This is a genomic window from Amycolatopsis sp. NPDC051758 (genome assembly GCF_044453095.1).
In the GTDB taxonomy this organism is placed as follows: Bacteria; Actinomycetota; Actinomycetes; order Mycobacteriales; family Pseudonocardiaceae; genus Amycolatopsis.
Genome location: NZ_JBITCJ010000007.1, coordinates 152389 through 266653, shown reverse-complemented (window position 1 = coordinate 266653; position 114265 = coordinate 152389). Strand labels below are relative to the sequence as shown.

103 protein-coding genes, 4 tRNA genes and 1 riboswitch (1 of these 108 cut by a window edge) are annotated in these 114265 nt (G+C 71.3%); of the genes, 44 read left to right on the top strand and 63 right to left on the bottom strand.

Annotated features, from left to right (window positions below; all coding sequences use genetic code 11):
* Window positions 1-2539, top strand: the 3' portion of a protein-coding gene (locus tag ACIA5G_RS31625) for a discoidin domain-containing protein (protein ID WP_395929780.1). Its footprint begins 563 nt before the window's first position; 2539 of the gene's 3102 nt are visible here — the last part of the coding sequence; its start codon lies off the left edge, out of view; the stop codon is at window positions 2537-2539.
* Window positions 2540-2622: 83 nt separating this feature from the next.
* Window positions 2623-3669, top strand: coding sequence for a LacI family DNA-binding transcriptional regulator (locus ACIA5G_RS31620; RefSeq protein ID WP_395929778.1), 1047 nt, complete (start codon window positions 2623-2625; stop codon window positions 3667-3669).
* On the opposite strand, the gene ACIA5G_RS31615 is transcribed toward ACIA5G_RS31620, so the two are convergent.
* Together ACIA5G_RS31615 and ACIA5G_RS31610 are read right to left on the bottom strand one after the other, a co-directional pair.
* Complete coding sequence (locus ACIA5G_RS31615; RefSeq protein ID WP_395929776.1) at window positions 3612-6545, bottom strand: glycoside hydrolase family 3 C-terminal domain-containing protein; 2934 nt, start codon at window positions 6543-6545, stop codon at window positions 3612-3614. The two genes, ACIA5G_RS31620 and ACIA5G_RS31615, sit on opposite strands and share 58 nt — an antisense overlap.
* Window positions 6542-8248 carry a discoidin domain-containing protein gene (locus tag ACIA5G_RS31610; protein ID WP_395929774.1) on the bottom strand — a complete coding sequence of 569 codons (1707 nt, stop codon included), beginning with the start codon at window positions 8246-8248 and terminating at the stop codon, window positions 6542-6544. Before ACIA5G_RS31610 ends, ACIA5G_RS31615 begins: the two co-directional genes overlap by 4 nt.
* Window positions 8249-8763: 515 nt before the next feature.
* Here ACIA5G_RS31610 and ACIA5G_RS31605 point away from each other — a divergent pair.
* Window positions 8764-10977 (top strand): discoidin domain-containing protein, encoded by a 2214-nt coding sequence (locus tag ACIA5G_RS31605; protein ID WP_395929772.1) that lies wholly within the window; start codon window positions 8764-8766, stop codon window positions 10975-10977.
* Here ACIA5G_RS31605 and ACIA5G_RS31600 read toward each other — a convergent pair.
* Window positions 10968-12440 (bottom strand): FAD-dependent monooxygenase, encoded by a 1473-nt coding sequence (locus ACIA5G_RS31600; protein ID WP_395929770.1) that lies wholly within the window; start codon window positions 12438-12440, stop codon window positions 10968-10970. The two genes, ACIA5G_RS31605 and ACIA5G_RS31600, sit on opposite strands and share 10 nt — an antisense overlap.
* A complete protein-coding gene (locus tag ACIA5G_RS31595) occupies window positions 12437-13399 on the bottom strand; it encodes an MBL fold metallo-hydrolase (RefSeq protein WP_395929768.1) in 963 nt (320 codons plus the stop codon). The genes ACIA5G_RS31600 and ACIA5G_RS31595 overlap by 4 nt, the downstream gene beginning before the upstream one ends.
* Window positions 13400-13496: 97 nt before the next feature.
* Between ACIA5G_RS31595 and ACIA5G_RS31590 the strand changes: the two genes are divergently transcribed.
* On the top strand, window positions 13497-14027 hold the full coding sequence (locus ACIA5G_RS31590; protein WP_395929766.1) for a MarR family winged helix-turn-helix transcriptional regulator: 531 nt from the start codon (window positions 13497-13499) through the stop codon (window positions 14025-14027).
* A gap of 3 nt (window positions 14028-14030) precedes the next feature.
* Here the strand turns inward: ACIA5G_RS31590 and ribA are convergent, their stop codons facing one another.
* Window positions 14031-14663 (bottom strand): GTP cyclohydrolase II, encoded by a 633-nt coding sequence (gene ribA / locus ACIA5G_RS31585; protein WP_395929764.1) that lies wholly within the window; start codon window positions 14661-14663, stop codon window positions 14031-14033.
* A gap of 87 nt (window positions 14664-14750) precedes the next feature.
* Between ribA and ACIA5G_RS31580 the strand changes: the two genes are divergently transcribed.
* Entirely contained in the window at window positions 14751-15383 is a 633-nt protein-coding gene (locus ACIA5G_RS31580) for a LysE family translocator (RefSeq protein ID WP_395929762.1), read from the top strand.
* Window positions 15384-15413: 30 nt separating this feature from the next.
* Here ACIA5G_RS31580 and ACIA5G_RS31575 read toward each other — a convergent pair whose 3' ends face one another.
* Entirely contained in the window at window positions 15414-16475 is a 1062-nt protein-coding gene (locus tag ACIA5G_RS31575; RefSeq protein ID WP_395929760.1) for a cobalamin-independent methionine synthase II family protein, read from the bottom strand.
* A gap of 290 nt (window positions 16476-16765) precedes the next feature.
* Here ACIA5G_RS31575 and ACIA5G_RS31570 point away from each other — a divergent pair, with 290 nt between their 5' ends.
* Together ACIA5G_RS31570 and ACIA5G_RS31565 are read left to right on the top strand one after the other, a co-directional pair.
* Window positions 16766-17029, top strand: a complete 264-nt coding sequence (locus ACIA5G_RS31570) for a DUF3040 domain-containing protein (protein WP_395929758.1) — start codon at window positions 16766-16768, stop codon at window positions 17027-17029.
* 14 nt (window positions 17030-17043) lie between these two features.
* On the top strand, window positions 17044-18069 hold the full coding sequence (locus ACIA5G_RS31565) for a DNA polymerase IV (RefSeq protein WP_395929756.1): 1026 nt from the start codon (window positions 17044-17046) through the stop codon (window positions 18067-18069).
* Here ACIA5G_RS31565 and ACIA5G_RS31560 read toward each other — a convergent pair.
* Window positions 18066-18725, bottom strand: coding sequence for a TetR/AcrR family transcriptional regulator (locus tag ACIA5G_RS31560; RefSeq protein WP_395929754.1), 660 nt, complete (start codon window positions 18723-18725; stop codon window positions 18066-18068). The two genes, ACIA5G_RS31565 and ACIA5G_RS31560, sit on opposite strands and share 4 nt — an antisense overlap.
* 86 nt (window positions 18726-18811) lie before the next feature.
* On the opposite strand from ACIA5G_RS31560, the gene ACIA5G_RS31555 reads away from it, so the two are divergent.
* From ACIA5G_RS31555 to ACIA5G_RS31535, 5 genes are all read left to right on the top strand, one after another.
* Entirely contained in the window at window positions 18812-19702 is an 891-nt protein-coding gene (locus ACIA5G_RS31555; protein WP_395929752.1) for a diiron oxygenase, read from the top strand.
* Window positions 19703-19760: 58 nt separating this feature from the next.
* Window positions 19761-20456 (top strand): hypothetical protein, encoded by a 696-nt coding sequence (locus ACIA5G_RS31550; RefSeq protein ID WP_395929749.1) that lies wholly within the window; start codon window positions 19761-19763, stop codon window positions 20454-20456.
* Window positions 20453-20935, top strand: a complete 483-nt coding sequence (locus ACIA5G_RS31545; RefSeq protein ID WP_395929747.1) for a GNAT family N-acetyltransferase — start codon at window positions 20453-20455, stop codon at window positions 20933-20935. The genes ACIA5G_RS31550 and ACIA5G_RS31545 overlap by 4 nt, the downstream gene beginning before the upstream one ends.
* Before the next feature lie 31 nt (window positions 20936-20966).
* Window positions 20967-21043, top strand: a riboswitch (S-adenosyl-L-homocysteine riboswitch).
* Window positions 21044-21114: 71 nt separating this feature from the next.
* A complete protein-coding gene (gene ahcY / locus ACIA5G_RS31540; RefSeq protein WP_395929745.1) occupies window positions 21115-22575 on the top strand; it encodes an adenosylhomocysteinase in 1461 nt (486 codons plus the stop codon).
* A 121-nt stretch (window positions 22576-22696) separates the two neighbouring features.
* The gene (locus tag ACIA5G_RS31535; RefSeq protein WP_247052228.1) at window positions 22697-22852 is read left to right on the top strand and encodes a hypothetical protein; all 156 of its coding nucleotides are present in this window, start codon (window positions 22697-22699) and stop codon (window positions 22850-22852) included.
* Window positions 22853-22881: 29 nt separating this feature from the next.
* Here the strand turns inward: ACIA5G_RS31535 and ACIA5G_RS31530 are convergent, their stop codons facing one another.
* From ACIA5G_RS31530 to ACIA5G_RS31490, 9 genes are all read right to left on the bottom strand, one after another.
* Window positions 22882-23538, bottom strand: coding sequence for a cation transporter (locus tag ACIA5G_RS31530; protein ID WP_395929742.1), 657 nt, complete (start codon window positions 23536-23538; stop codon window positions 22882-22884).
* Complete coding sequence (locus ACIA5G_RS31525) at window positions 23535-23867, bottom strand: ArsR/SmtB family transcription factor (RefSeq protein ID WP_395929740.1); 333 nt, start codon at window positions 23865-23867, stop codon at window positions 23535-23537. Before ACIA5G_RS31525 ends, ACIA5G_RS31530 begins: the two co-directional genes overlap by 4 nt.
* A 243-nt stretch (window positions 23868-24110) precedes the next feature.
* Window positions 24111-24320, bottom strand: a complete 210-nt coding sequence (locus tag ACIA5G_RS31520; RefSeq protein WP_395930326.1) for a hypothetical protein — start codon at window positions 24318-24320, stop codon at window positions 24111-24113.
* 121 nt (window positions 24321-24441) lie between these two features.
* Complete coding sequence (locus ACIA5G_RS31515) at window positions 24442-25329, bottom strand: Ku protein (RefSeq protein WP_395929738.1); 888 nt, start codon at window positions 25327-25329, stop codon at window positions 24442-24444.
* Between the two features lie 85 nt (window positions 25330-25414).
* The gene (locus ACIA5G_RS31510) at window positions 25415-26641 is read right to left on the bottom strand and encodes a styrene monooxygenase/indole monooxygenase family protein (RefSeq protein ID WP_395929736.1); all 1227 of its coding nucleotides are present in this window, start codon (window positions 26639-26641) and stop codon (window positions 25415-25417) included.
* A gap of 26 nt (window positions 26642-26667) precedes the next feature.
* A complete protein-coding gene (locus tag ACIA5G_RS31505; RefSeq protein ID WP_395929734.1) occupies window positions 26668-27288 on the bottom strand; it encodes a GTP-binding protein in 621 nt (206 codons plus the stop codon).
* Window positions 27263-27652, bottom strand: coding sequence for a DUF742 domain-containing protein (locus ACIA5G_RS31500; protein WP_395929733.1), 390 nt, complete (start codon window positions 27650-27652; stop codon window positions 27263-27265). The genes ACIA5G_RS31505 and ACIA5G_RS31500 overlap by 26 nt, the downstream gene beginning before the upstream one ends.
* 5 nt (window positions 27653-27657) lie before the next feature.
* Window positions 27658-28095 (bottom strand): roadblock/LC7 domain-containing protein, encoded by a 438-nt coding sequence (locus tag ACIA5G_RS31495; RefSeq protein ID WP_395929731.1) that lies wholly within the window; start codon window positions 28093-28095, stop codon window positions 27658-27660.
* Entirely contained in the window at window positions 28092-29330 is a 1239-nt protein-coding gene (locus ACIA5G_RS31490) for a sensor histidine kinase (protein ID WP_395929729.1), read from the bottom strand. The genes ACIA5G_RS31495 and ACIA5G_RS31490 overlap by 4 nt, the downstream gene beginning before the upstream one ends.
* A gap of 349 nt (window positions 29331-29679) precedes the next feature.
* Between ACIA5G_RS31490 and ACIA5G_RS31485 the strand changes: the two genes are divergently transcribed.
* The 4 genes from ACIA5G_RS31485 to ACIA5G_RS31470 all read left to right on the top strand — a co-directional run bounded on the left by ACIA5G_RS31485 (window position 29680) and on the right by ACIA5G_RS31470 (window position 35293).
* Window positions 29680-30345 (top strand): TetR/AcrR family transcriptional regulator, encoded by a 666-nt coding sequence (locus ACIA5G_RS31485; RefSeq protein ID WP_395929726.1) that lies wholly within the window; start codon window positions 29680-29682, stop codon window positions 30343-30345.
* Window positions 30339-32072: an ABC transporter ATP-binding protein gene (locus ACIA5G_RS31480; RefSeq protein ID WP_395929724.1), complete on the top strand. Its 1734-nt coding sequence runs from the start codon at window positions 30339-30341 to the stop codon at window positions 32070-32072. The genes ACIA5G_RS31485 and ACIA5G_RS31480 overlap by 7 nt, the downstream gene beginning before the upstream one ends.
* Window positions 32069-34072, top strand: a complete 2004-nt coding sequence (locus ACIA5G_RS31475) for an ABC transporter ATP-binding protein (protein WP_395929722.1) — start codon at window positions 32069-32071, stop codon at window positions 34070-34072. The genes ACIA5G_RS31480 and ACIA5G_RS31475 overlap by 4 nt, the downstream gene beginning before the upstream one ends.
* 156 nt (window positions 34073-34228) lie before the next feature.
* Window positions 34229-35293, top strand: a complete 1065-nt coding sequence (locus ACIA5G_RS31470) for a DNA polymerase ligase N-terminal domain-containing protein (RefSeq protein ID WP_395929720.1) — start codon at window positions 34229-34231, stop codon at window positions 35291-35293.
* On the opposite strand, the gene ACIA5G_RS31465 is transcribed toward ACIA5G_RS31470, so the two are convergent.
* From ACIA5G_RS31465 to ACIA5G_RS31450, 4 genes are all read right to left on the bottom strand, one after another.
* Window positions 35283-35603, bottom strand: coding sequence for an SPW repeat protein (locus ACIA5G_RS31465; RefSeq protein ID WP_395929718.1), 321 nt, complete (start codon window positions 35601-35603; stop codon window positions 35283-35285). The two genes, ACIA5G_RS31470 and ACIA5G_RS31465, sit on opposite strands and share 11 nt — an antisense overlap.
* 81 nt (window positions 35604-35684) lie before the next feature.
* Entirely contained in the window at window positions 35685-36194 is a 510-nt protein-coding gene (locus tag ACIA5G_RS31460) for a hypothetical protein (RefSeq protein WP_395929716.1), read from the bottom strand.
* Between the two features lie 100 nt (window positions 36195-36294).
* Window positions 36295-39246 (bottom strand): BTAD domain-containing putative transcriptional regulator, encoded by a 2952-nt coding sequence (locus tag ACIA5G_RS31455; RefSeq protein ID WP_395929714.1) that lies wholly within the window; start codon window positions 39244-39246, stop codon window positions 36295-36297.
* Window positions 39247-39349: 103 nt separating this feature from the next.
* On the bottom strand, window positions 39350-40054 hold the full coding sequence (locus ACIA5G_RS31450; RefSeq protein ID WP_395929712.1) for a DJ-1/PfpI family protein: 705 nt from the start codon (window positions 40052-40054) through the stop codon (window positions 39350-39352).
* Between the two features lie 98 nt (window positions 40055-40152).
* On the opposite strand from ACIA5G_RS31450, the gene ACIA5G_RS31445 reads away from it, so the two are divergent.
* The 3 genes from ACIA5G_RS31445 (at window position 40153) to ACIA5G_RS31435 (ending at window position 43254) form a co-directional block, all read left to right on the top strand.
* Complete coding sequence (locus tag ACIA5G_RS31445; RefSeq protein ID WP_395929710.1) at window positions 40153-41130, top strand: GlxA family transcriptional regulator; 978 nt, start codon at window positions 40153-40155, stop codon at window positions 41128-41130.
* Window positions 41131-41286: 156 nt separating this feature from the next.
* Window positions 41287-42936 (top strand): YibE/F family protein, encoded by a 1650-nt coding sequence (locus tag ACIA5G_RS31440; RefSeq protein WP_395929708.1) that lies wholly within the window; start codon window positions 41287-41289, stop codon window positions 42934-42936.
* Between the two features lie 72 nt (window positions 42937-43008).
* On the top strand, window positions 43009-43254 hold the full coding sequence (locus tag ACIA5G_RS31435) for a hypothetical protein (RefSeq protein WP_395929706.1): 246 nt from the start codon (window positions 43009-43011) through the stop codon (window positions 43252-43254).
* Here the strand turns inward: ACIA5G_RS31435 and ACIA5G_RS31430 are convergent.
* A complete protein-coding gene (locus tag ACIA5G_RS31430; protein ID WP_395929704.1) occupies window positions 43226-43873 on the bottom strand; it encodes a hypothetical protein in 648 nt (215 codons plus the stop codon). The two genes, ACIA5G_RS31435 and ACIA5G_RS31430, sit on opposite strands and share 29 nt — an antisense overlap.
* Window positions 43870-44436: an MBL fold metallo-hydrolase gene (locus tag ACIA5G_RS31425; protein WP_395929702.1), complete on the bottom strand. Its 567-nt coding sequence runs from the start codon at window positions 44434-44436 to the stop codon at window positions 43870-43872. The genes ACIA5G_RS31430 and ACIA5G_RS31425 overlap by 4 nt, the downstream gene beginning before the upstream one ends.
* A 148-nt stretch (window positions 44437-44584) precedes the next feature.
* Between ACIA5G_RS31425 and ACIA5G_RS31420 the strand changes: the two genes are divergently transcribed.
* The 6 genes from ACIA5G_RS31420 (at window position 44585) to ACIA5G_RS31395 (ending at window position 51680) form a co-directional block, all read left to right on the top strand.
* Window positions 44585-45457: a peptidylprolyl isomerase gene (locus ACIA5G_RS31420; RefSeq protein WP_395929700.1), complete on the top strand. Its 873-nt coding sequence runs from the start codon at window positions 44585-44587 to the stop codon at window positions 45455-45457.
* Window positions 45457-46236, top strand: a complete 780-nt coding sequence (locus tag ACIA5G_RS31415) for an aminotransferase class IV (protein ID WP_395929698.1) — start codon at window positions 45457-45459, stop codon at window positions 46234-46236. The genes ACIA5G_RS31420 and ACIA5G_RS31415 overlap by 1 nt, the downstream gene beginning before the upstream one ends.
* 151 nt (window positions 46237-46387) lie before the next feature.
* Window positions 46388-47191, top strand: a complete 804-nt coding sequence (locus ACIA5G_RS31410) for a LysM peptidoglycan-binding domain-containing protein (RefSeq protein ID WP_395929696.1) — start codon at window positions 46388-46390, stop codon at window positions 47189-47191.
* 95 nt (window positions 47192-47286) lie between these two features.
* The gene (locus ACIA5G_RS31405) at window positions 47287-47850 is read left to right on the top strand and encodes a hypothetical protein (RefSeq protein ID WP_395929694.1); all 564 of its coding nucleotides are present in this window, start codon (window positions 47287-47289) and stop codon (window positions 47848-47850) included.
* Window positions 47851-47952: 102 nt separating this feature from the next.
* Window positions 47953-49080, top strand: a complete 1128-nt coding sequence (locus ACIA5G_RS31400; protein WP_395929692.1) for a glycoside hydrolase family 105 protein — start codon at window positions 47953-47955, stop codon at window positions 49078-49080.
* A complete protein-coding gene (locus ACIA5G_RS31395; protein ID WP_395929690.1) occupies window positions 49077-51680 on the top strand; it encodes a glycoside hydrolase family 97 catalytic domain-containing protein in 2604 nt (867 codons plus the stop codon). Before ACIA5G_RS31400 ends, ACIA5G_RS31395 begins: the two co-directional genes overlap by 4 nt.
* Window positions 51681-51684: 4 nt before the next feature.
* Here ACIA5G_RS31395 and ACIA5G_RS31390 read toward each other — a convergent pair whose 3' ends face one another.
* Window positions 51685-52464, bottom strand: coding sequence for an enoyl-CoA hydratase/isomerase family protein (locus tag ACIA5G_RS31390; protein ID WP_395929688.1), 780 nt, complete (start codon window positions 52462-52464; stop codon window positions 51685-51687).
* Window positions 52465-52538: 74 nt separating this feature from the next.
* Here ACIA5G_RS31390 and ACIA5G_RS31385 point away from each other — a divergent pair, with 74 nt between their 5' ends.
* Entirely contained in the window at window positions 52539-53372 is an 834-nt protein-coding gene (locus tag ACIA5G_RS31385) for an alpha/beta fold hydrolase (RefSeq protein WP_395929686.1), read from the top strand.
* Window positions 53373-53391: 19 nt separating this feature from the next.
* Here ACIA5G_RS31385 and ACIA5G_RS31380 read toward each other — a convergent pair whose 3' ends face one another.
* The 3 genes from ACIA5G_RS31380 to ACIA5G_RS31370 are packed head-to-tail and all read right to left on the bottom strand — an operon-like array spanning window position 53392 to window position 56089.
* Window positions 53392-53733, bottom strand: a complete 342-nt coding sequence (locus ACIA5G_RS31380) for a hypothetical protein (protein WP_395929684.1) — start codon at window positions 53731-53733, stop codon at window positions 53392-53394.
* A gap of 16 nt (window positions 53734-53749) precedes the next feature.
* On the bottom strand, window positions 53750-55408 hold the full coding sequence (locus tag ACIA5G_RS31375; RefSeq protein WP_395929681.1) for a hypothetical protein: 1659 nt from the start codon (window positions 55406-55408) through the stop codon (window positions 53750-53752).
* 33 nt (window positions 55409-55441) lie between these two features.
* On the bottom strand, window positions 55442-56089 hold the full coding sequence (locus ACIA5G_RS31370) for a hypothetical protein (RefSeq protein WP_395929679.1): 648 nt from the start codon (window positions 56087-56089) through the stop codon (window positions 55442-55444).
* A 99-nt stretch (window positions 56090-56188) separates the two neighbouring features.
* On the opposite strand from ACIA5G_RS31370, the gene ACIA5G_RS31365 reads away from it, so the two are divergent.
* On the top strand, window positions 56189-56695 hold the full coding sequence (locus ACIA5G_RS31365; protein ID WP_395929677.1) for a hypothetical protein: 507 nt from the start codon (window positions 56189-56191) through the stop codon (window positions 56693-56695).
* A gap of 38 nt (window positions 56696-56733) precedes the next feature.
* Here ACIA5G_RS31365 and ACIA5G_RS31360 read toward each other — a convergent pair whose 3' ends face one another.
* From ACIA5G_RS31360 to ruvC, 8 genes are all read right to left on the bottom strand, one after another.
* Window positions 56734-59088 carry a RelA/SpoT family protein gene (locus ACIA5G_RS31360; protein ID WP_395929675.1) on the bottom strand — a complete coding sequence of 785 codons (2355 nt, stop codon included), beginning with the start codon at window positions 59086-59088 and terminating at the stop codon, window positions 56734-56736.
* Between the two features lie 251 nt (window positions 59089-59339).
* Window positions 59340-59858: an adenine phosphoribosyltransferase gene (locus tag ACIA5G_RS31355; RefSeq protein ID WP_395929673.1), complete on the bottom strand. Its 519-nt coding sequence runs from the start codon at window positions 59856-59858 to the stop codon at window positions 59340-59342.
* A 1-nt stretch (window position 59859) separates the two neighbouring features.
* Window positions 59860-61086 (bottom strand): protein translocase subunit SecF, encoded by a 1227-nt coding sequence (secF, locus tag ACIA5G_RS31350; protein WP_395929671.1) that lies wholly within the window; start codon window positions 61084-61086, stop codon window positions 59860-59862.
* A gap of 1 nt (window position 61087) precedes the next feature.
* Window positions 61088-62887, bottom strand: a complete 1800-nt coding sequence (secD, locus tag ACIA5G_RS31345; RefSeq protein WP_395929669.1) for a protein translocase subunit SecD — start codon at window positions 62885-62887, stop codon at window positions 61088-61090.
* 220 nt (window positions 62888-63107) lie between these two features.
* Entirely contained in the window at window positions 63108-63515 is a 408-nt protein-coding gene (yajC, locus tag ACIA5G_RS31340) for a preprotein translocase subunit YajC (protein ID WP_395929667.1), read from the bottom strand.
* Window positions 63516-63634: 119 nt separating this feature from the next.
* The gene (gene ruvB, locus ACIA5G_RS31335; RefSeq protein WP_395929665.1) at window positions 63635-64708 is read right to left on the bottom strand and encodes a Holliday junction branch migration DNA helicase RuvB; all 1074 of its coding nucleotides are present in this window, start codon (window positions 64706-64708) and stop codon (window positions 63635-63637) included.
* 9 nt (window positions 64709-64717) lie between these two features.
* Window positions 64718-65314, bottom strand: a complete 597-nt coding sequence (ruvA, locus tag ACIA5G_RS31330) for a Holliday junction branch migration protein RuvA (protein WP_395929663.1) — start codon at window positions 65312-65314, stop codon at window positions 64718-64720.
* Entirely contained in the window at window positions 65311-65931 is a 621-nt protein-coding gene (gene ruvC, locus ACIA5G_RS31325) for a crossover junction endodeoxyribonuclease RuvC (protein WP_395929661.1), read from the bottom strand. Before ruvC ends, ruvA begins: the two co-directional genes overlap by 4 nt.
* 74 nt (window positions 65932-66005) lie before the next feature.
* Here ruvC and ACIA5G_RS31320 point away from each other — a divergent pair, with 74 nt between their 5' ends.
* Window positions 66006-66446: a cupin domain-containing protein gene (locus tag ACIA5G_RS31320; protein WP_395929659.1), complete on the top strand. Its 441-nt coding sequence runs from the start codon at window positions 66006-66008 to the stop codon at window positions 66444-66446.
* Here ACIA5G_RS31320 and ACIA5G_RS31315 read toward each other — a convergent pair.
* From ACIA5G_RS31315 to ACIA5G_RS31295, 5 genes are all read right to left on the bottom strand, one after another.
* The gene (locus ACIA5G_RS31315) at window positions 66443-66994 is read right to left on the bottom strand and encodes a DUF4262 domain-containing protein (RefSeq protein ID WP_395929657.1); all 552 of its coding nucleotides are present in this window, start codon (window positions 66992-66994) and stop codon (window positions 66443-66445) included. The two genes, ACIA5G_RS31320 and ACIA5G_RS31315, sit on opposite strands and share 4 nt — an antisense overlap.
* A gap of 612 nt (window positions 66995-67606) precedes the next feature.
* The gene (locus ACIA5G_RS31310; RefSeq protein ID WP_155549612.1) at window positions 67607-68362 is read right to left on the bottom strand and encodes a YebC/PmpR family DNA-binding transcriptional regulator; all 756 of its coding nucleotides are present in this window, start codon (window positions 68360-68362) and stop codon (window positions 67607-67609) included.
* A gap of 41 nt (window positions 68363-68403) precedes the next feature.
* Complete coding sequence (gene pdxT / locus ACIA5G_RS31305) at window positions 68404-69024, bottom strand: pyridoxal 5'-phosphate synthase glutaminase subunit PdxT (RefSeq protein WP_395929654.1); 621 nt, start codon at window positions 69022-69024, stop codon at window positions 68404-68406.
* 209 nt (window positions 69025-69233) lie between these two features.
* On the bottom strand, window positions 69234-69554 hold the full coding sequence (locus tag ACIA5G_RS31300) for an AzlD domain-containing protein (protein ID WP_395929652.1): 321 nt from the start codon (window positions 69552-69554) through the stop codon (window positions 69234-69236).
* Complete coding sequence (locus ACIA5G_RS31295; RefSeq protein ID WP_395929650.1) at window positions 69554-70246, bottom strand: AzlC family ABC transporter permease; 693 nt, start codon at window positions 70244-70246, stop codon at window positions 69554-69556. Before ACIA5G_RS31295 ends, ACIA5G_RS31300 begins: the two co-directional genes overlap by 1 nt.
* 68 nt (window positions 70247-70314) lie before the next feature.
* Here ACIA5G_RS31295 and ACIA5G_RS31290 point away from each other — a divergent pair, with 68 nt between their 5' ends.
* Window positions 70315-70878, top strand: coding sequence for a helix-turn-helix domain-containing protein (locus ACIA5G_RS31290; protein WP_395929648.1), 564 nt, complete (start codon window positions 70315-70317; stop codon window positions 70876-70878).
* On the opposite strand, the gene ACIA5G_RS31285 is transcribed toward ACIA5G_RS31290, so the two are convergent.
* Window positions 70879-71811: a GlxA family transcriptional regulator gene (locus tag ACIA5G_RS31285; protein ID WP_395929646.1), complete on the bottom strand. Its 933-nt coding sequence runs from the start codon at window positions 71809-71811 to the stop codon at window positions 70879-70881.
* Window positions 71812-71882: 71 nt separating this feature from the next.
* Here ACIA5G_RS31285 and ACIA5G_RS31280 point away from each other — a divergent pair, with 71 nt between their 5' ends.
* Window positions 71883-72218 carry a cupin domain-containing protein gene (locus ACIA5G_RS31280; RefSeq protein ID WP_395929644.1) on the top strand — a complete coding sequence of 112 codons (336 nt, stop codon included), beginning with the start codon at window positions 71883-71885 and terminating at the stop codon, window positions 72216-72218.
* A gap of 4 nt (window positions 72219-72222) precedes the next feature.
* Here ACIA5G_RS31280 and pdxS read toward each other — a convergent pair whose 3' ends face one another.
* The 3 genes from pdxS to ACIA5G_RS31265 all read right to left on the bottom strand — a co-directional run bounded on the left by pdxS (window position 72223) and on the right by ACIA5G_RS31265 (window position 75701).
* On the bottom strand, window positions 72223-73146 hold the full coding sequence (pdxS, locus tag ACIA5G_RS31275) for a pyridoxal 5'-phosphate synthase lyase subunit PdxS (RefSeq protein ID WP_395929642.1): 924 nt from the start codon (window positions 73144-73146) through the stop codon (window positions 72223-72225).
* Between the two features lie 90 nt (window positions 73147-73236).
* The gene (locus ACIA5G_RS31270; RefSeq protein ID WP_395929640.1) at window positions 73237-74220 is read right to left on the bottom strand and encodes a DUF5937 family protein; all 984 of its coding nucleotides are present in this window, start codon (window positions 74218-74220) and stop codon (window positions 73237-73239) included.
* A gap of 32 nt (window positions 74221-74252) precedes the next feature.
* Window positions 74253-75701, bottom strand: a complete 1449-nt coding sequence (locus ACIA5G_RS31265; protein WP_395929638.1) for an FAD-binding oxidoreductase — start codon at window positions 75699-75701, stop codon at window positions 74253-74255.
* A gap of 130 nt (window positions 75702-75831) precedes the next feature.
* Here ACIA5G_RS31265 and ACIA5G_RS31260 point away from each other — a divergent pair, with 130 nt between their 5' ends.
* Entirely contained in the window at window positions 75832-77940 is a 2109-nt protein-coding gene (locus ACIA5G_RS31260; protein WP_395929636.1) for an elongation factor G-like protein EF-G2, read from the top strand.
* Window positions 77941-77981: 41 nt separating this feature from the next.
* On the opposite strand, the gene ACIA5G_RS31255 is transcribed toward ACIA5G_RS31260, so the two are convergent.
* The 15 genes from ACIA5G_RS31255 to ACIA5G_RS31185 all read right to left on the bottom strand — a co-directional run bounded on the left by ACIA5G_RS31255 (window position 77982) and on the right by ACIA5G_RS31185 (window position 90032).
* Window positions 77982-78845, bottom strand: coding sequence for a class I SAM-dependent methyltransferase (locus ACIA5G_RS31255; protein WP_395929634.1), 864 nt, complete (start codon window positions 78843-78845; stop codon window positions 77982-77984).
* Between the two features lie 56 nt (window positions 78846-78901).
* Window positions 78902-79405 carry an XdhC family protein gene (locus tag ACIA5G_RS31250; RefSeq protein WP_395929632.1) on the bottom strand — a complete coding sequence of 168 codons (504 nt, stop codon included), beginning with the start codon at window positions 79403-79405 and terminating at the stop codon, window positions 78902-78904.
* A 19-nt stretch (window positions 79406-79424) separates the two neighbouring features.
* Window positions 79425-79691 (bottom strand): hypothetical protein, encoded by a 267-nt coding sequence (locus tag ACIA5G_RS31245; protein WP_395929630.1) that lies wholly within the window; start codon window positions 79689-79691, stop codon window positions 79425-79427.
* Between the two features lie 32 nt (window positions 79692-79723).
* Complete coding sequence (locus ACIA5G_RS31240) at window positions 79724-79981, bottom strand: hypothetical protein (protein ID WP_395929628.1); 258 nt, start codon at window positions 79979-79981, stop codon at window positions 79724-79726.
* Window positions 79978-80256, bottom strand: a complete 279-nt coding sequence (locus ACIA5G_RS31235; protein ID WP_395929626.1) for a hypothetical protein — start codon at window positions 80254-80256, stop codon at window positions 79978-79980. The genes ACIA5G_RS31240 and ACIA5G_RS31235 overlap by 4 nt, the downstream gene beginning before the upstream one ends.
* 1 nt (window position 80257) lies before the next feature.
* A complete protein-coding gene (locus ACIA5G_RS31230) occupies window positions 80258-80740 on the bottom strand; it encodes an NUDIX hydrolase (RefSeq protein WP_395929624.1) in 483 nt (160 codons plus the stop codon).
* On the bottom strand, window positions 80737-81882 hold the full coding sequence (locus tag ACIA5G_RS31225) for a glycosyltransferase family 4 protein (protein WP_395930324.1): 1146 nt from the start codon (window positions 81880-81882) through the stop codon (window positions 80737-80739). Before ACIA5G_RS31225 ends, ACIA5G_RS31230 begins: the two co-directional genes overlap by 4 nt.
* Before the next feature lie 18 nt (window positions 81883-81900).
* Window positions 81901-82818 carry a phosphatidylinositol mannoside acyltransferase gene (locus ACIA5G_RS31220; protein WP_395929622.1) on the bottom strand — a complete coding sequence of 306 codons (918 nt, stop codon included), beginning with the start codon at window positions 82816-82818 and terminating at the stop codon, window positions 81901-81903.
* The gene (gene pgsA, locus ACIA5G_RS31215) at window positions 82815-83438 is read right to left on the bottom strand and encodes a phosphatidylinositol phosphate synthase (RefSeq protein WP_395929620.1); all 624 of its coding nucleotides are present in this window, start codon (window positions 83436-83438) and stop codon (window positions 82815-82817) included. Before pgsA ends, ACIA5G_RS31220 begins: the two co-directional genes overlap by 4 nt.
* Before the next feature lie 89 nt (window positions 83439-83527).
* Window positions 83528-84058 carry a MarR family winged helix-turn-helix transcriptional regulator gene (locus tag ACIA5G_RS31210; protein ID WP_395929618.1) on the bottom strand — a complete coding sequence of 177 codons (531 nt, stop codon included), beginning with the start codon at window positions 84056-84058 and terminating at the stop codon, window positions 83528-83530.
* A 63-nt stretch (window positions 84059-84121) separates the two neighbouring features.
* Complete coding sequence (locus ACIA5G_RS31205; RefSeq protein ID WP_395929616.1) at window positions 84122-84664, bottom strand: HIT family protein; 543 nt, start codon at window positions 84662-84664, stop codon at window positions 84122-84124.
* Complete coding sequence (gene thrS, locus ACIA5G_RS31200; RefSeq protein WP_395929614.1) at window positions 84661-86688, bottom strand: threonine--tRNA ligase; 2028 nt, start codon at window positions 86686-86688, stop codon at window positions 84661-84663. Before thrS ends, ACIA5G_RS31205 begins: the two co-directional genes overlap by 4 nt.
* A 142-nt stretch (window positions 86689-86830) precedes the next feature.
* Complete coding sequence (locus ACIA5G_RS31195; protein ID WP_395929612.1) at window positions 86831-87445, bottom strand: malonic semialdehyde reductase; 615 nt, start codon at window positions 87443-87445, stop codon at window positions 86831-86833.
* Window positions 87446-87656: 211 nt separating this feature from the next.
* Complete coding sequence (locus tag ACIA5G_RS31190; protein ID WP_395929610.1) at window positions 87657-89186, bottom strand: sugar transferase; 1530 nt, start codon at window positions 89184-89186, stop codon at window positions 87657-87659.
* Window positions 89187-89960: 774 nt separating this feature from the next.
* Window positions 89961-90032, bottom strand: a tRNA-Val gene (locus ACIA5G_RS31185).
* 390 nt (window positions 90033-90422) lie between these two features.
* Between ACIA5G_RS31185 and ACIA5G_RS31180 the strand changes: the two genes are divergently transcribed.
* From ACIA5G_RS31180 to ACIA5G_RS31165, 4 genes are all read left to right on the top strand, one after another.
* Window positions 90423-90848, top strand: coding sequence for an SsgA family sporulation/cell division regulator (locus tag ACIA5G_RS31180; protein ID WP_033293569.1), 426 nt, complete (start codon window positions 90423-90425; stop codon window positions 90846-90848).
* Window positions 90849-90984: 136 nt separating this feature from the next.
* Window positions 90985-91057, top strand: a tRNA-Gly gene (locus ACIA5G_RS31175).
* 24 nt (window positions 91058-91081) lie between these two features.
* Window positions 91082-91152 (top strand) — tRNA-Cys (locus ACIA5G_RS31170).
* A 1-nt stretch (window position 91153) separates the two neighbouring features.
* Window positions 91154-91228 (top strand) — tRNA-Val (locus tag ACIA5G_RS31165).
* Window positions 91229-91277: 49 nt separating this feature from the next.
* Here the strand turns inward: ACIA5G_RS31165 and ACIA5G_RS31160 are convergent.
* The 3 genes from ACIA5G_RS31160 to ACIA5G_RS31150 form a co-directional block, all read right to left on the bottom strand.
* The gene (locus tag ACIA5G_RS31160) at window positions 91278-91667 is read right to left on the bottom strand and encodes a hypothetical protein (RefSeq protein ID WP_395929607.1); all 390 of its coding nucleotides are present in this window, start codon (window positions 91665-91667) and stop codon (window positions 91278-91280) included.
* 349 nt (window positions 91668-92016) lie between these two features.
* Complete coding sequence (locus tag ACIA5G_RS31155; protein ID WP_395929605.1) at window positions 92017-94461, bottom strand: glycoside hydrolase family 2 TIM barrel-domain containing protein; 2445 nt, start codon at window positions 94459-94461, stop codon at window positions 92017-92019.
* A 6-nt stretch (window positions 94462-94467) separates the two neighbouring features.
* Window positions 94468-94815, bottom strand: a complete 348-nt coding sequence (locus tag ACIA5G_RS31150; RefSeq protein ID WP_395929603.1) for a hypothetical protein — start codon at window positions 94813-94815, stop codon at window positions 94468-94470.
* A gap of 167 nt (window positions 94816-94982) precedes the next feature.
* Here ACIA5G_RS31150 and ACIA5G_RS31145 point away from each other — a divergent pair, with 167 nt between their 5' ends.
* The 3 genes from ACIA5G_RS31145 (at window position 94983) to ACIA5G_RS31135 (ending at window position 105877) form a co-directional block, all read left to right on the top strand.
* Window positions 94983-97046 carry a PQQ-dependent sugar dehydrogenase gene (locus ACIA5G_RS31145; RefSeq protein ID WP_395929601.1) on the top strand — a complete coding sequence of 688 codons (2064 nt, stop codon included), beginning with the start codon at window positions 94983-94985 and terminating at the stop codon, window positions 97044-97046.
* 36 nt (window positions 97047-97082) lie between these two features.
* Window positions 97083-99845 (top strand): ricin-type beta-trefoil lectin domain protein, encoded by a 2763-nt coding sequence (locus tag ACIA5G_RS31140; protein WP_395929599.1) that lies wholly within the window; start codon window positions 97083-97085, stop codon window positions 99843-99845.
* 299 nt (window positions 99846-100144) lie between these two features.
* Window positions 100145-105877, top strand: a complete 5733-nt coding sequence (locus tag ACIA5G_RS31135; protein ID WP_395929597.1) for an RHS repeat-associated core domain-containing protein — start codon at window positions 100145-100147, stop codon at window positions 105875-105877.
* A gap of 81 nt (window positions 105878-105958) precedes the next feature.
* Here ACIA5G_RS31135 and ACIA5G_RS31130 read toward each other — a convergent pair whose 3' ends face one another.
* Complete coding sequence (locus tag ACIA5G_RS31130) at window positions 105959-106582, bottom strand: TetR/AcrR family transcriptional regulator (protein ID WP_395929595.1); 624 nt, start codon at window positions 106580-106582, stop codon at window positions 105959-105961.
* A gap of 69 nt (window positions 106583-106651) precedes the next feature.
* Between ACIA5G_RS31130 and ACIA5G_RS31125 the strand changes: the two genes are divergently transcribed.
* The 4 genes from ACIA5G_RS31125 to ACIA5G_RS31110 all read left to right on the top strand — a co-directional run bounded on the left by ACIA5G_RS31125 (window position 106652) and on the right by ACIA5G_RS31110 (window position 111587).
* On the top strand, window positions 106652-107527 hold the full coding sequence (locus ACIA5G_RS31125; RefSeq protein ID WP_395929593.1) for an NmrA family NAD(P)-binding protein: 876 nt from the start codon (window positions 106652-106654) through the stop codon (window positions 107525-107527).
* Entirely contained in the window at window positions 107524-108552 is a 1029-nt protein-coding gene (locus ACIA5G_RS31120) for an amidohydrolase family protein (RefSeq protein ID WP_395929591.1), read from the top strand. The genes ACIA5G_RS31125 and ACIA5G_RS31120 overlap by 4 nt, the downstream gene beginning before the upstream one ends.
* A 246-nt stretch (window positions 108553-108798) precedes the next feature.
* Window positions 108799-111006, top strand: a complete 2208-nt coding sequence (locus tag ACIA5G_RS31115; RefSeq protein WP_395929588.1) for a SpoIIE family protein phosphatase — start codon at window positions 108799-108801, stop codon at window positions 111004-111006.
* A 71-nt stretch (window positions 111007-111077) separates the two neighbouring features.
* Entirely contained in the window at window positions 111078-111587 is a 510-nt protein-coding gene (locus ACIA5G_RS31110) for a hypothetical protein (protein WP_395929586.1), read from the top strand.
* 95 nt (window positions 111588-111682) lie between these two features.
* On the opposite strand, the gene ACIA5G_RS31105 is transcribed toward ACIA5G_RS31110, so the two are convergent.
* Window positions 111683-112291 (bottom strand): TetR/AcrR family transcriptional regulator, encoded by a 609-nt coding sequence (locus ACIA5G_RS31105; RefSeq protein ID WP_395929584.1) that lies wholly within the window; start codon window positions 112289-112291, stop codon window positions 111683-111685.
* A 95-nt stretch (window positions 112292-112386) separates the two neighbouring features.
* Between ACIA5G_RS31105 and ACIA5G_RS31100 the strand changes: the two genes are divergently transcribed.
* Complete coding sequence (locus ACIA5G_RS31100; RefSeq protein ID WP_395929582.1) at window positions 112387-113553, top strand: alpha/beta hydrolase family protein; 1167 nt, start codon at window positions 112387-112389, stop codon at window positions 113551-113553.
* 256 nt (window positions 113554-113809) lie between these two features.
* Complete coding sequence (locus tag ACIA5G_RS31095) at window positions 113810-114265, top strand: ATP-binding protein (RefSeq protein ID WP_395929580.1); 456 nt, start codon at window positions 113810-113812, stop codon at window positions 114263-114265.

Sequence of the window (114265 nt, the reverse complement as noted above, 5' to 3'; positions counted from 1 at the left end):
GACGCCGAACGGCCGGCAGGGCGGCTACGTCGGGGACACCAAGCTCGAAGAGATGGGCGTCTACGCCCAGTCGCTCGCTCCCGCGCTCGCCTGGGCGCCGGACGACCCGCGCGCGAAGGACTGGCGGGACGCCTTCGGCGCGTGGAGCCGCAACGAGGCCGGGCTGCCGGCCGCCGACCTGGCCAACCCACGGCTCGTCGACGGCGTCCCGGTCAGCGCCAACACCGCCACGAACCTATACGACACCTTCCTGGTCGAGAACCACGGCTCGTTCGGCCCGCACTACCAGGAAGAGCTCTGGCGCACCTCCGGCCGGAACTCGATGCACTTCCTCGCGGCCGGCACGCCGCTACCCGAGGTGCTCACCGCGCAGCCGAACGGCGAACTGCTCTGGCGCACCATGCTGCTGATGACCAGCGACGCCGGCGAGCCGCTGATGCCGATGGTCGCCGACCGCGAGCACCTCTACGGCCGCGACGTCATCCCGCTGGCCTTCCGCGCCCAGGTGCTCGGTGACCGCTACGCCGCCCGAGCCGAGGCGCAGCTGGCCGCGCGTCTCGAGCCGTACCAGGCTTACGCGCCCACCGACCGGATCACGAAGTTCTCGGGTGAGCCGAAGTACGAGCCGGAGGCGCGCGCCGAGCTGGCCATCAGCTACCTGCTGCACGAATGGCGGGCCAAGCACGGCGGCCCGGTGCGCCCCGTAACTGAAAACGAGTTCGACACCCACGCCGCCGGGGTCGCCGACTTCGGTGCCGCCCCGGGCCTGCTCGCCCACCGCTCCCCCGCCGCCTGGGCCGCGACGGTGAGCAAGGCCGGCTTTGTGAAGTTCGCCTGGCAGCCCCACCACGACGACTGGCTCTTCGTGCTCGGCGGCGCGAACCCGATGCTGCTCCCGGCCACGAACATCGCCGTGAGAGAACGTCACGCCACCACCTACAAGACGGTCCGAGACGGCTTCGACGGCACGTTCGGCGTCCTGCGCTTCGACACCGGGTACGCCGCCCTCGCCACCCTCCCGACCGGCGCCGCGGTCTACGCCAGCACCGGCGTCGCCGAGAGCGAAGGCGCCCTGAACGTCTACAACCTCACCATGCCGGGTGTGCCGGGTCTCGACGGCGACCGCACCTACACCGCCGCCGAAGGCAAGGTGACGCTCAAGGCGCAGGCCGCTCCCACCGGCGCCCGCACCGACGAGCTGACGTTCACCCGGGTCACCGCCCGCCACGTCCGGATGCTCGGCGTCCAGCCGGACCCGCAGTACGGCTACTCGCTCTGGGCGTTCGAAGTCCGTGACGGCGACGGCCCGGACCTCGCGCGAGCCGGCACGGCGACCGCGTCGTCCGCGGCGCCGGGCAAGGAGGCCAAGTACACGACCGACGGCAACCCGGCCACCCGCTGGGCAGTGTCCACATCGGACCGGACGCGGGCTGACAGCTGGCTCGCGGTCGACCTCGGCGCGCCGCAGACCGTCGACCGCGTGCGGCTGAGCTGGGAGGCCGCCGCCGGGCGGAAGTACCGCATCGAGACCTCGCCCGACGGCGTGACCTGGACGCCGGCGGTGAGCTACCCGGTGCCCGCGCTGCGCAGCACGAGCGGCTGGCTGGACGTCGACGGCCGGGCCGGGGTTGTGGTCGCCGGCCCGAACCCGCTCACCGTCACCGCCGACCGCGTCACGCTCTCGGACGGCCCGGCCGCGCCCCTGCTCGCCGAGCTGTACCCCGATCCCGCGAACCTCGCGAAGCTGGCCGGACGCGCTCGCGCCACCACCACGGCGCCGGCGGTCCGCACCACCGTCACCGACGGCTTTCTGGTGCTGGTCAACCTTTCCGGCGCCCCGGCCGGCGGCACGGCGACCCTGCCGCAGGACCGCGGCGCCGTGCGGCTGCACCGCGGTGAGCAGGTCGTCACGGCGAGCGGCACGGAGTTCTCGTTCAGCCTGGCCGCCGCCGAAGGCCGCATCGAACCGCCCCGCTTCACGCTCCGGGGTGCGATGCCGGGACTGAAGGCGGTCGTCCGGGACGCGAGCCGCGTCGACCTGACGGCGCCGGCCGGGTTCCTCCCGGTCGTGGTCACGGTGACGCCGGACGGTGGCCGGCCGCGGCCGGTGGTGCTGCCGCCACGGCGGACCGTGCCGGTCGTGTTCGGGGACGTCCGGCCGTATCCCCTCGACGACCTCGCACTCGGCGCCGTCACCTTCCCGGCGGAGCCGCTCCCGCCGGGGATGTCGAGCCCCGACGCGGCCGTCGACGACGACCCGAAGACGGCGTGGCGGCCCGGCCCCGGCGGCCGGATGGTCGTTGATCTCGGTGCGGCGACGGCGGTTTCAGCGGTGGAGCTCGCCTGGTCGGCCGGGCGGGTGCCCGGCACGACCGTCGAGACCAGCACCGACGGCCGGACCTACACGGCGGCGGCTCGTCCGGCGCGAAGCCGCACCACCTCGATCGCCGTCCGTGGAGCAGCCCGATACATTGCGGTCCGCACGCTCGACTGGCGAACCGGCGACGCGAGCCTCACGAGGTTGTCCGTGCGGACTTGATCGATCTCGCACCGCTCGCGCCGGGGCCGGGGGCGAGTACCTTGGCACCACAGAGCTTGCCCGCCCCTGGCTCGGGAGGACGGATGCGCGTCACGATCGCCGAGGTCGCCCGCCGCGCCCGGGTGAGCAAGACGACCGTGTCGAGGGTGCTCAACAACAAGGCCGATGTGGACGCGGCGACCGCGATCCGGGTGCGCGAGGTGATCGCGGCGACCGGCTACATCCCCAGTGCCGGTGCGGTCGGGCTGGCCCGGGGGGTGACCCGCACGGTCGGGATGCTGGTGCCGGGGCTGACCTGGCCGTGGATGGGCGAAGTGCTGCAGGGCGTCGCCGACGTCGTGGAGTCGAAGGGCTACGGCCTGCTGCTGTCCACCGCCAACCGCGGCGCCGACTCCCTGGAGGAGTTCTCGCGGCAGGTGTCGGCGAAGGCGTTCGACGGGCTCCTGCTCGTCGAACCGCCGGACGCGGTGCGCCACCTGCGGGTGCTGCACGACTCCGGGCTGCCGGTGGTGGTGATCGACGACCGCGGCCGCCGGCCCGCGTTCCCGTCCGTGGGCACGAGCAACCGGCAGGGCGGCGCGGCCGCGGCCCGCCACCTCCTGGACATCGGCCGCACCCGGCTCGCCACCGTCACCGGCCCGCGCGACTTCGGCTGCACGAGCGACCGGCTCAACGGCTTCCACGACGCCGTCCGCGAGGCCGGTCTGACGCTCGACTCGCGGCTGATCATCGAAGGCGACTTCACCGGCGAAAGCGGCGAGGCCGCGATCCTCCAGCTCCTCGAAACGGGCCCGGCGTTCGACGCGGTCTTCGCGCACAACGACTTCACCGCGGCCGGGGTGCTCGCCGGGCTCCGGAAGGCCGGCCGCGCGGTGCCGGGGGACGTCGCCGTGGTCGGTTTTGACGACATCCCCCTGGCCGCGCACACCCAGCCGCCGCTGACGACGATCCGCCAGCCGTCACGGGAGATGGGCGAGGCGGCCGCGCGGCAGCTGCTCGCCCAGCTGGGTGGGGCGCCCCAGCCGGGCGAGCCGCTGATCGTGCCGACGTCCCTGGTGATCCGGGAGTCGACTCAGGAGACGGTCAGCCCCGCCGACAACGGGACGTTGCGCGACGAATCACCGAGGTAGACCCGGTACTGCCCGGCGTTCGTCGTCCACGACCCGGCCCAGTGCGCGAGGTCGCGCGGGGTGAGCGGGAACGACACGACCTGGCTCTGCCCGGGGTCGAGCTGCACCTTCTTGAATCCCTTCAGTTGTTTGGGCGGCTCTCCGTTCGCGGCTGGCTGCCCGACGTAGAGCTGGACGACGTCGGCGCCCGCGCGGGTGCCGGTGTTGGTGACTGTCGCCGTCACGGTTGCCGTGCCGTTGGTCCCCTGCGGCGTGACGACCAGGTTCGAGAATCCGAACGTCGTGTACGACAGGCCGAAGCCGAACGGGAACAGCGGCTCGATGTTCCGGGCGTCGTACCAGCGGTATCCGACGTTCAGGCCCTCCGAGTACTCGATCCGGTCGTTCGCGCCCGGGAACTGCTGGACGTTCGCCGTCGGCAGGTCGGCGATCTGCTTCGGGAAGCTGACCGGCAGCTTGCCCGACGGGTTGACGTCGCCGTAGAGCAGCGACGCGATCGCGTTGCCGTTCTCCTGGCCCGGGTACCAGCCCTCGATCACCGCGGCTGCCTTCGACAACCACGGCATCGTCACCGCCGAACCGGTGTTGAGCACGACGATCGTGCGCGGGTTCGCAGAGGCCACCGCGTCGATCAGCTCGTTCTGCTGGTTCTGCAGGTCGATCGTGTCGAGGTCCTGGGTCTCGGACTCGCCGTAACTGGCGAACACGATCGCGACGTCCGCGGCTTTCGCCGCCGTGACCGCACCGGGGATGTTCGGCGTCTGGACGTGCTCGCCCGCGCCGTCCACATAGGACACCGTGACGCCGGACCCGGCCCGCGCCTTGATGCCGTTGATCGGGTTCACCGACGCCGGGGAGGGATTGACCTTGGCGCTGCCGCCGCCGATGTTCTGCGGGTCGATCCCGTCGCCGCCGGACAGCGCGATCGACTTGGTCGACGCCGTCAGCGGCAACACGCCGTTGTTCTTCAGCAGCACCGACCCGGCCGCCGCGACGTCCCTGGCAGTTGTCACGTTCGCCGCGTTGGTCACGACCGACTGCGGGGTGCCGCGCCGGGCCCGGTCGAACACGCCGAACTTGACCATCTGGGTCAGCACGCGCCGGACCATGTCGTCGACCCGCGCCTGCGTCACCTCGCCGCGGGAAACGGCGTCGAGCAGACCCTGGCCGAAGAACGCGCCGCCGGGCATCTCCATGTCGAGCCCGCCGTTGGCCAGCTGCCGCGGGCCGCCGGTGGCCGAGCCCCAGTCGGAGCCCACGAACCCGCCCCAGTTGGCGTTCTGCTTGATCGCGGTCGTGAGCACGCCGCTGCTCTGGCAGGCTGGGACGCCGTTGATCTGGTTGTAGGCGCACATCATCGACGCGACCTGGCCCTGGCTCGCCACCTGCTGGAACGCCGGCAGGTACAGCTCGTGCAGGGTCCGGTCGTCGATGATCACGTTGTCCGACGGCGTCCCGCGCGACGCCCCGGCCTCGACGTTGTAGGCCGCCGCGTGCTTGGCCTGCGCCATCACGCCCTGGCTCTGGATGCCCTGGATCGTCGCGGTCCCGGCCGCGCCGGCGAGGTACGGGTCCTCGGCGTAGGTCTCGAAGTTGCGGCCCCACCGGGGGTCGCGGACCAGGTTGATCGTCGGGCCGAGGGCGATGTCGACACCCTTCCCGGCGAACTCGGCGCCCATCGCGGAGCCGTACCGGTTCATCAGGCCGGTGTCCCAGGTCGCCGCCGCCGACACCGGCGCCGGGAACTGGGTGACGCCGTCGAGGCCGTCACCGACCCCGGCCGGGCCGTCCTGCAGGCCGAGCGCCGGGATGCACAGCTCGGGCACGGCGTCGGTGTTGCCGATGTACGGCCCGGTCGCGCCGTTGCCGTGCAGCACCTTGATCTTCTGCTGCGCGGTCATGGCCGCCATGAGCTGGTTGACGCGGTCGGCGACGGGCGCAGTGGACCCGACCCACGGGCAGCCACCCGGGTTGGTCGGCGTGGTTGTCGGCGGTGCGCTGTCACTCGTGTGCACCGCGAACTCCCACAGCGAGATCCCCCACTGCGTGGCCCGCGCGGTGGCGTTGAGCCGGACGTACCGGGCGGCGCCGGACACGGCCGGGTGCTCGATGCCGCCCGCGCCGGTCACGGTAGCCGCCGTGGTCCACGACGAGCCGTTCGTGGACAGCTGGATCGTGTACGCGCTCGCGTACGCCGCCTCCCACGTCAGGTCGACGCCGCAGACCGGACGTGAACTGCCGAGGTCGACCTGGATCCACTGCGGGTCCGCGGCCAGGCTCGACCAGCGCGTACCCGGATCGCCGTCGAAGGCGGCGGACACCGGAAACGCGTCGGACTGGACACTGGACGCCGACGACGGCTGCCGCAACGCGGCGTTCGCGCTGCCGCACGCCTGCGCCGCACCGTCGCCGAACACCTGGAACTCCCACAACGACACACCCCACTGGGTCGCGCGCTGGGTGGTGGTCAGGCGGACGTACCGGCCACTGCCCGACACCGGCAGCGTCTGCGTGCCGCCGGTGCCCGTCGTCGTCGAGTACACAGTGGACCATTGGGTGCCGTCGGCGGACGCCTGGATCGTGAACGCCTTCGCGTAGGCGGCCTCCCACTGCAGCACCACCTGGTTCAGCGGGTACGCCGAGCCGAGGTCGACCTGCAGCGTCTGCGGGTCGGCGGCCAGGCTCGACCAGCGGGTACCCGGGTCGCCGTCGACCGCGGCCGAAGCCGGGAACGCGGCGTTCTCGCTGGAGGACGCGGTCACGGCGTGCCCCTGCGAGAGCAGCGCCGGAGCCGCCTGGGCCGTGAACAGCGGCGCGGTGAGCAGTCCGGCGGCCACCACCGCGCCGGTGACGAGCGCGAGCCGTCGCCTCCTCATTGATACACCCGGACGTAGTCGATCACCATGTCCTGCGGGAGCACGGTCCCGGCTCCCGGCGGACCGGGGAAGTCCCCGCCGATGGCGTTGTTGAGGATCAGGAAGAACGGGTGGTCGTAGACCCACGGCCCGCGCGTGCTCTCCACCGTGGCGCGGTTGATCGTCTCGAAGGCGTTCCCGTCGACGTAGAAGGTCATGTGCGACGCGTCCCAGTCGAGACCGAACTTGTGGAACCCGGCGGAGACGTCCTGGCCCAGGTCGAGGGGCGCGCCGATGCCGCCGGCGCCGTTGTAGGCCGGGGCGTGGATGGTCGAGTAGGCCAGGTTCGGCGACTTCCCGACGTGCTCCATGATGTCGATCTCACCGCAGTTCGGCCACGGCGTGCCGCTGAAGAAGTTCGCGCCGAGCAGCCAGAACGCGGGCCAGAGACCCTGCGTGCCGGACACCTTGATGTTCGCCTCGACGTGGCCGTAGGTGAAGCTGAACTTGCCCGCGGTGTTGATCCGGCCCGAGGTGTACTGGCAGGTGCCGCTGCCACTGATCGGGTCGATCGGGCACGCCGAACCGGGTGTCGCCTCGCGGCGGAGCTGGATGACGAGGTTGCCGCGGCCGTCCTGCTTCGCGTTGTTGTTGTTCGTGTAGTACTCGAGCTCGTTGTTGACGCCGGGGCCGGTCTCGGCGGTCCACTTGCTCGCGTCCGGGGCCGCGCCCGAACCGCCGTTGAACTCGTCGCTCCAGACCAGGGTGCCCGGGAAGCGCGGGGCCGGCGGCGCGGGCGGCGGGGTGGTCGGGTTGCCGCCGGTGCCGTAGACGTCGAAGCCCCACAGCGAGTAGCCGTAGCCGTTCGACCGGGCGGTGCCGTACATCCGGACGTAGCGCCCGGAGCCGTTGACGGTCAGCGTCTCCTTGAAGCCCTTGCCGGTGGTGGTCGAGTACAGCGACGTCCAGTTCGTGTTGTCGTTCGAAACCTGGATCTGGTATGCGACGGCGTAGGCCGGGTCCCACTGCAGGACCACCTGGTGCACGGTCGCGGTCGCGCCGAGGTCGACGGTCAGCCAGCCCGGGTCGACCCAGCCGGTGGTGGCGCTGGTCGCCCAGCGGGTGGCCGGGTCGGCGTCGAACGCCTTCGCCGGGAGGCAGCCGGGGCAGGCGCCGTCGTCCTGGTAGGACGAGGCCGAGCCGGACTTCCCGTACGACAGCAGGACATCACCGGGCTGGGTGGTGCCGCCCCCGCCGTAGACCTGCAGCTCCCACAGCGAGTAGCCGTACTGCGTGGCGCGCTGGGTGCCGGTGAGCCGGACGTACCGGCCGCTGCCGGTGACGGCGAGCGTCTGGTTCCCGCCGGTCGCGGTGGTCGTCGAGTAGAGCGACGTCCAGGTCGCACCGTCGGTGGACGCCTGGATCGTGAAGGCCTTGGCGTAGGCGGCTTCCCAGTTCAGCACGACCTGGGACAGCTGCTGGGTGGACCCGAGGTCGACCTGGAGCCACTGCGGGTCGCTGAAGCCGCTCGACCAGCGGGTGCCGGGGTCGCCGTCGACTGCGGCGCTCGCTCCGAACGCGGCGGACTCGCTCGAGGACGCCGTCACGGGACGGCCTTGGGAGAGCAGGACGGGCGCGGCCTGGGCGACCGGCGCGGTGAGCAGGGCGGCCAGGGTCAGGGCGAGGACGGCGAGTGCGCTCCAGCGGACCCGGGTTCTCGGCATGCGGCGTTGCATGGGCACCTCCACGGCGAACCGGCGCCGGGGCGGCCTTGCCCCGGCGCGGATCGGCTCACGTGGTCCTCGGCGCGGGGTGTGGGCCCCACCCTTCGGAACGCTCTTAGTTCAAGATATAAATAAAGAGCTGCAAAATGTCAACGACACTGCGCCGGACGGTCGCGGACCACCTCGCGGACTGGTCCGGGAGAACGAATCCGCGCCGGATCCTTGACGCCGCGGACACCCGCGCTGTTAACTGCGAACCGCCGGACGGAACCGGTTCCGTGACCGCCACCCGGGATGGTTCCCCCGCACCAGAACACTTTTCGGGCTGACCGGTTCGCGCCGTCGCACCTGCCCCGGCACCGCTCTTCCGGCTCACGATGCCGGACGGGTGCCCCGCGCGCGAACCCGCCGCACCACCCGACACCGGCGCGAGCTGTGGGGCTCGCCCGGTCCGCCGCCGCCCGGCACCGCCGCGCGGCTCCTTCCGGCGTCCGTTCCGAGCAGCAGGCAGGCAGATGAGATCAACGACGTTCTCCCCGGTACACCGCCTACTCGTCCTCACGACCACCCTCGTCACCGCGCTCACCACCGCGGTGGTGGTCGGCTCCGCGCCGGCCCAGGCCGCCGCGTGCGGGACCACCAACCTCGCGCAGGGCCGCACCGCCACCGCGTCGTCCACCGAGAACGGCGGGACACCCGCGTCCGCCGCGGTCGACGGCAACACCGGCACCCGCTGGTCCAGCGCGTTCGCCGACCCGCAGTGGCTGCAGGTCGACCTCGGCTCCGCGCAGCAGCTCTGCGACGTGGTGCTCAGCTGGGAAGCCGCGTACGCCAGCGCGTTCACCGTGCAGCTCTCGGCCGACGCGAGCACCTGGACCACGGCGTACTCGACCACCAGCGGCACCGGCGGCACGCAGACCGTGCCCGTCACCGGCACCGGCCGGTACCTCCGGATCACCGGCACCCAGCGGGCGACGGGGTACGGCTACTCGCTGTGGGAGGTCGCGGCGCACGGCACCGGCGGCGGCACCACCATCCCGCCGACCGACCCGCGCAACCCGGACCTCGGGCCGAACGTGTCGGTGTTCGACCCGTCGACCCCGGCCGCCACGATCCAGAACCGGCTGACGCAGATCGCGAACCAGCAGCACACCAACCAGTTCGGCAACGAGCGTTACGCCGTGCTGTTCAAGCCGGGCACCTACACCGCCGACGTCAACCTCGGCTTCTACGAGCAGGTCGCCGGCCTCGGCCTCTCCCCCGACGACGTCAACCTCAACGGGCACGTCCGCGTCGAGGCGGACTGGCTGCAGCAGGGTGACAACCCGGCCAACAAGGGCAACGCGACGCAGAACTTCTGGCGCTCCGCCGAGAACCTGTCGGTGACGCTGCCGGCCGGCCAGGTCGAGCGCTGGGCGGTCGCGCAGGCCGCGCCCTACCGGCGGATGCACCTGAAGGGCAGCCAGATCCAGCTGTGGAACGGCGGGGACGGCTGGGCCAGTGGCGGCCTGATCGCCGACAGCAAGATCGACGGCCAGGCGGTTTCCGGTTCACAGCAGCAGTTCCTGACCCGCAACAGCGAGCTCGGCAGCTGGGCGGGCGGCGTGTGGAACATGGTGTTCGTCGGCTCGACCGGCACCCCACCGGCGTCGTTCCCGAACCCGCCGGAGACGGTCGTCGGCCAGACCCCGGTGATCCGCGAGAAGCCCTTCCTCTACGTGGACGGTTCGGGCAGCTACAACGTGTTCGTGCCCGCGGTGCGGCAGAACTCGGTCGGCACCAGCTGGGGCCACGGCGCGCCGGCCGGCTCGTCGATCTCGCTCAGCGAGTTCTACGTCGCCAAGCCGTCCGACTCGGCCGCGACGATCAACGCGGCGCTGGCGGCGGGCAAGAACCTGCTCGTCACGCCGGGTGTGTACCACCTCGACCAGGCGCTGAACGTGACGCGCCCGGACACCGTGGTGCTCGGCCTCGGCCTCGCGACGCTGCAGCCCACCAACGGGACAGCGGCGATCAACGTGTCCGATGTGGACGGCGTGAAGGTGGCCGGGCTGCTGATCGACGCCGGCGCGGTCAACTCGCCGGTGCTGATGCAGGTCGGGCAGCCGGGCTCGAACGCCAACCACAGCGCCGACCCGACGTCGCTGCACGACGTGTTCTTCCGGATCGGCGGCGCCGCCGTCGGCCGGGCGACGCAGACGCTGGTGGTCAACTCGAACAACGTCATCGGCGACCACATGTGGCTGTGGCGCGGCGACCACTCGAACGGCGTCGGCTGGAACGTCAACACCGCGGCGAACGGCCTGGTGGTCAACGGCGCGAACGTGACCATGTACGGCCTGTTCGTCGAGCACTACCAGCAGTACGAGGTGCTCTGGAACGGCAACGGCGGGCGCACGTACTTCTTCCAGAACGAGATGCCGTACGACCCGCCGGACCAGGCGTCCTGGACCAGCGGCGGTGGCCGGCAGGGCTGGGCGGCGTACAAGGTGGCCGACTCGGTGACCAGCCATGAAGGGTGGGGTCTGGGCAGCTACTGCTTCTTCCAGACCAATCCGTCCATCGTTGCCAGTCACTCCTTCGAGGTGCCGAACAACGGCGGGGTGCGGCTGCACAACCTGGTGTCGGTGTCGCTCGGCGGGGTGGGCACGATCGCCCACGTCGTCAACGACACCGGTGACCCGGCGAACACCGCCCACCAGGTGAGCCCGCTGAACAACTACCCGTGACACCGCTGCAGGGCCCGGCCGAGCTCCGCCGGGTCCTGCAGCACCGCGGCGACGTACGCGTCCGGGCGGACCAGCCAGGCCTCGCCCGGACGCGCGCCCAGCGCCCCACCCGCCGGGATCTCCACAGACCGCAATCCCTTGGCTTCGACACCGGGGGTCGTCAGCAGCAGGAACCCTTGCCGGGCCAGGTCCCGCAACCGTCCACCCGGGACGGTGACGTCCGGCAGCAGCACCCCGGGCCCCGGCGGTGGCAGGGCGCCACGCGGCGGCCGGCCGGCGAACGGGCGTCCCGGATCCGGTGTGGTCAGCGGTGAATCGGCGTACCAGAACGGCTCGGCCAGCCGGCCCGAGTCGACCTCGGCGTGCACACCCCCGGCCAGCACCTCGGCGCGGCGCCGGCGGCGTGCTTCGTCCTGGGGCACCAGGAAGTCCATCGTCGCCGTGGTCACCTCGGCGTTCTCCACCGCGGCCGCGTGCCGCTCGGTGTGGTAGCTCTCCAGCAGCTCCTCCCCCGCGTGCCCGCGCAGGACCCAGGCCAGCTTCCACGCGGCGTTCTCCGCGTCGGCGACACCCGAGTTGAGCCCGCGCGCACCGAACGGGGCGACCAGGTGCGCGCAGTCCCCGGCCAGCAGCACCCGCCCGGCCCGCATCCGCTCCACCAGCCGGGTGTGGAACCGGTACACCGAGCGCCAGACGACCTCGTACGGCCGGTCGCCGAGGATCGCCCGGATCCTTTTGTCCAGGGCACCGCCGGTTTCCTCCGCGGTGAGGTCGTAGTCCTCCGGGACCTGCCAGTCGATGCGGAACTGCGAGCCCGGGCACGGGTGGATCAGCACCTGGCGCCCCGGGTTCCACGGCGGGTCGAAGTAGAACCGGCGCTCCGCCGCCCAGCCCGGCAGGTCGGCCCGGATGTCGCAGATCAGGAACAGGTCCCGGAAGGACACCCCGGTGAGGTGCTGCCCCAGGGCCCGCCGCACGACGTCACCGCGGGCGCCGGTGGCGGCGATGGCGTAGTCGGCCTCGATCCGGCGAGGCCCGTCCGCGGTCTCGCAGAGGATTTCGACGCAGCCGGGCTGGGTCAGCCCGGTGACGCGGTGGCCGCGACGGACGTCGATCAGCGGCTGCTCGGCGATCAGCCCGTCCAGGACCTCCTCGACCCGCCCCTGCGAGAGGTTCACGAACGGCGGCAGCGCGGACCCGCCGTCCGGCAGCTTCAGCGAGAACAGCTCCCGGTCGCGGTGGAACGTCCGCGCGGTCGTCCAGGTCAGGCCTTCCTCGGCCAGGCAGCCGGCGCCGAGCGACGCCCAGACGTCCAAAGTGTCCCGTTGCTGGCAGATCGCCTTGGAGCCCACGGGATCGCGCACCGGGTGCTCGTCGACGAGCACCACCGGCACACCCCAGCGCGCGAGCAGCAGCGCGGCCGTCTGGCCGACCGGGCCGCTGCCGAGGACCGCGACCGTCATCCTTGCAGCTGGTCCCAGACTTCGCGGTCCCGTTCGGCCGTCCACACCACCGGCCGCTCGATGCCGCCCAGCTCGTCCCACAGCCGGGAGACGTCGAAGGGCAGGCAGTGCTCGAAGATCGGCCAGTGCCCGTAGCCCTCCACGAGCGCCGCGTGCGTGCGCTCGAAGGCTTCCTTGAGCGTCCCGCCGGCGTCGCGGACGGCGCCGACCTCGCGGAGCATCGTGGTCAGGAAGTGCCGGGTCTGCGCGATGGCGGCGTCGACGGCTTCGGTGCCACGGCTCACCCCGCCGCGGCCGCCGATCAGCACCTCGGCGCCGAACTCGGCCACCCGGTCCAAAGTGGACGACGACCACTCGCGGTGGAAGGCGTCCCCGGTGTACAGCGCGGCTTCGGCCTCGACGAGGTCACCGGCGTAGAGGATCTTCTGCCGGGGCAGCCAGGCCACGAGGTCGCCTTCGGTGTGGCCGCGGCCGCAGTACTGCAGCACGAGGTCACCGCGGTCACCGCCGAGGTCGATGGTGAGCCGGTCGGAGAAGGTCAGCGTCGGCCAGGTCAGCCCGGGCACCGATTCGGCGGCCTTGGCCAGCCGCGGCATCCGGCCGAACTCGCTCTCCCAATCCTCCTTGCCGCGCTCGGCGACCAGCGCGCGGGTGTTCTCGTGCGCGACGATCACCTCGGCGTCGAACGCCGACGCGCCGAGCACGCGGACCGCGTGGTAGTGGCTCAGCACCAGGTAGCGCACCGGTTTGTCGGTGTGTTCACGCAGCTTCGCGAGCCACTCGCCCGCGGCGACCGGCGTGGCCAGCGCCTCGAAGCAGACGAGGAAGTCCTCACCCTCGATCGCGCCGATGTTCGGATCGCCTTCCGCGGTCAGCGCGTAAACGCCGTCCGCGAGCACCTCGAGGGTCTGCGCTTTCTCCGCCAGGTCGGCCGAAGAGGCGAAGGCTTTCTTCGTCATGACGAGCGCTCCTTGGTCGTCAAAGGTTTGACTATCGTCGGGCCAGGCTAACCCGCCGGGCCGCCGCGCGGAACCCCTCGTCGCCTAACCTGGGCCGATGACCGACCGACCGGCCGACCTCGACTACCTCTCGTTCGTCGACTACGCGATCGGGAAGACGCAGGCCGAGCTGCCCGCGACCGACCCGGTCGCGATGCGCCTCGGCCTGACGCTGCACCGGCTGGCCGGCGCGCTGGTCTACGACTGGGAATCGACGGTCCACCGCCCACGCGGCCTGAGCTGGGGCGGATTCCGTGTGCTGTTCGTGCTCTGGCTGGCGGGCCCGCTCGAGTCCCGTCACACGGCCCGGCTCGCCGGGATGAGCCGGGCGGCGGTGTCGGCGCTGGTCAAGACCCTGGAACGGGACGGCCTGGTGACGCGCACCCAGGTCCCCCACGACCGCCGCGCGGTCGAGCTCGCGCTGACGACGGCGGGCCACACGGCGGTGACCGACGCGTACCAGGCGCACAACGCCCGCGAACAGGCCTGGTCGGCGTCCCTCACGCCGTCGGAACAGACGGTCTTGATCGGGCTCCTGGAGAAACTGACCACGGGCCCGGCGGCCGCGGCGGCCCAGCGGCTGGCTTGAGCCTCAGCTGGCCAGCCCGGGCAGCGTGTGCCCGGTCCGCTCGACCTTCGCGCGGAGATAGCGGACGTTGTTCTCGGTCGCGAAAACCCCGGTCGGAACCTGGTCACGCACCGCGATCCCGGCGTTGCGAAGCTGCGCCGCCTTGTCGGGGTTGTTGGACAGCAGGTCCACCTCGTGCACACCCAGCGCCTCGAGCATCTGCGCGGCAACGGTGTAGTCACGCGCATCCTCGGGCAGCCCGAGCGCGGCGTTCGCGGCGTAGGTGTCGAGCCCACCGTCCTGCAGCGCGTAGGCGTCGAGCTTGTTGTACAGCCCGATCCCCCGGCCTTCCTGCCGCAGGTAGAGCAGATAACCACCGGCCTCGGAGATCCGAGCAACGGCTTCGGCCAGCTGCGGCCCGCAGTCGCACCGCGCGGACCCGAAGACGTCCCCGGTGAGACATTCGGAGTGCGGCCGCACGAGCGGCACCTCACCGGGCGTGCCCAGCACGAAGGCCAGGTGCTCACCACCGTCGGCCAGGCCACGGAAGGTGACGGCTTCGGCCTCGACCGCGACGCCACCGTCGAGCCGCAACGGGATCCGCACCCGCGTCCGCACCTCAGCCGCCGTCACGCCGTCGCCCCTGGAGTCACCCACAAGATCGACCCTACACGAAGTTCAAATTCGAACATCCCTGGTCACCACGCGGGAAAACCGGTGGCGGCCGGGTCGTATCCTCGGCCCATGATCCCCGGCGCCACCGCTGCTTCGTTCCTGCTGGTCGTCCTACTCGGAGCGATGTCCCCCGGGCCGGACTTCGTCGTGGTGACGCGAACCTCCCTCACCGGCGGCCGGCGGGCCGGGTTCGCTGCCGGCGCCGGGATCGCGCTTGGTGTCTTCGCCTGGGTCGTCGCCATCGCGCTCGGCGTTGCCGCCGTGCTGACCGCGTCGGCCGTGGCCTTCACCGTGGTCAAGCTGGTCGGGGCCGGCTACCTCGTCGTGCTCGGGGTCAAGAGCTGGCTGGCCGTGCGCCGCGGCGACTACCGGGACCTGGGCGACGACAAGGCAGCCGAGCCGCTCAAAGCCGGGGCCGCCTTTCGGCAGGGGCTGTTCACCAACCTGCTCAACCCCAAGGTCGCGGTGTACTTCCTCGCGCTGCTCCCCCAGTTCCTGCCCGCGGACGGCTCCACCCTGCAGACGCTCGAACTCGCCGTGATCGCCACCGCCGGCACCGTGCTGTGGTTCTGCGCCCTCGCCCTCGTCGTCGGGGCGCTCAAGCGGTTCTTCAGCAACGGGCGCGTCCGGCGGGGGCTCGACGCGGTGCTCGGCAGTGTGCTCGTCGCGCTCGGGATCAAGGTCGCCGCGGAAACGGCCTGAGGGCCCGCCGAAAACGGGCCCTCAGAACCGTCAGCCCAGCTTCTCGGCCGCCAGGCGGGTGCCTTCGACGCGGGCCCTGATCTTCGCGAACGCGATGTCGCGCGACGTCGACGTGTCGTCGGCGAACGGGGAGAACCCGCAGTCGTCACACGTGCCGAGGCGGTCGGCCGGCAGGAACCTGGCCGCGTTGAGGACCCGGTCGCGGACCTCTTCCGGGGTCTCCACGCGCGGGTCGATCGGGTCGATGACGCCGACGAAGATCCGCTGGTCCGCCTTGAGGTGGTCGGCGATGACGCGCAGCGCGCGGTCCGGGTCGGCCTCGCTGGCCATCTGCACGAAGAACCGGCCGGCCTTCAGGTCGAGCAACGCCGGCAGCAGGTCCGCGTAGTCGACGTCGAGGCTGTGCACCGAGTCCTGGTCACCGCCCGGGCAGGTGTGGACGCCGATCTTCGCGCGCTCTTCCGCGGTGAACCGGTCGAGCACCGCGTTGTTGAGGTCGACGAACTGCCGCAGCAGCCCGCCGGACGGGTCGAGCTTGAGCGACAGCCGCCCCTCGGTGAAGTCGATCTGCACGCTGTCCGCGCCCGCGTCGAGACTGCCCCGGATGTCCGCCTCGGCTTCGTTGACCAGGTCGGCGACGAACTGCTCCTGCGAGTACCCGTCGATGCCGTCGGCGGGGTAGATCAGCGAGACGGCGGACGCGGCGATCACGGCCTGCTTGACCGGCTTGCCGGTGAGCTCCTTGGCGCGCGTCAGGTAGGAGTCCGCGTGCGTGGCGTAGCGGAACGGGCCCGCGGTCAGCCGCGGCAGCTGCCGGGTGTGGCCGTCGGCGAACGGGATCACCACCCCGTCGGGCGCCAGGGCGGTCAGGCCGGCCAGCGGGTACGTCGCGAAGCTCGGCTTGCCCTGCTCGCCGTCGGTCAGCACCGGGGAGCCGGTCTCCTCGAACCGGCTGATCGTGTCGGCCAGCGCGCGGCTTTCCAGCGCCGCGAGCGCGGCGGCGTCGATCCGGCCGGCGGCGAACTCACCGAGGCCTTCGACGAGGTAGTCCGGGCGCGGGATGCTGCCGATCGGTTCGGTGGGCAAGGTCATCGAGTCCTCCCGCTGCTCGAAGGGCCTGACCGGCCGCACCCCGGCGCGAAGGAAGGAACCGGTCACCCGTCCCAACGGCCGCCCGTGCGGGCGTCCCCTCCGTCGTCCGGACTGTGACCGGCCACGTTCAGGGGGCAACGTAACGTGGCCGAACCCGGTTACGGAGCGCAGATCACCCGGACGGCCCAGCAAAAAGCACAAAATGAGAAGGCGTTCGGCGGTTCGTCGGCGCGACTATTGGGTATTCGCTCTGGCGATACGGCGGGTTCGGCGCCGAAGGAGTACCCCCGATGCTCAGTCACCACGACCGCACCGAGCTCGCGAAGATCGAACGCGACCTCGAGCTCAGCGACCCCGACCTGGCCACCGCCCTGCGCGAGGGCCGGCGCCGGAAACCGCGCGGCCTCCGGACCGCGCTGCTGATCGCCCTCGACGTCGCGGCCGTGACCCTGCTGGTCGTCGGGCTGGTGCTGCCCGATCCCGGGGTCACGCTCTGCGGGATCCTCGCCCTCACCGGCACCGTCTGGACCCACGTGGCGCGGCACAAGATCTGAGGCAGACTGGGCCCGTGAAGTGGGTCCTGCACGTCGACCTCGACCAGTTCATCGCCGCGGTCGAGATCGCCCGCCACCCGGAGCTGCGCGGGAAGCCGGTGGTGGTCGGCGGCAACGGCGACCCTGCCGAACGTGCCGTCGTCGCGACCGCGTCGTACGAGGCCCGCGAGTTCGGGATCCAGTCCGGCATTCCGCTGCGGACGGCGGCGAAACGCTGTCCGGACGCCGTGTTCCTGCCCAGCGACCCGCCGGCGTACCTCGAAGTGTCGGAGCACGTGATGGCGACGTTGCGGGAGTTCCCCGTCGTCGTCGAGGTGCTCGGCTGGGACGAGGCGTTCCTCGGGGCCGAGGCCGACGACCCGGAAGCCCTGGCCGTCTCGATCCGGGAAGCCGTCGCACGGGAGACCGGGCTGTCGTGCGCGGTCGGGATCGGCGACAACAAGCTGCGGGCCAAGCTCGCCACCGGCTTCGGCAAGCCGGGCGGGATCTTCCGGCTGACGCAGGAGAACTGGTGGGACGTGATGGCCGCGCGCCCGACCGACGCGCTCTGGGGCATCGGCGGCAAGACGGCGAAGAAGCTCGCCGAACTGGGCATCAGCACGGTCCTCGACCTGGCCGGCGCGGACCCGGCCGAGCTGGCCGCGCGGTTCGGCCCCAAGACCGGCCCGTGGCTGCGGCTGCTCGGCGGCGGTATCAGCGACGCCGACGTCAGCGCGACGCCGTACGTGGCCCGCTCCCGCAGCCGCGAGACGACCTTCCAGCACGACCTGACGGACCCGGCCGAGATGGCGGCCGAGGTGTCGGCCCTGGCGAAGCGCGTCACGCAGGACGTCCTCGAGGAGGGCCGGCCGGCGGCGCGGGTGGCGGTCAAGGTGCGGTTCGTGCCGTTCATGACGCACACGCACAGCGTCACCCTGCCGGAGCCGACGTCGGACGCGGCCGAGATCGACCGGGCGGCGCGGGAGGTGCTCGGCATGTTCGAGCTGACCCGCGCGGTGCGGTTGCTGGGCGTGCGGGCCGAGTTCCGGCGCGAGGACTAAAGCGCTTCCGGCAGCGGCAACGGCCGGTCCGGGTCCAGCTCCACGCCGCCCGCCCGCAGGGTGTGGTCGAGCATCGCCCAGATCGTGCCCGTCAGCTGGTCCGTCAGCTGCGCCAGGCTGAGCGTGCCCGGGTGGTCGAGCCAGCGGGTCGTGGCGGACTCGACGTAGCCGACCAGGCCGAACGCGATCGTGTCCGCGGGCGCCGGGTCCAGCCCGAAGGCGGCCAGGTAGCCGGTGAACAGCCGGCTCAGGTGCCGCGCGATCGTGCCGCGGACGTCGGTGCGGGCCTCCGGGGTGCCGGGCAGCGTCCGGGCCAGGTAGCGGTGCAGGTGGGCGTGCTCGGTGAGCCAGCGCAGGTGCGTCGAGATCACCGTGGAGATCATCCCGTTCGGCGAGCCCTCGGGGTGCCAGAGCGGCCGGAGCTCCGCCGTGACGAGCTCCGCGGCCCGTTCGGCGATCGCGCGCTGGAGGTCGGCCGCGCCGTTGAAGTGCCGGTACAGGCGGGTGCGGGCGACGCCGGCGCGCTCGGCGATCTGCTCGGTCGAGACGTCCGGGCCGTGCTCGGCGATGGCCGCCAGCGCGGCGTCGACGAACTCCGCGCGCCGCCGCTCCTGCTGCCCGGCCCAGCGCGCCGCCCGTCCGTCCACCTTGGTCACGGCGAAAGCCTACTCAGGGCCCGCGGGGCGGTGTACGCTCCCGAAGTAGCTAGTACATCGCGTACCCCCTACTTTTGGAGGCCGCCATGGGCGTCGAGGCCCAGGATCGGGACGTCACCGCGGCTCGCCTGCTCAAGAGCTCCGCGAAGAACTCCTACGACCCGTACGTCGACATCGACTGGGCCGCGCCGCTCGCCGAGGGCAAGGCGTACATGCCGCTCGAGCGCGTCTCCCTCTACGGCACGGACCTCTGGGCGAAGCTGACGCCGGAGCAGCGGATCGAGCTGTCCAAGCACGAGATCGCCAGCATCATGAGCGTCGGCCTGTGGTTCGAGATCGTGCTGATGCAGCTGCTGGCCCGGTACGTCTTCGACCTCGACGCGCGCACCGAGCACGCGCAGTACGCGATGACCGAGATCGGCGACGAGACCCGGCACTCGGTGATGTTCGCCCGCACCGCCGACCGGCTCGGGGTGCCGCGCTACGGCGTCCCGAAGGTGGTGCACCGCGCGGCGAAGGTGTTCGGCGCGACCGCCGCCGGGCCGTCGATGTTCGCCAGCGTGCTGGTCGCCGAGGAGACCACCGACCGGCTGCAGCGGTCGATGATGGACGACGACGGCATCCAGCCGCTGATCCGCTCGGTCAACCGCATCCACGTGGTCGAAGAGGCCCGGCACGTCCGGTTCGCCAAGGAAGAAGTGCTGCGCGAGACGCCGAAACTGTCGAAGGCGGCGCTGCAGCGGCACCGGCTGCGGACCGCGCTCGTCGCCTTCGGCGTCATCGACAGCATGGTCGACCCGCGGATCTACCGCAGCGTCGGGATCGACGCGCGCGAGGGCCGGGCCGCGGCGCTCGCGAACCCGCACTTCCACGAGACGCGACGCTGGATGGCCGCGAAGATCGTGCCGTTCCTCCGCGACGCGGGGCTGATCGGCGGCCGCTCCGAAGGCATTTGGCGGCGCGCGCATCTCATCTGAGTCCCTGTCCGTGAAATTCCCTTCCCGCCGGATGTCGGGTTCCGCCAGGATTCCCGGGGTGACCGAAGACTTCCCGCGGGAGCACCCGCCCGAGCCGGCACCGGGGCCCGCGCAGCCGCCGCCCGGGCCGCGCCGCCCGTTGCTCGCGCGGCCGGTGGTCACCGGCCTGATCGGCGTCCTCGTCGGCGCGTTCCTGGTCGGGGTGCCGTGGCTGACGCTGAGCCTGTTCGGCGACGAGCCGAGCGGACGCACGCTGAGCGCGCCCGCCGCCCTCGGCGGGCTGAGCCGGGCCCAGGAGGCGATCGCGAAGCTCGACAAGGTGAAGGGCCAGACCCAGATCGACCGGATCGACAAGACCGACCGGGAGACGGCCGGCCGCGTGTCGGCGGCTTACGGCGGGGCGGGCGCGGTCGTGCAGCAGTACCAGGACGACCGGTTGCAGCGCGGGTTCCAGCTGATCGCCGTCCGCGCGCCGTCACCCGAACTGGTGGCGCCCTACGAGGACGTCCAGGCGCTGGGCCTGGCCGCGCCGAGCACCGAGCTCGTCCGCGTCGGCCCCGTGCAGTGCCTGGTGCACAACGACCCGGCGCCGGCCGGGACGACACCGGACCCGGACCGGTCCTTCGTCACGAACTGCCAGCGCACCGGCGCGAACCTGACCGTCACGCTGCGCGTCCTCAGCTCCGAAGGCAACCACGACCCGCAGGAGCTCGCCGGGATCGTCGAGCAGGCCTGGCGGGAGCTCGGCGAGTGACGACCGTCCGGCTCGCCCGCGCCGAAGACGAGGCCGTGCTCGCGAAGCTCGACGAGCGCACCTGGACGCCGGCCTTCTCCCCCGCTCCCCCGCCACCGGCCGGCACGCCGTTCTTCGACGACGGCACCCGGCCCGGGAACGTCCTCGTCGCGGAGCACGAGGGTGCGGTCGCCGGCTACGTGCGGCTGGACGAAGGGTTCGGCATCCCCGCCCACCGGCACGTGCTGGTGATCGGCGGGCTCGCCGTCGACCCGGACCGGCGGCGGCTCGGCATCGCGCGCCGGCTCGTCGACGCCGCGGTGGCCGAGGCCCGCCGGCGGGGCGCCCGGAAGCTGACGCTGCGCGTGCTGGGTCACAACACCGGCGCGCGAAGGCTTTACGAGCGGTGTGGTTTTGTCGTGGAAGGCGTGTTACGAGCGGAATTCCGGGTCGACGGCGAGGACGTCGACGACGTTCTCATGGCTCGCCCGCTCGCTTGACAGCTTCCCGGCGGTTTTGCCATCCTGGTTCCGGGCCGAGAGGCGCTGCGACGGAACTCCTTCCGCCACGCTCGGCCCGGACCACGACTCCAAGGGCGCCTCCCGCGAGGGAGGTGCCTTTTGTTGTTCTCGAGTGCCTCTCGAGCGTTCCGCAACCGAACTCTGGAGTGCACCGAAGAATGAGCGACAAACTCACCCACCGCAACGGCCTCGACTTCGCCGTCGCCGACCTCTCCCTGGCCGAAGCCGGCCGCACCCAGCTGCGCCTGGCCGAGCACGAGATGCCCGGCCTGATGGCCATCCGCCGCGAGTACGCCGCCGCGCAGCCGCTGAAGGGCGCCCGCGTCGCCGGGTCGCTGCACATGACCGTCCAGACCGCCGTGCTCATCGAGACCCTGGTCGCGCTCGGCGCCGAGGTGCGCTGGGTGTCCTGCAACATCTTCTCCACCCAGGACGAGGCCGCCGCCGCGGTCGTCGTCGGCCCGGACGGCACCGCCGACGCCCCGGCGGGCACCCCGGTCTTCGCCTGGAAGGGCGAAACGCTCGAAGAGTACTGGTGGTGCACCGACCAGCTCTTCGCCTTCTCCGGCGGCCAGGCGCCGAACATGATCCTCGACGACGGCGGTGACGCCACCCTGCTCGTCCACAAGGGAGTCGAGTTCGAAGCCGCGGGCGCGGTGCCGCAACCGTCCGAAGAGGACCCGGAGGAGTACCGGATCGTCCTCGAGACCCTGCGCACCAGCCTGACCCGCGACGGCGACCGCTTCACGCGGATGGCCAAGGAGATCCGCGGTGTCACCGAGGAGACGACCAACGGCGTCAAGCGGCTCTACAAGCTCGCCAAGGACGGCGAGCTGCTCTTCCCCGCGATGAACGTCAACGACTCCGTGACGAAGTCCAAGTTCGACAACAAGTACGGCATCCGGCACTCACTGGTCGACGGCCTCAACCGCGCCACCGACGTGATGATCGGCGGCAAGCGTGTCCTCGTCTGCGGGTACGGCGACGTCGGCAAGGGCGCGGTCGAAGCGCTGCGCGGCCAGGGCGCGCGCGTCGCGGTCACCGAGATCGACCCGATCTGCGCGCTGCAGGCCGCGATGGACGGCATCGACGTGGTCGAGCTGGAGGATGTCGTCGAGACCAGCGACATCTTCATCACGACCACCGGCAACTACGGCATCATCTCCGCCGAGCAGATGAGCCGGATGAAGCACAACGCGATCGTCGCGAACGTCGGTCACTTCGACAACGAGATCGACATGGCCGGGCTGGCGAAGCTGCCGGGCGTGGTGAAGAGCGAGATCAAGCCGCAGGTGCACGAGTGGACGTTCCCGGACGGCCACGCGATCATCGTGCTCTCCGAGGGCCGCCTGATGAACCTCGGCAACGCGACCGGGCACCCGTCCTTCGTGATGTCGAACTCGTTCACCAACCAGGCCATCGCGCAGATCGAGCTGTTCACCAAGCCCGGCGAGTACCCCACCGACGTCCACCGGCTGCCGAAGCACCTGGACGAGAAGGTGGCCCGCCTGCACCTCGACGCCCTCGGTGTGAAACTCACCAAGCTGACCAAGGAACAGGCGGAGTACATCGGCGTCGACGTCGAAGGCCCGTACAAGCTCGACCACTACCGGTACTGATCCGAAGTTGCTCCATTTGCCGCAGTTTGGGACATCCGGAAACTGGCCATCCTCCGGACGAGAGCGCATCCGCCCGGACGGCACGGAGCCGGGCCGGGTCTCGTGCGAAGGAGTGTGTCAAGTGATCGTCCTCGGTGTTATTTTGCTGGTCATCGGGTTCATCGTCGGTATTCCGGTGCTGTACACCATCGGTATCGTGCTGGCTGTCGCCGGCGTGGCGCTGGCCATCCTCGGTGGCACCGGCCGCAAGATCGGCGGCCGCGCGCACTGGTACTGATCCCGTGACCCTCGCCACGGCCTGGCGCGTCAGCAGCAATGCTGGCCGCGCCAGGCCGTTCGGCCTTCTTTTGCGGCCACCACAGCAATCGCGAGCGCCACGACCGGGTCGGCCCACCACCAGCCGGCCAGTGCGTTGAGCAGCAACCCCGCCAGCAGCACCGCGGAAAGGTAAGTGCAGAGCAAAGTCTGCCGCGAATCCGCGACCGCGCTGGCGGAACCCAGTTCCCGCCCGGCCCGGCGCTGCGCCGCGGAGAGGGTGGGCATCACCACGAGCGAAACCGCCGCGAGCACGATTCCGGTCCGGGAAGTTTCCGGCGCCGTGCCGGCGAAGAACGTTTCGACGGCTTCGAACGTGACATAAATCGCGAGCGCGAAGAAAGAAATCGAGATCACCTTCAGCGCGCGCCGTTCGCGGGCTTCCGGGTCGGCACCGGAAAACTGCCACGCGACCGCGACCGCCGAAGCGACTTCGATCACCGAATCCAGCCCGAAGCCGATCAGCGCGCCCGACGAGGCCGCGGTTCCGGCCGCCAGCGCGACAACGGCTTCGACGACGTTGTAGGTGATCGTCGCCGCCACGAGCAGCCGGACGCGGCGCACCAGCGCCGCGCGGCGATCCTGCGCCACCGCGGGTGACGCGCAGCAGCCGTCGGCACACGTGTTCACAACCGGTTCGAGGTTCATCGCGCCGGCACCGGCTCGTCTTCGCAGTCTTCGCGCGGTTCGACCGCCAGCACGACCTGGACGAGCTCCCGCAGCGCACGCGCCAGGTGCGCGTCGGCGATCTCGTACCGCACCTGACGGCCTTCGTAGCCCGCCACGACGAGCCCGCAGCCACGCAGGCACGACAGGTGGTTCGAGACGTTCGACCGGCTCAACCCGAGCTCGCCGGCGAGGCGCCCGGGATAGGCGGGGCCGTCGAGCAGCGCGGTGAGGATCCGGCAGCGCGTCGGATCGGACAGGGCGCGCCCGATCCGGGCCAGCGCCGCCTCTCGCGTCTCACAGGTCACCATGCGGTGAACTGTACATCGACCGCTGACATATCCACTAGGGACACCGCGGAAATTAAAGGGTCCTCCGGCTCCGAGGGGGAGGGAGAGCCGAAGGACCCCGTTAGTGTTAGCACATCGCCAAGCCCGTGTACACAGCTGCATACACGATCGTGTTACGGCCTTGACGCCTTCCTGACGCCGTGAAGGCCTCCCCGGCTGGCGGTGACGCCCGGCGGGGAGGCCTTCACGGTCCTGGCGGGAGGCTCAGGAAACCTGGCGCAGCAGCGGTTTTCCCGGCGCGGCCGCACAGCTGCACCCGCTGCCGACGGTGTGGCAGTCGACGATCAGCCCGTGCCGCACGCGGTCGGTGTCCCCGCAGGACGGATCCGAGCACTCGGCGAATCCGCCTTCCGGGTGCACCACCAGCGTCCCGTGGCAGTGATCGATCCCCGCGTCACAAGAAGCGCATTGCATGACCGGCCCGCCTTCCCGCGATCGGTGTGCTCGCACCTCTTGGTACCACCGGGAAGCGGGCGGGCGTCGCAAAGGGACGGCGTGTCGGCACAACCACCCGTCCGGGGCGGCGACAGTGGGCTCAAGCGGACTTCGGCGCCCGCTTGCGGGCCGCCGGCTTCTTCTTCGCCGGCTTCTCGTCCTCATCGGACTCGTCCGCCGTGGACTCCGCCGACGCCTTCGCCGGCTCGCGGGACTTCTTAGCCGCGTCCACACTGGCCTGCAGCGCCGCCATCAGGTCGACGACGTCGGCCTTGGCGGTGACCGCCGCGGGCTTGGTCGTCTCCTCCCCCGCGACCTTGGCCTCGATCATCTCCTCGAGCGCCTCGCGGTAGTGGTCGTGGTACTTCTCCGGCTCGAACACCGGCTCGGCCAGCGAGTCGATCAGCGACCCCGCCATCGACAGCTCCTGCGGCCGGATCTGCGGCGGGTCGTCCCGCAGGAACGGGAAGTCCGGCTCGCGGACCTCGTCCGGCCACAGCATCGTCGTCATCACCAGCACGTCGGCGTGCACGCGCAGCACCGCCATGCTCTCCCGCTGCCGCACGGCGACCTTGGCCACGGCCACCTGGCTCGACTTGTGCAGCGCGTCGCGCAGCACGATGTAGGGCTTCACCGCGTTCTTCTGCGGCTCCAGGTAGTACGTCCGGTCGTACTGGATCGGGTCGATCGACTCCAGCGGGACGAACTCCAGCACGTCGATCGTGCGCTGTGAGGACAGCGGCAGCTCCGCCATCTCGGCGTCGGTGATCACGACCATCTCGCCGTCGGGCAGCTCGTAGCCCTTGGCGATCTCGGCGTACGGCACCTCCTGGCCGTCGACCGTGCAGAACCGCTTGTACTGGATGCGGCCGCCGTCGGCCTCGTGCACCTGCCGGAGGGAGACGTTCTTGTTCTCGGTGGCCGCGTACATCTGGATCGGGATGGACACCAGCCCGAAGGACACCGAGCCTTTCCACATCGCCCGCATGCCACGCACCTCCGAGATCGCCTTCACGCTACGTAGTTACCGTAGCCCGAATCGTCCCCCGGCGACAGTGCACCGCGCCCGCGATCTAGACCTCTGCCAGGTACTTCTCCCAAAGTGCCGGATCCATGAACCAGTGCTGGAAATCGGTGGGATCGGTGAACCCGTTGGCGAACCGCTTGGCCACGGCCGGGTTCTGGCCCGCAACGCCGAGGATCTGGAGCACGTGCGGGGGCGGCGGCTGGAGCAGCGCGTTGGTCCACTCGGTGACGTGACGGGCGTACTCCCAGTAGCGCTCGAACGTGGCGTCCATCCACGCCGCGTCGTACGGCCGGTCGCCGTGCTCCACGATCGCGTCGAGGTAGGTCGCCGCGCAGTGGCCGGCATTGTTCGACCCCTGGCCGGTGATCGGGTCGTTCGCCACGACGACGTCGGCCATGCCCAGCACGATCGCCCCGCCGGGCAGCGTGCCGACCGGGTTGCGGACGACGGGCGTGTACCCGCCTGCCAGGGTCGCCTTGGCGTCGGTCAGCTCGGCGTCGCGGCAACGCTCGTACTCCCACGGCACGAACTGCCGCATCAGGTCGAGGATGCGCACGAAGTGCTCGGCCGGGCCGGGCCGGTCGTCGAAGCAGTCGAGCGGCCCGCCGGGAACCCCTTCGAAGAAGAGGATGTCGCAGTTCCCGGTGAGGGTGTACGCCGGGATCATGAACAGCTCGCCGACCCCGGGGACGATGTTGAACCGCACCGCCATCTTGTCCGGGTGCTCCGGCCGCGGGCGCACGCCGTGGGCGTAGGCCAGCGAAAGCGCGCGCATCGGCTTCGTGTACGGCGACCGCTCGGGCACCCGGTCGAACAGCTGGACCAGCTCACCCTTGCCGGCCGAGATGATCACCAGGTCGTAGAGGCGGGCCAGGGCGTCCAGTTCGGACGTCATCACGCCGTGGATCACGAGCTTGCCGCCGCGGTCCTCGAACAGCTCGAGCCAGCCGGCCATCTTGACCCGCTGGTCGACCGACTGCGCGATGTGGTCCAGCTCGGCGAACCAGTCGAGCGCCCGCCCGCCGTCCGGCGCGGCCACGGAGACGCCGAGGCCTTCGACGTTCACCGTGTCGGCTTCCCACTGGTTGATGCCGAGGTCCCGCTCGTGCTGCAGCGCGTCGTGGAACATGCACTGCGTCGACATCACGCGCCCGGTCCGGATCTCCTCCGGCGTCCGCGCGGACATCACCGTGACGTCGTAGTCCGCGGCCAGCAGCCCGAGGGCCAGCTGCAGGCCGGACTGCCCGGCGCCCACGATCAGGACCTTGCGCATGGAGCTCTTCTCCTCCGGAATTCGGCTCAGGCGTGCGGAGCGCTGCCGGCCAGCTCACGCGGGCCGGACAGCACGGCGAGCGACAGCGTGTGGCTGACCAGCTCGGTCAGTGCGGCGATGGTCGACGCGCGGTCCCGCGCGTCGCAGGTGATCAAGGGGACGTTCGGGTCGAGCGCCAGCGCGTCGCGCACCTCGTCGAGGTCGTGCACCGGCTTGCCCTCGAACTGGTTGACCGCCACGACGAACGGCAGCTCGGAGTCGTTCTCGAAGTAGTTGATCGCCGCGAACGACTCGTCGATCCGGCTGGTGTCGACCAGCACGACCGCGCCGAGCGCACCCCGGCTCAGGTCGTCCCAGAGGAACCAGAACCGCGCCTGGCCCGGCGTGCCGAACAGGTACAGCAACAGGTCCGGGCGCAACGTGATCCGGCCGAAGTCCATCGCGACGGTCGTGGTCGACTTGCCGCCGGGCGGGATGTCGTCGACCCCTTCCCCGGCTTCGGTCATCCACGCCTCGTTGCTCATCGGCGGCACTTCCGACACCGCGCCGACGAACGTGGTCTTGCCGACACCGAAGCCCCCGGCGACGACGATCTTCGCGGAGATCGTCAGCAGATCGCCCTCAGGCGGGGAGCCGCTTGAGCCCATCAAGGATCCTCTCGAGCACGTTGGTGTCGTGGTGGTAGGCGTGCGCGGTGGGGTGGACGAACACCGCGCCCTGCGAGGCGAGGTCGCCGATCAGCACCCGCACCACGCCCAGCGGCAGGTCCAGCCCGACCGACAGCTCGGCGATCGAGCAGCGCGTCCGCGCGCGTTCGTAGAGCGAGCGGGACTCGGGCATGAGCGTGTCGCTCAGCGCCGGGTCGTACTGCGGGACCGACACCAGCGTCTCCACCAGCAGCTGGTGGCGGGTGCTGGTGCGGCCGCCGGTGAGCGCGTACGCGCGGATCCGGCGGCTGCGCCGCGGCAAGGCGGTGTCCTTCTCGGACACAGGAATCACATCCTCGGGCATACCCATCACACCCGGGGCCGGCGCGCGGTGAGCACCTGGCGCAGTTCGGCGCGCACCTCGGGGGTGAGCGCGTGGCCGGCGTTGGTGATGAACTGGGTCATCTCGTAGGCGACCACCTTCATGTCCGCCTCGCCCGAGGTCAGCACCGCGAGCCCGGCACCGGAACCGATGCCCATGAAGAGGAAGTAGCCGTGGGTGAGCCGGATGATGATCTGCTCGCAGGCGCCCTTCCCGAACAGCGCCGCGCTGTTGCCGGCCAGCGAGAGCAGGCCGCTGGCGATCGCCGCGAGCTGCTCGGCCTCGGCTTCGGCGACCGAGTCGGACGCGGTCAGCGGGAAGCCGTCCACACTCATGATCAGCGCGTGGCTGACCCCGTGGACCTTGCGCACGAAGTCGTCGAGCAGCCAGGCGAAGTTCGCCGGGGCCGGGTGGGGGGCGCTCACGAAGCGGTTCCTCCGGGCGTCTCGTCCTGCTGGGTGCGGTTTTCGGCGAGCGCCGCCTGCTCGCCGTCGGCGAAGGCGCCGAGGTCGGCGAGCAGCTGCTCGTGCCCGGAGCCGGCCGGGGCCGGCGGGGGCGGTGGTGGTTCGGGGGCGGCGCCGCGGATGCTGCCGGGCACCCGGCGCGGCAGGCCGTTGGCCGTCGTCCCGCCGGAGACCTGCTCGAGCGGCCGGGGGCTGGGCTTGCGCGGCGCGGGCGCGGGCTCCTCCCGCGGGAAGGCGCCCGGGCGGCGGCGCGGCAGGCTGCCGACGGCGACCGGCTCACCGTCGGCCCCGGGCTTGGCCGGCTCGATGGTGACGGTCCGGGTGCCCGACCACGCGTGCTCGGCGAGTTCGGTGACGATCCCGGTCGGCAGCAGCACGGTGGCCACCGTGCCGTGCGGGCTGCGCCGGTCGAGCCGCACGGTGACACCGTGGCGGGCGGCGAGCCGGGACACCACGGCGAGTCCCATGTGCCGCGCCGCGGCGTCGTCGAGGTCTCCCCCGGCGGCCAGGCGCGCGTTGAGGCCTTCGACACGGTCGGCGGGGATGCCGATGCCCTCGTCCTCGATCCGGACGAGCACGCTGCCCTGCTCGGTCAGGTGGGCGCTGACGTTCACCGGCGAGCTCGGGGAGGACTGGTTGGCGGCGTTGTCGAACAGCTCCGCCAGCACGCGGCCGAGGTCTTCGGCGGCGAACCCGACCACGCCGAGGTTGATCACGCGGCCGATGGTGATCCGGGCGTAGTGGTCGATCGAGGACATCGCCTCGCGCATGAGGTCGAGGACCGAGGTGGCGCGGGCGGCGCCGTCGGCGGTGTCCTGCCCGGCCAGCACGCGCAGGTTCTCGGCGTTGCGGCGCAGCCGGGTGGCGAGGTGGTCGAGCTGGTAGAGCTCCGAGAGGCGGTGGTGGTCCTCCTCCCCCGCCTCGAGCTCTTCCAGGCGCGCGAGGAGCTGGTCGAGCAAGTTCAGGTCACGCAGGGCGACACTGGCGCAGATCTCGGCCAGCACGGCGTCGTCCGCCGGCGGCGATGGGATCTCCTGGGCCGGCTCGGCCGGCGGCAGCTCCGCGATCGCCGGGCCCGCCGCGGGCGCGTACCCGGGATGCTTCGGGGGCGCGATGAGGAACTGCGCGGCGGCGACCCGCGAGCGGTCCAGCAGGACGCGTGATCGATCCAGGATTTCCCGGGCCCGGCTCGCCATGTGGTCCCACTTCTTCCTTGCTCAGGTTCGGAAACAGTGCACTGCGCCGACCCCCGGGCGGCGATGCCGGACATGGAAGCAGAAAGCTTTGTCAGATGTCCACAGCCGGTTCCCGCGCGATCGCGGCCCGTGAGCGGATTTTCGGACCGTTGCTGCTGGTGAGCGCAGCGGACTAGGCCAATCGGCTCATTTTTGCAAGTTGCGTGTCGCAACGGAGCGCACACGGCAGCCGATATCGCAGCCGACGAGGGAACTCACGGCGAAATCCCAGGCAGTGTCCGTTTCGTCCCAAATTTGCGGGGCACGCAACTTTTTGCGTGCCCCGCAAGTTTTTCGCTACACTCCGTTCATGCCGCCGGACGAACCACCGAAGCTCACGCTGCGGGAACGCAAGAAGCGCGAGGCCCGCCGGGCCCTCGCGCAGGCCGCGTTGCGGCTCGCGATGGACCGCGGACTGGAGAACGTGCGGGTGGAGGACATCGCCGCCGAGGTCGGTGTCTCGCCCCGCACATTCAACAACTACTTCTCCAGCAAGGAGCAGGCGGTCTGCTCGATGGTCGTCGACCGCCACGAGGGGATGCGCGAAGCGCTGCTCGCCCGGCCGGAGGGCGAGCCGCTCTGGGAGTCCGTCAAGCAGGCGGTGCTCCACCAATATTCGCGTGAGGGCGAGCCGGATCGCGCGTATGTTGCGCGTATCCGGGAGCTGATGGGCCAGCTCATGCTGCGCGGCGAGTTCCTCAACGCGCACGCGGCGGTCGAACGCGTCCTCGCCGAGACCATCGCGAAGCGGGCGGGCGGGGCGGACCACCTGCTGTGCCGGCTGATGGCTTCCTCGGTGGAAAGCGCCGTCCGCGTCGCCTTCGTCAACTGGTTCATGACCGAAGGCGAGCCGTTCCTGCCGACCCTGGAACGGCTGCTCGACGAACTCGCCACGGGGATGCCCACCCTGACCGGCGGCACCGCACCGAATCCCGGACCGAACACCACCACCGCACTGGGGGAACCGTTGTGCTAGTCAAGCTCCTGCGCAGTCACCTGCGCCCGTACAAGGGGACGCTGTGGGCGATCGTCGTCCTGCAGCTGGTGCAGACGATCGCCATGCTCTACCTGCCGACGCTGAACGCCGACATCGTCGACAACGGCCTGATCAAGGGCGACATGGACTACATCCTGCGGGTCGGCGCGATGATGCTCGTCGTCACGCTGGCCCAGATCGCCGGCTCGATCGGCGCGGTCTACTACGGCGCCCGCACGGCGATGGCGGTCGGCCGCGACATCCGCGCCGGCGTCTTCCACCGCGTGCAGGACTTCTCCGCCCGCGAGGTCGGCCAGTTCGGCACGCCGTCGCTGATCACCCGCACCACCAACGACGTCCAGCAGGTCCAGATGCTGGTGCTGATGACGCTGATCCTGATGGTGTCGGCGCCGATCATGTGCATCGGCGGCATCATCCTGGCGCTCAACCTCGACGTGCCGCTCTCCTCGCTGCTGCTGGTGATCGTGCCGATCCTGGCGATCGCGGTCGGGCTGATCATCGCCAAGATGCGGCCCGCCTTCCGGCTGATGCAGGAGCGGATCGACCGGATCAACCAGATCCTGCGCGAGCAGATCATGGGCATCCGCGTCATCCGCGCGTTCGTCCGGGACAAGCACGAACGGCAGCGCTTCGACGTCGCCAACGACGAGCTGCTCACCGTGTCGCTGCGGGTCGGCCGGCTGATGGCGCTGATGTTCCCGATCGTGATGCTGGTGATGAACGCATCCAGCGTCGCGGTGCTGTGGTTCGGCGGGCAGCGCATCGACTCCGGCAGCATGCAGATCGGCGCCATGACGGCGTTCCTGTCCTACCTGCTGCAGATCCTGATGGCGGTCATGATGGCCACCTTCATGTTCATGATGGTGCCGCGCGCGGAGGTCAGCGCCGAGCGCATCTCCGAGGTGCTCGACACCGAGTCGAGCGTCCGGCCGCCGGTGACGCCGATCCGGCCCGGCACCGTGCACGGGCACCTGGAGCTGTCCGGGGTCGAGTTCCGCTACCCCGGCGCGGAAAAGCCGGTGCTGTGCGACATCTCGCTGATCGGGCGGCCGGGTGAGACCACCGCCGTGATCGGGTCGACGGGTACCGGCAAGACCACGCTGCTCAACCTGATCCCGCGGCTGATGGACGCCACTCAGGGCACGGTGAAGGTGGACGGCGTCGACGTCCGCGACCTCGACCCCGACGTGCTCGCCCGCGCGGTCGGGCTGGTGCCGCAGAAGCCGTACCTGTTCGCCGGCACGATCGCGACCAACCTGCGTTACGGCAACCCGGACGCCACCGACGAAGAACTGTGGCACGCGCTGGAAGTGGCGCAGGGCAAGGACTTCGTCGAAGCGATGACCGAAGGGCTGGACGCACCGATCGCCCAGGGCGGCACGAACGTCTCGGGCGGGCAGCGGCAGCGGCTTGCGATCGCCCGGATGCTGGTGCACAAGCCGGAGATCTACCTCTTCGACGACTCGTTCTCCGCGCTCGACTACGCGACCGACGCGGCCCTGCGCCGCGCGCTGGTGCCGGAAACCGCCGACGCCACGGTGGTCATCGTCGCGCAGCGGGTCAGCACCATCCGGGGCGCCGACCGCATCATCGTCCTCGACGAGGGCCGCGTCGTCGGCACCGGAACCCATCACGAACTCATGGACGGCAACGAAACCTACCGGGAGATCGTGCTGTCCCAGCTGACCGAACAGGAGGCGGCGTGAGCACCACGGAAGAGTCCGCCGTCACCGAGGCCGGGGAACGGCCCACCGCCGAGCGGCAGAAGAACACCGGGGCCGCGACCGCGGGCCCGGGACGCTGGATGGCCGGCGGCGCGCCGCCGGAGAAGGCACTGGACTTCAAGGGGTCCTTGAAGCGGCTGCTGCGCATGCTGGCGCCGCAGCGGGCGGCCCTCGTCGGCGTGCTCGTGCTGGGTGCGGCGAGTGTCGCGCTGACCGTGATCGGGCCGAAGATCCTCGGCCAGGCCACCGACGCGATCCTGGCCGGCGTGCTCGGCAAGCAGGTGCCGCCGGGCGTCACGAAGGAGCAGGTCGTCGCCGGGCTGCGGGCCCGCGGCGACAGCACGCTCGCCGACATCTACAGCCGCGTCGACCTGGTGCCCGGTGTCGGCATCAACTTCGACAAGGTCGGCCAGATCCTGCTGACCGTGCTGGCCCTGTTCGTCATCGCGTCGTTCTTCGGGCTGATCCAGGCCCGCCTGACCACGACGCTGGTGCAGCAGGCGGTGTACCGGCTGCGCCAGGACGTCGAGGACAAGTTCGCGCGGCTGCCGCTGAAGTACTTCGACCGCCAGCCGCGCGGTGAGGTGCTCAGCCGGGTCACCAACGACATCGACAACCTGGCGCAGTCGCTGCAGCAGACGCTGTCCCAGATCGTCGCGTCGCTGCTGACCGTGATCGGCGTGCTGATCATGATGTTCCTGATCTCGCCGCTGCTGGCGCTGATCGCGCTGCTCACGGTGCCGCTGTCGGCGGTCGTGGCGGCGAAGATCGGCAAGCGGGCGCAGCCGAACTTCATCAAGCAGTGGTCGACGACCGGGAAGCTCAACGCACACGTCGAGGAGATGTACACCGGGCACTCGCTGGTCAAGGTGTTCGGCCGCCGCGACGAGTCCGCCGCGATCTTCGACAAGCAGAACGAAACGCTGTACCAGGCGAGCTTCCGGGCGCAGTTCATCTCCGGCATGATCCAGCCGGCGATGATGTTCATCGGCAACCTGAGCTACGTGCTGGTGGCCGTGATCGGCGCACTGCGCGTCGCTTCGGGCAGCCTCACCCTCGGTGAGGTGCAGGCGTTCATCCAGTACTCGCGCCAGTTCAGCCAGCCGGTGACGCAGATCGCCAGCATGGCGAACCTGCTGCAGTCCGGTGTCGCCTCGGCCGAGCGGGTGTTCGCGCTGCTCGACGCCGAGGAGCAGGAGCCCGAGCCCGCCGATCCCGAGCGGCCTTCACCGGTGCGCGGGCGCGTCGAGTTCCAGGACGCCTCCTTCCGCTACCTGGCGGACAAGCCGCTGATCGAGGACCTGTCGCTGACCGTGGAACCCGGTCAGACGGTCGCGATCGTCGGCCCGACCGGCGCCGGGAAGACGACGCTGGTCAACCTGCTCATGCGGTTCTACGAGCTCGACGGCGGCCGGATCACGCTCGACGGCGTCGACATCGCGAAGATGAACCGCGAGGAGCTGCGCGACCAGACCGGCATGGTGCTGCAGGACGCGTGGTTGTTCGGCGGCACGATCGCGGAGAACATCGCCTACGGCGCCGACGACCCGAGCCGCGAGGAAATCATCGAAGCGGCAACGGCGACGTACGTCGACAGGTTCGTCCGCACCCTGCCGGACGGCTACGAGACGGTGCTCGACGACGAGGGCGGCACGGTCAGCGCGGGCGAGAAGCAGCTGATCACGGTGGCGCGCGCGTTCCTGGCCAAGCCGGTGATCCTGATCCTCGACGAGGCGACCAGCTCGGTCGACACCCGCACCGAGGTGCTCATCCAGCGGGCGATGAACTCGTTGCGGAGCGGGCGAACCAGCTTCGTCATCGCCCACCGCCTGTCGACGATCCGCGACGCCGACGTGATCCTGGTGATGGAGCACGGCCGGATCGTGGAGCAGGGCGACCACGAGACGCTGCTCCACAGCGGCGGCGCTTATGCGCGGCTGTATGCGGCTCAGTTCGCGGAAGCCATGGCGGAGACGGACTGACGATTGTTGCCCGTGAAGGCCTCCTTACCGGCTCTTATGGCCGGGAAGGGGGCCTTCACGGCTTTCCGGCGACCTCGAAAGCCGCGCCGCCGTCCGGGCCATTGCCGTTCCCCGGTATCCTGGACGCTCCCGAGCGGAAGGGGTACCGGGCCGGCGATGGCGGACAAACTCTCCGAGTACCGCGGCAAGCGTGGCAAGGACCGCACCCCCGAACCCTGGCCGGACGGCCCGCCGGAGCCCGGCGACGACGATCTCTTCGTCATCCAGGAACACCACGCCACCCGGCTGCACTGGGACTTCCGGTTCGAGCGGGACGGCGTGCTCGTGTCGTGGGCCGTGCCGAAGGGCCTGCCGCTCACTCCCGGTGTCAACCGGCTCGCAGTGCACACCGAAGACCATCCGATGGAGTACCTCACCTTCGCGGGCGAGATCCCCGCCGGTGAGTACGGCGGCGGCACGATGACCGTGTGGGACACCGGGAAGTACGACACCCTGCACTGGAACGACCACAAGGTCGAGGTCGTCTTCCACGGCGAGCGGGCGCGCGGCAAGTACGTCTTCTTCAACCGCCACAACGGTGACGACGACCGTGACTGGACGCTGCGGCGCCTCGACCCGGCCGAGCCGGGGCACGAGGACGCGCCGGAGTTCCTCGAGCCGATGACGGCGGCGCCGGGTGACCTGCCCGCCGACGACGACGCGTGGGCCTACGAGTTCGCCTGGGGTGGCCTGCGCACGATGATGCAGGTCTCCGGCGGCCGCGTCACCCTTCACGATGACACCGGCGCCGACGTCACCGGCCGCTACCCCGAGCTGCACAAGCTCGGCGAGGAGTTCGGCTCGACGGAAGTCCTGCTGGACGGCGAGGTCGTCGTGGTCAAGGACGGCAAGCCCTACCCCGACGGGCTCGAAGAACGCCGGCGGGCCGACGGCGCCGCCGCGAAACGGCTCAAGACCAGCTGCCCGGTCTTCTACTTCGCTTCCGACGTCCTGCACTTCGACGGCAAGCCGACGCTCGACCTGCCCTACACCGACCGCCGGGAACTGCTGGACGGCCTGGCCGTGACCGACCGCCACTGGCAGGTGCCGCGCTACTTCTCCGGCGGTGGTGAGGCCGTCGCCGGCGCGAGCCGCCAGCACGGCCTGCCCGGCATCGTCGCCAAACACGCGGAATCCCCGTACCGGCCGGGTGAAGCCGGCTGGCTGCTGGTCAAGAACTAGCCGGCGCCACACCCGCCACCGCGCCGGCGACGACGTTGCCGACCAGCGCGGCCGTCGACGGCTGGGTCTCCCCCGCCTGTCGCAGCAGCCACGGCGAAAGCGCGGCCCACGCGCCGAGGACCGGGACCACCCAGCCGATCAGCGACAGCCGCCGCGTGGCGGTGCGGGTGATCGCGAACGCCACCAGGACCAGACCGACCAGCGTGTTGCTCAGCGCAAGCACACCCGCGCCGCCGAAACCGGCGATCCTGGGGGCGAGCACGAGGTAGATACCGGCCAGGAGCACAAAACCCGCCGCCGCGCCGATCATCGCGGTTCACGCCCGGGCGTCGCGGTGCGTAACCGGGACCTGCCCGCAGCCCTCGGAACGGGCAGGTCCCGGCCGGAAAGCTCAGCAGCCGCAGGTGTAGTACGTGATGTCCCAGTGGTTGCCCTCGTCGCAGTAGAGGTTGCCGGAGCCGGCCTTCCACTGCGGGTAGCCGTCGCCGCGCAGGCCGGCGTAGGCGAAGGAGTTCTTGATGTAGCTGTCGATGCAGCTGTTGTGCGAGATGTCCACCTTGTAGCCGTTGTAGTGGCTGTAGGTGCCCGACGCGTGCCCGACCTCGGTGCCGCCGGTGATGTTGATCGCGCAGCCGCTCGCCCGCTTCAGCGTGATCACGCCGGTGACGGTGGTCTGGTTGATCTGCTCGTAGGACGTGCAGGTCGAGTTCGACCTGGTGGTGCAGCCGCCGCTGGACGAGTGGGTCACCCCGGCCGCGGACAGCTGTGACGCGGCCGCCGACTGGCTGAGCTTGGTGACCTCGACCTCCGCCGAAGCGGTTCCGATGGTGGCGAAAACCACCGTCGCGGCCGAAGCGGTCAGCCCCACCGCCGCCCGCACGAGCATCCGTTGTCCCGACATGACTTGCCTCCTCGGTACGTCGATCCGATGGGCGGCAGCCAAATGCGGACGGCCATAACTTCGCCAAACGACGCGGCCGCGGGTAGGGGTTCGGCGGCACTCAGGTTCTGATCTTCGTCAAGACTTCACGGGTTCTCTCGTGCGCCGGGGATTCACTGGTGACGCCGTTGAGCTCCCGCAACGCGCGCAGCTCCCACAGCGGGAACCCGAGCTCCCGGAACAGGTCCGCCGACGTCCGCAGGTTCCGCGCGGCCTCGGGCCCGGCGCCGCCGTCCGCCTGCGTCCGGCCGAGGCTGAGCAGGGCGTATCCGGCGCCGCGGCGGTCGCGCAGCTCCCGGAACACGCCCATCGCGGCCCGGACGTGCCACAGCGCGCCCGTCGGGTCACCCGCGCGGCGGCGGGCCTCGGCCAGGCTGCGATGGGTGTAGGCGGCGGCGTGCCGGTGCCCGATCTGCTCGAACAGCGCCAGCGACCGCGTCAGGCAGCGTTCACCGTCGCCGAGCTCCCCGGCCTCGGTGTGCAGGTCGCCGAGGCTGCGCAGGACGTGCGCCTCCCAGTGCCGCTCGCGCGTGCGGACGGCGCCGCCGAGCGCGCCGGTGAGCAGGTCGGCCGCCTGGTCGCAGCCGCCGTGACGGCGCAGGACGTCGGCGTAGCGCTTGGCGGCCTGGTCGTGCCAGCGGCCGTCGTCGCACTCCCGGGCGAGCAGCATGCTCACCTCGAAGCTCTCGACCGCGCGCCGCACGTCGCCGACGTCCTCGGCCAGCGAACCCAGCTGCGCCGCCACGGCCGCCTGCCCGCGCCGGTCCCCGCAGTCGCGCAACAGGTCGAGCGCCTCCCGCAGCTCGGCCTCGGCGGCACCCGGGTCACCACCGTCGAGGTGGACGTCGGCGAGCGCGGCCAGCGCCGCGCCCGTGCCCTGCGGGTCGTCCAGCCGCCGGAAGCGGGTTTCGGCCATGACGAAGTAGCTCCGCGCCTGGCGCCCGCGGCCGTGCTGCAGGTGGACCGAGCCGAGGTTGTACAGCTTTTCGGCTTCCGCGCGCGGGTCCTGGCGGCGGCGGGCCGCGGCCAGGCCGAGCACCGACACGGCGCGGGCGTCGGGGCCGAGCCACGGCCGGCCGGCCAGCGCGGTGCACGCGTCGGCGAGCCGTTCGGTGAGCTCGTGCCAGCCGTTCGCGCTCGCCAGGCGCACGGCGGCGGCGATGAGGCCCGTCTCCTCCGCCGCCCAGCCCGGCGGGTCGGCCGCGACCCGGCGCAGTGCCGCCGGATCCGGTTTCGGCAGGCCGGGTGCGTGGTGACCCCGGGCGTGCTCGGCCAGGACGAGGGTGACCTCGCACGCGCGGCGCAGCGCGACCCGGTCGGTCTCCGGGCTTTCCGCCAGGACCAGCCGGAGGAACGGCGGTACCACCCAGCGGGTCCCGGCCGGCTCCAGCAGGTGGGCGGTGACCAGCGCGTCGAGCCGGTCGCGGGCCTCGGTGAGCGGACGGTCCAGCAGCGCCGCGGCGCACCAGTCCGGGACGGCGCCGTCGAAGGCGGCGAGCAGCCGCAGCAGGGCGCCCTCGGACGCGGGCCGGTCCCGCAGCGCCGACGTCACGGTGGCGCGGACGCCGAGGTCGCCCGTGGTCAGCTCGTCGAGGCGACGACGTTCGTCGGCGAGCCGCGCGGCGAGTTCGGCGACCCGCTGACCGGGTCGCGCTGCGAGCTTGACACCGGCGATCCGGACGGCGAGCGCGAGCCCGGCACAGTGGCCGAGAAGTCGTTGCGCTGCTTCGGGTTCCGCACGCAGCCGCGGCTCCCCCACGATCGCCGCGAGCAGCGCCCAACCGTCCTCAGTGGACAACTCCGGGACGGGAACCGGGTGCGCGCCGCACAATCCGGACAGCTCCCGGCGCGCCGTGACGAGCGTGGCGCAGCCGGGTCCGCTCGGCAGCAGGGCCCGCACCTGGGCCTCGGACGCGGCGTCCTCCAGGAGCACCAGCAGCCGCCGGTCGGCGGTGTAACTGCGCCAAAGCCCGGCCAGGCCGGCGCGGTCGGCGAGCTCCGCGGGTGTGGCGCCGAGCAGGCGAAGGAACCCGGTCAGCACGGTCGCCGGATCCGCGGGTGTTCCGTCCTGGCAGCGCAGCGAAGCGGTCAGCTGGCCGTCGGGGAACCGGCGGCGGGCTCGCCACGCGGCCTGGACGGCCAGCGCGGACTTCCCGGCCCCGGCGGCTCCGTGGAGCACGATCGGCGCCGGACCGCGCAGGGCCCGGCTGATGTCGGCGAGCTCGGCCGCGCGGCCGGTGAAGTCGGGCACCGCGGGCGGCAGCTGGGCGGGCGGGCCCGGGGTTGTCCACTCGGTGCCGGCGATCCGGCGGTACACCGCGACGAGGTCCGCACCCGGCCACACACCGGCCTCTTCCCAGAGCGCCCGCCGCGTCCGGCGGAGCACTTCCAGGGCCGACTCGCGGCGGCCGACCGTGCCGAGCGCGGACGCAAGTCGGGCGGCGAACCGCTCGTCCGCGGGGCGCGCCGCGACCACCGGGGCGAGCCGCTCGACCACGGCCCGGCCGTCCCCGTCGGCGAGCTCCAGCTCGACCAGCTGCAGCAGCGCCGCCGACCGCCGGTCCTCCAGCCACAGCTTGTGCGCTTCCAGCAGCGGGCCGCCGGCGACGTCGGCGAAGGCGTCACCCCGCCAGCACGCCAAGGCCCGTTCGAGCGCGCGGCGGCGCTGGGCCCGGTCGTCGGCACCGGCGGACAGCAGCGTCAGGAAGTCGTCCGAGTCCAGCTCCCCCGGCTCGACGGCCAGCGCGTAGCCCCGCGGCCCGGACCGCAGGCGCTGCCCGGCCTCGGCAGCACCAAGGCCGGGTGAGAGCGACTTGCGCAGTTTCGACACGGTGACCTGGACGATCGCCGCGGCGCTCGACGGCGCGCCGTCCGGCCACAGCTCGTCGACGAGGGTGTCGCGGCCGACGAACTGGCCGGCGCGCGCGAGCAGGACGGCGAGCAGCCGCCGCGGCTGGGCCGCCGACGGCAGCGGCACGGAGGCCGTCATCGGGCCGAGGACCTGGAACCGCACGGCTACACCCCACCCGCGGAGATCACCTGATCGAGCGAGCTGAATCTAGCCGCCGGGTGCGCGGTCCGTCCGCGCATCACCCGGATGGCCGAGGCCGTTGGGCTTACGCGTGGGCGAGCAGTTTCGCCAGCAGCTCCGGGTGGTCGGCCAGGCCCGCGCGCAACGTGTGCTCACGAAGCGGCGTGAGGTCGCCATACGGCTGGTTTGCCCAGTCCAGGGCGCCCTGGGGCGGTTCCGGGTCGTACTCGATGACGAACTGGACGTTGGTCGCGACCTGCCGGCCCGCCAGCCGTTCCACCAGGTGCAGGGCCAGATCGATGCCTGCCGAGACGCCGGCCGCGGTGATCACGCGGCCGTCTTCGACCCACCGCCGGGCGACCGGTGTCGCACCCAGCCCGGCGAGGACGTCACGGAACATCCAGTGCGTGGTCGCCTCCTTGCCGTCGAGCAGCCCCGCCGCGCCGAGGACCAGCGAACCGGTGCAGACCGACGTCACCAGCTCGGCGCCCGCGGCCGCGGTGCGCAGCCAGGCGAGGAGCGCGTCGTCGGCCATCGCGCGCAGCGTCGGCACGGTGCCGCCGGGCACGAGCACCGCGAACGGCGACGGCACCTCGTCGAACGTGTGGCTGGGGGCGATCCGCAGCGGGGTGTCGGTCCCGACGGTGTCCTTCGTGGCCCCCACCACGACGGTCCGGTAGGTCGGGTCGATCTGGGCCAGCGCGCTGAGCACCTGGAGCGGGCCCACCAGGTCGAGCGGGGTCAGCCCCGGGTACACCACGAAGGCGATGGTCTTCTGCTCATCGGTCATGCACCCGAGCGTGGCGGCTCGCGGGGCCCGGAGTGACGCGGATGTCCGAAAACCTGCGAACCGCGTCCGAGCGCCGGTCCGGCTGCTAGCGTGCGATCATGGCGGGTTCACCCAGACGGGTCACGATCGTCGGATTTCCCGACGTCGAGCTGCTGGATGTCGCCTGCCCGGCGGACGTGCTCGACGCCGCCAACCGCCACGGTGCACGCCCGCCGTACGAGATCCGGCTCGCCAACCTCGACGGCCAGGGCATCCGCACCTGCTCCGGACTGGTCCTGCAGCCGCACCTGCGGCTCGACCAGGTCGCCGGTGACCTCGACACGCTGGTCGTCGCCGGCGGCTGGGGCAGCACGACGGCGGCGTCCGACGAACGCGTGCTGGCCCACATCCGGCGGCTCGCGCAGACCAGCCGGCGGGTGGCGTCGGTCTGCACCGGCGCCGAGGTGCTGGCCGCGGCGGGCCTGCTCAACGGCCGCCGCGCGACCACCCACTGGCGCTGGGCGGCGAAACTGGCGGAGGACTACCCGGCGGTGACCGTGGACCCGGTGCCGCTGTACGTCCGGCACGGGAACGTCTACACCGCGGCCGGGGTGACCAGCGGGCTCGACCTGACCCTGGCGCTCGTGGAGGCCGACCACGGGCCGACGCTGGCCCGCGAAGTGGCCCGGTCGCTCGTGACCTACCTGCAGCGGCCGGGGAACCAGGCCCAGGTCAGCCTGTTCCTGGCCGGCCCGCCGCCGGAGCACCGCGAGGTCCGCGACCTCACCGCGTACATCGCCGAGCACCTCGACCACGACCTCGGCACACCGGCGCTCGCCACCCGCGCCGGGATCAGCGCCCGCCAGCTCACCCGCCTGTTCGACGCCCACCTCGGCACCACACCCGGCCGGTACGTCCGGACGATCCGCACCGAGCAGGCGGCCCGCCTGCTGTCGGGCACCGACCTGCCGCTGGCCACGATCGCCCGCCGCTGCGGCTTCGGCTCCACCGAGACGCTGCGGCAGGCCTTCCTCGACCACTTCGACACCCCGCCGTCGGCCTACCGGCGCGTCCACGTGCGCCAGGCCTACGGCTGACCCCGTGTCGTCCACCCGGGTACGCGCGTCGTCCATCCGTGCCGGACCGGAACGGCGAACTCGCGTACCCCGGCGGACGACACGGCGCATCCGGACGAACCGGGCCGTCGGCGGCCCCTCGCGCGGGGCGCGGAATCCCGCTGTCAGGATGTGCGGGTGGACCGCCCCGACCTCGACGACGACGAAACCGGCCCGATTCGCCGGATCACCGACGAGGTGTCCCCTTCCCCGGCTCGCGGAACGTCCGGAACGTCGGATACGCCCCGGAAACCGGCCCGCCGGACGCCGCCCGAAGGCACCCGACGCGCGGCCGACTCCCCTGCCGCACCGCGGCGGCGCGCCGACACCGGGCCGCAACGGGTTCCCGCCGGGGGCAAGCGGATCCCGGCCGAAGCCGGCCGCACCGACAACGGGACCCAACGAACTCCCGCCGCGGCCAGGCGGGCCGACACCGGCGCACAGCGGATTCCCGCCGAGAACCGAGCCGACACTGGACCCCAGCGACGCGCCGCGAAGCCGGCCGAAGCCGTTGCCGAACCCTCGGCCACCACAAGAAAACCCGCGGAAACCGGGCACGGCCATGGCCACGGCCACGGGCCCGCCGCCCCGGCGTCACGCCGTGTCCGGCTGCTGCTGATCTGGCTGCTCGCCCCGCTCGCCGTCGCCACCGTGGCCGGGATGATCGTGCTCTACCCCTGGGGCAAGGCCGACCCGACGAGCGTCGTCCCGCAGGGCACCCCGGTGGCCGCGAGCATCACCACCACCAACACCGGTCCCTGCCTCGCCCAGGGCCAGGTGCAGGTCGGCGACCAGAGCGACCCGAACGCCAAGCCGTGCCTGACCGTCGACCTCACCATGACCGACGGCCCGGCCAACGGGAAACAGCTCAAGCTGACCGTCCCGATCGAGCCCAGCACACCACGCTTCGCCGCGGGTGACGCCGTTGTCCTCGCCTACAACGGCGGGAACGCGGCCGACCCGGCGAGCTTCCAGCTGGTCGACTTCCAGCGCGGGACCCCGCTGCTGGTGCTGGCCGCGCTCTTCGCGGTCGCGGTGCTGGTGCTGGGCCGCTGGCAGGGCCTGGCCGCGCTGGTTGCGCTGGGCCTGTCCTTCCTGGTGATCGCGCTGTTCATCCTCCCCGCGATCCTCGCCGGCGAGAACCCGCTGGTGGTGGCCATCGCGGGCGCGGGCGCGATCATGTTCATCGCGCTGTACCTGACACACGGGCTGTCGGCGAGAACGTCCGCCGCCGTGCTGGGCACGCTCGTCAGCCTCGCGCTCATCGGCGTCCTGTCGGCGATCTTCTCCGCCGCCGCGTCACTGACCGGGCTCGACGACAGCACGTCGACGCTGATCGGGTCGCTCGGCCACGGCATCGACGCGCGGGGGCTGCTGCTCGCCGGCGTCGTCATCGGCGCGCTCGGTGTGCTCGACGACGTCACCGTCACCCAGACCAGCGCCGTCTGGGAGCTCCGCCGCGCCAACCCGGACCTGAGCTGGCAGGAGCTGTACCGCTCCGGCCTGCGGATCGGTCGTGACCACGTCGGCTCGGCGGTCAACACGCTCGTCATGGCCTACGCCGGGGCCGCGCTGCCGGTGCTGCTGTACTCGTCCATCTCCGGGGTCGGGCTGGGCGCGCTGCTCGGCAGCGAAGAGATCGCGCAGGAGATCATCCGGACGCTCGCCGGCAGTGTCGGCATCGTCGCGGCCGTCCCGGTGACGACCGTGCTCGCCGCCCTGATCGCCTCACGGGAGCCGGCCGGGTACCTCAGCAGCACCACGAAGGCCGTTCCGTCCCACCCGTAACACCGGCGCACCCCGGCCGCGCCGGACCAGCGAGAACGCGGTAGGAAGGCGGCAGCCGACCCGGGAGGCGCCATGTTCCTGCTCGCCGGACCGCGGTGCCTTGTGCGGGGTGCACTGCGGGTGGTCACCAGCACCGTCCAGGCCGTCGAATCGCTGCCCCGCATCGCGGCAGCCCTCGAGGACGTCCGCACGACGCTGCACCACGTCGAGCGGCTCGCGGCGTACATCGCGCAGGAGGTCCCGGAGCTCGTCTACCAGCTCGAACAGCTCCGCAAGGAGGACGAGGAGCTCAGTCGAGAGTCGCCACGAACCGGCTGACGGCCTCCATCGTGAACCGCTGCACGTACTTGCCGGACGGCGCCACCGACGCCAGCCGGTAGAGCGGGCGGTCCGCCACGCCGGTGCCGCGTGCCTCGGCCTTCAGCTCGGCGACCAGCAGCTCCCCGAACACCAGGCCGTTCGCCTCGGTGTTGTTCATCAGCGCGTTCGCCAGCTTCCGCAGCTGCAGGATGCCCAGCTCGCGCCCGCCGGTCCCGGAGAACACCGCGAGGTCCACCTTCGCGACCTTGCCCCGCTGCCCGGCGTTGACCAGCAGGCTCACCGTGCGAGAACCCCGGACGTCGCCGACGACGAGGTCGAGGCGGGTCGCGGTGACCAGGTCGACCCGGCGCAGCCCCCAGGTGCGGACGAGCAGCGTCGAGCCCTCCAGCCAGACGCGGCGCCGGATGCTGACCGCCATCACGTACAGCAGCGGCAGGGCGATCACCAGCGCGACGACCAGCCCGGTCACCGTGCCGCCGATCAGGCCGGCGATGCCGCCGAACGCCGCCCCGACGATCACCACGCCGATCAGTCCCGAAATCCCCCGGCGACGGCGGCCACGCGGGTCCTCCTCGAACAGCGCCAGCCGTTCGGCCGGCTCCTGCGCCATGCTCATGCCCCTGTCCCGGCGAGGAACGGGTTGCCCGCGCGCTCCCGGCCGATCGTCGTCGCCGGGCCGTGGCCCGGCAGCACCACCGTGTCGTCCGGCAGGCTCGCCAGCAGGCCCCGCACCGCCTCCGCGTCGGCGCCGCGGCCGACCGACCCGGCGAACAGCGTGTCACCGGTCAGCGCGACCCGCCCGCCTTCGGCCGTCCCCAGGCTCAGCACCACCGAGCCCGGCGTGTGGCCGGGGACGTGCCGGACGTCGACGTTCAGACCGGCGAAGGTCCCCGTCTCGAGTGGCACGCTCTCGCCGTCGTACAGCGCGGCGTCCGCGGGGTGCAGGTGCAGGGGAACGCCGTGCTCGGCCGCCAGCCAAGCGGCCGAAGCGACGTGGTCGGGGTGCCCGTGGGTGGCCACGAGCGCCGCCGGGGCCAGCCGGTGCTCGGCGAGCGCGGCCGCCAGCGGCGCGCCTGCCTCCTGTCCGGGATCCACGACCAGGCACGGCCCGCCGGCGGCGTCCGCCAGCAGGTAGCAGTTGGCCTGCAGCGGGCCGCTGCCGAACCCGACGACGAGCACCGAACGCCTCCCGGACTTCCGCGCCGGATGGCGCCGATCACGATCGGGTTGAGACTAGCGGGCCCTGTACATGGTCCTCACAGGCTGTGCCCATACACTGCCGCTACCTCAGACGTGTGACACGAGCGGAAACCTGGGAGGGTACGGGGTGGCGACCAACCAGCAGCGCCGCGAAGCTGCGAAGCGCAAGCTCGAGAGGCAGCTCGAGCGCCGATTGGAGCAGCAGAAGCGACGCCGGAGGATCGGCGCCGGTGTGGTCGGCGTGGCTGTGCTCGTCGTCGCGGGCGTGGTGGTGTGGATCGTGAGCGCGAACGGCGGCGAGAACACCGACACCGCCGCGTCGTCCTCGGCCGCCCCGCCGCCGACCGAAGTCCAGATCCCGACGGAGCGCACCGCGCTGCCGAAGCGGACCGCGGCGCTGCCGAACCCGACGACGTGCGACTACAAAGCCGACACGACGGGCAAGGCGCCGAAGAAGGTGAACCTGCCCGACGGCAAGAACGTCCCGTCGACCGGCACGGTGAACGTGACGCTGAAGAGCACCGCGGGCGACATCCCGCTGACGCTCGACCGGGCGCTCGCGCCGTGTGCGGTGCAGAGCTTCATCAACCTCGCGAAGCAGAACTTCTACAACGACACCATGTGCCACCGGCTCGGCACCGAGGGCCTGCAGATGCTGCAGTGCGGTGACCCCTCGGCCACCGGCGACCCGACGAACGACGGTCAGGGCGGCCCCGGCTACACGATGCCGGACGAGGCGTTCCCGGAGATCAAGTACGGCCGCGGCATCCTCGCGATGGCGAAGACGCAGGCCCCGAACTCCGGTGGCAGCCAGTTCTTCATGGTCTACGGCAGCGCCGAAGGCCTCCCGGCGGAGTACTCGGTGTTCGGCAGCATCAGCGACGAGGGCCTCAAGGTGCTCGACGCGGTGGCCAAGGCCGGCATCGCTAACCCGAACCCGCAGGACGGGACCGGGGCGCCGACCAAGCAGGTGAAGTTCACGGGCGTCACCGTCCAGTAGTGGCGGTCCGCTCCGAGCTCGACGGGGTCCCGCTCGGCCCGGACGCCTTCGTCGCGACGATGACCTCCTACGGTCACTTCACCGCGATGCAGGTCCGGGACGGGCGGGTCCGCGGGCTCGCCCACCACCTCGACCGGCTCACCACGAGCACCCGCCTGCTGTTCGGCGCGGAGCTCGACGTCGAGCGCGTGCGCGCCTACGTCCGGCAGGCGATCGCGGGCGAACCGGCCCTTTCCGTGCGGGTCCTGGTGCTCACACGCTCTTTCGACGAGCCGATGACACCGGAGATCCTGGTCCGCACGCTCCCGCCGCACCCGGTCGACCCGGCGCCGCTGCGCCTGCGGACCGTGCGGTACCAACGGGATCTGCCGCAGGTGAAGCACCTCGGCACGTTCGGCCTGATCCACCACGCCCGCCAGGCGGAGCTCGCCGGGTACGACGACGCGCTGTTCGTCGACCACGCCGGCCGGATCAGCGAAGCTTCGGTGTGGAACGCGGGTTTCCTGGCCGGGGACACGGTCGTCTGGCCGGAAGCCGAAGTCCTGCCCGGGATCACGATGCTGGTCCAGCAGGACGCCTTGCACCGGCTCGGTGTGCCGCAGGAGACGCGCGAGGTCCGGCCCGCCGATCTGGGCGGGTTCGACACGATGTTCCTGACGAACTCGGAAACGCCGGGGCGCCCGGTCGCTTCGGTGGACGGCTTCGTGTTGCCGCCCGCGGATCGAGCGGTGAAGCTGCTCGCGGAAGCCTACGAAACCGTGCCCTGGGACGAAATCTGACCCGGACCGTCCGGCGCGGACCCGGCCCGGGCGAACGTCTCGCGCTTCCGAACCCCCGGCCCCGGGCAAGATCTGAACCACGCCCGCACCCGACCCGTGTAAAGGGGCAACACCGTGATCCGCCGGGGTCACCGGGGAGAGGGTGCCGACGATGGGCGAAAACCGGGTTCCCGCGGTGCGCCGCGCTCTCGGCCGGGCCGGGCAAGCAGGCTGCGCCGGAGTCCTCTTCGCCGTGCTCGCCGGCGGCCCCGCCCTCGCGCAGCCGGCGCCGCCACCGGTGAAGTACTACATCGTCCCGCACGCCGACAACCCGGACGACATCACGCTGTTCAAGATCGCCGAACGCGCACTCGGGGACGGGCGGCGGTTCCCCGAGATCTACCAGCTCAACCAGGGCCGGCCGCGCCCCGACGGAACCCCGTTCACCGACCCCGCGGCGATCGAGCCCGGTCAGGTGCTCCAGCTGCCCGAGGACGCCAAGGACCCGGCCGTGCAGTTCGGTCCGCTGCCGCCGGCCGCCCCCGAAGCCAAGCCTGCCGAGGCGAAGCCCGCGGAGGAAGCTTCCGGCCTCGGGATCGGGCTGGCCTCGGCGGTCAGCGGCACCGGTGGCCTGCTGACCGGCCTGATCGCCGGGCTCTGGTGGCGGCGGCGCCCGCAGCTCGTCCCGCCGCCGCCGTTCGAAACGCCCGCGCACCACGAAGACGACGACGGATCGGGCTCGGTCAGCGGGACCCTGCCGCTCCCCGTGGTGGTGCCGCAGCCGCGTCCGGACGTGGTCCTGCGGGACGAGCCGATCACCGCCGAGCACGCGATCATCGTGCTCGACACGGCCGAGACCCAGGTGATCGCCGCGATCCGGCCGGGCTCGCAGTTCCGCTTCCGGCTCGACCGGGAACCGGGCTTCGCGGACAGTTCCACCGTGCTCGTGGTCGACGACGAGAGCGACCAGAGGTGACCGCGGGGCGTGCGTGCCGGGTCACCCTGCGCTGAACGGATCAACCGGCGCCGGAACACTGGCCATCGGGCCGCCGGGCCCGCGATAGTCGTCTGATGACCTCGGATCCGTTCGGCACTCTGCACCAGGCGCTGTGGATCGGCGGCGCCCCGTGGACCGGGAAGTCCACCGTCGCCCGGCTGCTGGCCGAGCGGCACGGGCTGACCACCTACCACCACGACCACCGGACCCGGGACGCCCTGCCGGACGACGTCCCCGCCGGTGACCAGCTGGCCGCGATGCTCGCCGAGTTCCGGCACGGCTTCGACTGCGCGCTCGACGAACTGCGCGCGCTGACGTCACCGCGGCCGATCCTCGCCGAGGGCCGGGGGCTGCGGCCCGAGCTGGTCGCCCCGCTCGTGGACTCGCCGCGCCGGATGGTGGTGCTCGTGCCGACCGAGCTGTTCCGCCAGCACCAGCTGCGGCACCGGCCGGACGAACCCGCGATCCCGCAGCAGCGGACCCGGCTGACCCGCGACCGGATGCTCGCCGCCCAGGCCGTGCGGTCGGCGCGGGAGCTCGGCATCCGCGTCCTCGAGATCGACGGCAAGCTCGATCCGGCCGGCGTCACCGACGTCGTCGCCGACCATTTCCGCGAATACCTCGAAGCCGGAAGATAATATCAGTCCTGCTCTGTCCGTTGACCCGCTCCGGAACGACCGCCGAAGATCGGTGATCGACACCACCGCCGTTCTTTCCGCGCAGCAAAGGGGCTGGGTTCTTTGGCGTTCCGGAAAGCACTTCTCGCCGCTGTTCTCGGGCTGACGCTCGTCACGCAACCGGCCGCGGCCGCGCCGGCCGACTGGTCGCGGGCCGTCGCCGATTCGACGATCGCGGCGCGCCCGGCGACGTCGCTGGGCCTCGGGTACACCGACGCCCTCTTCCTGCTCGGCCTGCACCGCGTCTACCAGCGCACGCACGACCGCCGTTACCTGGACTACCTCGAGACTTGGGGCGCCGCCAAGGTTCAGCCCGACGGCAGCACCGGCAACCCGTACAACGACCTGGACAGCATGCTGGCGGGCAACGTCTTCCTCGTGCTGGCCGGCGAAACCGGCGACCCGCGTTACCCACTCGCCGCCCGGCGCATCCACGACCGGCTGGCCACCTATCCGCGGACCACCGACGGCGGCTTCATTCACAACACCGCGTTCACCGGACAGCTGTGGGCCGACGGCGCATTCATGCTCGACCCATTCCTCGCGCGTTACGGAAAGGAGTTCGCCGACCCGGCGAGCACCACCGAATCGGCGCAGCAGCTGCTCACTTATTTCACCCATCTGCGGCATCCGAGCGGATTGCTGTACCACGCGTATGACGAGCGGCGGAAACAGAGCTGGGCCGATCCGGTGACCGGGCTGTCCCCGGACGTGTGGTGCCGCGCGGTCGGCTGGTTCGGCGCCGCGACGGTCGACGTCCTCGACGCGCTGCCCGCGGCGGCCCCGCAGCGCGGCGCCCTCGTCGGCATCGTGCGTTACCTCGCGCAGGGCTTCCGCCGCTGGCAGGACCCGGTGACCGGCCGATGGTTCCAGCTGACCGTCAAGCCCACCGCGGCCGACAACTGGACCGAGACGTCCTGCTCCAGCCTGTACACCTACACGCTTTCGCGGGCGGTGCAGCGCGGGTACGTCGGCAAGGAGTACCGGCCGGTGATCGACCGCGGGTACGCCGGCGTGCTCGCGAAGGTCTCCCAAGCCACCGACGGCACCACGCGGATCGACGACATCAGCGTCGGCACGAACGTCGGCAACGGCCGGTACTACCTCGACCGGCCGCATGTCACCAACGACTTCCACGGGCTCGGCGCGTTCCTGTACCTGAACGAGCAGCTGACCGGGGCGGGCCGGTGAGGCGCGTCGCCACGGCGCTCGTGGCGGCCCTGACGGCTACCCTGGTCGCCACGATGCCCGCCGACGCCGCCGACCGCTGGACGGTCAGCCTGACCGGTGCGGTGACCGCCGCGGTCACCCGCACCGGCGACGGCGGCCTGACCTTCGCGGTGTCCCGGGGCGCCACGACCGTGCTGGCCCCCGCCCCGCTGGGCCTGCGGACAAAAACCGCCGACCTGACTCGCGACCTGCGGTTCCTGCGCCGCACCGACCGCGTTGTCGACGACCGCTACACGATGACCACCGGCAAACGCCTCCAGCGGCACGCGCGGGCGGCGGAGACGACGTTGTCGTTCGCCGGTTCCGGCGGGACACGGCTGGACGTCGTGGTGCGCGCGGCCGCCGACGGCGTTGCCTATCGTTACGTGCTGCCCACCGGCGGGCCGGTGACGGTGACCGGCGAGGCGTCGTCGTTCACCCTTCCCGCGTCGGCGCCGGCCTGGCTGCTGCCCTACTCCCCCAACTACGAGAAGGTCCGCGTCGAAACCACCGCGAGCGGCGCGGCCGCGGGTGAGTACGGCTTCCCGTCGCTGTTCGACACCGGCGACGGGACCTACACGCTCCTGACCGAGTCCGATGTGGACGGCCGGTACTCCGGGGCCCGGCTGGCCCACGCGGCCGGCACATCCGCTTACACGATCAAGCTCGCCGACGCCGCGATCAAAGCGACCGGGCCTTTCGCGACACCCTGGCGAGTCGCGATCACCGGTGACCTGGCGACGGTCACGGAGTCCACTTTGGTCGACGACCTCGCGCCGTCGTCGAAACTGGCGGACACTTCATGGGTCCGGCCGGGCAAGGTGGCCTGGTCGTGGCTGTCCGAACACGACAGTCCGAGTGATCCCGTGCGGCAGAAGCAGTACGCGGACTTCGCCGCACGCAACGGCTGGCCCTACCTGCTCATCGACGAGGGCTGGGACGCCTCCTGGGTGCCGGACGTCATCCGCTACGCCCGCGCCCGCGGTGTCGAGGTGATCCTGTGGTTCCGGTGGAACACCCTCGACTCCCCCGCCGAGCGCGCGAAGTGGCTGCCGCTGGTCAAGTCGTGGGGCGTGGCCGGGATCAAGGTCGACTTCATGGACTCCGACACGCAGGCGCGCTTCGGGTTCTACGACGACATCGCACGGGCCACCGCGCAGCAGCGGCTGATGATCAACTTCCACGGCGCGACCATCCCCCGCGGCTTCCAGCGGACCTGGCCGCACGTGATGAGCTTCGAAGCCGTCCGCGGCGCCGAGCAGTTCAAGACGCGCGCGGCGACCAACACGATGTTCCCGTTCACCCGCAACGTCGTCGGCAGCATGGACTACACGCCGACCGCGTTCGTGGTGTCCGATCGGGACACCACCGACGCCCACGAGGTGGCGACGTTCTTCGTCTACGAGTCGGGCTGGCAGCACGGCGCGGACAAGCCGGAGAACTACGAAGCCCGGCCGGAGGCGCTGCACACGCTCGACCAGCTGCCGACGGTGTGGGACGAAACCCGGCTGCTGTCCGGGCGGCCCGGACAGGAGGCGGTGTTCGCCAAGCGCTCGGGCGACCGCTGGTTCGTCGGCGGCATCGAAGCGGGCCCGGCCAAGACCGTCGACGCGCCGCTCGGGTTCCTCGGCCACGGGCGCTGGCTCGCCGACACCCTGCGCGACGGGCCGTCGGGGCTGGTGCGGGAGAAGACGACGGTGAGCGCGGCCGGGCGGCTGTCCGTGCCGGTGGCGAAGAACGGCGGGTTCGTCACGATCCTCTGTCCCGCGCGGCCCGGCCGGACGAACTGCGATCAGGAAGTCCGGCAGGTGCCCGAAACGAAGCTGAGCGTCACGCCGTCGACGGCGGAGGGCACGACGGTCCAGGTGTCGGCGACCTTCGTGCTGCCCGCAGGTGCGCCGCTGCACAACGTCGAGCTCGGGCCGGTCTCCCCGGCCGGGTGGAAGGTGACCGGGAGGCCGGTCTTCCGGCCGGTGCTGTTCGCCGGCCAGACCGTGACGGGCACGTGGCGGTTCACCGGCGGCCCGGCGGGCACCACCGACCTGCCGGTGGTGGCGACCTACCGCTTCCGCGGCGACCCCGAGGCCCGGCCGGTGCACGTCGAGGGCGTCACCAGCGCGTTCATCCCGCCGCCGGCACCCACCGGCACGGCGCTCGTCAGCGCGCTGCCGTTCCTGGCGTCGTCCAACGGCTGGGGCCCGGTGGAGCGCGACCAGTCGAACGGCGACACCGCCGAGGGTGACGGACACCCGCTCACCATCGCGGGCACAACCTACGCGCACGGCCTGGGCACCAACGCGCCCAGCTCGGTGACGCTCTGGCTCGGCGGCGCGTGCACGGCGTTCACCGCGATCACCGGCATCGACGACGAGGTCGGGGACCCGGCTTCGGTGGCATTTCGCGTCCTCGGCGACGGCCGGCTGCTGACGGAGACACCGGTCCTGCACTCGGCCGACGGCGCGGTGCCGGTCCGCGCCGACGTCACGGGAGTCCGACGACTGACGCTGGAGGTGACCGACGGCGGCGACGACAAGGACTCCGACCACGGCGACTGGGCCGACGCGGCGGTGACCTGCGCTTGACCGATCAGCGGAAGGTGAAACGCGGCGGGCGCCGCTCGAGGAAGGACGCGACGCCCTCCGCGTAGTCCTCGCCGTGCAGGGCTTCGGACCGGATCTCCTCGACCTCGGCGTCCGGGGTCTCCTGCCCGGCGACGATCTTCTCGATGATGCGGTTCATCCCGCGGATCGACGCCTGCGAGCGCGAGCACAGCGTCGACACGAACTCCAGCGTCGACGACTCCAGCTCCTCGGCCGGGAAGACCTCGTTGAGCAAGCCGATTTCGCGCGCGCGGCCGGCGGTGATCAGCTCGCCGGACAGCAGGAAGTACTTGGCGTGCGCCGGGCCGACCAGGGAGACGAGCTGACGCGTCGAGTCGAAGTGGTAAACGATGCCGAGCTTCGCCGGGGTGATGCCGAACCGCGCGCCCTCGGCGGCGAACCGGAAGTCGCACGCGACCGACACCTGGCAGCCGCCGCCGATGCAGTTGCCCTGGATCATCGCGACCGACGGCTTTCGCATCGCGGTCAACGCGGCGACCGCGCCCTCGACCGCCTTGTCGTAGCTCGCCGCACCTTCCGCCGTGGTGCGCAGCTCGCCGAACTCGCTGATGTCCGCGCCCGCGGAGAAGTGCTTCCCGGCGCCCGCGATCACCAGCACCTTCAGCGCCGGGTCGGCCTCCACCTCGGCCACGACGTCCGGGATCGCCGACCACATGCCGTAGGTGATCGCGTTCATCTTCTCGGGCCGGTTCAGCGTGAGCCGGGCGACTTCGCCGTCGCGCGTCAGGTCGAATCCGTCGGTCATGAACCGCACCCTAGCTTCTCGCCCTGAGCGAAACCCCGGGTGTGTGACGCGGTCGCGGGGCTAGCTTGGGGCCCATGGCGATGATCGAGGTGGGCGCGACGGCGTTCGGCTACGACGAAGCGGGCGAGGGGCCCGCGGTGGTCCTGCTGCACGCCGCGATCGGCGACCGCCGGATGTGGGACGCCCAGTTCACCACGCTCGCCGCCACCCACCGGGTGATCCGCTACGACCGCCGCGGCTTCGGCGAAACGGCCGACGGCCCCGGCGAGCACGCCCACTACGAAGACCTGCTGGCCCTGCTCGATGCCCGGGGGATCGAGCAGGCCGCGCTGGTCGGGGCGTCGATGGGCGGGGCGTGCGCACTGGACGCCGCCCTCGCCGCGCCGGAGCGGGTCACCCGGCTCGTGCTGCTCGGCTCCGGCCTCACCGGGCACACCTGGCCGGACCACATGCAGGCCGACATCGCGCGCCTGACGGCCGAAGCCGTCCCGGCCGACCGGATGGCGCGCTACGCCGCCCGGGAAGGCGACGTCGATCCGGCGGACGTCCGGGCCATCGCGGACGCCAACATCCGCTACCTCGTGGCCGGTCCGGAGCGTGACGTGTCCGTGCTGCCGGCCGGCATGCTCGCCCTGGTGCGGGAAATGTGCGAGCAGGTGTACCGCCACGACTGGACGGCTCCACAGTGGACGGAGCGGATCCCGGACACCCGCCACCGGCTGGCCGAGATCACGGCGCCCGCCCTGGTGCTGATCGGGACGGCGGACGCGCCCGGGCTGGTGGAGCTGTCTTCGCACCTGGCGGAGTCGCTGCCGAACGCGGAACTCGTCGAGCTGCCGGACACCGGGCACCTGCCGTCGATGGAACGGCCGGACGAGGTGACCGCCCTGCTGCGGAAAGTCCTGTAGCGCACGGATTTTCCGCCGCTCAGGTGAAGATCTTCTGCACCTGGTCGGAGATCTTCGCCACCAGCTCGGAGAACTGCGCCACCCCGCCCAGCAGGCCCTTGACCTTCTCCCAGCGGCTGCGCACCACCGCCGGCTCGGCGGCGTCCCCCGCGCGCAGGTCGGTCGCCAGGTCGGTCAGCGTGTCCTCCAGCACCTCCTGCTTCGCCAGCTCCTTGCCCTGCACCGAAGCCGAGAGCCGCTCGACCAGCTCGAGCAGCGACGAGACGGTGGCCTCGGCGCCGCCGCCTTCGATGCCGGTCTGGGTGATGCGGCCCGAGTTGTCGCCGCCGATGCTGACCTTGTTCGTGATCCGGTGTCCCATCAGGCCTCCGTCCGGGTCAGCGACCGGGCGTCCGCAGCGGGCGCGGACGCCCACCACGCTGCCCGGTCTGGTTGATCGGGGCGCGGTTGTCGCCGCCGATGGTGATGTCGTTGTTGATCACGACCGCCGCCTGTTCGTCGAACTTCGCCGTCGAGAACCCGGCGTCGCCGAGCAGGGTGCCGATCGCCGGCAGGAGCCGGCTTTCGATGATCTTCTCGTACCGTTCGATGTCGACGAGCTGGAAGTAGTCGGTGAACAGGTTCACCGCCGCGAGCTCGCGCAGGGTGCTCGCGGCGCCGTAACGGTCCGGGTCGAGGACGCCGGGTTCCCGCTTCGGCTGCCGGATCCACGACGCGAGGTTCGCGATCCGCCCCGGCAGGCTCGCCGGCAGCTCCAGCCAGGCCAGCAGCCCCTGGCCGAACGGGCGCAGCGAGTCCGGGCGCATCTTGTCCACCACGCGGTAGTCGCTCCGGATCGGCGGCAGCATGAACGGCGTCCACTCGACGTACAACGTCGTGTCGTCCACCGCGACGTGCAGGAACGTCGTGAGCACCAGGTCCCGGTCCCAGGTCTCGACCTGGAAGCACAGGTAGTAGCGCGCCCATTCCTTGGGCTCCATCCGGATCCGGTCGACCCCGGCCGCGGTCAGCCGGGTGTGCGGCGGGTGCTCGATGTCCGGCAGGTAGGCCGCGGCTTCCGGCTCCGCCAGGTGGTCGACGAGCTCGGCGGCCGGGGTGAACACCGCTTCGGTCACGGTCAGCCCGCCCAGCCGCCGGTCCGGCGACAGCGAGCCCGAACGGCGGAGGTTCCCGATCGCCTCGCGGATCTCTTGGTACAGCCTCTCGGTGGTCAGCTCCCGCTGCGTCGCCGGGTCGATCTCGTCGTCCTCCAGCCGCTCCAGCGGGATCGCCATGGACCACGCGGCCCGCCGGAACCCGGCTCCCACGAACGGGTTGTACCCGCGGTACACCACCAGGGGCGCGCCGGGCATCCCGGCGAATTCGTCACCCCGCTGGTACCGGCCGAGCTGCTCGCGGAAGTCTTCGGTGAGCAAGCCGGTGAGACTGCCGCTGTCCGTCCTGGGTGGCGGGGCGTTGCGCTTGAAGCGCGTCGTCAGCAGGTTCCACAAGGACCAGCGCTCGTAGGTCACGGCCGCGAGCGCGATCAGGGCGAGCACGATGCCGACGACCAACCTGGCGGTGTCGCCGCCCTCGGCCCCGTCGTCGTAGTAGTCGTAGTCCGAGGAGTACCGGCTCCCGGAGTCGAAGATCTCGTCCGAGTAGCCGAGCAGCAGGACGGCGACCACAACGGCGATGCTGAGGATGGCCACCGTCTTCGGGCTGAACGACCGCTGCGACGCGTACGCGTGCTGCCCCGCCCGCGCGACCACGAGCACCACCGAGAGCACGATCCAGCCGTAGAGCAGCGGGTTGTCCCACAACAACCCGATGAGGGCGACCATGAGCAGCACCAGCAGCCCGTCGTGGTTCTTCCGGCGGGCCCGCGCCCGCACCGCCTCGGTGAGCACGCGGCCCGCGTCGAGCCCCGGCGACGGCGGCACCGGCCGGGTGGGCTCGACGAGGAACTCGGTGATCGCCCGCTTGCTGTAACCGGGGTCGAGGTACGACGCCGCGCACAGGTAACGCGTGGTGTCGTCGGCCGTGCCTGGGGACATGCTGCTCCCTCGGAGATCGGGCGGAAGGTCCGGTCAGGGTGTCGAAGCGTCGAGCATCCGCTCGGCCAGCTCGGCGGTCGCCGGCCAGCTCGATTCGGGTCCGTGCAGGTAGACGTAGTATTCGAGCCCGCCGCTGCGCCAGTAGACGGCGCGGACGTGGCGCCGGCCTTCGGGCGCGTCCCAGGCGAACTCCCAGTCGACGGCGTCGTGCCCGCGCAGGGTCGTCGGCTGCAGGCCGTATTGGACGTAGCCGCTGCGCTGGGCGATCTGCCGCGCGTAGCGCTCGTGGTAGGTCAGGATGTCCGAGCCGTCCGACGGCGGCGCCCCGCCGAACTTGACGATCCGGCGGGGGTCGTCGGGATCGGTCGCCTGCATGCTGCCCGGTTCGGGCAGCGTCTTCGTCGGCCAGCCGCGCGGGAGAACGGTCTCGAGCCCGGCGGGCCCGCGCACCCGGTCCAGGCCGCCCGGTAACACTTCGCCGGTTGCCGGCGTCTCGGAAGGCGGCAACAGCGACGAAGACGGCGGGAGGGTCGTGGTGGTTCCCCAGGCGAGAGCGGGTTCGCTCGGCGGCCCCGGTTCCGGCGCGCGGTTCAGCACGGTGCCGACGGTGCCCACGAGGGCGCACCCCGCGAGGTTCGCCGCGAAGACGACCGTCGCCAGTCGCGCGGAACCGAGCTGCACCGGTGTTCCTCCCCCGTTTCGGAAGCCTCTGCTTTACCTGCAATTTGCAGACCGTAGCATGCACCATCGAAAAGCGGGACGGCATTTTCGGGAGTGATCTTGTTCGAAGAAGATTCGCAGCGGATCGCCGAGCTGGAACGGTTAATGACCAACGGCGAAGCCGATCCGGGAACCCGCCGGGAATTGGCGGTGGTGCTTTATCGGCGCGCTGTCGAAGCGTGCAGCGTGACGCGCGACGGAACACCGGTGATGACGACCGGCCGGCAGCGCGGGCTCTGCGCCGACGCCGGCCGGCGCATCCTGGAGCTGGGCGTCGACAACGCGGAACTCCAGCAGCGGGCCCGTTCCCTGCTGGCCGTGGTGGCCGGCGGCGACCGGTGGGTCTGGCAGCCCGGACGCCTCGCCGCCGCACTCCTGGCCGCGGCGGTGCTCGCCGGTCTCGGCCTGGTGTGGTGGTCGACGACCGAGGGCAGCCTGCTTCTCGCGGCGGGCGCGGCAACGGTCAGCAGCGCCTTGGCGGCCGGGGTGGTCCTGCGGTTCCGGAAACAGCTCTGGCGGCTCGAAGCGATCCGCGTCGGCCCGATCCTCCGGCGGCACGGCCTCTGATAAAGGGAATGCGCCGGATCGTCGTTCGACAGTTCTTTCTAGGAAGCCGACGTCACGCGGTAGACGTCGTAAACGCCTTCCACGCCGCGGACCACCTTGAGGACGTGGCCGAGGTGCTTCGGGTCGCCCATTTCGAACGAGAAGCGGCTGACCGCGACCCGGTCTCGCGACGTCGTCACCGACGCCGACAGGATGTTGACCTTCTCGTCGGCCAGCACCTTCGTCACGTCCGAAAGCAACCGGTGCCGGTCGAGCGCCTCGACCTGGATCGCCACCAGGAACACCGAGGACGCCGACGGGGCCCACTCGACCTCGACCAGCCGCTCGGGCTGGGACTGCAGGTCGCCGGCGTTGGTGCAGTCGGTCCGGTGCACCGAGACACCGCCGCCGCGGGTCACGAAACCGAGGATCTCGTCGCCCGGCACCGGGGTGCAGCAGCGGGCCAGCTTCGCCCAGACGTCGCTGGCGCCCTTGACCACCACGCCGACGTCGTTGGAACCGCGGCGCCGGGTGACGGTGGACGGTGTCGCGCGCTCGGCGAGCTCCTCCTCCGCCGCGTCGACCCCGCCGATGAGGGCGACCAGGCGCTGCACGACGTGCTTCGCGCTGGTGTGACCTTCCCCGACCGCCGCGTACAGCGACGAGATGTCCGCGTGGCGCAGTTCGGTGGCCACCGCGCCCATCGACTCCGCGGAGACCAGCCGCTGGATCGGCAGGCCGACCTTGCGGATCTCCTTGGTGATGGCTTCCTTGCCGCCTTCGATCGCCTCGTCGCGGCGTTCCTTGGCAAACCACTGCCGGATCTTGGCGCGTGCCTTCGGCGACCCGGCGAACTGCAGCCAGTCGCGGCTCGGGCCGGCGTTCTCCGCCTTCGAGGTGAAGATCTCGATGGACTCGCCGTTTTCCAGCTTCCGCTCGAGCGCGACCAGGCGGCCGTTGACCCGCGCGCCGATGCAGCGGTGCCCGACCTCGGTGTGCACGGCGTAGGCGAAGTCGACCGGCGTCGAGTCCACCGGCAGCGTGATCACGTCGCCCTTCGGCGTGAACACGAAGATCTCGCGCGAGGCCAGCTCGTAGCGCAGGGACTCGAGGAAGTCACCCGGGTCCGCCGCTTCACGCTGCCAGTCGAGGAGCTGGCGCATCCACGCCATCTCGTCGACGTCCACGGCGTTGCCGCTGTGCGTGCCCTTGGTTTCCTTGTAGCGCCAGTGCGCGGCGATGCCGTACTCGGCGGTGCGGTGCATCTCGTAGGTGCGGATCTGCACCTCGAGCGGCTTACCGTCCGGGCCGATCACCGTGGTGTGCAGCGACTGGTAGACGCCGAACCGCGGCTGCGCGATGTAGTCCTTGAAGCGGCCGGGCACCGGCTGCCACAGCGCGTGGACGACGCCCATCGCCGCGTAGCAGTCGCGGACGTCCTCGACCAGGATCCGCACGCCGACCAGGTCGTGGATGTCGTCCAGGTCGCGGCCGCGGACGATCATCTTCTGGTGGATCGAGTAGTAGTGCTTCGGCCGGCCCTCGACCTTCGCGGTGATCCGCGACGACACGAGGTTGCTAGTCAGGTCGGTGATGACCGAGCGCAGGTAGATGTCGCGCGAGGGCGCGCGGTCGGCGACCAGGCGCACGATCTCGTCGTACTTCTTCGGCTGCAGGATGGCGAACGCGAGGTCCTCCAGCTCCCACTTCACCGTGGCCATGCCGAGCCGGTGCGCGAGCGGGGCGAGGACTTCGAGCGTCTCGCGGGCCTTGCGGGCCTGCTTCTCGGGCGGCAGGAAGCGCATGGTGCGCATGTTGTGCAGCCGGTCGGCGAGCTTGATGACCAGCACCCGCGGGTCCTTGGCCATCGCGATGACCATCTTGCGGATGGTCTCGGCCTCGGCGGACGAGCCGAGCTTGACCTTGTCCAGCTTCGTGACGCCGTCGACCAGCTCGGCGACCTTCTCGCCGAAGTCGGCCTTCAGGCTTTCGACGGCGTAGCCGGTGTCCTCGACGGTGTCGTGCAGCAGCGCCGCGACCAGCGTCGTGGTGTCCATGCCCAGCTCGGCGAGGATGGTCGCGACGGCGAGCGGGTGGGTGATGTAGGGGTCGCCGGACTTGCGCCGCTGCTCGCGGTGCAGCTCCTCGGCGACGTCGTAGGCGCGCTGCAGCAGCCCCAGGTCGGCGTTCGGGTGCAGCTCGCGGTGGATGACGGCGAGCGGCTCGAGGACCTGCTTGACCGGGGCGGCGCGCTGCGCGGTGATCCGCCGGGCGAGGCGGGCGCGCACCCGTCGGGTGGCGGACGGGTTCGGCGCCGCACCGTTCGGCTTCGGCGGCGCGGGCTGTGCCGCCGCCTGCCCGTTCTGCTGGGCGCCCTCTTTCGCGGGCACCGCGGCGTCGAGCTCCTGGCTCACCCGCACCTCCTGCTGCTCGTGCGGCCTACGAACCACCAGGGTAGCCGTTGTGCCTCGGGGCCCCGTCGGGTGCGCCCGTTCAGGGTGATCGAGGTGCCCGGACCTGCGGGTTCACCCGTTCGTCGGCGTGGCGGCCGGGCCCGAAGCCGGAACTCACGTGATTGGGGCCGGAACTCACGTGATCAGGGCCGTAACTCGCGAGTTACGGCCCTGATCACGCTGGTTACGGCTCTGCTCACGCGAGTTCCGGCTCAGCACACCTGCAGCGCGTGGACCTTCCGGTTCACCAGCACGTCACGGCCACCCAGCGCACCCAGCTCCAGCACCACCGAGACGCTGTCGACCACGGCTCCCGCGTCTTCCAGGAGCTTGCCCGTCGCCGCGACCGTGCCGCCCGTGGCCAGCACGTCGTCCAGGATCGCGATCCGCTGGCCGGGCCGGACCACGCCGACCGGCAGCTCGACCGTCGCCGTGCCGTACTCCAGCGCGTAGTCCACCCGGCCCGCCACCTGCGGCAGCTTGCCGGGCTTGCGGATCAGCACCACGCCGAGGCCGCGGGCGTACCCGACGGCCGCGGCGAGGAGGAACCCGCGGGCCTCCACGCCGGCGAGCGCCTCGACTTTTGCGTCGAGGGTGCCCGCCAGCGCGTCGGTCACCGCTTTGAACGCGCCCGCGTCCGCGAAGAGCGGACTGAGGTCGCGAAACAGCACGCCGGGCTCGGGAAAGTCCGGCACCTCGGCGATCAGGCCGAGTGCGTCGTCCAGGTCCACGTCAGCGCTTCCGCTTGCCCGCCGGTTTACCCGACGGACGCTGCTTCTGGATCCGGGCCGGCACGCTGGCCGCGGCCGCGTACGCCTTCTCCTTGCGCAGCTCCTTCGCCAGCGCGTCGTCGTCCGAAGCGTCGAAGTCCTCCGCGCCGGCCGCCTTGCGCTCCTGGCTGGCCCGGCGCTGGTGGACGCGGTCGGCCTGCTGCCGGTACTTCGGGTCGCGCATCTTGAAGTCGACCAGCAGCGGCGTCGCCAGCGCGACCGACGACAGGACGCCGACGATCGTGCCGGTGAGCTGCACGAGCGCCAGGTCCTGCAGCGTGCCCGAGCCGAGCAGCACGTACCCGACGATCAGCAGGCCGAGGATCGGCAGCAGCGCGATGAACGCGGTGTTGAACGACCGCATCAGCGTCTGGTTCAGCGCCAGGTTCGCGGCTTCGCCGTAGGTGCGGCGGGTCAGCCCGAGCAGGCCGCGGGTGTTCTCGCGGACCTTGTCGAACACCACCACCGTGTCGTACAGCGAGAACCCGAGAATGGTCAGCAGACCGATCACCGTCGCCGGCGTGACCTCGAAGCCGACCAGCGAGTACACACCGGCCGTCACCAGGATGTCGTGCAGCAGCGAGACCAGTGCCGCCGACGCCATCCGGAGGTCGAAGTAGATCGCCAGGAAGATGACCACCGCGACGAGGAACACGATGAGGGCGATCAGCGCCTTTTGCGAGATCTCCCCGCCCCAGGACGCGCTGACCGCGCTGTCGCTGATCGCCGCCACGCTCGGCTGGCCGTTGCCGCCCTTCGGACCGAGGTCCTGGAACAGGGTCTGCTTGAGCTTGCCGACCTCGGCCGCGTCCAGCGTCTCGGTGCGGATCTGGATGGTCGCCGCGGCGCCCGTGCCGACCTTCTGGGTCTCCGCGGCCGGGTGGCCGAGAGCCTTCTGGAACGACTCCTTGGCCTGGTCCTCGGTGATCACGCCGTGGATGCCCGCGGCCGGCATCTGGATCTGCGTGCCGCCCTCGAACTCGATGCCGTAGTTGAAGCCGCGGAAGACCATCGACGCGAGGCACGCCAGCACCAGCACGCCGAAGAAGATGTACCAGCGCCTGCGCTTGCCGACGACGTCGAACGCGCCCGTGCCGACGTAGAGCCGGCGGAAGACGCTCTCGCGCTTGCCGGGCTTCGCGACCTTGGTGTCGCCGTCGGCGTCCCTGCCCAGTTCCTCGACGCCCACGTCAGGCCTCCTTCACGTTCGCGCGGCCGACGTTGGTCGACTTGCGCTGCGAACCCACTTGCTGCACGGCGCCCAGGCCCAGGTACTTGGGGTTGGACAGGATCTTCGACTTCGACGTGGACGCGATCGCGACCAGCGGGTGCGTGACCAGGTAGACGATCACCAGGTCCAGCACGGTCGACATGCCGAGGGTGAACGCGAAGCCCTGGACGTCGCCGACCGCGATGATGTACAGGATCGCCGCGGCCAGGAAGCTCACCGCGTCCGAAGCCAGAATGGTGCGCTGGGCCCGGGTCCAGCCCCGTGGCACCGCGGACCGGAACGTCCGGCCCTCCCGGATCTCGTCTTTAAGCCGTTCGAAATAAATCACGAACGAGTCGGCCGTGATACCGATCGCGATGATCAGGCCGGCGATGCCCGCCAGGTCCAGCGTGTAGCCGATCCAGCGCCCGAGCAGCACCAGCACCGCGAACACCAGCGAGAAGGACAGCCCCAGCGAAAGGATGGTGAGCACGCCGAGGAGCCGGTAGTAGAACAGGCAGTAGATGAAGACCACCAGCAGGCCGATGCCACCGGCGATCAGGCCCGCCTGCAGCGAGGCGAGCCCCAGCGTGGCCGACACCGTGGTCGCGTCCGAGGAGGCGAACGACAGCGGCAGCGAGCCGTACTTCAGGATGTCCGACAGGTCCTTCGCCTCGGGCTGGGTGAACTTGCCCGTGATCTGGGTGTTGCCGTCGACGATCGCGACCTGGATGTTCGGCGCGGAGACGACCTGCGTGTCCAGCACGAAGGCGGCCTGCTGGCCCTGGTTCTTCGTCGTGAAGTCGGCCCAGATCTTGGTGCCCTCGCTCTTGAAGCTGAGGTTCACCACCCACTGGCCGCGCTGCTGGTCGTAACCCGAGGTCGAGTCCGCGATCTCGGTGCCCGGCAGGAACTCCGGCTCCAGCAGGTACTTGTACGTGTCCTTGTCACCGCAGGCGACCAGCGGCAGCTTCGGGTCGTCGTTGCCCTCGAGCGGGTCCTTGGCGTTCGGCGCGCAGGTGAGCGACGCCATCGCCTGGGCGAGGAGCTCCTGGTTCGGGGTGCCGTCGGCGCCGATCAGCTGCGGGTTCTGCCGCAGCGCCTTCGCGGCCTGGATCTCCTTGGCCGTCTGGTCGTCGACCGAGCCGTCCGAGGGGGCCGGCGCCTGGCTCGACGCGGGCGGCGTGGTGCTGCTGCTCGGCGGGGCCGGGGTGGTGCTCTGCTGCTGCGCGGGCGCGGCGGCGGGGGCGCCGCCACCACCGGCGGCCGGGCTCGACGGCGGCGCACTGGAGCTGGCCGTCGGCGCGCCCGAAGAGGTCGGCGCGCCCGAAGAGGGCGGGGCCGAGCTGCTCGGGGCGCCGGACGTCGGCGGCGGCGTGGTCTGCGGGGGCACCACCGGCTGCGTCGCGTTCGCGACGACCTTCCGGAAGCCCAGCTTCGCCGTCTTGCCCAGGTTCTTCGCCTGGTCGCCCTGCTCGCCGGGGACCGTGATGACGACGTTGTTGCCGTCGAGGAGGACCTCGGTACCGCTGACGCCGATCCCGTTGACGCGCCGTTCGATGATCTGGCGCGCCTGGTTCAGGGATTCCCGGGAGGGCTGGCCGCCGTCCGGGGTGCGGGCGGTGAGCGTGACCCGGGTGCCGCCTTGCAGGTCGATGCCCAGCTTCGGGGTCGGCTTGTGGTTGCCGGTGAGGAACACCAGCCCGTACAGCACGATCACGATCAGGGCGAAGAAGGCGAGATAGCGTCCCGGGCGGAGATGCCCGGCCGATGATGCCACGGTGCTTCGGTCTCCTCGGACTGGGTTGCCCCAACGTTTTGGTGCCCGCCCGGAGGGTTACCGGGCCGGACTGTGTGCGATTCACTCCCGGGCACGGGTATGACGGCGGACACGCACGCAGCACCGAGACACTACTCGGTGCTGCGTGAGCCCGGCGTTGCGGCCATACCGACTTTCGTCGGAGGTTTCCGCCCCCGCCCAGGGGGTTGCCGCGAGGGCCTTACTTCTTGCCGTGCTCCAGCGGCGGCGCCACCTGCGCGGTGGTCGGCTGCTCGTCGTCGCTCTTGATGCCCGAGCTCGACTCGATGATCGACTCCTCGGCGGGAGCCTCCACCTCGTCGACCGAGTCCTCGTCGGTCTCGACGACCGGCTGGACCTTCTCGCGGACCGCGAGCCGCAGCCAGGTCGTGACGACACCCGGCGCGATCTCGATGTCGATCGTGTTGTCGCCCGAGGTGTCGGCGACGGTGCCGTAGAGACCCGAGGTGGTCATCACGCGGTCACCGGGCGCCAGGCTGTTCTGCAGATCCTGCTGCGCGGCCTGCTGCTTCTTCTGCTTGCGCGAGCTCATGATCAGCGGCACCGCGAGGACGAGCACGAGCAGCAGGGGCAGCAATAGCTGTTGCATGATTCTCCGTTCGACGGACTCCGGGCCCAGCCGAAATGTCCGGTTTTTGGGTATGTGCTCCTGTCGAGTGTGCCAGGTACCAGCGCGGACGCCAGCACCCACCCGCCGGGACCGGCCGCTCAGTCCTGCTCGAACGGCGACGACCCGCCCTGGTCGGGACGCCCCGGGAGGTCCGCGGGCGGCACCATGCCGAGGTGTTCCCACGCGGCCGCGGTCGCGACCCGGCCACGTGGGGTGCGGGCGAGCATACCGGCGCGCACGAGGTAGGGCTCACACACCTCTTCCACGGTGGTCGCCTCCTCCCCCACGGCCACGGCCAGCGTCGAGATGCCGACCGGCCCGCCGCCGAACGACCTGGTCAGCGCGGTGAGCACGGCCCGGTCGAGCCGGTCGAGCCCCAGCTCGTCGACGTCGTAGACGGCCAGCGCGGCGCGGGCGACCGCCACCGTCACCTTGCCGTCGGCGCGGACCTCGGCGTAGTCGCGGACGCGCCGCAGCAGCCGGTTCGCGATCCGGGGTGTGCCCCGCGAGCGGCCGGCGATCTCCGCGCAGCCGTCACGGTCGATCGGGATGTCGAGGATCGTCGCGGCGCGCCGGACGACCAGCTCCAGCTCGGCGTCGGTGTAGAACTCCATCTGGCCGGTGAAGCCGAACCGGTCGCGCAGCGGGCCGGTCAGCGAGCCGGACCGGGTGGTGGCCCCGACCAGCGTGAACGGCGCGATCTCCAGCGGGATGCTGGTGGCGCCCGGGCCCTTGCCGACCACGACGTCGACCCGGAAGTCCTCCATCGCCAGGTAGAGCATCTCTTCGGCGGGGCGGGCGATCCGGTGGATCTCGTCGATGAACAGGACGTCGCCGGGCGCGAGGTTGGACAGCATCGCGGCCAGGTCGCCGGCGCGTTCCAGCGCCGGGCCGGAGGTGATCCGGATGGCCGCGCCCAGCTCGGCCGCGACGATCATCGCCATCGACGTCTTGCCCAGCCCGGGCGGGCCGGACAGCAGGACGTGGTCGGGCGGCACCCCGCGGCGCCGCGCGCTCTCCAGCACCAGCTCCAGCTGCTCGCGCACGCGCGGCTGGCCGACGAACTCGTCGAGCTTCCGGGGCCGCAGCGTGCCCTCGACGGTGTCCTCGCCGGTCTGGGCCCACGCCGAGAGGGCTTCGTCCTCGTCCTCGGTCACGGCCTCATGGTCCATCAAGGCGCCTTACCGCTTCCGGCCGAGGGTGGCCAGGGCGGCGCGCAGCACGCTGGCCGTCGTGTGGCCGTCGCCGTCGGCGATGACCTTGTCCACGGCCTGCTCGGCCTGCTTGGCCGGGAAACCGAGCCCGGCCAGCGCCTCGACGACCTCCGAGCGCAGCGCGCCGGGGGCGGTCACGGCGGGCGCGTCCCCGGTGCCGCCGAGCGCGGTGACCTTGTCGCGCAGTTCGAGGGTGAGCCGTTCGGCGCCCTTGCGGCCGATGCCGGGCACCGACGTCAGCACGGTGATGTTGCCTTCGACCAGCGCGCCGCGCAGCTTGTCGGGGTCGAGGACGGCGAGGGTGGCCAGCGCGAGCCGCGGGCCGATCCCGGACACCGTCTGCAGCAGCCCGAACAGCTCCCGCGCGTCGGCGTCGGCGAAGCCGAACAGCGTCAGCGAGTCCTCGCGCACGACCAGCGCAGTGTGCAGCCGGGCCTCTTCGCCGCGGCGAAGGGTGGCGAGGGTGGCGGGGGTGGCCTGCACGGCGAAGCCGACCCCGCCGACCTCGACCACCACGTGGTCCAGGCCGACCGACAGGACTTCCCCGCGTACCGACGAGATCATCGTGCTGCTCCAGGCTTCTTCGTCTTGTTCATCGTGGCTTGCTTGGCGGCGGTGTTCGCTTCCTTCGCGGCCGCGGCCAGCCGGGCCTTGTGCGTGCGGGCCATCTCGGCCGCACGGGCTTCGGCTTCGGCGAGCCGGGCGCGCATCGGCTCCCGCCAGAGGTGGCAGATGGCGAGCGCGAGCGCGTCCGCCGCGTCGGCGGGGTGCGGCGCGACCTCGAGGTTGAGCAGGCGCATCACCATGGCCGTGACCTGCGCCTTGTCGGCGCGGCCCGACCCGCTGACCGCGGCCTTGACCTCGCTCGGCGTGTGGAACACGACCGGCAGTCCCCGGCGGGCGGCGGCCAGGGCGACCACCCCGCCGGCCTGGGCCGTGCCCATCGCGGTCCGGACGTTGTGCTGGGCGAAGACGCGCTCGACCGCAACCGCGGCCGGCTTGTACTTGTCCATCCACCGTTCGACCTCGTCGGAGATGCCGAGCAGCCGGTGCGCCAGATCGGCGTCGGCCGGTGTCCGCACGACGTCGACGGCGACACAGCGGACGGCCCGGCCCTTGCCGCCGTCGACCACCCCCAGGCCGCACCTGGTCAGACCGGGGTCGACCCCGAGCACCCGCACCCGTTTTCCTTCCCGCCGCGAACACCAGTTCGAGCTTGCAGGCTAGCGGGCGCGCCTGCGGCAGGATGGCAGACATGCCGCAGCCCATGGATTTCGTCACCCACCTGGGGCTCGAGCCCCTGCCCGTCGAAGGCGGGCGGTGGGCGCAGAGCTGGCGTTCGGACACCGGCTCGGCGATCTACTACCTGCTCGTCGCACCCGAGTCCTCCGCGCCGCACCGGCTCGACCGCGTCGAGGTGTACGCCCACCACGCGGGCGCGCCGGCCGCGATGCTGCTGCTGCACCCGGACGGCTCGGTCGAGCGGCCCGTGCTGGGCACCGACGTCGCCGCCGGCGAGCGGCCCCAGGTCGTCGTGCCCGCCGGGACCTGGCAGGCCACCGTCACCTGCGGGGAGTGGAGCCTGCTCGGCACCGTCGTCGTGCCGCCCTACACCGACGACTGCGTGGAGTTCGCGCCGGCTTCGGAGCTGGCCGCGCGGTATCCGGAAGCGGCCGCCGACCTGCGGAAGTTCTAGGGACCGTCGACGCCGGGGGTCCAGCTCTCCGGGTCACCGCTCTCGGTGAGCACCAGCTGCCACCGGGCAAAGCCCTCGGGCGCGTCCGGGTGCCACGGGAACCGGCCCTCCGGCGTGGCGACGATCAGCTGCAGCGCCGGGAAGTCGCCGTCCGGGTAGATGAGGAACGCGGTGCCGAAGTACTCCGGGTAGTGCCCCTTGGCGACCCGCTCGAGGACCACCGGGACGCCCTCGAAGAAGTCGTCGTAGCGCTTGCCGACCTCGAAGATCTCACCGTTGGCCGCGCGGTCGACGTAGGCGTCGAGCAGGACCTGGCCCATCTGCTCCGGCAGGCCGACGACCACCGCCTCGGGCACGCCGTGCAGCGCCCACGCACAGGCGGTGAAGCAGTAGCCGGCGCCCTGGTCGTCACCGGCGACCGAAACGACGGCGTTCCCACGTTCCTTCGCCTGCGTCTCGATCCATTCGATGAGACGCAGTTCGTCCGCGCTCAGATCGGCGGTGATGTCGGCGGAAGCGGCGGGGGTCGTCGAGGTCACGGCGCACATTCTGCCTGACTGGCGCGCCCCCGCCCAGTGCCCGGGCCGGAAAGTTTCCGGCCCGGGCCTGGAAGTGTTGCGGGGCAAGGAGAAATCAGCCGACTTCGGCGAGCACCTCGTCCGACACGTGGATGGCCACACAGCGCGTAGACGCTTTCCACAGCCGAACCGCACGCACCGCTCGCACGCACCGTCCGCCGCCGGACAACGCGAAGGCCGCCACGGGAAACCTCTCCCCCCGGCGGCCTCCGGCACGAATCCGACCCGGCGTCAGCCGACTTCGGCGAGCACCTCGTCCGACACGTGGATGGCCACACAGTGCGTAGACGTTTCCGCAGCCGAACTGCACACCCGACTCGGACGCGCCGTCCGCCGCCGGACAGCACGAAGGCCGCCACAGGGAACCTCTCCCCCCGGCGGCCTCCGGCACGAATCCGACCCGGCGTCAGCCGACTTCGGCGAGCACCTCGTCCGAAACGTCGATGGCCACACAGTGCGTAGACGTTTTCCGCAGCCGAACTGCACACCCCGCTCGCACGCGCCGCCCGTCGCCGGACAACGCGAAGGCCGCCACGGGAAACCTCTCCCCCCGGCGGCCTCCGGCGCGAATCCGACCCGGCGTCAGCCGACTTCGGCGAGCACCTCGTCCGAAACGTCGAAGTTCGCGTAGACGTTCTGGACGTCGTCGCAGTCTTCGAGCGCGTCGATCAGCTTGAAGACCTTCTTCGCGCCGTCGGCGTCGAGGGGCACGCTGACCGACGGGAGGAACGTCAGCTCGGCCGACTCGTACTCGAACCCGGCCTCCTGCAGTGCCTTGCGCACCGGGACCAGGTCGCCGCCCTCGGAGACGATCTCGAAGCTCTCGTCGAGGTCGTTGACCTCTTCGGCGCCCGCGTCGAGGACCGCCATGAGGACGTCGTCCTCCGAGGCGTCACCCTTCGGCATGATCACGACACCCTTGCGGGTGAACATGTACGCGACCGAGCCCGGGTCGGCGAGGGAGCCGTTGTTGCGCGTGAGCGCGGTGCGGACCTCCATCGCGGCGCGGTTCTTGTTGTCGGTCAGGCACTCGATCAGCACCGCCACGCCGTTGGGGCCGTAGCCCTCGTACGTGATGTTCTGCCAGTCGGCGCCACCGGCCTCTTCACCGGCACCACGCTTGCGGGCGCGCTCGATGTTGTCCTGCGGGACCGAGTTCTTCTTCGCCTTCTGGATGGCGTCGTAGAGCGTGGGGTTGCCATCCGGGTCGCCACCACCGGTGCCGGTCCGCGCGGCCACCTCGATGTTCTTGATCAACCGCGCGAAGAGCTTGCCGCGCTTCGCGTCGAGGTTGGCCTTCTTGTGCTTCGTGGTGGCCCACTTGGAGTGGCCGCTCATCTCTCCTCCATCTGTTCCGTACCCCGGCCGGGCACCGCGTTTCAGGCAGCCTGTCGCACGAGGCCGACGAACAGCCGGTGCACCCGCACGTCGGGCGTCAGTTCCGGGTGGAACGCGGTCGCCAGCACCGCCCCTTGCCGGACCGCGACGATCCTAGCGGCCTCGTCCGGCACTCCGGGCACACCGCTGACCGTGGCCAGCACCTCGACGCCGTCACCGGCCTTCTCGACCCACGGCGCCCGGATGAAGACCGCGTGCACGCCGCCGTCGTCGACCCCGGCGAAGTCGAGGTCCGCCTCGAAGGAGTCGACCTGCCGGCCGAAGGCGTTGCGCCGGACGACCACGTCGAGCCCGCCGAGCTGCTGCTGGTCCGGCCGCCCGTCGAGGGTCTGCCGCGCCAGCAGGATCATCCCGGCGCACGAGCCGAACGCCGGCAGCCCGCCCGCGATCCGCTCGCGCAGCGGTTCCAGCAGCTCGAAGGTCTCCAGCAGCCGCGACATCGTGGTCGACTCGCCACCGGGCAGCACCAGACCGTCCACTTCGGACAGCTCGGTGGCGCGCCGAACCGGCTTCGCCCGCGCGCCCGCTTCTTCCAGCATCGCGACGTGCTCCCGCACGGCGCCCTGCATGGCGAGCACACCGATCACCGGCTCCGACGACACCCGACCTCCCGAAAGACCCTTCCCACCAGCCTAGACGCTCGGCGTCGAAGACGGACCAGCAGGTCAGCCCGGCTCCCGGACGACCGCGGCAAGCGGCCCGAGCGCCCCAATGTGGCCTTCGGTGCGTCCGACGCACCGAAGGCCGCCTTGGGTGCGTGAGACGCAACCAAGGCCGCCTTGGGGCGCTGGCAACCGGACAACAGCGCGGGTCAGGGCACGCCGGCCAGCCGCAACAGCGCCGCCGTCGCCGCGGCGGCCACGACCACCAGCACGAACGGCGCCTTCCGCCAGGCCAGCACCCCGGCCACCAGCACCCCCGCCGGCCGCGCGAAGCCGGCGAACTCGTGCCCCTCGGTCAGCGCGCTGACCGCGACCAGCGCCGCGAGCAGCACGACCGCCGCCAGCGCCATCAGGCGTTCCGCCTTCGGGGACAGCTTCACCCGGCTGCGCAGCATCGGTCCGGCGAGCCGGAAGGCGAACGTCCCCAGTGCCAGCACGATCGTGCCGATCACCAGCTCCATGCCGTCCATCAGCGGGCCTCCTCCGGTTCCGGTTCCTTCGCCGCGACCCCGGCCAGCACGCCGGCCAGGGCGAGCAGCACCGGCAGCCCGGCGGGCAGGAACGGGGTCGTCGCCAGCGCGACGACCACCCCGGCCAGCACCGGCAGGCGCACGGCCCGGTCACGCAGGGACGGCAGCACCAGCGCCAGCAGCACCGCGGGGAACGCGGCGTCCAGGCCGAACACGTCGGTGTCGCTGATCGCCGACCCGGCGAAGGCGCCGGCCACCACGCCCACGTTCCAGCAGGCGAACAGGCCGAGCCCGCAGGCCCAGTACGCCGCCCGGCGCCGGTGCATCTCCTGCTGGGCCAGTGCGAACGCCACCGCCTCGTCGACCATCAGGTGACTGCCGGCCAGCCGGGCCGGCCACCGCTTGCCCAGCACGTCACCGATCGCGAAGCCGAACGGCAGGTGCCGCGTGTTGGCCAGCAGCCCGGCGAGCACGGCGGCGAACGGGTTGCCGCCGGCGGCCACGATCCCGATGAACATGAACTGCGACGCGCCGGCGAAGACCAGCAGCGACATGAGCATGGGCAGCCACAGCGGGAAGCCCGAGCTCACCGCGATGGCGCCGTAGGACACCCCCACGAGGCAGTCGGCGAGGCAGACCAGGCCGATGTCGCGGGCCAGGCCCCGATCGAGTGTTCGCCAAATCGAACGCATGTGTTCTATGGTGAACACAAGCACCCGTGTTCGTCAAGACGAACAGATAGACCGATGGAGCGAACGGCATGTCGCAGGAAACCACCGGCGCGCCCCTGGACATCATCGCGGCGTCCCTGCGCCGGGAACGCACCCGCGCCGGCTTGTCCCTGACCGAGGTCGCGCGCCGCGCGGGCCTGGCCAAGTCGACGCTGTCGCAGCTCGAGTCCGGCACCGGCAACCCCAGCGTCGAGACGCTGTGGGCGCTCGGCGTCGCGCTCGACGTGCCGTTCTCCCGGCTGGTCGAGCCGGAACGGCCCAAGGTCCGCGTGATCCGGGCCGGCAAGGGCCCGACGGTGTTCGCCGAGCACGCCGACTACGCGTGCACGCTGCTGTCGGCCTGTCCTCCGTCCGCGCGGCGGGACATGTACCTGATCCGTGCCGAGCCGGGCACCCCGCGGCGGTCCGACCCGCACATGACCGGCGTGATGGAGCACATCGTGCTGTGCGCGGGCCGCGCCAGGATCGGCGTGCTGGAAGCGCCCGAGGTGCTGAACCCCGGCGACTACATCTCCTACCCCGGCGACGTCCCGCACATCTTCGAGGCCCTCGAGCCGGGCACCTACGGCGTCGAGATCTCGGAGTACGTCTAGCTAGCTCCGGAACGCCCGCCGGTAGGCGCCCGGCGTGGTGCCCACCCGGGCGCGGAAACGCCGGCGCAGGTTCACCGCCGAGGTGAGGCCGACCCGGGTGGCGACGGCTTCGACCGGCAGATCCGTCCGTTCCAGCAGGGTGCGCGCCTCCGCCACCCGGCGGGCCAGCAGCCACGCGCCCGGGCTCGTGCCCAGCCGGTCGGCGAAACGCCGGGCCAGCGTGCGGGGCGAGACGTTCAGGTGCGCGGCCAGGTCGTCCACCGACAACGGCGTCCCGAGGCGCGCGCCGGCCCACTCGAGTAGGCCGTCCAGCTCGTCGGTGTCCGGCGCGGGTGGCGCGTACTGCGCCTGACCGCCTTCGCGGTGTGGCGGCATCACCATGTGCCGCGCGAGCAGGGCGGCGTACGCGGCGCCGTGGTCCTGCCGGACGAGGTGCAGGCACAGGTCGACACCGGCGCCCGCCCCGGCGCTCGTCGCGACGTCGCCGTGGTCCACGTAAAGCACGTCCGGCTCGACGCGCACCTGCGGGAACTCTTGTCGCAACTGCTCGGCGCGAGCCCAGTGGGTGGTGGCCGAGCGGCCGTCCAGCAGGCCGGTGCGGGCCAGCGCGAACACCCCGGAGCAGATCGTGACGAGCCGCGTGCCCCGGGCGTGCGCCTTCAGCAGCGCGCGGCGCACGCGGGCCGACAGCGGCGCCTCCACCGGCGCCCAGCCCGGGATGAGCACGGTGTCCGCGGACGCCAGGGCCGACAACCCCCGCGTCACGGACATCGCGTACCCGGCCGACGTCGCCACCGGGCCGGGCGTCTCCGTGCACACCTCGAACTCGTAGTGCTGCGGCACTTCCGCCCGCGGGGTGCCGAAGACCTCGGCGGCGATGCCGAGCTCGAACGTCGACTGCACCGGCCGCACCAGGGCCACCACTCGATGCATGGCAGGAAAGTATCCCATGGTGTCTTTCCCGACGCTGGTCCGGCGGGAAGCGCGCACGGCACCGTGGGGGCATGCACCCGGAGATCCTCGCCCAAGCGGGCTACACGTCCGTGTCCGTCGAAGACGCCCCTGTCCGCGAAGTCTTCCCCGGCATCCGGTTACGTCCACTGTGGACGAGCCCGGCCGGGGCCCACGCCAACGTCCTCGAGATGGACCCGGGCACGTCCTGGCCGCGCCGCGACGTCCACGAGCCCGGCCCGGAAGAGGTCTACGTGGTCGCGGGCACGTTCAACGACGGCGCCCGCGACTACCCGGCCGGGACGTTCCTGCACGCCCCGGCCGGAACGTGGCACGTGCCCGCCACCAGAACCGGCTGCACGTTGTTCCTCTTCTACCCGGAGGGCTAGGACGTCACCAGCCGCGCTCGGCCAGGCGGTGCGGCTCCGGCAGCTCTTCGACGTTGATGCCGACCATGGCCTCGCCCAGGCCGCGCGAAACCTTCGCGAGCACGTCCGGGTCGTCGTAGAACGTCGTCGCCTTGACGATCGCCTCGGCGCGCTGGGCCGGGTTGCCCGACTTGAAGATGCCGGAGCCGACGAACACACCTTCGGCGCCGAGTTGCATCATCATCGCCGCGTCGGCCGGGGTGGCGATGCCGCCCGCGGTGAACAGCACCACCGGCAGCTTGCCCTTCTCGGCCACCTCGCGCACCAGCTCGTACGGCGCCTGCAGCTCCTTCGCGGCGACGTACAGCTCGTCCTCCGGCAGCGAGGTCAGCTTGCGGATCTCGGCGCGGATCTGCCGCATGTGCGTGGTGGCGTTGGAGACGTCGCCGGTGCCGGCCTCACCCTTGGAGCGGATCATCGCCGCGCCTTCGGTGATCCGGCGCAGGGCCTCGCCGAGGTTGGTCGCGCCGCAGACGAAGGGCACGGTGAACGCCCACTTGTCGATGTGGTTGGCGTAGTCGGCCGGGGTGAGGACCTCGGACTCGTCCACGTAGTCGACACCCAGGGACTGCAGCACCTGCGCCTCGACGAAGTGGCCGATGCGGGCCTTCGCCATCACCGGGATCGAGACGGTCTCGATGATGCCGTCGATCAGGTCGGGGTCGCTCATCCGCGCGACGCCGCCCTGGGCGCGGATGTCGGCGGGCACCCGCTCCAGCGCCATCACCGCGACCGCGCCGGCGTCTTCGGCGATCTTGGCCTGCTCGGCGGTGACCACGTCCATGATCACGCCGCCCTTGAGCATCTCGGCCATGCCGCGCTTCACCTTGGCGGTGCCGGTGACCGACTGGACGGTGCCGTTCTGGGGGCTGGGCTGCTGCTCGGACACGACGGGGCCTTTCCACACGATGAACCGGGGGTTACCGGTCCGAGGGTAGGTCGGTGGTGGACCCTTCAGGCAGGCCAGTGCGCGGCAATCTCAGGAGTCCACTTTCGGCACCCCGGCGACCAGGACTTCCGCAGCTTCCGTGCGTGCGTAGAGCACGTGACGTCCGGCACGATGCCCGCTGACCAGGCCCGCGGCCTTGAGGACGCCCAGGTGCTGCGACACGGCGCCCGCGGTGAGCTGCGTCCGGCGGGCGAGCTCCGAGGTGGACGCCGGTGCGGCCAGTTCGGCGAGCAGCATCGCGCGGCCGCGGCCCACCACCGCGGCCAGTGCGCCGGGCGCGGCGGCCGTGCCGGTCTCCCACAGCGTGGCGATCCCGCGCGGCGGGTAGCGCAGCACCGGCTGCCAGCGCGGGTCGGTCTTGGAGAACACCCGCGGCCAGACGAACGCCGAGGGCACGAGCACGAGGCCGCGCCCGTCGAGCGGCACGGCGGCGTGCAGGTGGCGGTGCGCCACCGTGAGCGTGCCGCCCTGCCAGCGGACCAGCGGCGTGAGGTCGTTGAACAGCTCGGCGGCCCCGCCGTGGGCCAGCAGCCGCGACCGGTGCAGCACGTCGGCCTCGAGCAGCGCGCGGATGCGCGGCCAGTCGGCGGCGAGCACGAGGTCCCAGTACCGCTCCATCAGCGTCGCGAGCCGCTCCAGCCCGGCTTCGGGATCGCGGTGGAAGCGGTTCAGCGCGGGCGACCGCGGCCCGGACATCGCGTCGAGCTCACGCCGGACGACGCGGGCCGGCACGTCGCGGAGGTCGGCGAGCTCGTCGGCCAGCTCGGGCAGCGGGGTCGACGGCGTGCCGGCGAGGAAGCCGGGCAGGTGCCGCAGCGGGACGAGCTCGCGCAGCAGCCCGATGTCCAGCCCGGCGCCGTCGAGCGCCGCGGTGGCCCGCTTGACCCACGGCAGGTGCAGGGCGTGCTCCCCCGGCTGGTTCAGGACGCGGACGCTCGCCACGATCTCCCACGCCGGGGAGAACGCGAACCGGGTGTGCGCCAGGTCCTCTGTGGAGAATGCCAGGTCGAGCACGCGCTGCCTCCTGCCGCGGAACAGCTGTCAGCCTAAGACTCTCCCTTGTGGACGGTCGAGCGGGGTGCGGAAAGTCCTTGCGGGAACGCGAAAATTCCTCGCGGGTCGTACTTCCGGGCGACCGCGCGCAGCCGGGGCAGGTTCACCCCGTAGTACGCCTCGGCCCAGTCCGGCATCTCCGGGTCGAGGTAATTGACGTAGCCGGTGGTGCCGAACTCCGGCCCGAGCCCGTCCCGCACGGCGGCGAGCGAACGCCGCGCTGCCGCCTCGCCGCCGTCCTCCGGCGCCGCGCCGTGCAGGAACTGCAGGCTCGCCAGGGACTTCCGGTGCGGGAACGCCGTGTCACGGGCGCCGACCCGTGCGATGGCGCCGCCCGCCGAGTCGACGATGGTGCGGACACCCGGGTCGCGGGTCAGGACCTCGACCACCGCGCCCGGATCCGCGGCGGGCCGCGTCAGCATCCGCGACGTCCCGGTGTAGGCGTAGCGGGCTTCGAGGGCCCCCGGCCGGGAGTCGTGGTCGTCGAACGACCGCATGGCGGACAGGTGGTCCATGACCTGCCGCCGCTGGTCGATCGGCGGGGTGCCGACCCGGCGGATCAGGTCGTCGAGCAGCTCCTTCAACCGGGCTTCGGGACCGAGGAACGTGCCGCCGAGCGACGCTTCGTTCGCCGCGAGCCCCATCCCCGACCACAGCTCGTCCGGCCCGGCCGGCTGCCACTCCTGCCAGGCGGCGAGCAGGTCGGCGCCCGCGGCCGGCGGGAAGTACAGCTGGAAGGTGGCGACGTCGGCGACCGCGACGGTCCGGAACGTGAAGCCCGTGACGATGCCGAAGTTCCCGCCGCCCCCGCCGCGCAGCGCCCAGAACAGGTCCGGCTCCGCCGTCGCCGAGACGGTGCGCAGCCGGCCGTCGGCCGTGACGATCCGGGCCGCCTCCAGGTGGTCGCACGTCAGCCCGTACTTCCGGTCGAGCACCCCGACCCCGCCGCCGAGGGCGAGCCCGGCGATGCCGACGGTGTCGCAGCTGCCCGCCGGCAGCACCCGGCCGGCCGCCGCGAGCGTGGTCGCGATCGGCCCCAGCCGGGCCCCGGCGCCGATCGCCGCGCGGCCGTCGGGGCGCACCTCGATCCCCGAGAACCGGCTCAGGTCCACCACGATCCCGCCGTCCACAGTGGAATAGCCGGGATAACTGTGCCCACCGCTGCGGGCGGCCACGGGCAGCCGGTGCCGAGCGGCGAAGGCGATCGCGGCCTGGATGTCCTCGACGCACGCCGCGCCGACGACGGCGGCCGGCATCCGGTCGTCGTACATCGTGAAGAAGACCTGCTTGACCTCCGGATAACCCGCGTCGCCCGGCCGGAACAGCGGCCCGGACAGCCGGCGGCGCAGCCGCTCCCAGTCGTCCGGCGGCGGCCAGCCCGCCAGGCCCGCCACCGGAACCGCCCCGGAAATCCGCAGGAAAGTCCGCCTGTCCACCGTCATGACACTCCCCCTGGCCCCATGCTCCCCGGGCATTCGGCTGGTCCCGGGACCCTTGCCTTGCCGTGACCAGGGTAGCGGGTGTGTGATCGAGGACACATCCCGTACACCAGCCGTTCGCCGAGGAGTCGTCATGGCAGACAAACAGGCCAAGAACGCCGACACCGGGGCCGCCGTCGCTGTGGACGACCCCGCGAAGGTCCGCAACGTGGTGCTCGTCGGCCCGTCCGGCTCGGGGAAGACGACCCTCACGGAGGCCCTCCTCGCGGCGTCCGGCACCGTCCCGCGCGCGGGCTCGGTGGTCGACGGGACGACGGTGTGCGACCACGACCCGGCCGCGGTCCGCCAGCAGCGCTCGGTCGGCCTCTCGGTCGCGCCGGTGCTGCACCGGGGTCACAAGATCAACCTGATCGACACGCCGGGCTACGCCGACTTCGTCGGCGAGCTGCGGGCCGGGCTGCGGGCGGCCGACGCGGCGCTGTTCGTCGTCTGCGCGGCCGAAGGGGTCGACGCGGCGACGATCGCCGTGTGGGAGGAGTGCGCCGCGGTCGGGATGCCGCGCGCGGTCGTCGTCTCCCGGCTCGACCACCACCGGGCCGACACGATGGCCGAGATCGCCGCCTGCCAGGCCGCGTTCGGCGCCGGGGTGCTGCCGCTGTACCTGCCCGCGGGCGCCGGCCTGGTCGGGCTGATCACCCAGCGGTACTTCGACTACTCCGCCGGGCACCCGCCGAAGGTGGGCGAGCCCGAGCCGGCCGACCTGGAACGGATGGCCGAGGCCCGCAACGAGCTGATCGAAGGGATCATCGCCGAGAGCGAGGACGAGTCCCTGATGGACCGCTACCTCGGCGGGGAGGGGATCGCCGAGGAGACCCTCATCGCCGACCTCGAAACCGCCGTCGCGCGCGGTTCGTTCCACCCGGTCATCCCGGTCTGCTCGACCAGCGGGATCGGCCTGGCCGAGGTGCTCGACGGGATCGTCCGGGCGTTCCCCTCACCGCTGGAGCACGAGCCGCCGGACGTCACCACGCCGGACGGCGAACCGCACGCCGCGATCTCCGCCGACCCCGCGGGCCCCCTCGCCGCGGAGGTCGTCCGGACGGCCGTCGACTCCTACGTCGGCCGCGTGTCCCTCGTCCGGGTGTTCTCCGGGACACTGCGGCCCGAGCGGCCGGTGCACGTGTCCGGGCACGGTCTCGCCGAACGCGGCCACGAGGACCACGACGCCGACGAGCGCGTCGCGCACCTCTATTCCCCGCTCGGCGCGAACCTGCGCGAAGTCCCGTACTGCGTCGCGGGTGACCTCTGCGCGCTGACGAAGGTCGGGTCGGCGGAGACCGGCGACACCGTCTCCTCGCCCGAAGAGCCGTTGCTGATGGAACCGTGGGCGATGCCGGAGCCGCTGCTGCCGGTCGCGGTCGTCGCGAAGACCCGCAGCGACGAAGACACGTTGGCGCGCAACCTGTCCCGGCTCGTCGCCGGCGACCCGACGCTGCGGCTCGACCGCAACGCCGAGACGAACCAGCTGGTGCTGTGGTGCATGGGCGAGGCCCACGCCGACGTCGTGCTGTCGCGGCTGCGCGCGGGTGGCGCGGACGTCGACACCGAACCGGTGAAGATCAGCCTGCGCACGACGTTCGGCAAGCCCGCCAAGGGCCACGGCCGGCACGTGAAGCAGTCCGGCGGGCACGGCCAGTTCGCCGTCTGCGACATCGTGGTCGAGCCGCTGCCGCGCGGCGGCGGGTTCCAGTTCGTGGACAAGGTCGTCGGCGGGTCGGTGCCGCACCAGTTCATCCCGAGTGTCGAGAAGGGGGTGCGGGCGCAGCTGCAGCGCGGGCTGGCCGACGGCCACCCGGTGGTCGACGTCAAGGTGACGCTGGTGGACGGGAAGGCGCACAGTGTCGACTCCTCCGACGCCGCGTTCCAGACCGCCGGCGCGCTGGCGTTGCGGGAGGCCGCGGCGAACGGGCACCTCACGATGCTGGAGCCCCTCGAAGAAGTGGCCATCCGGCTGCCGGACGAGCACCTCGGCACCGTGCTCGGCGACCTCTCCTCGCGAAGGGGCCGCGTGCTGGGCACCGAGGCCGGCGACGGCGGCCGGACGATGATCCGCGCCGAGGTCCCGGCGACCGAGCTGATCCGCTACCTCATCGACCTGCGCTCGATGAGCTCCGGCACGGCGACGTTCACCCGCCGCCACGCCCGGTTCGAGCCGATGCCGGAAGGGATGGCGGTGCACTAGCCGACCCGCGTACCCGGGCGGACGACAAGGCAACGGCCGGCTCAGCCGCCGTGTCGTCCGGCTGGGTACGCGTGTCGTCCGGTCGGCGGTCGGTCCGGGCGGCGGGCGCGGTGCAGTGTGGCCGCGAAGTCGAGGGTGATCACGCCGTCCTCGGCCATCGTGCGGGCGCCGTCCAGGAACCGCGCGCGGAACTCGCCGGCCCGCTCACCGAGCGCGGCGACCAGCTCGGTGCCGCCGCGCGGCTGCAGCCACTCCCACAGCGCGTCCGGTCCTTCGAGCGGCAACGGCATCTCGACGTCTTCGCGGGCCAGATCGCGGAATCCCCCCGCGGTCAGCAGCGTGTCGAGGCCGTCCGCGTCCATCGGCCCCGCGTCCGGCTCGGGCTCGGGCTCCGGCTGCGACTCGGGCTCGGGCTCGGCCGGGGAGTCCGGCGCGAAGAACTCGGCGCTGAGCTCCTGCAACCAGCCCAGCCGGCCCACCGACTGCCGCTCCAGCGAGAGCGCGATCGTGCCGCCGGGCGCCAGCATCCGCCGGGCCTGGGCCAGCACGGCCGCCGGGTCGTCCAGGACCTGCACGACGAACCCCGCCGTGACCAGGTCGAACGCGCCGTCGGGGAAATCCGGGCGGGCCGCGTCCATCGTGCGGGCGGTCAGCTCCGGGTGGTCGGCGGTGAGCCGGCCGACCATCTCCGGTGAGGCGTCGATCGCCGTCACCACGCAACCGCGCGCCAGCAGGGCACGGGCGACAGCGCCGCGGCCGGCCCCGATGTCCAGGGCCCGCGAGCCCGGCCGGGGGCCGGCGAACGCGGCGAGCCGGGCGCCGATGTCGCCCACGTAGAAGAAGATCTCCTCGTACCGATCGGCGATCCGGTCGTACTTCGCCTGAGCCTGGGCAGCCGTGACCATGAGGACGACGCTAGGGAACCGGCCCGCGGCGAGGAACCGCCAGTGGGACGAGGCGCTCAGAAGTCGAAGCCGCCCGGGCGGCCGTTGCGGTCGGCCAGCAGGCCGGCGAGCGTGGCCAGCGCGATCTCCGGCGGGGTCCGCGAGCCGATGTTGAGCCCGACCGGCCGGTGCACCCGGGCGATCTCGGCGTCCGGCACGCCGAGCCCCTGCAACGCGGCCACGTGCGGACCCGGGTGGCGCGGGTTGCCGAGCACGCCGATCCACCGCGGCGACTGGTCGAGCGCGGCCTTCAGGACGTCGCCGAGCTCCGGCCGGTGGTGGTCGGTCACCACGACGTCCGCGGTCCCGTCGAGCGCGGCCGGCGTTGTCGCGGCCTCGATCCCGTCCGGGACGTCGGTCGCCCGCGCGGCGTCCGGTTCGACCAGCGCGACGTGGAAACCGAGGTCCCGCGCGAACTTCAGCAGGTACCGCGAAACCGGGGAGGCGAACACCGCCACCAGGGTCCGCGTGGCCGGGTCCGCCGGAGCCGTGCCGTGGGCGACGTCGCAGGTCTCGCTCATGCCGCCATTGTGCCCCGGTTCAGCGGACCTGTTCGCCCAGCGACACCCGGAACTGGAACAGGTCGGTCTTGCCCTTCACGAGCACCAGGTAGCCCCCGGCCACGCGCAGCACCGTCCGCCCGACCGGCGACCACGGGTGCGCGGGCCGGTGCTGCTTGGCCAGCAGGTACGCGTCGTCCTCGGCGCTCTCGCGGTCGGGGTACGGCGTCGCCTCCGCGACCGACCAGCCGCGGCCGTCGCCCACGCCACCCTGCTCTTCGATGACCACCCACCACGTCGCACTCATGCCGGTCCGACGCGGGCCGGGGCCGCCGGGTTTCAGATTTCTTCGGCGACCGTCAGCCGGAAGTGGAACGTCGAGGTCCGGCCGTCGACGATCACCAGGTACCCACCCGCGGCCCGCAGGACCCGCCGCGACTTCGGCGACCACGGGTAAGCCGGCTGGTACTCACGCGCGAGCCGCAACGCCTCGGCCTCCGCCGCCTCCTGGTCCGGGAAGGAGAAGGTCTCCGACAGCGACCAGGTCCGGCCGTCACCGGTTCCGCGCTGCTCTTCGACGACCACGCACCAGGTCACGCTCGCACCTCCGGTTCAGCGACGGTCTCCCCGAGGGTCACGCGGAAGTGGAACGTCGCGGTGCGGCCGGTCGCGATCACGAGGTAACCATCGCCGACCCGCAGGACCTTCCGTTCCTTGACCGTCGACGGGTGCACGGGCCGGTGCTCGAACGCGAGCCGCCGCGCCACCTCGTCGGCGTGGGCCCGGTCGCCGCCCGCCGGCTTCGTCTTGGTGACCTCCCAGGTGCGCCCGTCACCACCGCCGCGCTGCTCCTCGACGATCACCCACCACACGTCACACCTCCGGTTCGGCGAACTCGAAGTACTCCGGCAGCGGCGCGGTGCCCGCCAGCCGGAAGTAGCGCACCTTCCGCCGCCGCCGCAGCCGCAGGGTGTCGCGGACGGCGTCGTTGTGGACGCGGCGGGCGATCACCACCCGGTGCTCGGCGTCGGTCAGCTCCTCGGCCAGCTCGGCGGCCAGGCCGGCCCGGTCGACGCGGCTCAGGTGCAGCGTCAGCTCGTTCTCCTCGGCTTCACGGTCGGGCCGCGGCGCGGCTTCGGCGCGCTCGGCCGACATCCGCAGGGCGGTATCGCCCAGCACCACCGCGACCGCCCGCGCCACGACCGCCCGGCGGGCCAGCGCCGCGTCCAAGGCGGCCCAGCCGGCGTCCGTGCGGACGTGCAGCCGGTCGAGCCGGTTCGCCGTCGCCAGCAGGAACAGCCCGCCCAGCACGACGACCAGCGCCAGGACCGGAAGCAGCCAGCCGAGCACGTTCACCGGGCGAACTCCCGCTCCGGCGCCGCGACGCGCCGGGGGTCGGCCGCGATGGCCGTCTCGTAGACGCGCAACACCTGCGTGGCCACCACCGACCAGTCGAACATCGTGACCCGCTCCCCCGCCGCCGCGGCCAGCGACACCCGGCGCGCGGGGTCGCCGAGCAGCTCGCGCAGCCCGTCGGCGAGCGCGGCCGGGTCGCCGGTCTCGACGAGCATCCCGGCGCGGCCGTCGTCGAGCACCCGCCGGAACGAGTCGAGCCCGCTGGCCAGCACCGGGGTGCCCGCGGCCATCGCCTCGGTCAGGATCATCCCGAAGCTCTCGCCGCCGGTGTTCGGCGCGCAGTAGACGTCGACGCTGCGCAGCGCCTGGGCCTTCACGTCGTCGTCGGCCTGGCCGAGCAGCTCCAGGTGCGGCGCCAGCTCGGGACCGGCGTCACGGCGCAGCTGGTCCTCGTCACCGCGGCCGACGACGACCAGCCGCAGGTCTTCGAACTCCGGCAGGATCCGCCGCAGCGCCTCCAGCAGCACACCCATGCCCTTGCGCGGCTCGCCGAACCGGCCGACGAACCCGACCGTGCCGCCGGCCCGCGGGTAACCCGGCAGCGGCGTCGCCGAGGAGAAGAACTCGACGTCGACACCGTTGGGGATCTCCACGGCGTCCCCACCCGCGTGCTCCACCTGCACCCGGCGGGCCAGCGCGGAGACCGCGATCCGCGCGGTGATCTTCTCCAGCAGCGGCCGCAGCACCGGCTGGAACGCCGACAGCGTGCGCGAGCGGGTCGTCGCGGTGTGGAACGTCGCCACGATCGGGCCGTCCGCGATGAGCAGCGCCAGCAGCGAAAGGCTCGGCGCGGCCGGCTCGTGCAGGTGCAGGACGTCGAAGTCGCCGTCGCGGATCCAGCGCCGCACCCGGGCGTAGGACACCGGGCCGAACTGCAGGCGGGCGACCGAGCCGTTGTACGGGATGCCGAGCGCCTTGCCGGCCGGGTGCACGAACGGCGGCAGGTCCGCGTCGTCGTCGGCGGGCGCGAGCACGGACACCTGGTGCCCGCGCGCGAGCAGCGCCTTCGTCAGGTCGATGACGTGCCCCTGGACCCCACCGGGCACGTCGAACGAGTAGGGGCAGACGATCCCGACCCGCATTCCCCGCGCGGCCACGCGTCAGCTCGCTTCTTCGAGGCTGACCCGCTCGGCGGCCTCGAGGTCGGCCGGCCAGAACTTCTGCAGCATGTGCCAGTCGGCCGGGTGCGCGGCGATGTCGCCGGCGAAGATGTCGGCCAGCGCCTGGGTCGCGGCCGGGACCTCGGCGCGCGCGGTGACCCGGATCCGCGGGTGCAGCCGGATCTGCCAGCCGTCCTCGGTGAACCAGCAGCCGGCCGGGATCAGCGCCGCGCCGGTCGTGGCGGCCAGCCGCGCGGGCCCGCCGGGCATCCGCGCGGGCTCGCCGAAGAACTTCACCGGGATGCCGCTGCTGGTCAGGTCCCGGTCGCCGAGCAGGCAGACGGCCTTGTTCTCCCGCAGCCGCTTCAGGAGCACGCGCATCGCCGAGCTGTCGCCGGTCAGCGGCAGGATCTCGAAGCCGAGCGACTCCCGGTAGGCGACGAACCGGCGGTAGAGCGACTCGGGCTTCAGCCGCTCGGCGACGGTCGTGAACCCGCCGAGGTAGTCGGCCAGCCAGACCCCGGCGATGTCCCAGTTGCCGCTGTGCGGCAGCGCCATCACCGCGCCGTTGCCCTCGGCCAGCGCCGCGTCGAGGTTCTCCACCCCGGTGATCGACGCGGCGACCTTGCCGCTGACCGCCTTGTGGTCCATCACCGGCAGCCGGAAGGTCTCGTGCCAGTACCGGGCGTACGAGCGCATCGCCCGGCGCGCCAGCTCGTCCATTTCGACCGGGTCGGCCTGCGGCACCACGCGGGCGAGGTTCGCGCGCAGCTGCCGCACGCCGTCGCCGTCACGCCGGACGGCGAGGTCGGCGCCGAGCGAGAAGACCGTGCCGCCGAACCCGGCGGGCAGCCAGCCGGCCAGCCGCCAGCCCGCCGCGTAGCCGAAGCTGCTCAGCCGCTCGGTCAGCCTGCTCATGCCGGCTGCTCCCCGGCGGCCTCGCGGGCCGCCTTCGCCACGGCGGCCGTCCGCTGCAGCAGGGTGATCACCGAGAGCACGGCGAGCAGCCAGAGCGTCACGTCCACGGTGTACGGGATGCCGAAGCCGTGCAGGCCGGTGCCGACGAGCGCGATGATCAGCCGCTCGGCGCGCTCGACGAGGCCGCCGTCGACGGGCAGGCCCGAGGCGTCGGCGCGGGCCTTGACGTAGGAGATGACCTGGGCGAGCACCAGGCACAGCAGCGCCGCGGCGGCGGCCGGGCGGTTGTCGTCGACGACGAAGCACCACCACGCGATGGCGGCGAACAGGGCGCCGTCGACCAGCCTGTCGCAGGTCGCGTCGAGCACCGCGCCGAACGGGGTGCCGTAACCGCGGGCCCGGGCCATGGCGCCGTCGAGCAGGTCCAGCATGGCGAAGCCCCACACCGTGAAGGTGCCCCACAGCAGGTGGTCGGTCGGGAAGAAGAAAAGAGCGCAGACGACGGCGCCGGCAGTGCCGAACACGGTCATGACGTTCGGGGTCAGCCCGGCGCGGACCAGCGCCTGGCCGATCGGATCGGTGACGCGGGAAACGGAGGCACGCGCGAAGATATTGAGCATCGGATCGTCTGAGGCACCTGGCTACGAGGGTCGGGTGGGCGATGGCAGCCTATCGACCCGTCCCGGTGAACCCGACGCGCCGCCCCGCGTCAGCCGGATTTCGGCAGCCGGACGACCTCGCCGGCGAACGCCTCGGCGTCCATTTGGGCCTGCGCGGCGGCGCACTTCGGTGAGAGCTGGTTGCGGATCGCGGTGCTGATCTCACCCAGCGCGGCCACCTGCTCCGGCGTCAGCGGGTCGAACAGGCTCTCCCGGACGGCCTCGACGTGCCCGGGCGCGGCGGCCTCGAGCGCGGCGAAGCCCGCCTCGGTCAGGACGGCCCAGGCGCCGCGCTTGTCGGTCGGGCAGGCCTCGCGGCGCACCCAGCCGTTGGCCTCCAGGCGCGCGACCGCGTGCGAGAGACGGCTTCGCGACGCCTGCCGCGCGTCGGCGAGCTCACTCATCCGGAGCCGGCGGCCCGGCGCTTCCGAGAGGGCCACGAGGACTTCGTAATAGGTGTGCGGCATGCCCGAGTCGTGCTGCAGCTGACCCTCGAGGTGCGCGCTGAGCATGCGGGTGGCCATGTTGAACTCACGCCAGACGCGCTGCTCGTCGTCGCTGAGCCATCGAGTTTCGGACATACCCCCATCATACCCTCGGTTGAACACTCAATTAGGGTTTGCCGGTTACGGCATTCGAGCGTTTCACCAGGCGTCGGCCAGCAGATCCCGCGTTTCGCCCAGCAATTGCGGGAGCACCTTCGTCTGGCCGATGATCGGCATGAAGTTCGCGTCGCCGCCCCAGCGTGGCACCAGGTGCTGGTGCAGGTGCGCGGCGATGCCCGCGCCGGCGATCACGCCCTGGTTCAGGCCGATGTTGAACCCGTGCGCGCCGGACACCGCGCGGATCACCTTCATCGCGTGCTGGGTGAACTCCGCGACTTCGCGCGTCTCTTCCACCGTCAGCTCGGTGTAGTCCGCAACGTGCCGGTAGGGCACCACCATCAGGTGCCCGGGGTTGTACGGGTACAGGTTCAGCACCGCGAACACCGTCTCGCCGCGCGCGACGATCAGGCCGGTCTTGTCGTCGAGCGACGGGATCCGGCAGAACGGGCAGCCGGGCTCGTCGTCGCCGTCCGGCTTGTCCTGGCCCTTGATGTAGGCCATCCGGTGCGGGGTCCAGAGCCGCTGGAACGCGTCCTGGACCCCGGCGCCCTGCTGCTCGACGAGCTCGGGACCGTCACTCACCGAACGACCGTCTCCAGCGCCTCGGCCGACGGCGAGGCGTTCTCGCGGCGCTCGATCCAGCCGGCGATCGCGTCGACGGCGTCGGCCACCGGCACGCCGTTGATCTGGCCGCCGTCGCGGAAGCGGAACGACACCGCGCCCGCCTCGACGTCCTTCGCGCCGGCCAGCAGCATGAAGGGCACCTTCTGCGTGGTGTGCGTGCGGATCTTCTTCTGCATCCGGTCGTCACTCGCGTCGACCTCGGCGCGGATCCCCTTGGCGCGCAACGCCTTCTCGATGTCCTGCAGGTGCTCGACCTGGTCGGCGGTGATCGGGATGCCGACCACCTGCACCGGCGCGAGCCACGCCGGGAACGCGCCCGCGTAGTGCTCGGTCAGCACGCCGAAGAACCGCTCGATCGAGCCGAACAGCGCGCGGTGGATCATCACCGGCGTCTGGCGGGTGCCGTCCGGCGCGGTGTACTCGAGCTCGAACCGCTTGTTCTGGTTGAAGTCCAGCTGGATGGTCGACATCTGCCAGGTGCGGCCGATGGCGTCCTTCGCCTGCACCGAGATCTTCGGCCCGTAGAAGGCCGCGCCGCCCGGGTCCGGGACCAGCTCGAGGCCGGAGTCGACGGCCGCCTGCCGCAGCGTCTCGGTGGCCTCCTCCCACTCCCAGTCCTCGCCGATGAACTTGTCGGAGTCGCCGCGGGTGGACAGCTCGAGGTAGAAGTCGGAGAGGCCGTAGTCGGCCAGCAGGTCCAGCACGAACTTCAGCAGCGACCGGAGCTCGCCCGGCATCTGCTCCTTGGTGCAGTAGATGTGCGAGTCGTCCATCGTCAGGCCGCGCACCCGGGTCAGGCCGTGCACCACACCCGACTTCTCGTAGCGGTACACCGTGCCGAACTCGAACAGCCGCAGCGGCAGCTCGCGGTAGGACCGCCCGCGCGAGCGGAAGATCAGGTTGTGCATCGGGCAGTTCATGGCCTTGAGGTAGTAGTTCTCCTCGTCGAACTGCACCGGCGGGAACATCGTGTCCGCGTAGTAGGGCAGGTGGCCGGAGGTGTGGAACAGCTCGCCCTTGCTGATGTGCGGGGTGTTCACGAACTCGTAGCCGGCCTCCTCGTGGCGGCGGCGCGAGTAGTTCTCCAGCTCACGGCGGATGATGCCGCCCTTGGGGTGGAACACCGGCAGGCCCGAGCCGATCTCCTCGGGGAAGGAGAACAGGTCGAGCTCGGCGCCGAGCTTGCGGTGGTCGCGGCGCTCGGCCTCGGCGATGCGCTCGAGGTGGGCGTCCTGTGCCTCGGCCGACTCCCACGCCGTGCCGTAGATACGCTGCAGCTGCGGGTTCTTCTCGCTCCCCCGCCAGTACGCGGCGGCGACGCGGGTCAGCTTGAACGCGGGGATGAACTTGGTGGTCGGCACGTGCGGACCGCGGCAGAGGTCACTCCAGACACGTTCCTTGGTGCGCGGGTCGAGATTGTCGTAGATGGTGAGCTCACCCTCGCCCACCTCCATCACCTCGGAGGTGTCCACTTCGGACTTGAGGTCGACGAGCTCGAGCTTGAACGGCTCGTCCGCCAGTTCCTTCTTCGCCTCGTCCACCGAGTCGAAAACGCGCCGGGAGAACTGCTGGGCGCCCTTGACGATCTGCTTCATGCGCTTTTCGAGCGCCTGCAGGTCCTCCGGGGTGAACGGAGTGTCGACGGCGAAGTCGTAGTAGAAGCCGTCCTTCACCGGCGGGCCGATGCCCAGCTTGGCGTCCGGGAACTGCTGCTGGACAGCCTGGGCGAGCACGTGGGCCGCCGAATGGCGGATGACGCTGCGGCCGTCCTCGGTGTTCGCGGCGACCGGCTCGACCTCGGTGTCCGATTCCGGGGCCCAGGCGAGGTCGCGCAGCTTGCCCTCGGCGTCGCGGACCACGACGACGGTGTCCGGGCCCTTGGTCGGCAGACCGGCCTCGCGGACCGCGGCGCCCGCCGTAGTGCCCGCCGGTACCACCACGCGGGAGGCGGCCACGGGGGAAACGGGGGGCGACTGGGACACGATGGCTCCTCGAACTTCAGTGATAAAGGCGACGCCGTCGATGCTAGTCGGCGGCCCGCGCGCGCCTCACGCGCGTCCGCGAACGCCGGACAGGCCGCCTCCGGTTCGGGAAGCGGCCTGCCCGTTCGACGGACCAGGTGGGTCAGAGGGTTTCGACGACCTGGTCGAAGTCCAGCCGCGGCAGCCGGTCGAACCACGGGTTCTCCCCCGGCTTGCCGACGTTGACGACGACGAGCGAGCGCCACTTCTTGTCGGCGAAGAACTCGTCGTCCACCCCGGCGGCGTCGAAGCCGGTCATCGGCCCGGCGGCCAGGCCGGCGGCGCGGACGCCGATGATGAAGTAGCCGACCTGCAGCAGCGAGTTCAGCTTGGCGAACTCGACGCGGCCCTGCTCGTCGGAGAAGTTGTCCTTCACCTGCGGGGCGTGCGGGAAGACCTGGGGGATGTTTTCGTGGAAGTCGACGTCCGCGGCGAGCACGACGGTCAGCGGAGCGGCTTCGGTCTTGTCCCGGTTGCCCGGGGCCATGTGCGGGAGCAGGCGGGCCTTCGCCTCGGCGGTGCGCAGCACCAGCGCACGCAGCGGCTGGGTGTTCATCGACGTCGGGGCCCACTTGACGAGGTCGTAGATCGCGCGGACCTGCTCCTCGGTCACCGGCTCGGAGCTGAAACTGTTGGCCGTCCGCGCCTCGCGGAACAGCAGGTTCTGCACGTCCGAGGGGAGCTGAAGGGCTTCGGTCTGCTCGGCAAAGGTGGTCATCGGGCTGAGGTTCCTTCCGTGGGTCGGTACCCGGAAGAACCAAGTTGAGCGTTGAACTATTTCGCTCTCAACCATCTGCGGTCGGTGAAGTGGATCACAAGGAAGGACCACGGGGCGCGAGCGCCGGTCACCCGACCGGGGACGAGCACGGCCGCCGGCCCCCTGCGGCGGGGATCGGCGGCCGTGTGCGCGGAACGCGGTGCGGAACGGGTCAGTAGGCGCCCTGCCCGCCCATCACCGCGCGGAAGGTCTTCCAGAGGATCACCAGGTCCAGCGCGAGGGACCAGTCCTCGACGTAGCGCAGGTCGAGCCGGATGCTCTCGGCCCAGGTGAGGTCGCTGCGCCCGCTCACCTGCCACAGGCCGGTCAGCCCCGGCTTCACCAGCAGCCGGCGCCGGGCGTCCGGCGCGTACTGCGCGGTTTCCTCCGGCAGCGGCGGCCGCGGGCCGACGAGCGACATCCGCCCGGACACGACGTTGAACAGCTGGGGCAGCTCGTCGAGCGAATATCGGCGCAGGAGACCACCCACGCGGGTGATACGCGGATCGCGCTTCATCTTGAACAGCGGGCCCGAGCCTTCGTTCGCCGTCTCGAGGGTTTTCCGGATTTCGTCGGCATTGGTGACCATCGTGCGGAACTTCAACATCGTGAAGACGGCGCCGTCGCGACCGACGCGGCGCTGCCGGTAGATCACCGGGCCGCGGTCGTTCAGCTTGATCGCGAGCGCGATCACCAGCAGCAGCGGGGACATCATGGTGAGCAGGAACGCCGAGCCGCAGCGGTCGACGACCTCCTTCACCACGCGGCGCCCGCCGGTGAACATCGGCGCGGTGACGCGCAGGAGAGGCATGCCCAGCACACCGGTGACGTTCAGCCGGGGGCCGGCGACCTCCATCAGCACGGGTGCGACGACCATCTCCGCGCCGGTGCCCTCCATGTCCCAGGCCAGCCGCTGCAACCGCTTGGGCGTCCAGTACTGGTCGGCGGTGATCGCCACGACCCGGTAACCGCCGCGGCGCACGTGCCCGGACAGCTCCTCGAGCCGCCCGACCACCGGGACACCGTCGATCTCGCCGCTGTCGCGGTCGGCGCCGTGCCCGCTGAACGTGCACGCCGCCTCGACGCGCCAGCCGACGTGCACCTCCGAGCGGGTGCGCGCGATCAGGTCGGCCACCGTCTCCGGGCTGCCCGCGGCCATCACCGGCAGCAGGCAGAGTCCCTTGGCGCGCTTGCGGTGCAGCACCTGGCGCAGCAGGTACCGCTGCGGGAACGCGACGAGCGCGATGGCCGGGACCACGACGAACACCCAGACCTGGACCTCGAGCGCGCCGAACAGCAGGCCGCCCAGCGCGACCAGGACGGCCGCGGTGATGAAGCCGCGGCCGAGGGTGCGGTACTCCTCCGCGCCTTCACCGAGCACCCGCGAGCTCCACGCCCGGCTCACCGGCAGCGAGACGAAGATCGCCAGGATCGTGCCGAAAGCGTGCATGTCGTGCGGGGCAACACGATCGATGACGAACGCGCTGATCGCGATCACCAGCAGCGTGATGAAGACATCGCTGCCGATGACCCAGGCTCTGTATCTCGCTTCCCAGGCCGCCGGCAGCGCCTTGGGGGACGGCGTCCCGGCGGGTTCGCCCGCCGGGTGCTCGTCCCGCTTGACGGGACGCGGGATGGCCTGGAGGTCGATGTGCGGCGGTGGCTGGCTCACCGTGTACGAAGGCCGCACCGACTCTTCCATCTGACCTCCCGGGACAGGATCGGGTTGATCTCGCAGGTACGCAGCGTCACCGATAGTGATTCCGGAGAGTCACCACAACTCGGCTGTCGCGCTAATGCCCGCTGAGGCTTCACACGGCAAGGTATCGGCGACTCTCTCAGCATCGTTACAAGGATTTCCAGCCACATGCTGCGCGTGTTCCCCGCCAGAAAATGGCCGCAAGATAACAAGATGATGACGATGTGTAATAGGCCGTATCCATGGAAAAATTACGGAATGTAGCCAAAAGCGCAGTGCCCGCACCCGGGTGGACCACACTGTTCCAAACGGCCGAACGGGTGGTGAAAAATCTACTGTGGACACTGCGCGGGCAACGGCGTCCACAGTGGACCAGGGCGCCTCGTTCGCGACCCGGCGTGGCCGCCGGATGATCACAGCGTGACGTTCTTCGCCGAATCGTCACGCGCGGCACTTCCGTCACACGTCGCTGGACCAGTTCGGCATCCGCCGCGGCGACGGCACGTGCCGAGGATCACATGGGGACCTCCGGCGGGTTCCGTTCGACAGAAGACCGCCGCGGCGGCACGTTTCGGAAGCAGTTCCGGCGAGCCTCGGCGGCGGGCCGCGAACCGCCCTCGTCAGCAGATACGGAAGATCCGAACGGATCGTTCACTCCGGTTCGGCGCACGGGTGAACCACCGACAAAAGGCCGGACCGACCTGGGCGCGGCCGGCGACCGCAGAAACAGCGAAGGCCCCGGACAGCTTGTCCAGGGCCTTCGGCGTCGCGCTGATGTGGGCGATACTGGGATCGAACCAGTGACCTCTTCGGTGTGAACGAAGCGCTCTCCCGCTGAGCTAATCGCCCGCTCGCGGTGTTGCTGAAGACTTTAGCCTACGACTTCCGGGGGCCTGCAAACGGGTGGTCCTCGGCGACCACACTCCGCTTACCGGCGAGTACGGAACGAACAACCCCGAGCTAGCCGGGGTTGTGCCGGACGGGGGCCGCCCGACACCACGTTCGACATCCGTGCGACGGTGCTATCGCCCGGCGGCTAAACCGCGCAATATGGAGGTGTGGGCCCCACGGGGCGCGCCGGTCAGCTGCGCGCCGTGGGTGATCACGGGCGACAGACGGAGGCCATGAGCCGTACGGGTGATCTGCGGCGCACCCGCGACGGAATCGGCCTCCCGATGCGTCCCAGTGGTGGACGCCCTCGGCCAGGCCGGGCCGGGAAGGGAGACGAAGGGTAGGACGATGCGCAACGATCACGTGACGCTCCGCTCGACGGCGGTCTTCGACCTGCTGGCGCCGCGGACTCCCGCGGTTCCGGTGAAGGTGGAGCTGCGCTACGACACACGCGACCCGTATGCGGTCGTCGCCGCCTTCCGCACCGGCCGCGCCGGCTGGGTCGAGTGGGTTTACGCGCGCGACCTCCTCGCGGACGGCCTGCTGGCCGACGCGGGTGACGGGGACGTCCGCATCCGCCCCTCCGTCGAAGACCCCGAGTCCGTGCTGATCGAGCTGAACTCGCCGTCCGGGCACGCCATGTTCGAGGCGTCGGCCCAGGAGCTCGCCGACTTCCTCGACCGCACCTACGACGTCGTGTTGCCCGGCAACGAGCACCTGTGGGTCGACGTCGACGACGCGCTCACCCACCTCATCCCGCACGATCTCGCCTGATGACGGGCCCGCAACGGCTGAGTGACACCCCGGTGTCGAAGCCGTTTTCGGGGTCCGATATGGTTTTCACACACCACGGCGACGGGGTGAGCGACAGGGCCACGGCCCCGGACCTCCCGAACCGTAGCTGGGTAGTGCGGATGTAGCGCAGCTGGTAGCGCATCACCTTGCCAAGGTGAGGGTCGCGGGTTCGAATCCCGTCATCCGCTCGGTAGGCTCTCGAGGCCTGGCACGGTGGAGTGGCCGAGAGGCGAGGCAACGGCCTGCAAAGCCGTGTACACGGGTTCGAATCCCGTCTCCACCTCGCGCGATTAGCTCAGCGGGAGAGCGCTTCCCTGACACGGAAGAGGTCACTGGTTCAATCCCAGTATCGCGCACCACGTGTTTTCGCAGGTCAGAAGCCCTGTCCCTCCCCGGAGGGGCAGGGCTTCAGTCGTCAGATGGCGACGAAATGGCGACGGCACCCAGCGCCTGGATGGCCCGCCCAGACCTTAGGTGCGGGAACCAGGACACCAGCTTCGCCCGCTCCCCATCGCGGGCGTCCCTAGGGCGGGCGACCTCCGGGATCCCGTCCTCGATCAGCCACGTAGCGTGCGTGTGACGGCCCTCGTGGAAGGTGAACGTCGGCAGGATCGGTGACCGCCGCTCCCCCGCGCCGGCGTCGTCCAGTTCGACGCCGTCCCACGCCGGCCGCCAGAACCGGATCCGGAAGTTCGATCGCCGCCACGGATGTCCCTCCGGCGTGGACAGGACGAACGGATCGCGATGGCTGTCCATCAGCTCCTCGTAAAGCACCGCTATCCCCGGCGGCAGAGCCACGAACCGGGTCCCTTCCGGCCTCCTTTGTAGACTTTCCCGCCGACCTCCTTCAGCGACAGCAGGACGCAACCGCTCGACAAGCGGATGGTGTGCACCGAAAGGTTCACGCGCAACCACGTGGAGAACATGGCCCTGATGGGCGGATGCGCACCGCCTGGCGGATTCACGACCATCGACCCCGCCGAACCGGAGGCCAGGGCGTGACAACCCGGCCGTTAGAGCGGGTCCACCAGGCCGTTGCGCGGCCCGCTTCTATTTCCTCGAGGAACAGCCGTCGCAGCATCAGGCGCGGCCGGCTCGTCCCGGTGCGGCGCCACTGACGGTGTCAGCTAAGCGGGAGTTCCGGTGGTCACGCGTCGAAGCGGAGGTGAACTGTGCGGTGGTAGTCGCCGGTTGCGGCGTTCGGGCGGCTCTCCGGGCCCAAGGATGCGACGCCGTGGAACTTGTTGCCGATCGGTGTGATGCCGTCGAGGAACGAGATGTCGCCCGCCGGGTACGTGACGACGGCGTTCTGCGGATCGGGACCGGAGGCCGGGGTGAACAGTCGGAGGTACAGGCCTTCCTCCGCGGCGACCACCGTGATCGCGCCTTCGGTGGTGTCCAGTACCGCCCAGCAGGTTCGCGCGTGGTAGCCCTTGAACTCCGGGTACGCGAACCCGCTCGCCCCGGTCGCGGTGTTGTTGTACGGCTTGCTCCAGACGTCGGGGGCCACGCCGCGCAGACGATTCTTGTAGACGCGGTACGGCCCGTCCCCGAGCCAGGTGACGCCTCGGACGTTCGTCTCCGGGTAGGCGAAGTTCACGCCGAGGTGGTCGTGGTCGCCGGTGGCGTGGTAGCGGTACTCCAGCCTCAGCCAGCCGTTGGCGTCCAGGCGCCAGCGCACGGACGTCAGGTCGCCGCGGTAATCGGCCTGGACGACCCAGCCGGTGGCGTCGCGGAAGTGGCTGAACGCGGTGAGGGTCGCCGTCCCGCCGGCCGGGGCGGGTCCGTTGGCCAGTGATACCGGCACGCCGGCGCGGCGCACGCCGAGCAGCCGTCCGTCGGCCTTGCCGATGGTGACCCGGGTGGCGCCGGCGACGAGCGTGACGTCGGTGGCCGTCTCGGCTGCGGTGACGCTGCCGGTGGTCGCCGGCTTCACCAGCCGCGCGGCGAAGTCCGGCGCCTTGCGGATGCGCCACGTCCAGCCGGCGACGTCCCGGCCGGCCGGGTCGATCACGCTCAGCCGCAGCGCGTCGGCGCCGGTCCAGTCGGCGGGCAGGCCGAGCGTCACCGCGCCGGTGGCCCCCGGTGCGACGTCCGGCGCGCCGGCTTGGCCCCGGGACAGGACTTGGTGGCCGGTTTCCGCGCCCGGCACCGGGAAAGCCAGCAGCTGCCAGGCGAACCGGCACTCCCGGAGGTTCGTGAAGTCGTACCGGTTGACCAGCTTCACCGTCTTGTCGAACGACGCCGGGAAGACCGAGTCGTAGTAGGCCGGACTGGCGAGCTGGACCGGCGACCAGATGTCCTTGATCGTGAAGAAGCTGGCTTCCTTTTCACGGTACGGGCCGAGGATGCCGTCGGGGGCCCGGCTGCCGTTGGTGTCGAGGGCGCCGCCGCGGTCGTCGCGCACCACGCTTTCGTCGACGAGCGCCCAGATGAACCCGCCCGCCGAGCGCTGGGCGCCGCCCATGAGCTTCCAGTAGTCGTTCAGGCCGGCTCCGGCGCCGCCGTCGTAGAGGCCGTGCAGGAACTCGGTCGGCATGAAGATCGTGGCGCCGGCGGCCTTGCTCGCGGTGCTGCTGTAGGTCTGGTAGTGGCTGGTGTCGATGCCGCCGAACGTCGTCCACGGGTGCAGCACCGCCCGCCGCTGCGGGTCGTACTTGCCGAAGTCGTCGTCCAGCGCGGTGTTCCAGCCGCCTTCGTTGCCGTTGTCCCAGAACAGGATCGACGGGTGGTTGACGTCGCGCTCCACCAGGGCCTCGACCAGCGGGGCGCCGACCCCCTCGTCGTAGTGGCGCTGCCAGCCGGTCAGCTCGTCCAGGACGTAGAGCCCGAGCTCGTCGCAGAGGTCGAGGAAGTACGCGTCCGGCGGGTAGTGCGACATCCGGACGGCGTTCATGTTCATGTCCTTCATCAGCCCGATGTCCAGCCGGGCGAGGCGAAGACTGGACGCCCGGCCGGACGTCGGCCAGAAGGTGTGCCGGTTCGCTCCTTTGAGGACGATCCGCTTCCCGTTGACGTAGACGCCGTCCCCGGCCCGGACCTCGATCGTGCGGAATCCGAAGCGCTCGGCGGTGCTGTGCCACGGGTCGCCGGCGTTACTCGCGAGGGTCAGTTCGACCTGGTACAGGTTCGGGGTCTCGGCCGTCCACAACGACGGCCGCACCACGGTGGTGTTCAGGGTCGCGCCGGTGGCACCGCTCGCCACGGCGACCGAAAAGGCCCCGCCGACGACCGTGCCGTCGAGCGCGCGCAGCTGCGCGGTCAGCCGGGCCGCCGCGGTCACCCCGGCCAGGGTGACCTGGGCGGTGAAGGTCCCGTCCGCGCGGGCGTCGATCGCGACGCGGTCGATCCGCGCGGCCGGGTACGCCTCCAGGAACACCGGCCGGAAGAGCCCGCCGAAGTTCCAGAAGTCGCCGCGGCGCTCCGCGTCGTTCACCGAGTTGTCCGCCGACTCCTTGCTGACGGTCACCTCGAGCAGGTTCGGCTCGCCGAGCCGCAGCAGGGCCGTCACGTCGTGGCGGAAGCGGTAGAAGCCGCCCTGGTGCACCAGACCCGCCGAGACGCCGTTGACCCGCACGTCGGCGTCGGTCATGGCGGCCTAGAACACCAGGAAGATCCGGCGGCCGGCCCAGGACGCCGGCGGCGTGAACGAGTGCCGGTAGTTGCCCTTCTCCGCCGGGACGAGGTCGCCGCCGTAGTGGTAGCTGCCGAAGCCGTGGCACTCCCAGTTGGACGGCGTCGGGATCGTGGCCCACTCCCCCGCGCGCCGGCCGGCGGTGACCTGGAAGTCCCAGTCGGCGGTGTGGTCGGCGTCGCCGCCGGTGAGCAGCATGGTCTCGGTCACCGGCCCGGCCACGGCCGCCGCCGCGGCTCCGGACGCCGGCCACCCCGCAGCGGCCACACCGGCCGCGCTGATCGCCAGCGCCTGGCGTCGGGTGAGTTCCACCAGACCTCCCACGTCCGATCTGATATATGACACACCGTACAACGGGAAAGGGCGACCAAGCGGACAAGCAGCCGGACAAGTCTTGACGGCCGTTCGGCGGGCCCAGGACAGTGGTGCCGCACCGCCCTCCCGACGACTCCGGCCGATCCCTCGCGAAAGGGTGGACGATGTTCTCCTCGAACCTCCGCCGACGACTGCGCCTCGGTGTCCTGACCGCGGTGCTCGGCGCCGCCGCGCTGGTCGCGCCCACCGCCACCGCCGCCACCGGCTCGACCGTGGTCGGCGTGGCCTCCGGGCGGTGCCTGGACGTCGTCGGCAACAGCACCGCGGCGAAGGCGCGCGTCAACATCTACGACTGCATCGGGCAGGCCAACCAGGCGTGGACGTTCACTCCGGCGGGCGAGCTGCGGGTCTACGACGGCGCGATGTGCCTCGACGTCGCGGGCGCGAGCACCACCTCCCCGGCCGACGCGCAGATCTACCCGTGCACCGGCGGCGGCAACCAGAAGTGGCGGATCACCGCCGACGGCAGCATCGTCGGCGTGCAGTCGGGCCTCTGCCTGGACGTCACCGGGGCGGGCACCGGGAACAGCACCCTGGTCGGCTTGTACACCTGCACCGGCGCGGGCAACCAGAAGTGGCGCACCGCCCTCGGCGACGCCCAGCCGCCGAGCGTGCCGGGCAACCCACGGGTGAGCGACCTGGTCTGCGACGCCGTGACGTTCTCGTGGAACGCCGCCACCGACAACGTGGGCGTCGCGTTCTACGACGTCTACCACGACGGCCAGCTGATGAAATCGGTGGGCGGCAGCACCCTGTCGACGAACCTCACCGTGGTCGGCGGCGTGACCTGGGGCCTGTACGTCAACGCGCGGGACGCCGCCGGGAACGTCTCGCAGGCCAGTGCGACGGTGCCGATCACCCCACCGCAGTGTCAGCCGGACACCCAGGCGCCGAGCGCGCCCACGAACCTGACCGGCAGGGCGTCGGGCACCACGGTGACCCTGAACTGGACCGCGGCCACGGACGACATCGGCGTCCGGGCCTACGACGTCTACCGCGGCGGCGCCAAGGCCGGCACCGTCACCGGGACCGCCACCGCGCCGCCCGCGACGACCTTCGTGGACAGCGGGCTGGCGGCGAACACGAGCTACCAGTACTCCGTCGTCGCGCGGGACGCGCAGGCGAACGTGTCGGCGCCCAGCGCGTCGACGACCGTGACCACCGGTGCGGCCTGCGGCGACTCCGTGTGCGCGGTGACGCAGGTCGCCACCGACACCGACATCCCGTGGGGCCTGGTGACCCTGCCGGACGGCACGATCCTCTACAGCCGGCGCGACGCCCACGACATCGTCCACCTGAACCCCGCCACCGGGGCCAAGACCAGCGTGGGCACGGTCCCCGGCGTCGACAACACCGACGGTGAGGGCGGCCTGCTCGGCCTGGCCGTCTCGAGCGGTTTCGCCGGCGACCACTGGCTCTACATCATGCACACCTCGCCGTCGGACAACCGGATCGTGCGGATCAAGCTGGAGAACGACAAGCTCACCACTAGTACCGAACAGGTCCTGCTCAGCGGGTTGCTGCGCAACAAGTTCCACAACGGCGGCCGGCTGCGCTTCGGGCCGGACGGCAAGCTCTACGCCAGCACCGGGGATGCCCAGAACGGCGACAACGCGCAGAACAAGACCAGCCTCAACGGCAAGATCCTGCGGATCAACCCGGACGGCAGCGTGCCTTCGGACAACCCCTTCGGCAACCAGGTGTGGAGCTACGGCCACCGCAACCCGCAGGGGCTGGCGTTCGACTCGCAGGGCCGGCTGTGGGAGCAGGAGTTCGGCAACGCGGTGATGGACGAGACCAACCTGATCACCAAGGGCGGCAACTACGGCTGGCCGGCCTGTGAAGGCACGTCCGGGACGTGCGGCACCGCGGGCTTCATCGCACCGAAGCGGACGTACTCCACGGCGGACGGTTCCTGCTCCGGCATCGCCATCGTCCGCGACGTGCTCTACGTCGCCTGCGAGCGCGGGACCCGGATGTACCGGGAAGTGCTCAGCGGCAGCGACCTCACCGACGTCCAGGCCTACTTCAACGGCACCTACGGGCGGCTGCGCACCGTGGAGCCCGCGCCGGACGGCGGCCTGTGGCTGACGACGACGAACAACGGCGACAAGGACAGCATCCCGGACAACAGCAACGAAAAGATCTTCCACGTCGCGCTGTCCTGACCCCCTCACCGCGATGAGTTCCGAAGGAGATCCCCCATGCGTCCGCAGCGCCGCGGCTCCACGCTCCGCCGGCTCCTCTTCCTGAGCTTGCCGCCCCTGCTCGCCGCCGCCTCACTCGTGGTGACCGCCGCGCCCGCCGGGGCGGCCACCACGATCGCCGTCAACGGCGGCAGCACCGGCCGCACCTTCGACGGTGTCGGCGCGATCAGCGGCGGCGGCGGCAACTCCCGCCTGCTGATCGACTACCCGCCGGCCCAGCGCTCGCAGATCCTCGACTACCTGTTCAAGCCCGGCTACGGCGCCGCCGTGCAGCTGCTGAAGCTGGAGATCGGCGGCGACGCGAACTCCACCGACGGCGCCGAACCCAGCCACCAGCACGTGCGCGGCGAGATCAACTGCAACGCCGGGTACGAGTTCTGGCTCGGCGAGCAGGCCATCACCCGCAACCCCGGGATCAAGCTGGTCGCGCTGCCCTGGGCCGCGCCGGGCTGGATCGGCGGCGGGAACTTCTGGTCCCAGGACATGATCGACTACGACATCTCCTGGCTCGACTGCGCGAAGCAGCACGGCCTCACGATCAGCTACCTCGGCGGCTGGAACGAACGCGGCCACGACAAGACCTGGTACCAGAACCTGCGCGCGGCGCTGAACTCCCGCGGCTACGGTTCGGTGCAGATCGTCGGCGACGACAGCAGCTGGAACACCGCCGACGACATGCTCTCCGACAGCGGGTTCAACGCCGCGGTCGGCGTGGTCGGCTCGCACTACCCGTGCGGCTACCTCTCGGACGCGACGTCGTGCGCGTCGTCCGCGAACGCCGTCGCCACCGGAAAACCCTTGTGGGCCAGCGAGTTCGGCTCGCAGGACTTCACCACCGGCTCGGCCGCCTACATCCGCACCATCACGCGCGGCTACCTCGACGGGCAGCTGACCGGGTTCATGAACTGGCCGTTGATCGCCGCGCTGTATTCGAACCTGCCCTACAGCACCGTCGGGCTGGCGACCGCGAACACGCCGTGGTCGGGCGCCTACGCGCTCGGGAAGAACCTGTGGGCCAATGCGCAGGTGACCCAGTTCACCCAGCCCGGCTGGAAGTTCCTCACCGGCTCGGCGAGCGGCTACCTCGGCGGCAACCGGGCGAACGGCAGCTACCTCTCGGTCAAGTCCACCAACGGCACCGACTACTCGACGATCTACGAGACCACCGGTGCGCCGGCCGCCCAGACCGTGAACGTCACCGTCTCCGGCGGGCTGAACAGCGGCACCGTGCACGTCTGGTCCACCGACCTGGGCTCGTCGAACCCCGCCGACCACTTCGTCAAGCAGGCTGACGTCAGTTCGTCGGGGTCGTATTCCCTGACCCTGCAACCGAACCGGATCTACACGGTCACCACGACCACCGGCCAGGGCAAGGGCACCGCGACCAGCCCGCCGGCCGGCCGGCTTGCGCTCCCCTACTCGGACACTTTCGACGGCTACCGTCCCCGCAGTGCCGCCAAGTACTTCTCCGACATGCAAGGCTCGTTCGAGGTCCGCCCGTGCGCGGGCGGCCGCGGTGGGCAGTGCCTGCAGCAGGTCGCCCCGATCCGGCCGATCAACTGGCAGGACGACAGCGACGCCTTCACCCTCGTCGGCGATCCACAGTGGAGCAACTACACCGTCAGCACCGACGTCGACCTCCAGCAGGCCGGCACCGTGACCCTGCTCGGCCGGGCCAACACGCAGAACCGGCCGCAGAGCCACCAGGCCGCGTACCAGCTGCGCGTCGCCGACACCGGCGCCTGGTCCATCGCGAAGAACAGCAGCGGCGGCGTCCTCACCACGCTCACCTCCGGTTCCCACGCGGCGCTGGGCCTGAACACCTGGCACACCGTCGAACTCGGCTTCAGCGGCAACCGGATCACCGCGACCCTCGACGGCGCCACGCTCGGCACGGTCACCGACACGGCGTTCACCACCGGCCTCGCCGGCGTCGGGGTCGTCGGCTACCAGACGGACCTCTTCGACAACTTCAGCGTCACCCCGAACCCGGACGGCGACTTCGGCGGCATCCTCAAGGGCCAGGAGTCGGGGCTGTGCGCCGACGTCCCCGCGGCGAGCCAGGCCGACGGCACCGCCGTCGCGCTCTGGGACTGCACCGGCGGCGCCAACCAGAGCTGGACCGCGACCCCGGCCAAGCAGCTGATGGTCTACGACACCAAGTGCCTGGACGCCACCGACGCGACCGCGGCCCGGATCTCGAGCTGCACCGGCACCGCCGCCCAGCAGTGGACCGTCAACGCCGACGGTTCGGTCGTCAGCACCGGGTCGGGCAAGTGTCTCGACGCGACCGGGCACGGCACGGTCAACGGCACCGCGCTGGTGCTCTGGGGCTGCAACGGCGGCGCGAACCAGAAGTGGGCCCGCACCGAGACCGCCGGCATCCTCAAGGCCCAGGAGTCGGGCAAGTGCGCCGACGTCCCCGCGGCGAACCAGGCCAACGGCACGATCCCGGCGCTGTGGGACTGCACCAACGGCACCAACCAGACGTGGACGTCCACGACCGGCAACCAGCTCAAGGTCTTCGACACCAAGTGCCTCGAGGCCGCCGGCGGTGGCACGGCCGACGGGACCACGGTCCAGATCCACGACTGCACGGGAGCCACCACGCAACAGTGGCGCGTCCAGTCGGGTGGCGCGGTCGTCAACGCCGGATCCGGCAAGTGCCTCGACGTGACCGGCCACGGCACGACCAACGGCACCCCGTTCGTCATCTGGACGTGCAACGGGGCGACCAACCAGAAGTGGTCGCGCAGCTAGCTCGCCGGTGACGGCCGACTCGGCGTGAAGTACGCATGATCGACCGGCTGCGACCGGCGCGGTCATCGACGTCGTAGCGGCAACGCCGAGGCGGAAACCGTCTTCCTTTGGTAGCTGACTGTGCGTGACCGAGCAGGCACGGACGAGGTCGCAATCCGTAACCCTGTCGTGACGCAGGCCCTTTCAAGTGCACGGACCGCGATGTAGCATCGGTTCGATCAAGCCGACGGATCAAGGCCGGACGGCACAGTCGCCTGGACGGCCAGCCCGTCCATTCCGAGTGCCTGGGGGTCAGGCCGATGAGGTCGGTGGGAGTCGGCCGCGCGCTGCGCGGATTCTTCGTCGTCGTAGCACTGCTCGCCGGCAGTGTGAGCCCGGCGGAGGCAGTGACCACACCCGCCGATGGCCAGTCGGCCAAGGACAAGGAGCGCACCTCGCTCGCCGACGTCGCCAAGACGCCGGAGCCGCAGGTGCCCGACAAGTCGTGGCAGGTCGACGGGAACGGGACGTTCACCGACTCGATCGCGATCCGGGTCCCGGCCTTCCACGACATCACCCCGCAGTTCTCGCTGGCCTACGACTCCTCGGCCCTCAACGGGCTGGCCGGGGTCGGCTGGACGCTGAGCGGTCTCAGTGAGATCGAGCGGGCCGGCACCGGCAAGGGCGCCCCCAAGTACGACGGCTCGGACGTCTACCTCGCGGACGGCGAGGAGCTCGTGCCCTGCGTCGCCGGCAGCGTGAGCCCGAGCTGCACCTCCGGCGGTACGCACTCGACCAAGAACGAGTCCTTCCGGAAGTTCGCGCTGACCGGAACCGGGGCCGCCAGCCGGTGGACCCTGACCGCGAAGGACGGCGTCAAGCGCGTCTACGCGCCGGTGCTGTCGGCCGGGACCGATCTCGTCTACCGGTGGGGCCTGAGCCAGGTCATCGACACGAAGGGCAACACGGTCACCTACAACTGGGCGGCCAACCAGTTCGCGTGCTGCTGGGAGTACCTCGATTCGGTCACCTACAACGGGACCACGATCAAGTTCACCTACGAGCAGCGCACCGACACCGACCTGCGGGCGATGGGCAACGGCGGCATCCGGACCGTCCAGGGCCGCATCAAGACCATCGACGTGGGCGTGAGCGGCAGCCGGGTCCGCGCGTACAAGCTGACCTACGCCACCAGTGACGCGACGGGACGGTCACTCCTGTCGGCCGTGCAGCAGTTCGGCACCGACGCCGTCCTGGACGCCGCCGGCACCGTCACCGGCGGCACCGCGATGCCACCCGTGACGGCGACCTACCAGGCCGGCGCGCCCGCGTTCGTCTCCGGCACCAACAACCCGGCGTTCACCGGCAACAACAACGCCGCCAAAGACTTCCCGATGGACATCAACGGCGACGGCAAGACCGACATGCTGGAGCTGTGGCCGAACTTCGGGACCTACCAACGCAAGACGTGGCTGTCCGACGGCACCGACTTCACGCTCGCCTCGGCGGAGGGCGCGACATCGCTCAACGAGAACGCGCGCTACCTGCCGGGAGACTTCACCGGCGACGGGAAGTCCGACCTGCTGGAGTTCTCCCCCTCCGGCCTGGGTCTGGCGCGGCAGCTGTGGGTGTCCACCGGCACCGGCTTCACGGCGGGTTCGACCGGCGCGGCCCAGGGCCGCAACGACGCGAACGCGCGCTTCCTCCCGATGGACGTCAACGGCGACGGCAAGACCGACGTCCTGGAACTGTATTCCTGCGGCATCTTCCCGGTGAACTACTGCCGCGCGACGTGGCTTTCGGACGGCACCACCTTCACCCTCGCCTCCAACGACGCCGGCATCGCCTACGACGCGAGTCGGCAGTTCGAGCCCGCCGACGTCAACGGCGACGGCAAGACCGACTTCGTCGAACTGTCGCCCGCGCTCTTCGGCGCCGGCAACCGGCACATCTGGCTGTCCACCGGAACCGGCTTCGCCTCCGGGGCGACCGACTCCGGCATCTCCTGGAGCGCGCCGAACGCGGAAGGCGCCGGCAGCCGGTTCCTGATGATGGACGTCAACGACGACGACAAGGTCGACATGGTCGAGCTCTACCCGCTGTTCGGCACGTACACCCGCCGGACGTGGCTCTCCACCGGCTACGGCTACAAACTGGGCGCCACCGACACGAGCATGGCCTACGCCGAGACGTCCAAGCAGCTCGTGATGGACGTCAACGGCGACCACCGGATGGACATGGTCGCCCTCTCCCCGGGATTCCTGGGGGCGTCGACGAAACGCGACATCTGGCTGTCCACCGGCTCCGGCTTCACGCCCGGCGCGAGCGACCCGACGATGGGCACCTACTCCTGCAGCAAGGGCACCTGCACCAGCGACTTCCTCGAAATGGACGTCAACGGCGACATGCGCACGGAAATGGTGGAGCTCTACAACACCAACTTCGGCCTCAACAAGGGGCGCCACATCTGGAACATGGGTGGCGCGGCGACCGACGTGCTGACCTCCCGCACCAACGAGTGGGGCGACAAGACGTCGGTGAGCTACAAGCCGTCGTCGGCGTGGGCGAACACGAACAACCCGCCGCTGACCCAGACGGTGTCCGCCGTGACCGACGACGCCGGCCCGGGTGGCGCCGCGACCACGAACTACAGCTACTCCGGCGGGGCGTACCACCACCCGGAGCGCACGTTCCTCGGGTTCCGCACGCAGCGGGAGACCAAGCCGTGCAACGCGGGCGAGACGCAGTGCCCGTACGTCGACACGACGTTCCGCCAGGACCTCGCCGCGATCGGCCAGCCGGAGCGCGTCGAGAACCACGGCGGCGACGGTGCGCTGCTGAGCTCGACGGCCACCGACTACGTCACCAACGGCACGACCGTGCCGAGGACGGCGCTGCCGACCGGCACGATGGAGACCGCGTACACCGGCAAGAGCGCGGTGTGCCCCGGAGCGGACTGCAAGCGCACCTACACGAGCCGGGCGTACAACGCCTACGGCGAAGTGGTGACCCAGATCGAGAACGGCGACAACGAGCAGGCGGGCGACGAGCGCACGACGGTGACCACGTTCGTGCCCAATACGGCCGCCTATATCGTGAACAAGCCGGCCGCGGTGAAGGTCGTCGCCGGTGTCGGCGCCGGGGGGACGAAGCTCAGCGAGACCCGCACCGGGTACGACGGCGCGGCGTGGGACCAGGCCCCCGCGACCGGTTACGCGACGTCGTCGGCCCAGTGGCTTTCGACCCGGGACGCGTTCGTCGGGACCGGCAAGGAGTACGACGCGTGGGGCAACCTCACCGCCGAGATCGACGCGCTCGGCGGGCGCACCACACTCGGCTACGACCCGGCGTACCACAGTTTCCAGACGTCGGAGACCAACGCGCTGTCCCAGACGGTCGACGCGACGTGGGATCCCGTCTGCGGCACGCCGACCCGGGTGAACGACCTCAACCGGCAGGCGACCACGGTCACCTACGACCCGCTGTGCCGGGCGGCCGAATCCATCCAGCCCGGCGGCAAGTTCGAACGCCACAAGTGGGTGGACGTCGGCGATCCGGCCAAGCAGTACGAGCAGGTCGAGAAGCCGGCCGCGGACGGGACGAGCGCCCCGCAGTGGAGCCGCCGCTACCTGGACGGTCTGCAGCGCCCGTACCGCACCGCGGCCAAGGGCCCGGACGCGGCGACCGGGGACATCTACGTCGACTCGGCGTACAACGCCCGCGGCCAGGTCGCGTCGAAGACCGCGCCCTACTACTGGGTGGCGGGCACCGCGCAGCCGGTGACGTACCCGACGCTCACCGCCTACGACGGGCTCGACCGAGTGGTCAAGACCACGCTGCCGGGTGGTGCGGTCCAGACCAAGAGCTACGGCCCGTGGTCGACCACCAGCACCGACGAGAACGGCCACGCCACGACCGACCGCCTGGACGCCTACGGCAAGCGCGCCGAGCGCCAGGAGACGGTCGACGGCAAGCCCGTGACCGCGCGGTACGACTACGACCTGCGGGGCAACCTCGCGAAGTCCACCGACCCGTCCGGGGCCGTCATCACCTACACCACCGACTCGTTCGGGCGGCAGACGAAGGTGGCGGACCCGGACAAGGGCATCACCACCTACGAGTGGGACGACGCCGGCCGCGCGGTCGCGCAGACCGACGCGAACAACCAGCGCACGACGTTCACCAACGACAAGCTGGGGCGCAAGACCGGCAAGACGACCAACGCGGGCACCGCGTCCGCCGCGACGGTGTCCTGGACCTACGACCAGGTCCGCGCCGGCTACGCCAACGTCGGCAAGGTCACCGCGAACACGGACGCGGCCGGCACCCGGACGTTCGACTACGACGCCCTCGGCCACACCGTCAAGACCGTGCGGACCGTGGGCGCCGCGAGCTACGAGTTCCGGTACGGCTTCGACGCGGGCGACCGCAAGCTGTGGACCACCTACCCCGACGGGGACACCCAGGGCACCGCGGCGGCGCCGTTGCGCTACGACAGCGCGGGCCGGCTCACGGCGATCCCCGGCTACGTCACCTCGGCGACCTACAACGCCGACGGCAAGGTGACCCGGATCGCCAACGCCAACGGCACCACGACCACTCGCCCGCACGACGCGGAACGCGGCTGGCTCACCGGCATCGAGACGAAGTCGGGCGCGAACGTCGTGCAGGACAACAAGTTCACCCGCGACGCGAGCGGCAACATCACGAAGGTCACCAGCCCGTTCCCCGACGAGAGCTGGACCTACACCTACGACGACGGCGGCCGGCTCACCAGCGCGACCGACGACGCCGGCCCGGCGAACAACCAGTCCCTCACCTACGATGCGGCCGGCAACATCGCCGCGAACTCCCGGACCGGGGCCTACGCCTACGACCCGGCGCACCCGCACGCGGTGAGCACCGCCGGGGCGAACACCTACACCTACGACGCGGCGGGCAACATGACCTCCGGCGCCGGCCGCACCCTCACCTGGAACGGCGACGGGCTGCTCGCTTCGGTCGTCAAGGGCGGTGTCACGTCGACGTTCACCTACGACGCCGACGACACCCGGCTCCAGCAGGTCGAGGGCGGGGTCACCCGCCGCTACCTCGGCGTCGACTACGAGGTGAACGTCACCGCCGGCACGACCACCAAGTACGTCTCGATCGAGGGCACGCCGGTGGCCCGGGTCGACGGCGGGACGAAGTACTGGGTGCACACCGACATCCAGGGCTCGGTGCAGGCCGAGACCGACGCCGCGGGGGTGGAGGTCCACCGCAAGAAGTACCGGCCCTTCGGCGAGGTCCTGTCGGCCGGCGGGTCGCTGCCCTTCGAGTCGCGCGGGTTCATCGCCGAACGCCAGGACTCGACCGGGCTGGTGTACCTCAACGCCCGCTACTACGACCCGCAGCTCGGCCGGTTCATCTCGCCCGACCCCACCATCGACGGCGAAGACACGGTCGGCCTCAACCGGTACGCCTACGCCGCGAACGACCCGGTGAACCAGGTCGACCGCACCGGCCTCTCCTGCCAGAAGGCGGACGGCAACAAGTGCGACCCGGAGAACGAACCCAAGATCACCCGGTCGGAGATCATCGCCCGGGCGCAGTACTGGGTCGACCACCAGCCCGGGCCGTACTACGACCCGGACAACTTCGCCCCCGGTGACAACGGTTTCTCACCCGGGCCGGGTGACGGACGCGTCTACCGCCGCGACTGCTCGGGGTACGTCTCGATGGCCTTCCACCTCAGCTGGAGCGCGAGCACGTACACCCTGCCCTACTACGGAGAGAAGATCGACCGCTCCGAGCTCCAGGCCGGGGACATCCTGAACTCGACCACCGAACACGTCCTGCTCTTCCACAAGTGGCTCGACGACAAGGGGAACTTCGAGTACTACTCGTTCGGCGCAACCCCGGTGAAGCGCGTCACGGCCAACATCAACGACCCCACCCTCGACAGCCACGCGAACGGCAACTACCAGGCGTACCGCTACGTCAACGTCGTCGACGACCCCCCGCCGGCACCCGGCGTCATCGGGAATGCCGCCGGCCGTTCGCCGTTCTCCTGACGGCCCGCGTCGCCGGGTGGGGTCGCGGCGAGCATCGACTTCGCGCACGCGACTTCCTCCGCGAGGTGCGAGTGGTCCGCGTCAGGGCTGGGGCGGCGTGGGCACGAGGTGGTCGAGGAACCGCCGGATGCGGTCGAGGTCGACGTCGGCCGCCAGGTGGGCCGGTTGTGGCAGCTCGTCGGTGAGGGGATCAACACCGAACAACAGCCGAGGCAGTGCCGGGTGGATGGTGAGGCCGATCAGCTCGTTCGCCACGACCTCGGCTTCCGCGGCGGCGAGTCCCGACGCGGTTTCCAGATGGGTCGCGAGGTTGCCGGTCGTGATTCCGAAGAGGACGTCGAAGAGTCCGGCCGCCAGCTCCGGCAGCCGGTCCGCTTCGCCGATGCCGAGGCGGACCATCTTCCCGACCGAGGACCAGCGCAAGAGCTGCACGAAACGCCCGCAGTACCGCACGACCGCTTCCGCCGGTTCGCCGGCGTAGTCGGCCGGGGCGCCCATCCGTGCACCGAACAGGGCGCGGATGCGTTCGACGACCGCGAGGAACAGCGCGTCCTTGGTCGGGAAGTGTGCGTACAGGGAGCGCTTCGACGTCTCCGCGAGCGCCGCGATCGCGTCCATGGAGGTCCGCTCGAAGCCGGTCTCCAGGAACGCGAGCTTCGCCGTGTCGAGGATGTGTTCGCGAAGCGCTTCCCCGCGTCGGGCCATGACGTCCACCTAAGTATACGGTACAGTAGAGTTTACTTCTGGTGCTGATGCTGACGGGAGCCATCATCCATGATTGTGATCACCGCCCCGACCGGGCAGATCGGCGGCAAGCTCGTTTCGACGCTGCTGACGCGGGAGGAGCCACTCCGGCTCGTGGTCCGGGACCCGGCCAAACTGCCTGCCGAGGCGCGGCGGCGCGCCGAGATCGTCGTGGGGTCGCACCGCGATCGCGACGTCTTGGACCAGGCTCTCGACGGTGCTGATGCGCTGTTCTGGCTGATGCCGGCGGCCGCGACGGCCAGTAGCCCCTACGAGGCTTACGTAACCGCATCGATCCCGGGCGCGGACGCTGTGGTGCGCCACGCGGTGCCACGGGTCGTGATCGTCTCCGCGCTCGGGCGCGGATCACAGATCTACGCCGGACACGTGTCGGCGTCGCACGCGATGGAGGATCTTTTCCGCAGTACCGGCGCGCACGTGCGCGCCTTGGCGCTGCCCACCTTCATGGACAACGTTCTCCGGCAGGTGGCCACGATCCGGGACGGGGTTGTCTCGGGCACCCTGCCGGCCGATTTCCGGATGCCGTGGATCGCGACGAAGGACATCGCGGCGCTCGCCGCCGAGTACCTCCTGGATCGCACGTGGACCGGGCAGGACTCGGTCGAGTCCCTCGGTGGTGAAGACCTTTCGCACCAGGACGTCGCCGAAATCCTCTCCGAGGTGCTCGGTACGCCCATCCGGTACCAGCTCGGCGATCGCACCGTGGTCAAGCAGTTCCTCGCCGATCGTGGTGTCTCCGAGGCGATGGCCCGATCCATGATGGACATGGACCTCGCCGGCGAGCGCGGCATCAACAACACCACGCCGCGCACCGCCGAGAACACCACGCCCACCACCTTCCGCGAGTTCGCCGAAGAGACCGTCAAGCCGGCGGTGGCCGGATGACCCTGATCTGCGTCGAAGAGCACGCGATCGACCCGGCGATCGCCGGGGCGGCCGGCCCGGTGCTGGCCCGGGAAGCGCCGTACATGCACGCGCAAAGCTCGTCGCCCGTGCGACCGGGGCCCGGCCGGCGGCCTGCCGTCGCCCTGCCCGAAGCGCTGTCCCTCGGCGTCGACCTCGGACCGGACCGCATCCGGCGGATGGACGAGCACGGCATCGACGTGCAGATCGTCTCCTGGACCAGTCCGATCCAGCTGGTGCCCGGCGACCAGGCGGCCGCGCTGTGCCGGGCGGCCAACGACCGGCTCTCGCAGGCGGTCGCCGCCCACCCCGACCGGCTCCAGGGCTTGGCGGCGTTGCCGTGGCAGCTTCCCGCCGCGGCCGTGGCGGAGCTCGACCGCGCCGTGACCGAACTCGGCCTGCGCGGCGTCCTGATCCTGGGACGTCCCGGCGCGGGGTTCCTCGACGACCCGGCCCACCACCCGGTGCTGGAGCGGATCGCCGCGCTGGGCGTGCCGCTCTACGTGCACCCGTTCCACCCCGTCCCGCAGGTGCAGCAGGCGTACTATGCCGGGTTCGCCGACAAGGTGACCGCGGAACTGTCACTGGGCGGCTGGGGCTGGCACCACGAGGCGGGGATCCACGTGCTGCGCCTCATCCTCGCCGGGGTCTTCGAGCGCCTGCCCGGCCTCCAGGTCGTCAGCGGTCACTGGGGCGAGATGGTCCCCTTCTTCCTCAGCCGCCTGGACGACGTCCTGTCCCCGGCCGACACCGGGCTCTCGCGGACGATCACCGAGACCTACCGCGCCCACGTCTGGGTCACGCCGAGCGGGATGTTCCACCGGCCGCAGTTCGACTTCGTCCGCGCCGTGGTGGGCCTCGACCGCCTGATCTGGTCGGCCGACTACCCCTTCCTCCACCTCGACGGCACGCGGGAGTTCCTCGACGAACTCGACGTCACGCCCGAAGATCGGGAGAAGATCACCCATCGCAACGCGCAGCGTCTCTTCCGGCTCGACGGCGGGTGACCGGGGACGTCCCTCGGAGCCGCCCGCGGACGTCCACGCTCCGTCGAAGTGACCGATGCGGAAAACCGCCGGCAGCTGATCCGATGACCCGCCCGGCACGACGGATGCCGCGGCGGCGTCACGTGGGTAAGGTACCGAGGCCGGACGATCGTGCGCGATCGTCCGGCCGGCACTTGAGCCCCCAGGTGCGCCCGCCCGACCCAGGCGGTGGCACCCGGCCGCCGAGCCTCCGCAGAAAGCAGACCGATGTCCCGATCCGGTGACGGAGCGCTCGGCAGTTCCGAGCCGCCGGTCCCGACCGACTCGGACCTGCGGGCGCTGTTCGGCCAGTCGCCGGCGGTCTTCGCGTCCCTGTCCGGCCCGGACCACGTGCTGGAAGCCGCCAACCCCGCCTTCTTCGACGCGGTGGCCCGCTCCGGCGCGTCGTCGCTGGGCGTGCCGCTCCGCCAGGTGCTGCCGGAGCTGGCCGGCCAGGGCTTCCTCGCGCTGCTGGACGGGGTCTACTGGACGGGAGAGCCGGCTACCGGGCGGGACGCGCGGGTGGTGCTCGGGCTCGGCGCGGACGCGCGGGAAGCCTTCTTCGACTTCACCTACGAGCCCCGGCGTGACGCGTCCGGCGCCGTGACGGGCGTGCGCCTCATCGGCGTCGAAACCACGCAGGTCAAACACGCGCAGCGGCTCACCGCCGAGCACCGCGTCCTGCTCGAGCAGATCGCCCGCCAGGCGCCGCTGGAGCAGATCCTCGACGGGATGGCCCGGGCGATCGAAGAGCTCGCCCCGGACGTGCTGGTGTCGGTCCTGCTCGCCGACCCCGACGGCCGGCACCTGCGCCACGGCGCCGCTCCCAGCCTGCCGGACTTCTACAACGAGGCCATCGACGGCATCGCCACCGGCGAAGGGGTCGGCTCGTGCGGCACCGCCGCGCATCGGCGCCGGCCGGTCATCGTCACCGACATCGCGAGCGATCCGTTCTGGGACGACTTCCGCGAGCTCGCCGGCCGCGCCGGCGTCGCCGCGTGCTGGTCGACGCCGATCCTGGGCCGTGACGGGCGGCTGCTGGGCACGTTCGCGATGTACCACCGCACGCCGCGCTCTCCCCAGGAGACCGACTTCGCGCTGACCCGGCTCTTCGCCGGCACGGCCGCGCTCGCGATCGAACGCCACCACGTCGAGCTGGCCCGGCAAGCCGCCGAGGCCAAGGAACGGGCGGCCCGGCAGGACCTCGCGTTCCTGCTGTCGGCGAGCACCGCGCTCTCGGCGGACCTCGACCACGTGCAGGCCCTGCAGCGGCTGGCGCAGCTGTGCGTGCCCGCGCTCGCGCCGCTCTGCGCGGTCGACATCATCGAGGACGGCCGGTTGCGCCGCGTCGGCAGCGCCGGCGCGAACGCCCACGACACCGGCCTCCTGGACGCCCATCGGCCGGCCCTGCGCAGCGACAGCGCACTGGCCCGGGTGCTCGCCTCCGACCTGACCGAGGTGGCCCGGCAGCCGCCGCTGAACCCCGGCCCGTGGCCCGAGCTGGGCGTCACCGGCTACCTGTGCGTCCCGCTCACCGAACGCGGCCAGACCTTCGGCGTCCTCACGCTGCTCAGCACCGGCGAAGCCGGGTTCGACGGGCACACCGTGTCCCTCGCCGAAGAGGTCGCCCGGCGCGCCGCATCCGCCGCCCGCAACGCGCGCCAGTACCGCCAGCGCGTCACCCTCGCCCGCGACCTGCAGGCCGGCCTGCTGCTGCCGGACCTGCCCGCGGTCCCCGGGGCCGAGTTCGCGACCTTCTACCACCCCGCGGGTGAAGGCCTGGAGATCGGCGGCGACTTCTACGACGTCTTCCCGCTCGACGACCGGACGTGGGCGTTCATGCTCGGCGACGTCTGCGGCCGCGGCGCCACGGCCGCGACCACCACCGCGCTGGTCCGCCACACCGCCCGCGCGGTCGCGCCGCTGCTGGGCGACCCCGTCGCGATCGTCCGGGCCGTCGACCGCGCCCTGAGCAACCGCCCCGACGCCCACGGCACCGACTTCGTCACCATGGTCTACGGCCACCTGACCCCGCGCGACGACGGCCTCGCCGTCGACCTGCTCCGCGCGGGCCACAACCTGCCGGTGGTGCTCGACGCCGCCCACCGCACGCACGAGCTCGACATCCCCGGGAAGCTCCTCGGCCTGGGCAGCGAGCCGCGGCTCGAGCCGCGGCAGCTCCTCCTGCGGCCGGACGAAAGCCTCGTGCTGCTCACCGACGGGTTCGTCGAAACCCGCAACCCGCGAGGCGAACAGTTCGGCGACGACCGGCTGGTGAGCGCGATCGGGTCCGCACCGGCCCGGCCGGGCGCCCAGGACGTCCTGGACGCCGTCACCGCGGCGGTTCGCGCTTTCGCGCAGGACGAAAGCGGAACCGACGACCAGGCGGCGCTCGTCATCACGGCCAAGCCGGACGCCGCCGACCGCGGCCGGTGAGCGCCCGCGATTGGGCCCCCCGGATTCGGGGTACTTGCGCAGTCCGCGCCCACCGACCACTGAGGACGAGCATGCCCGAGCCGACCCCGTCCGAGCCCCTGCCGGCGGAACTGCGCGCGCTGGCAGCCGACGCCGAGGCGCTCGCGACCCGGACCGCGGAGGTGGCCGCCCGGCTGCGGACGGCACCCGACGGCCACCTGCAGCGCCTCGCCCGGCCCGTCGCGAAAGCGACCCACGACCTGAGCGACTACACCGACGAAGTCGCCCGGACCGCCGAAAACCTGGCCCGGGTCCGGGCGTCTCGCGACCCCGGCCTGTGCGACGTTCCGTGGGGCGTCTGCCCGGCCCACGGCACCACGGTGCGCGCGAGCGGGGACCACGCCCGGTGCACCGCTCCCGGCTGCGCCCGCGAGTGGGACTACGACCGGCTCCACACGCCGTGCGGCGAGCCGGCGGTCGCGGTCGTCACCGACGAAGACGGCGCCACCGGCAAGATGTGCGCCGCCCACGCGCGCGACGCCGCCGACCGGTTGGCCGGCTGCACGGTGTCCTACCTGGAGCACCGGACCTCGAGCGGCTGACGCCGGTCGGCGCCGTCCGGGCTGCGCGCGGTCGGCCCGGACCACGAGCGTCCGCGCCACGCCGAACTTCGAAAGGCGCGGTCTGCCGAGCGGGCTCACGCCGCCTTCAAAGCCGCCTCGACCGCGCTTGTCAACGCGTCCAGGTACTCGTCGCCGCTCGGGCCCTTCGTCACCAGCATCCGGAACGCCAGCGGCGCGATCAGCAGGTCGGTGCCCAGTTCCAAATCGAGGCCGCCCGGGAGCTCACCGCGGTCGACAGCGTTTTGCAGGATCGCGCGAGCCGCCGCTCGCCGCGGCGCGGCCACTCCGTTCTGCAGTACTTCGTCCAGGGCTGCGTCGTGCGCGGCTTCGGCGAGCAGTCCGGCCCCGATCCGGGTGACCAGCGGATGGGCCAGCTGACCGCGGAAGGTCGCGAACAGCTCACGCACATCGGTGCGCAGCGCGCCGGTGTCCGGAACCGGCGGCAACGCGGCGGCGACCTTCTCCCGGATCAGCTCGGCCACCATCGCCTGCTTCGACGACCATCGCCGGTACAGCGCGGCCTTGCCGACCCCGGCGCGCCGCGCGACCGCGTCCATCGACGTCCGCGCGTACCCCGCCTCGGCCACTTCGGCCAAAGCCGCCTCGGTGATCGCATCGGTCACCTGCTGCCGCAGGACGGCCCCGCCCGTCACCGGCCGGGCCCCCTCTTCGCTCGTCGCCATGCCACCACTCTAGCGAACGGAACGGTGGCGTTCCATTCGCCTTCGTGTTACAACGGAACGAGACCGTTCCGTTCGTATCGACCAGGAGGCATCCGATGAAGTTCCTCTTCGACGACGAGTCCTTCTCCTTCGAAACCCTGCGCGCCACCGGCTACATCGCCTACGCCGGCGCCGACCTCGGCGAAGTCCTCGTCACCTGCCGCCAGATCCCCGAGACCGACGAAGACGCCTGGTCCACTCAGTGGGCCGCGACCGCCGCGCGAATCGAAGGCATCGGCCGCGACGCGCTGGCCGCCGGGCACCGGGTCAGCGCGCGGGAGGCGCTGCTGCGGGCGTCCAACTACTACCGCGCCGCCGACTTCTACCGCCGCGACGACCCCGAGCACGACCCCGAGTCGGCGCGGCTGGCGAAAGCCGCCCAGCAGACCTTCGCCGACGCCGCCCCGCTGCTGGACACCCCCACCCGCGCGCTGAACATCCCGTACGAGGACACCACCCTGCCCGCGTACCTGTTCCTCGTCGACGACTCCGGCACCCCACGCCCGACCGTGCTGTTCCACGGCGGGTTCGACTCCATCCTGGAGGAGAGCTACTTCGCCATCGCCGTGGGCGCGTTGCGGCGCGGCTACAACGTGCTGGCCTTCGACGGCCCCGGCCAGGGCGCTCCGCTGCGCGCAGGCCTGCGGTTCCGGCCCGACTGGGAAACCGTGGTCACCCCGGCCCTCGACCTCGCCCGCAGCCTCCCCGAAGTGGACAACGACAAGATCGCGCTGATCGGAATGAGCATGGGCGGCTACCTCGCCGCCCGAGCCGCCGCCTACGAGCACCGCCTCGCGGCGTGCGTGCTCTACGACGGGATCTACGACCTGCACGAGCCCTTCGCCGCCATCGCCGCGGAAGCCGCGTCGACCCCGGGCGGGCTCGACGCTGTGATCGCGCGGAACACCGGAGCGAGCTGGGTCGTCCGCAACGGCAAGTGGACCTTCGGGTTGCCGACCTTCGCCGAGGTGGTCGAGGCGACCAAGGCCTACACCATGGCCGGCATCACCGACCGCATCACCTGCCCCACCCTGGTCCTCGACGCCGAAAACGACCAGTTCTTCCGCGGCCAGCCCCAACGCGTCTTCGACGAACTGACCTGCGAGAAGGAGCTGATCTTCTTCCGCGAGGACGAAGGCGCCGGCGAACACTGCCACGAAGGCGCGCTGTTCCTGTTCCACCAACGCACCTTCGACTGGCTCGACACCATCCTCAGCACCTGAATGAATGACCTAACCACGCCGCTTGCGTTTCTTGAGGCGGTTGATCGCTTCCGCCAGCCCACTTACCGCCAGTCCGAAACAGATGATCGCCACCCGGCCGGCGCCCGCACCGGCGGCCGGCAACCGCGCGCGCGTTCATCGATCGACGCGTGGCGCCGCAGCGGGCGCGAGGGTTGGGTGCGCTGCGCGCGGGGTATCGCCGGAGGGCGGTCGTCTTCAGCAGCGAGGACGGCGAGCCTCGAAGGGTTGATTCGTCATGCTTGAGCCCCGGAACACCCCGGATCCGGTGCCGTCATCGTGGTCGATGGATCTGCACGGCACCACGGCGCCGGCACTGGTGGAGGTCCGCCGCTGGACGTCCCGGACCCTGACCCGGGTCGACGACGCTCACCTGGGAGACGTGCTGCTGGTGGCCACGGAACTGGTGACCAACGCCTACGACCACGGCCGAGGGCCGCTACGGGTCGGGATGAGTTACACGGCGGCATCGTGTCAGGTGCGGATCGAGGTCGAGGACAGCAGCAGGGAGCATCCGGTGATCGCCACCCCGTCACCGGAGCGCCCCGGCGGCCGCGGCATGCTCATCGTGGACAAGCTCGCCGACCGCTGGGGCGTCCTCGATCACCCGGCCGGCAGCAAGACCGTGTGGGCGGAAGTGTCCTGTACCGGACTCGACGCGACACCGTGCACCGAGACGGACCGTTCTCGATGA

Excerpts from the sequence above, each read along its gene's own strand:
- ACIA5G_RS31600 (WP_395929770.1), bottom strand. The coding sequence starts at position 12,440 with ATGACGGTCGCGGTCCTCGGCAGCGGCCCGGTCGGCCAGACGGCCGCG.
- ACIA5G_RS31525 (WP_395929740.1), bottom strand. The coding sequence starts at position 23,867 with ATGGTGACCTGTGAGACGCGAGAGGCGGCGCTGGCCCGGATCGGGCGC.
- ACIA5G_RS31320 (WP_395929659.1), top strand. The coding sequence starts at position 66,006 with ATGCCGCAGCCCATGGATTTCGTCACCCACCTGGGGCTCGAGCCCCTG.
- ACIA5G_RS31620 (WP_395929778.1), top strand. The coding sequence starts at position 2,623 with ATGCGCGTCACGATCGCCGAGGTCGCCCGCCGCGCCCGGGTGAGCAAG.
- ACIA5G_RS31195 (WP_395929612.1), bottom strand. The coding sequence starts at position 87,445 with ATGACCACCTTTGCCGAGCAGACCGAAGCCCTTCAGCTCCCCTCGGAC.
- ACIA5G_RS31460 (WP_395929716.1), bottom strand. The coding sequence starts at position 36,194 with ATGTCGGGACAACGGATGCTCGTGCGGGCGGCGGTGGGGCTGACCGCT.
- ACIA5G_RS31470 (WP_395929720.1), top strand. The coding sequence starts at position 34,229 with ATGGCGGACAAACTCTCCGAGTACCGCGGCAAGCGTGGCAAGGACCGC.
- ACIA5G_RS31135 (WP_395929597.1), top strand. The coding sequence starts at position 100,145 with ATGAGGTCGGTGGGAGTCGGCCGCGCGCTGCGCGGATTCTTCGTCGTC.
- ACIA5G_RS31105 (WP_395929584.1), bottom strand. The coding sequence starts at position 112,291 with ATGGCGACGAGCGAAGAGGGGGCCCGGCCGGTGACGGGCGGGGCCGTC.
- ACIA5G_RS31435 (WP_395929706.1), top strand. The coding sequence starts at position 43,009 with ATGTTCCTGCTCGCCGGACCGCGGTGCCTTGTGCGGGGTGCACTGCGG.
- ACIA5G_RS31555 (WP_395929752.1), top strand. The coding sequence starts at position 18,812 with ATGGGCGTCGAGGCCCAGGATCGGGACGTCACCGCGGCTCGCCTGCTC.
- ACIA5G_RS31265 (WP_395929638.1), bottom strand. The coding sequence starts at position 75,701 with ATGACGGTGGACAGGCGGACTTTCCTGCGGATTTCCGGGGCGGTTCCG.
- ACIA5G_RS31095 (WP_395929580.1), top strand. The coding sequence starts at position 113,810 with ATGCTTGAGCCCCGGAACACCCCGGATCCGGTGCCGTCATCGTGGTCG.
- ACIA5G_RS31590 (WP_395929766.1), top strand. The coding sequence starts at position 13,497 with ATGACCGACCGACCGGCCGACCTCGACTACCTCTCGTTCGTCGACTAC.
- ACIA5G_RS31610 (WP_395929774.1), bottom strand. The coding sequence starts at position 8,248 with ATGCCGAGAACCCGGGTCCGCTGGAGCGCACTCGCCGTCCTCGCCCTG.
- ACIA5G_RS31615 (WP_395929776.1), bottom strand. The coding sequence starts at position 6,545 with ATGAGGAGGCGACGGCTCGCGCTCGTCACCGGCGCGGTGGTGGCCGCC.
- ACIA5G_RS31505 (WP_395929734.1), bottom strand. The coding sequence starts at position 27,288 with ATGGGCTCAAGCGGCTCCCCGCCTGAGGGCGATCTGCTGACGATCTCC.
- ACIA5G_RS31390 (WP_395929688.1), bottom strand. The coding sequence starts at position 52,464 with ATGACCGACGGATTCGACCTGACGCGCGACGGCGAAGTCGCCCGGCTC.
- ACIA5G_RS31430 (WP_395929704.1), bottom strand. The coding sequence starts at position 43,873 with ATGAGCATGGCGCAGGAGCCGGCCGAACGGCTGGCGCTGTTCGAGGAG.
- ACIA5G_RS31515 (WP_395929738.1), bottom strand. The coding sequence starts at position 25,329 with ATGCGGGCGATGTGGAAAGGCTCGGTGTCCTTCGGGCTGGTGTCCATC.
- ACIA5G_RS31300 (WP_395929652.1), bottom strand. The coding sequence starts at position 69,554 with ATGGACGGCATGGAGCTGGTGATCGGCACGATCGTGCTGGCACTGGGG.
- ACIA5G_RS31380 (WP_395929684.1), bottom strand. The coding sequence starts at position 53,733 with ATGGGACACCGGATCACGAACAAGGTCAGCATCGGCGGCGACAACTCG.
- ACIA5G_RS31530 (WP_395929742.1), bottom strand. The coding sequence starts at position 23,538 with ATGAACCTCGAACCGGTTGTGAACACGTGTGCCGACGGCTGCTGCGCG.
- ACIA5G_RS31295 (WP_395929650.1), bottom strand. The coding sequence starts at position 70,246 with ATGCGTTCGATTTGGCGAACACTCGATCGGGGCCTGGCCCGCGACATC.
- ACIA5G_RS31575 (WP_395929760.1), bottom strand. The coding sequence starts at position 16,475 with ATGACCTTGCCCACCGAACCGATCGGCAGCATCCCGCGCCCGGACTAC.
- ACIA5G_RS31465 (WP_395929718.1), bottom strand. The coding sequence starts at position 35,603 with ATGATCGGCGCGGCGGCGGGTTTTGTGCTCCTGGCCGGTATCTACCTC.
- ACIA5G_RS31290 (WP_395929648.1), top strand. The coding sequence starts at position 70,315 with ATGTCGCAGGAAACCACCGGCGCGCCCCTGGACATCATCGCGGCGTCC.
- ACIA5G_RS31125 (WP_395929593.1), top strand. The coding sequence starts at position 106,652 with ATGATTGTGATCACCGCCCCGACCGGGCAGATCGGCGGCAAGCTCGTT.
- ACIA5G_RS31310 (WP_155549612.1), bottom strand. The coding sequence starts at position 68,362 with ATGAGCGGCCACTCCAAGTGGGCCACCACGAAGCACAAGAAGGCCAAC.
- ACIA5G_RS31285 (WP_395929646.1), bottom strand. The coding sequence starts at position 71,811 with ATGCATCGAGTGGTGGCCCTGGTGCGGCCGGTGCAGTCGACGTTCGAG.
- ACIA5G_RS31580 (WP_395929762.1), top strand. The coding sequence starts at position 14,751 with ATGATCCCCGGCGCCACCGCTGCTTCGTTCCTGCTGGTCGTCCTACTC.
- ACIA5G_RS31410 (WP_395929696.1), top strand. The coding sequence starts at position 46,388 with ATGGGCGAAAACCGGGTTCCCGCGGTGCGCCGCGCTCTCGGCCGGGCC.
- ACIA5G_RS31385 (WP_395929686.1), top strand. The coding sequence starts at position 52,539 with ATGGCGATGATCGAGGTGGGCGCGACGGCGTTCGGCTACGACGAAGCG.
- ACIA5G_RS31255 (WP_395929634.1), bottom strand. The coding sequence starts at position 78,845 with ATGGTCACGGCTGCCCAGGCTCAGGCGAAGTACGACCGGATCGCCGAT.
- ACIA5G_RS31155 (WP_395929605.1), bottom strand. The coding sequence starts at position 94,461 with ATGACCGACGCCGACGTGCGGGTCAACGGCGTCTCGGCGGGTCTGGTG.
- ACIA5G_RS31180 (WP_033293569.1), top strand. The coding sequence starts at position 90,423 with ATGCGCAACGATCACGTGACGCTCCGCTCGACGGCGGTCTTCGACCTG.
- ACIA5G_RS31500 (WP_395929733.1), bottom strand. The coding sequence starts at position 27,652 with ATGCCCGAGGATGTGATTCCTGTGTCCGAGAAGGACACCGCCTTGCCG.
- ACIA5G_RS31450 (WP_395929712.1), bottom strand. The coding sequence starts at position 40,054 with ATGACCGATGAGCAGAAGACCATCGCCTTCGTGGTGTACCCGGGGCTG.
- ACIA5G_RS31405 (WP_395929694.1), top strand. The coding sequence starts at position 47,287 with ATGACCTCGGATCCGTTCGGCACTCTGCACCAGGCGCTGTGGATCGGC.
- ACIA5G_RS31225 (WP_395930324.1), bottom strand. The coding sequence starts at position 81,882 with ATGCGGGTCGGGATCGTCTGCCCCTACTCGTTCGACGTGCCCGGTGGG.
- ACIA5G_RS31445 (WP_395929710.1), top strand. The coding sequence starts at position 40,153 with ATGGCGGGTTCACCCAGACGGGTCACGATCGTCGGATTTCCCGACGTC.
- ACIA5G_RS31245 (WP_395929630.1), bottom strand. The coding sequence starts at position 79,691 with ATGAGTGCGACGTGGTGGGTGGTCATCGAAGAGCAGGGTGGCGTGGGC.
- yajC (WP_395929667.1), bottom strand. The coding sequence starts at position 63,515 with ATGCAACAGCTATTGCTGCCCCTGCTGCTCGTGCTCGTCCTCGCGGTG.
- ACIA5G_RS31375 (WP_395929681.1), bottom strand. The coding sequence starts at position 55,408 with ATGTCCCCAGGCACGGCCGACGACACCACGCGTTACCTGTGCGCGGCG.
- ACIA5G_RS31520 (WP_395930326.1), bottom strand. The coding sequence starts at position 24,320 with ATGCAATGCGCTTCTTGTGACGCGGGGATCGATCACTGCCACGGGACG.
- ACIA5G_RS31190 (WP_395929610.1), bottom strand. The coding sequence starts at position 89,186 with ATGGAAGAGTCGGTGCGGCCTTCGTACACGGTGAGCCAGCCACCGCCG.
- ACIA5G_RS31100 (WP_395929582.1), top strand. The coding sequence starts at position 112,387 with ATGAAGTTCCTCTTCGACGACGAGTCCTTCTCCTTCGAAACCCTGCGC.
- ahcY (WP_395929745.1), top strand. The coding sequence starts at position 21,115 with ATGAGCGACAAACTCACCCACCGCAACGGCCTCGACTTCGCCGTCGCC.
- ACIA5G_RS31605 (WP_395929772.1), top strand. The coding sequence starts at position 8,764 with ATGAGATCAACGACGTTCTCCCCGGTACACCGCCTACTCGTCCTCACG.
- ACIA5G_RS31145 (WP_395929601.1), top strand. The coding sequence starts at position 94,983 with ATGTTCTCCTCGAACCTCCGCCGACGACTGCGCCTCGGTGTCCTGACC.
- ACIA5G_RS31210 (WP_395929618.1), bottom strand. The coding sequence starts at position 84,058 with ATGTCCGAAACTCGATGGCTCAGCGACGACGAGCAGCGCGTCTGGCGT.
- ACIA5G_RS31280 (WP_395929644.1), top strand. The coding sequence starts at position 71,883 with ATGCACCCGGAGATCCTCGCCCAAGCGGGCTACACGTCCGTGTCCGTC.
- ACIA5G_RS31510 (WP_395929736.1), bottom strand. The coding sequence starts at position 26,641 with ATGCGCAAGGTCCTGATCGTGGGCGCCGGGCAGTCCGGCCTGCAGCTG.
- pgsA (WP_395929620.1), bottom strand. The coding sequence starts at position 83,438 with ATGCTCAATATCTTCGCGCGTGCCTCCGTTTCCCGCGTCACCGATCCG.
- ACIA5G_RS31130 (WP_395929595.1), bottom strand. The coding sequence starts at position 106,582 with ATGGCCCGACGCGGGGAAGCGCTTCGCGAACACATCCTCGACACGGCG.
- ACIA5G_RS31220 (WP_395929622.1), bottom strand. The coding sequence starts at position 82,818 with ATGAGCAGGCTGACCGAGCGGCTGAGCAGCTTCGGCTACGCGGCGGGC.
- ACIA5G_RS31115 (WP_395929588.1), top strand. The coding sequence starts at position 108,799 with ATGTCCCGATCCGGTGACGGAGCGCTCGGCAGTTCCGAGCCGCCGGTC.
- ruvA (WP_395929663.1), bottom strand. The coding sequence starts at position 65,314 with ATGATCTCGTCGGTACGCGGGGAAGTCCTGTCGGTCGGCCTGGACCAC.
- ACIA5G_RS31490 (WP_395929729.1), bottom strand. The coding sequence starts at position 29,330 with ATGGCGAGCCGGGCCCGGGAAATCCTGGATCGATCACGCGTCCTGCTG.
- ACIA5G_RS31140 (WP_395929599.1), top strand. The coding sequence starts at position 97,083 with ATGCGTCCGCAGCGCCGCGGCTCCACGCTCCGCCGGCTCCTCTTCCTG.
- ACIA5G_RS31250 (WP_395929632.1), bottom strand. The coding sequence starts at position 79,405 with ATGAGCGAGACCTGCGACGTCGCCCACGGCACGGCTCCGGCGGACCCG.
- ACIA5G_RS31110 (WP_395929586.1), top strand. The coding sequence starts at position 111,078 with ATGCCCGAGCCGACCCCGTCCGAGCCCCTGCCGGCGGAACTGCGCGCG.
- ACIA5G_RS31315 (WP_395929657.1), bottom strand. The coding sequence starts at position 66,994 with ATGTGCGCCGTGACCTCGACGACCCCCGCCGCTTCCGCCGACATCACC.
- ACIA5G_RS31120 (WP_395929591.1), top strand. The coding sequence starts at position 107,524 with ATGACCCTGATCTGCGTCGAAGAGCACGCGATCGACCCGGCGATCGCC.
- ACIA5G_RS31595 (WP_395929768.1), bottom strand. The coding sequence starts at position 13,399 with ATGACGAAGAAAGCCTTCGCCTCTTCGGCCGACCTGGCGGAGAAAGCG.
- ACIA5G_RS31570 (WP_395929758.1), top strand. The coding sequence starts at position 16,766 with ATGCTCAGTCACCACGACCGCACCGAGCTCGCGAAGATCGAACGCGAC.
- ruvB (WP_395929665.1), bottom strand. The coding sequence starts at position 64,708 with ATGGACCATGAGGCCGTGACCGAGGACGAGGACGAAGCCCTCTCGGCG.
- ACIA5G_RS31485 (WP_395929726.1), top strand. The coding sequence starts at position 29,680 with ATGCCGCCGGACGAACCACCGAAGCTCACGCTGCGGGAACGCAAGAAG.
- ACIA5G_RS31260 (WP_395929636.1), top strand. The coding sequence starts at position 75,832 with ATGGCAGACAAACAGGCCAAGAACGCCGACACCGGGGCCGCCGTCGCT.